At 71.5% G+C, this 113,686-nt stretch carries 103 protein-coding genes and 2 pseudogenes (1 of these 105 running past the window's edge); 56 read left to right on the top strand and 49 right to left on the bottom strand.

The features are described from left to right. On the bottom strand, positions 1-204 hold the beginning of the coding sequence (locus tag ACFZCY_RS10225) for a peroxiredoxin (protein ID WP_055548216.1). 351 nt of this gene lie to the left of the window's left edge; 204 of the gene's 555 nt are visible here — the first part of the coding sequence; its start codon is at positions 202-204; its stop codon lies off the left edge, out of view. A gap of 136 nt (positions 205-340) precedes the next feature. Between ACFZCY_RS10225 and ACFZCY_RS10220 the strand changes: the two genes are divergently transcribed. Then, positions 341-1,297, top strand: a complete 957-nt coding sequence (locus tag ACFZCY_RS10220) for a LysR substrate-binding domain-containing protein (protein WP_391170903.1) — start codon at positions 341-343, stop codon at positions 1,295-1,297. A 64-nt stretch (positions 1,298-1,361) separates the two neighbouring features. On the opposite strand, the gene ACFZCY_RS10215 is transcribed toward ACFZCY_RS10220, so the two are convergent. From ACFZCY_RS10215 to ACFZCY_RS10195, 5 genes are all read right to left on the bottom strand, one after another. After that, a complete protein-coding gene (locus ACFZCY_RS10215) occupies positions 1,362-3,863 on the bottom strand; it encodes an FtsX-like permease family protein (RefSeq protein WP_391170901.1) in 2,502 nt (833 codons plus the stop codon). After that, positions 3,860-4,546 carry an ABC transporter ATP-binding protein gene (locus ACFZCY_RS10210; protein WP_361477828.1) on the bottom strand — a complete coding sequence of 229 codons (687 nt, stop codon included), beginning with the start codon at positions 4,544-4,546 and terminating at the stop codon, positions 3,860-3,862. The genes ACFZCY_RS10215 and ACFZCY_RS10210 overlap by 4 nt, the downstream gene beginning before the upstream one ends. Then, the gene (locus tag ACFZCY_RS10205) at positions 4,543-5,067 is read right to left on the bottom strand and encodes a PadR family transcriptional regulator (RefSeq protein WP_361477825.1); all 525 of its coding nucleotides are present in this window, start codon (positions 5,065-5,067) and stop codon (positions 4,543-4,545) included. The genes ACFZCY_RS10210 and ACFZCY_RS10205 overlap by 4 nt, the downstream gene beginning before the upstream one ends. Before the next feature lie 85 nt (positions 5,068-5,152). Further along, positions 5,153-5,440 (bottom strand): hypothetical protein, encoded by a 288-nt coding sequence (locus tag ACFZCY_RS10200; RefSeq protein WP_391170899.1) that lies wholly within the window; start codon positions 5,438-5,440, stop codon positions 5,153-5,155. Then, complete coding sequence (locus ACFZCY_RS10195; protein WP_391170897.1) at positions 5,437-6,378, bottom strand: SPFH domain-containing protein; 942 nt, start codon at positions 6,376-6,378, stop codon at positions 5,437-5,439. Before ACFZCY_RS10195 ends, ACFZCY_RS10200 begins: the two co-directional genes overlap by 4 nt. 213 nt (positions 6,379-6,591) lie before the next feature. On the opposite strand from ACFZCY_RS10195, the gene ACFZCY_RS10190 reads away from it, so the two are divergent. Beyond that, positions 6,592-8,832 (top strand): transglycosylase domain-containing protein, encoded by a 2,241-nt coding sequence (locus ACFZCY_RS10190; protein WP_391170895.1) that lies wholly within the window; start codon positions 6,592-6,594, stop codon positions 8,830-8,832. Positions 8,833-8,899: 67 nt separating this feature from the next. Here the strand turns inward: ACFZCY_RS10190 and ACFZCY_RS10185 are convergent, their stop codons facing one another. The 6 genes from ACFZCY_RS10185 to ACFZCY_RS10160 all read right to left on the bottom strand — a co-directional run bounded on the left by ACFZCY_RS10185 (position 8,900) and on the right by ACFZCY_RS10160 (position 17,614). Further along, the gene (locus ACFZCY_RS10185; protein WP_391170893.1) at positions 8,900-11,263 is read right to left on the bottom strand and encodes a SpoIIE family protein phosphatase; all 2,364 of its coding nucleotides are present in this window, start codon (positions 11,261-11,263) and stop codon (positions 8,900-8,902) included. A 60-nt stretch (positions 11,264-11,323) separates the two neighbouring features. Next, on the bottom strand, positions 11,324-12,043 hold the full coding sequence (locus tag ACFZCY_RS10180; protein WP_391170891.1) for a methyltransferase domain-containing protein: 720 nt from the start codon (positions 12,041-12,043) through the stop codon (positions 11,324-11,326). 134 nt (positions 12,044-12,177) lie between these two features. Next, entirely contained in the window at positions 12,178-12,879 is a 702-nt protein-coding gene (locus ACFZCY_RS10175; protein WP_391170889.1) for a DUF402 domain-containing protein, read from the bottom strand. Positions 12,880-12,947: 68 nt separating this feature from the next. Then, positions 12,948-14,339, bottom strand: a complete 1,392-nt coding sequence (locus ACFZCY_RS10170) for an aspartate ammonia-lyase (RefSeq protein ID WP_391170886.1) — start codon at positions 14,337-14,339, stop codon at positions 12,948-12,950. A 210-nt stretch (positions 14,340-14,549) separates the two neighbouring features. Further along, entirely contained in the window at positions 14,550-16,772 is a 2,223-nt protein-coding gene (locus ACFZCY_RS10165; protein WP_391170884.1) for a glycosyltransferase, read from the bottom strand. Continuing rightward, on the bottom strand, positions 16,769-17,614 hold the full coding sequence (locus tag ACFZCY_RS10160) for a hypothetical protein (protein ID WP_391170882.1): 846 nt from the start codon (positions 17,612-17,614) through the stop codon (positions 16,769-16,771). The genes ACFZCY_RS10165 and ACFZCY_RS10160 overlap by 4 nt, the downstream gene beginning before the upstream one ends. Before the next feature lie 177 nt (positions 17,615-17,791). On the opposite strand from ACFZCY_RS10160, the gene ACFZCY_RS10155 reads away from it, so the two are divergent. Next, positions 17,792-18,913, top strand: a complete 1,122-nt coding sequence (locus ACFZCY_RS10155; RefSeq protein ID WP_391170880.1) for a chitinase — start codon at positions 17,792-17,794, stop codon at positions 18,911-18,913. A gap of 68 nt (positions 18,914-18,981) precedes the next feature. On the opposite strand, the gene ACFZCY_RS10150 is transcribed toward ACFZCY_RS10155, so the two are convergent. Continuing rightward, a complete protein-coding gene (locus tag ACFZCY_RS10150) occupies positions 18,982-20,667 on the bottom strand; it encodes a FumA C-terminus/TtdB family hydratase beta subunit (RefSeq protein WP_391170878.1) in 1,686 nt (561 codons plus the stop codon). A gap of 190 nt (positions 20,668-20,857) precedes the next feature. On the opposite strand from ACFZCY_RS10150, the gene ACFZCY_RS10145 reads away from it, so the two are divergent. Both ACFZCY_RS10145 and ACFZCY_RS10140 read left to right on the top strand, forming a co-directional pair. Continuing rightward, complete coding sequence (locus ACFZCY_RS10145) at positions 20,858-21,517, top strand: DUF1707 domain-containing protein (RefSeq protein ID WP_391170876.1); 660 nt, start codon at positions 20,858-20,860, stop codon at positions 21,515-21,517. A gap of 179 nt (positions 21,518-21,696) precedes the next feature. Continuing rightward, positions 21,697-22,053, top strand: coding sequence for a WhiB family transcriptional regulator (locus ACFZCY_RS10140; RefSeq protein ID WP_361477790.1), 357 nt, complete (start codon positions 21,697-21,699; stop codon positions 22,051-22,053). A gap of 78 nt (positions 22,054-22,131) precedes the next feature. Here the strand turns inward: ACFZCY_RS10140 and glpX are convergent, their stop codons facing one another. Then, a complete protein-coding gene (gene glpX / locus ACFZCY_RS10135; protein ID WP_361477787.1) occupies positions 22,132-23,163 on the bottom strand; it encodes a class II fructose-bisphosphatase in 1,032 nt (343 codons plus the stop codon). 156 nt (positions 23,164-23,319) lie between these two features. Here glpX and ACFZCY_RS10130 point away from each other — a divergent pair, with 156 nt between their 5' ends. Next, positions 23,320-23,889, top strand: a complete 570-nt coding sequence (locus ACFZCY_RS10130; RefSeq protein ID WP_391172100.1) for a DUF4245 family protein — start codon at positions 23,320-23,322, stop codon at positions 23,887-23,889. Between the two features lie 65 nt (positions 23,890-23,954). On the opposite strand, the gene ACFZCY_RS10125 is transcribed toward ACFZCY_RS10130, so the two are convergent. The 3 genes from ACFZCY_RS10125 to xseA form a co-directional block, all read right to left on the bottom strand. Further along, positions 23,955-24,545 carry a malonic semialdehyde reductase gene (locus ACFZCY_RS10125; RefSeq protein ID WP_391170874.1) on the bottom strand — a complete coding sequence of 197 codons (591 nt, stop codon included), beginning with the start codon at positions 24,543-24,545 and terminating at the stop codon, positions 23,955-23,957. Positions 24,546-25,272: 727 nt separating this feature from the next. Beyond that, positions 25,273-25,593 (bottom strand): exodeoxyribonuclease VII small subunit, encoded by a 321-nt coding sequence (locus ACFZCY_RS10120; RefSeq protein ID WP_391170872.1) that lies wholly within the window; start codon positions 25,591-25,593, stop codon positions 25,273-25,275. Between the two features lie 10 nt (positions 25,594-25,603). Further along, positions 25,604-26,824, bottom strand: coding sequence for an exodeoxyribonuclease VII large subunit (gene xseA / locus ACFZCY_RS10115; protein WP_107097024.1), 1,221 nt, complete (start codon positions 26,822-26,824; stop codon positions 25,604-25,606). A gap of 61 nt (positions 26,825-26,885) precedes the next feature. On the opposite strand from xseA, the gene ACFZCY_RS10110 reads away from it, so the two are divergent. Both ACFZCY_RS10110 and ppgK read left to right on the top strand, forming a co-directional pair. Further along, positions 26,886-27,899, top strand: coding sequence for a 4-hydroxy-3-methylbut-2-enyl diphosphate reductase (locus ACFZCY_RS10110; RefSeq protein ID WP_391170869.1), 1,014 nt, complete (start codon positions 26,886-26,888; stop codon positions 27,897-27,899). Then, positions 27,896-28,693 carry a polyphosphate--glucose phosphotransferase gene (gene ppgK, locus ACFZCY_RS10105; protein WP_391170867.1) on the top strand — a complete coding sequence of 266 codons (798 nt, stop codon included), beginning with the start codon at positions 27,896-27,898 and terminating at the stop codon, positions 28,691-28,693. Before ACFZCY_RS10110 ends, ppgK begins: the two co-directional genes overlap by 4 nt. On the opposite strand, the gene ACFZCY_RS10100 is transcribed toward ppgK, so the two are convergent. Then, positions 28,587-29,282 carry a DUF6542 domain-containing protein gene (locus tag ACFZCY_RS10100; protein ID WP_391170865.1) on the bottom strand — a complete coding sequence of 232 codons (696 nt, stop codon included), beginning with the start codon at positions 29,280-29,282 and terminating at the stop codon, positions 28,587-28,589. The two genes, ppgK and ACFZCY_RS10100, sit on opposite strands and share 107 nt — an antisense overlap. Before the next feature lie 220 nt (positions 29,283-29,502). On the opposite strand from ACFZCY_RS10100, the gene ychF reads away from it, so the two are divergent. Beyond that, positions 29,503-30,591 (top strand): redox-regulated ATPase YchF, encoded by a 1,089-nt coding sequence (gene ychF / locus ACFZCY_RS10095; RefSeq protein ID WP_361477767.1) that lies wholly within the window; start codon positions 29,503-29,505, stop codon positions 30,589-30,591. 92 nt (positions 30,592-30,683) lie between these two features. Here the strand turns inward: ychF and ACFZCY_RS10090 are convergent. Both ACFZCY_RS10090 and ACFZCY_RS10085 read right to left on the bottom strand, forming a co-directional pair. After that, a pseudogene (locus tag ACFZCY_RS10090) lies at positions 30,684-31,144 on the bottom strand (Uma2 family endonuclease); the annotation flags it as partial. 19 nt (positions 31,145-31,163) lie between these two features. Then, entirely contained in the window at positions 31,164-32,549 is a 1,386-nt protein-coding gene (locus tag ACFZCY_RS10085) for a M1 family aminopeptidase (RefSeq protein ID WP_391170863.1), read from the bottom strand. A 193-nt stretch (positions 32,550-32,742) separates the two neighbouring features. Here ACFZCY_RS10085 and ACFZCY_RS10080 point away from each other — a divergent pair, with 193 nt between their 5' ends. The 5 genes from ACFZCY_RS10080 (at position 32,743) to ACFZCY_RS10060 (ending at position 39,630) form a co-directional block, all read left to right on the top strand. Beyond that, positions 32,743-33,495 (top strand): GntR family transcriptional regulator, encoded by a 753-nt coding sequence (locus ACFZCY_RS10080; RefSeq protein WP_391170861.1) that lies wholly within the window; start codon positions 32,743-32,745, stop codon positions 33,493-33,495. Between the two features lie 504 nt (positions 33,496-33,999). Then, positions 34,000-35,652: an amino acid permease gene (locus ACFZCY_RS10075; RefSeq protein WP_391170859.1), complete on the top strand. Its 1,653-nt coding sequence runs from the start codon at positions 34,000-34,002 to the stop codon at positions 35,650-35,652. A gap of 148 nt (positions 35,653-35,800) precedes the next feature. Then, entirely contained in the window at positions 35,801-35,986 is a 186-nt protein-coding gene (locus tag ACFZCY_RS10070) for an SPOR domain-containing protein (RefSeq protein ID WP_391170857.1), read from the top strand. A gap of 158 nt (positions 35,987-36,144) precedes the next feature. Beyond that, on the top strand, positions 36,145-36,564 hold the full coding sequence (locus tag ACFZCY_RS10065) for a (deoxy)nucleoside triphosphate pyrophosphohydrolase (protein WP_055548152.1): 420 nt from the start codon (positions 36,145-36,147) through the stop codon (positions 36,562-36,564). A gap of 375 nt (positions 36,565-36,939) precedes the next feature. Continuing rightward, complete coding sequence (locus ACFZCY_RS10060) at positions 36,940-39,630, top strand: SpoIIE family protein phosphatase (protein ID WP_391170854.1); 2,691 nt, start codon at positions 36,940-36,942, stop codon at positions 39,628-39,630. Between the two features lie 45 nt (positions 39,631-39,675). Here the strand turns inward: ACFZCY_RS10060 and ACFZCY_RS10055 are convergent, their stop codons facing one another. The 4 genes from ACFZCY_RS10055 to ACFZCY_RS10040 form a co-directional block, all read right to left on the bottom strand. Then, positions 39,676-40,446 (bottom strand): succinate dehydrogenase/fumarate reductase iron-sulfur subunit, encoded by a 771-nt coding sequence (locus ACFZCY_RS10055; RefSeq protein WP_391170852.1) that lies wholly within the window; start codon positions 40,444-40,446, stop codon positions 39,676-39,678. Next, the gene (locus ACFZCY_RS10050) at positions 40,443-42,422 is read right to left on the bottom strand and encodes a fumarate reductase/succinate dehydrogenase flavoprotein subunit (RefSeq protein ID WP_391170850.1); all 1,980 of its coding nucleotides are present in this window, start codon (positions 42,420-42,422) and stop codon (positions 40,443-40,445) included. Before ACFZCY_RS10050 ends, ACFZCY_RS10055 begins: the two co-directional genes overlap by 4 nt. Before the next feature lie 17 nt (positions 42,423-42,439). Further along, positions 42,440-43,285 (bottom strand): hypothetical protein, encoded by an 846-nt coding sequence (locus ACFZCY_RS10045; RefSeq protein WP_391170848.1) that lies wholly within the window; start codon positions 43,283-43,285, stop codon positions 42,440-42,442. A gap of 79 nt (positions 43,286-43,364) precedes the next feature. Continuing rightward, the gene (locus tag ACFZCY_RS10040; protein ID WP_361477738.1) at positions 43,365-43,652 is read right to left on the bottom strand and encodes a hypothetical protein; all 288 of its coding nucleotides are present in this window, start codon (positions 43,650-43,652) and stop codon (positions 43,365-43,367) included. A gap of 297 nt (positions 43,653-43,949) precedes the next feature. On the opposite strand from ACFZCY_RS10040, the gene ACFZCY_RS10035 reads away from it, so the two are divergent. From ACFZCY_RS10035 to ACFZCY_RS10005, 7 genes are all read left to right on the top strand, one after another. Then, entirely contained in the window at positions 43,950-45,944 is a 1,995-nt protein-coding gene (locus ACFZCY_RS10035) for an ABC transporter substrate-binding protein (protein ID WP_391170846.1), read from the top strand. Positions 45,945-46,117: 173 nt separating this feature from the next. Beyond that, the gene (gene typA / locus ACFZCY_RS10030; protein ID WP_391170844.1) at positions 46,118-47,983 is read left to right on the top strand and encodes a translational GTPase TypA; all 1,866 of its coding nucleotides are present in this window, start codon (positions 46,118-46,120) and stop codon (positions 47,981-47,983) included. Between the two features lie 424 nt (positions 47,984-48,407). Next, positions 48,408-50,033: an ABC transporter substrate-binding protein gene (locus ACFZCY_RS10025; protein WP_391170842.1), complete on the top strand. Its 1,626-nt coding sequence runs from the start codon at positions 48,408-48,410 to the stop codon at positions 50,031-50,033. A gap of 87 nt (positions 50,034-50,120) precedes the next feature. Then, on the top strand, positions 50,121-51,047 hold the full coding sequence (locus tag ACFZCY_RS10020) for an ABC transporter permease subunit (RefSeq protein ID WP_391170839.1): 927 nt from the start codon (positions 50,121-50,123) through the stop codon (positions 51,045-51,047). Beyond that, positions 51,040-51,984, top strand: a complete 945-nt coding sequence (locus tag ACFZCY_RS10015; protein WP_391170837.1) for an ABC transporter permease subunit — start codon at positions 51,040-51,042, stop codon at positions 51,982-51,984. Before ACFZCY_RS10020 ends, ACFZCY_RS10015 begins: the two co-directional genes overlap by 8 nt. 11 nt (positions 51,985-51,995) lie before the next feature. Continuing rightward, on the top strand, positions 51,996-53,051 hold the full coding sequence (locus ACFZCY_RS10010) for an oligopeptide/dipeptide ABC transporter ATP-binding protein (protein WP_391170835.1): 1,056 nt from the start codon (positions 51,996-51,998) through the stop codon (positions 53,049-53,051). Beyond that, positions 53,044-54,213, top strand: coding sequence for a dipeptide ABC transporter ATP-binding protein (locus tag ACFZCY_RS10005; RefSeq protein WP_391170833.1), 1,170 nt, complete (start codon positions 53,044-53,046; stop codon positions 54,211-54,213). Before ACFZCY_RS10010 ends, ACFZCY_RS10005 begins: the two co-directional genes overlap by 8 nt. 49 nt (positions 54,214-54,262) lie before the next feature. On the opposite strand, the gene ACFZCY_RS10000 is transcribed toward ACFZCY_RS10005, so the two are convergent. Then, complete coding sequence (locus ACFZCY_RS10000; protein ID WP_391170831.1) at positions 54,263-55,003, bottom strand: helix-turn-helix domain-containing protein; 741 nt, start codon at positions 55,001-55,003, stop codon at positions 54,263-54,265. 223 nt (positions 55,004-55,226) lie between these two features. On the opposite strand from ACFZCY_RS10000, the gene ACFZCY_RS09995 reads away from it, so the two are divergent. The 9 genes from ACFZCY_RS09995 (at position 55,227) to ACFZCY_RS09955 (ending at position 64,592) form a co-directional block, all read left to right on the top strand. Further along, a complete protein-coding gene (locus ACFZCY_RS09995) occupies positions 55,227-55,889 on the top strand; it encodes a DUF4097 family beta strand repeat-containing protein (protein WP_391170829.1) in 663 nt (220 codons plus the stop codon). 15 nt (positions 55,890-55,904) lie between these two features. Beyond that, on the top strand, positions 55,905-56,867 hold the full coding sequence (locus tag ACFZCY_RS09990) for an ATP-binding cassette domain-containing protein (RefSeq protein ID WP_391170827.1): 963 nt from the start codon (positions 55,905-55,907) through the stop codon (positions 56,865-56,867). Beyond that, positions 56,864-57,706 carry an ABC transporter permease gene (locus tag ACFZCY_RS09985; RefSeq protein ID WP_391170824.1) on the top strand — a complete coding sequence of 281 codons (843 nt, stop codon included), beginning with the start codon at positions 56,864-56,866 and terminating at the stop codon, positions 57,704-57,706. The genes ACFZCY_RS09990 and ACFZCY_RS09985 overlap by 4 nt, the downstream gene beginning before the upstream one ends. Positions 57,707-58,094: 388 nt before the next feature. After that, positions 58,095-59,717, top strand: a complete 1,623-nt coding sequence (locus tag ACFZCY_RS09980; RefSeq protein WP_391172097.1) for an ABC transporter substrate-binding protein — start codon at positions 58,095-58,097, stop codon at positions 59,715-59,717. A gap of 3 nt (positions 59,718-59,720) precedes the next feature. Continuing rightward, complete coding sequence (locus tag ACFZCY_RS09975; RefSeq protein ID WP_391170822.1) at positions 59,721-60,644, top strand: ABC transporter permease subunit; 924 nt, start codon at positions 59,721-59,723, stop codon at positions 60,642-60,644. Further along, on the top strand, positions 60,637-61,698 hold the full coding sequence (locus ACFZCY_RS09970; protein WP_391170820.1) for an ABC transporter permease subunit: 1,062 nt from the start codon (positions 60,637-60,639) through the stop codon (positions 61,696-61,698). The genes ACFZCY_RS09975 and ACFZCY_RS09970 overlap by 8 nt, the downstream gene beginning before the upstream one ends. Before the next feature lie 2 nt (positions 61,699-61,700). Next, the gene (locus tag ACFZCY_RS09965) at positions 61,701-62,762 is read left to right on the top strand and encodes an oligopeptide/dipeptide ABC transporter ATP-binding protein (protein WP_391170818.1); all 1,062 of its coding nucleotides are present in this window, start codon (positions 61,701-61,703) and stop codon (positions 62,760-62,762) included. Continuing rightward, positions 62,701-63,777 carry a dipeptide ABC transporter ATP-binding protein gene (locus ACFZCY_RS09960; RefSeq protein ID WP_391170816.1) on the top strand — a complete coding sequence of 359 codons (1,077 nt, stop codon included), beginning with the start codon at positions 62,701-62,703 and terminating at the stop codon, positions 63,775-63,777. The genes ACFZCY_RS09965 and ACFZCY_RS09960 overlap by 62 nt, the downstream gene beginning before the upstream one ends. 29 nt (positions 63,778-63,806) lie before the next feature. Then, the gene (locus tag ACFZCY_RS09955) at positions 63,807-64,592 is read left to right on the top strand and encodes a GNAT family N-acetyltransferase (protein ID WP_391170814.1); all 786 of its coding nucleotides are present in this window, start codon (positions 63,807-63,809) and stop codon (positions 64,590-64,592) included. A 16-nt stretch (positions 64,593-64,608) separates the two neighbouring features. Here the strand turns inward: ACFZCY_RS09955 and gap are convergent, their stop codons facing one another. From gap to ACFZCY_RS09915, 8 genes are all read right to left on the bottom strand, one after another. Then, positions 64,609-65,607: a type I glyceraldehyde-3-phosphate dehydrogenase gene (gene gap / locus ACFZCY_RS09950; protein WP_391170811.1), complete on the bottom strand. Its 999-nt coding sequence runs from the start codon at positions 65,605-65,607 to the stop codon at positions 64,609-64,611. A 121-nt stretch (positions 65,608-65,728) separates the two neighbouring features. Continuing rightward, positions 65,729-66,685: a DJ-1/PfpI family protein gene (locus tag ACFZCY_RS09945; RefSeq protein ID WP_391170809.1), complete on the bottom strand. Its 957-nt coding sequence runs from the start codon at positions 66,683-66,685 to the stop codon at positions 65,729-65,731. 26 nt (positions 66,686-66,711) lie between these two features. Continuing rightward, positions 66,712-67,770 (bottom strand): hypothetical protein, encoded by a 1,059-nt coding sequence (locus ACFZCY_RS09940; RefSeq protein ID WP_391170807.1) that lies wholly within the window; start codon positions 67,768-67,770, stop codon positions 66,712-66,714. A gap of 137 nt (positions 67,771-67,907) precedes the next feature. Next, entirely contained in the window at positions 67,908-68,987 is a 1,080-nt protein-coding gene (locus tag ACFZCY_RS09935) for an oligopeptide/dipeptide ABC transporter ATP-binding protein (protein WP_391170805.1), read from the bottom strand. A 14-nt stretch (positions 68,988-69,001) separates the two neighbouring features. Beyond that, complete coding sequence (locus ACFZCY_RS09930) at positions 69,002-70,039, bottom strand: oligopeptide/dipeptide ABC transporter ATP-binding protein (RefSeq protein WP_391170803.1); 1,038 nt, start codon at positions 70,037-70,039, stop codon at positions 69,002-69,004. A gap of 12 nt (positions 70,040-70,051) precedes the next feature. Continuing rightward, positions 70,052-71,029, bottom strand: a complete 978-nt coding sequence (locus ACFZCY_RS09925; protein WP_391170800.1) for an ABC transporter permease subunit — start codon at positions 71,027-71,029, stop codon at positions 70,052-70,054. Between the two features lie 111 nt (positions 71,030-71,140). Next, positions 71,141-72,928, bottom strand: coding sequence for an ABC transporter substrate-binding protein (locus ACFZCY_RS09920; protein WP_391170798.1), 1,788 nt, complete (start codon positions 72,926-72,928; stop codon positions 71,141-71,143). Between the two features lie 78 nt (positions 72,929-73,006). Then, a complete protein-coding gene (locus tag ACFZCY_RS09915; RefSeq protein ID WP_391170796.1) occupies positions 73,007-74,020 on the bottom strand; it encodes an ABC transporter permease subunit in 1,014 nt (337 codons plus the stop codon). A 383-nt stretch (positions 74,021-74,403) separates the two neighbouring features. Between ACFZCY_RS09915 and ACFZCY_RS09910 the strand changes: the two genes are divergently transcribed. Beyond that, positions 74,404-75,435 (top strand): hypothetical protein, encoded by a 1,032-nt coding sequence (locus ACFZCY_RS09910; RefSeq protein WP_391170794.1) that lies wholly within the window; start codon positions 74,404-74,406, stop codon positions 75,433-75,435. 1 nt (position 75,436) lies between these two features. Here ACFZCY_RS09910 and ACFZCY_RS09905 read toward each other — a convergent pair whose 3' ends face one another. After that, the gene (locus tag ACFZCY_RS09905) at positions 75,437-77,602 is read right to left on the bottom strand and encodes an alpha/beta fold hydrolase (RefSeq protein WP_391170792.1); all 2,166 of its coding nucleotides are present in this window, start codon (positions 77,600-77,602) and stop codon (positions 75,437-75,439) included. A gap of 320 nt (positions 77,603-77,922) precedes the next feature. On the opposite strand from ACFZCY_RS09905, the gene ACFZCY_RS09900 reads away from it, so the two are divergent. From ACFZCY_RS09900 to ACFZCY_RS09865, 8 genes are all read left to right on the top strand, one after another. Continuing rightward, positions 77,923-78,117, top strand: coding sequence for a hypothetical protein (locus tag ACFZCY_RS09900; RefSeq protein ID WP_055548098.1), 195 nt, complete (start codon positions 77,923-77,925; stop codon positions 78,115-78,117). 60 nt (positions 78,118-78,177) lie between these two features. Beyond that, positions 78,178-79,062, top strand: a complete 885-nt coding sequence (gene mshB, locus ACFZCY_RS09895; RefSeq protein WP_391170790.1) for an N-acetyl-1-D-myo-inositol-2-amino-2-deoxy-alpha-D-glucopyranoside deacetylase — start codon at positions 78,178-78,180, stop codon at positions 79,060-79,062. Then, positions 79,059-79,427, top strand: a complete 369-nt coding sequence (locus tag ACFZCY_RS09890; protein ID WP_391170788.1) for a DUF6113 family protein — start codon at positions 79,059-79,061, stop codon at positions 79,425-79,427. Before mshB ends, ACFZCY_RS09890 begins: the two co-directional genes overlap by 4 nt. Positions 79,428-79,635: 208 nt before the next feature. After that, positions 79,636-81,711, top strand: a complete 2,076-nt coding sequence (locus tag ACFZCY_RS09885; RefSeq protein ID WP_391170786.1) for a hypothetical protein — start codon at positions 79,636-79,638, stop codon at positions 81,709-81,711. 165 nt (positions 81,712-81,876) lie between these two features. Beyond that, complete coding sequence (locus ACFZCY_RS09880) at positions 81,877-82,836, top strand: ATP-binding cassette domain-containing protein (RefSeq protein WP_391170784.1); 960 nt, start codon at positions 81,877-81,879, stop codon at positions 82,834-82,836. Between the two features lie 2 nt (positions 82,837-82,838). Next, positions 82,839-83,582 carry an ABC transporter permease gene (locus ACFZCY_RS09875; protein WP_391172095.1) on the top strand — a complete coding sequence of 248 codons (744 nt, stop codon included), beginning with the start codon at positions 82,839-82,841 and terminating at the stop codon, positions 83,580-83,582. Next, the gene (locus ACFZCY_RS09870) at positions 83,579-84,793 is read left to right on the top strand and encodes a histidine kinase (protein WP_391170782.1); all 1,215 of its coding nucleotides are present in this window, start codon (positions 83,579-83,581) and stop codon (positions 84,791-84,793) included. Before ACFZCY_RS09875 ends, ACFZCY_RS09870 begins: the two co-directional genes overlap by 4 nt. Positions 84,794-84,839: 46 nt before the next feature. Then, positions 84,840-85,445, top strand: a complete 606-nt coding sequence (locus ACFZCY_RS09865; RefSeq protein WP_391170780.1) for a response regulator — start codon at positions 84,840-84,842, stop codon at positions 85,443-85,445. A gap of 13 nt (positions 85,446-85,458) precedes the next feature. Here ACFZCY_RS09865 and ACFZCY_RS09860 read toward each other — a convergent pair whose 3' ends face one another. Further along, complete coding sequence (locus ACFZCY_RS09860) at positions 85,459-86,286, bottom strand: tetratricopeptide repeat protein (RefSeq protein WP_391170778.1); 828 nt, start codon at positions 86,284-86,286, stop codon at positions 85,459-85,461. After that, positions 86,283-87,308, bottom strand: a complete 1,026-nt coding sequence (locus tag ACFZCY_RS09855; protein WP_391170776.1) for a GNAT family N-acetyltransferase — start codon at positions 87,306-87,308, stop codon at positions 86,283-86,285. The genes ACFZCY_RS09860 and ACFZCY_RS09855 overlap by 4 nt, the downstream gene beginning before the upstream one ends. 112 nt (positions 87,309-87,420) lie before the next feature. Between ACFZCY_RS09855 and fdxA the strand changes: the two genes are divergently transcribed. Together fdxA and dapC are read left to right on the top strand one after the other, a co-directional pair. Next, the gene (gene fdxA, locus ACFZCY_RS09850) at positions 87,421-87,747 is read left to right on the top strand and encodes a ferredoxin (RefSeq protein ID WP_014054705.1); all 327 of its coding nucleotides are present in this window, start codon (positions 87,421-87,423) and stop codon (positions 87,745-87,747) included. Between the two features lie 179 nt (positions 87,748-87,926). Beyond that, positions 87,927-89,024: a succinyldiaminopimelate transaminase gene (gene dapC, locus ACFZCY_RS09845; RefSeq protein ID WP_391170774.1), complete on the top strand. Its 1,098-nt coding sequence runs from the start codon at positions 87,927-87,929 to the stop codon at positions 89,022-89,024. Positions 89,025-89,084: 60 nt separating this feature from the next. Here the strand turns inward: dapC and ACFZCY_RS09840 are convergent, their stop codons facing one another. Together ACFZCY_RS09840 and ACFZCY_RS09835 are read right to left on the bottom strand one after the other, a co-directional pair. Next, positions 89,085-89,720 carry an ATP-binding protein gene (locus tag ACFZCY_RS09840; protein WP_391170772.1) on the bottom strand — a complete coding sequence of 212 codons (636 nt, stop codon included), beginning with the start codon at positions 89,718-89,720 and terminating at the stop codon, positions 89,085-89,087. 203 nt (positions 89,721-89,923) lie between these two features. Further along, a complete protein-coding gene (locus ACFZCY_RS09835; protein WP_391170770.1) occupies positions 89,924-90,841 on the bottom strand; it encodes a hypothetical protein in 918 nt (305 codons plus the stop codon). A 109-nt stretch (positions 90,842-90,950) separates the two neighbouring features. Here ACFZCY_RS09835 and dapE point away from each other — a divergent pair, with 109 nt between their 5' ends. Next, positions 90,951-92,021 carry a succinyl-diaminopimelate desuccinylase gene (dapE, locus tag ACFZCY_RS09830; protein ID WP_391170768.1) on the top strand — a complete coding sequence of 357 codons (1,071 nt, stop codon included), beginning with the start codon at positions 90,951-90,953 and terminating at the stop codon, positions 92,019-92,021. 172 nt (positions 92,022-92,193) lie between these two features. Then, positions 92,194-92,940 (top strand): TIGR00730 family Rossman fold protein, encoded by a 747-nt coding sequence (locus ACFZCY_RS09825; protein ID WP_391170766.1) that lies wholly within the window; start codon positions 92,194-92,196, stop codon positions 92,938-92,940. Between the two features lie 25 nt (positions 92,941-92,965). Here the strand turns inward: ACFZCY_RS09825 and folP are convergent, their stop codons facing one another. Further along, a complete protein-coding gene (folP, locus tag ACFZCY_RS09820) occupies positions 92,966-93,826 on the bottom strand; it encodes a dihydropteroate synthase (RefSeq protein WP_391170764.1) in 861 nt (286 codons plus the stop codon). A 136-nt stretch (positions 93,827-93,962) separates the two neighbouring features. On the opposite strand from folP, the gene ACFZCY_RS09815 reads away from it, so the two are divergent. Next, positions 93,963-94,322, top strand: coding sequence for a DivIVA domain-containing protein (locus ACFZCY_RS09815; RefSeq protein WP_391170762.1), 360 nt, complete (start codon positions 93,963-93,965; stop codon positions 94,320-94,322). Continuing rightward, positions 94,319-94,915 (top strand): DNA-3-methyladenine glycosylase I, encoded by a 597-nt coding sequence (locus ACFZCY_RS09810; RefSeq protein ID WP_391170760.1) that lies wholly within the window; start codon positions 94,319-94,321, stop codon positions 94,913-94,915. The genes ACFZCY_RS09815 and ACFZCY_RS09810 overlap by 4 nt, the downstream gene beginning before the upstream one ends. 28 nt (positions 94,916-94,943) lie before the next feature. Here the strand turns inward: ACFZCY_RS09810 and ACFZCY_RS09805 are convergent, their stop codons facing one another. After that, on the bottom strand, positions 94,944-95,762 hold the full coding sequence (locus tag ACFZCY_RS09805; protein WP_391170757.1) for an enoyl-CoA hydratase-related protein: 819 nt from the start codon (positions 95,760-95,762) through the stop codon (positions 94,944-94,946). 225 nt (positions 95,763-95,987) lie between these two features. On the opposite strand from ACFZCY_RS09805, the gene ACFZCY_RS09800 reads away from it, so the two are divergent. After that, complete coding sequence (locus ACFZCY_RS09800) at positions 95,988-96,155, top strand: DUF3117 domain-containing protein (protein WP_003966491.1); 168 nt, start codon at positions 95,988-95,990, stop codon at positions 96,153-96,155. A gap of 114 nt (positions 96,156-96,269) precedes the next feature. Here ACFZCY_RS09800 and ACFZCY_RS09795 read toward each other — a convergent pair whose 3' ends face one another. Next, entirely contained in the window at positions 96,270-96,938 is a 669-nt protein-coding gene (locus ACFZCY_RS09795; protein ID WP_391170755.1) for a class I SAM-dependent methyltransferase, read from the bottom strand. Between the two features lie 131 nt (positions 96,939-97,069). Here ACFZCY_RS09795 and sigE point away from each other — a divergent pair, with 131 nt between their 5' ends. The 5 genes from sigE to ACFZCY_RS09770 all read left to right on the top strand — a co-directional run bounded on the left by sigE (position 97,070) and on the right by ACFZCY_RS09770 (position 102,054). Then, entirely contained in the window at positions 97,070-97,873 is an 804-nt protein-coding gene (sigE, locus tag ACFZCY_RS09790) for an RNA polymerase sigma factor SigE (protein WP_391170753.1), read from the top strand. After that, positions 97,870-98,781 (top strand): zf-HC2 domain-containing protein, encoded by a 912-nt coding sequence (locus ACFZCY_RS09785; protein WP_391170751.1) that lies wholly within the window; start codon positions 97,870-97,872, stop codon positions 98,779-98,781. The genes sigE and ACFZCY_RS09785 overlap by 4 nt, the downstream gene beginning before the upstream one ends. 229 nt (positions 98,782-99,010) lie before the next feature. Beyond that, positions 99,011-100,672, top strand: a complete 1,662-nt coding sequence (locus ACFZCY_RS09780) for a trypsin-like peptidase domain-containing protein (RefSeq protein ID WP_391170748.1) — start codon at positions 99,011-99,013, stop codon at positions 100,670-100,672. 133 nt (positions 100,673-100,805) lie between these two features. Continuing rightward, entirely contained in the window at positions 100,806-101,276 is a 471-nt protein-coding gene (locus ACFZCY_RS09775; protein ID WP_391170746.1) for a sec-independent translocase, read from the top strand. 118 nt (positions 101,277-101,394) lie between these two features. Next, positions 101,395-102,054 carry a hypothetical protein gene (locus ACFZCY_RS09770; protein WP_391170744.1) on the top strand — a complete coding sequence of 220 codons (660 nt, stop codon included), beginning with the start codon at positions 101,395-101,397 and terminating at the stop codon, positions 102,052-102,054. Between the two features lie 45 nt (positions 102,055-102,099). On the opposite strand, the gene ACFZCY_RS09765 is transcribed toward ACFZCY_RS09770, so the two are convergent. From ACFZCY_RS09765 to ACFZCY_RS09755, 3 genes are read right to left on the bottom strand one after another with little or no spacing between them, the layout of a single operon-like run. Further along, positions 102,100-103,254: a P-loop NTPase gene (locus ACFZCY_RS09765; RefSeq protein ID WP_391170742.1), complete on the bottom strand. Its 1,155-nt coding sequence runs from the start codon at positions 103,252-103,254 to the stop codon at positions 102,100-102,102. 42 nt (positions 103,255-103,296) lie between these two features. Then, complete coding sequence (locus ACFZCY_RS09760; RefSeq protein WP_391170740.1) at positions 103,297-103,800, bottom strand: DUF1003 domain-containing protein; 504 nt, start codon at positions 103,798-103,800, stop codon at positions 103,297-103,299. After that, positions 103,790-105,073, bottom strand: a complete 1,284-nt coding sequence (locus tag ACFZCY_RS09755; protein WP_391170738.1) for a magnesium transporter MgtE N-terminal domain-containing protein — start codon at positions 105,071-105,073, stop codon at positions 103,790-103,792. The genes ACFZCY_RS09760 and ACFZCY_RS09755 overlap by 11 nt, the downstream gene beginning before the upstream one ends. 205 nt (positions 105,074-105,278) lie before the next feature. Here ACFZCY_RS09755 and ACFZCY_RS09750 point away from each other — a divergent pair, with 205 nt between their 5' ends. Continuing rightward, positions 105,279-105,992 (top strand): hypothetical protein, encoded by a 714-nt coding sequence (locus ACFZCY_RS09750; RefSeq protein ID WP_391172093.1) that lies wholly within the window; start codon positions 105,279-105,281, stop codon positions 105,990-105,992. A gap of 404 nt (positions 105,993-106,396) precedes the next feature. Here ACFZCY_RS09750 and ACFZCY_RS09745 read toward each other — a convergent pair whose 3' ends face one another. Beyond that, entirely contained in the window at positions 106,397-106,960 is a 564-nt protein-coding gene (locus ACFZCY_RS09745) for a hypothetical protein (protein WP_391170736.1), read from the bottom strand. Positions 106,961-107,023: 63 nt separating this feature from the next. After that, positions 107,024-108,124 (bottom strand): magnesium and cobalt transport protein CorA, encoded by a 1,101-nt coding sequence (locus ACFZCY_RS09740; protein WP_361477599.1) that lies wholly within the window; start codon positions 108,122-108,124, stop codon positions 107,024-107,026. 455 nt (positions 108,125-108,579) lie between these two features. Between ACFZCY_RS09740 and ACFZCY_RS09735 the strand changes: the two genes are divergently transcribed. The 3 genes from ACFZCY_RS09735 to ACFZCY_RS09725 all read left to right on the top strand — a co-directional run bounded on the left by ACFZCY_RS09735 (position 108,580) and on the right by ACFZCY_RS09725 (position 110,920). Further along, positions 108,580-109,182, top strand: a complete 603-nt coding sequence (locus ACFZCY_RS09735) for a suppressor of fused domain protein (RefSeq protein WP_391170734.1) — start codon at positions 108,580-108,582, stop codon at positions 109,180-109,182. A gap of 89 nt (positions 109,183-109,271) precedes the next feature. Continuing rightward, positions 109,272-109,910: a DUF6758 family protein gene (locus ACFZCY_RS09730; protein ID WP_055548047.1), complete on the top strand. Its 639-nt coding sequence runs from the start codon at positions 109,272-109,274 to the stop codon at positions 109,908-109,910. A gap of 134 nt (positions 109,911-110,044) precedes the next feature. Continuing rightward, the gene (locus tag ACFZCY_RS09725; RefSeq protein ID WP_391170732.1) at positions 110,045-110,920 is read left to right on the top strand and encodes a PHP domain-containing protein; all 876 of its coding nucleotides are present in this window, start codon (positions 110,045-110,047) and stop codon (positions 110,918-110,920) included. A 75-nt stretch (positions 110,921-110,995) separates the two neighbouring features. Here the strand turns inward: ACFZCY_RS09725 and ACFZCY_RS09720 are convergent, their stop codons facing one another. Next, entirely contained in the window at positions 110,996-111,151 is a 156-nt protein-coding gene (locus ACFZCY_RS09720; RefSeq protein WP_009715242.1) for a hypothetical protein, read from the bottom strand. A gap of 220 nt (positions 111,152-111,371) precedes the next feature. Here ACFZCY_RS09720 and ACFZCY_RS09715 point away from each other — a divergent pair, with 220 nt between their 5' ends. Continuing rightward, positions 111,372-112,301 carry an NYN domain-containing protein gene (locus tag ACFZCY_RS09715; RefSeq protein WP_391170730.1) on the top strand — a complete coding sequence of 310 codons (930 nt, stop codon included), beginning with the start codon at positions 111,372-111,374 and terminating at the stop codon, positions 112,299-112,301. On the opposite strand, the gene ACFZCY_RS09710 is transcribed toward ACFZCY_RS09715, so the two are convergent. Together ACFZCY_RS09710 and ACFZCY_RS09705 are read right to left on the bottom strand one after the other, a co-directional pair. Then, positions 112,298-113,161 (bottom strand): alpha/beta fold hydrolase, encoded by an 864-nt coding sequence (locus tag ACFZCY_RS09710; RefSeq protein WP_391170728.1) that lies wholly within the window; start codon positions 113,159-113,161, stop codon positions 112,298-112,300. The two genes, ACFZCY_RS09715 and ACFZCY_RS09710, sit on opposite strands and share 4 nt — an antisense overlap. Before the next feature lie 121 nt (positions 113,162-113,282). Next, a pseudogene (locus ACFZCY_RS09705) lies at positions 113,283-113,686 on the bottom strand (DEAD/DEAH box helicase); the annotation flags it as partial.

The following is a 113,686-nucleotide window of genomic DNA, read 5'->3' as shown; positions in this document are numbered from 1 at the left end:
ACGGTCCGCGAACTCCTCGTTCAGCTTGCCGAAGGCCGCGATCTCGGTCGGGCACACGAAGGTGAAGTCCTTGGGCCATGCGAAAACGATCTTCCACTTGCCCTCGTAGGTCTTGTGGTTGATCTGCTCGAACTCCTGCCCGCTCTCCAGCGAGACGCAGGCGGTCAGGTCGAACTCGGGGAACTTGTCACCGACAGTGAGCACGTTTCTCCTTGCAGCTTTCGCGTGGGAGGGACCCTTTGTGGGGGTTTCCCGGGGTTGGACGATCTCTACCCTGGCACACTCCACATTGATCAGTGAAATAGCTAGACTCGCTGAAGTTGATTGGAGGTGGCTATCAGTGGCCGCGACAGCGACACCGGCCGGAAAGCCGCGGCAGCCGAGCTTGTCCCAGCTCAAGGCGTTCGCCGCGGTCGCCGAGCATCTGCACTTCCGGGATGCGGCGGCCGCCATCGGGATGAGCCAGCCCGCCCTTTCGGGCGCCGTCGCCGCCCTGGAGGACACGCTCGGAGTTCAGCTCCTCGAGCGTACGACCCGCAAGGTGCTGCTCAGCCCGGCGGGTGAACGGCTGGCCGCGCGCGCACGCTCCGTACTCGCCGAGGTCGGTGCGCTGCTGGAGGAGGCCGAGGCGGCGCGGGCGCCGTTCACCGGTGTGCTGCGGCTCGGGGTGATCCCGACCGTGGCCCCGTATCTGCTGCCGACCGTGCTGCGGCTGGTGCGCGAGCACTATCCGCGCCTCGACCTCCAGGTGCACGAGGAGCAGACCGCCTCGCTGCTGGACGGGCTCGCCCAGGGGCGGCTGGACCTGCTGCTGCTCGCGGTCCCCCTCGGCGCCCCGGGGGTGGTGGAACTGCCTCTGTTCGACGAGGACTTCGTCCTGGTCACGCCGCGGGACCACTGGCTGGGCGGGCGTACGGACATACCGCGCGAGGCGCTCAACGAGCTGGATCTGCTGCTGCTGGACGAGGGCCACTGCCTGCGCGACCAGGCCTTGGACATCTGCCGCGAGGCCGGCCGCACCGAGGGCGCCCCGGTGACCACGACCGCCGCCGGGCTCTCCACGCTGGTGCAACTCGTCGGGGGCGGGCTCGGGGTGACGCTGCTGCCGCGTACCGCGCTACGGGTCGAGACCGGCCGCAACGACGAGCTGGCCACCGGCGACTTCGCCGACCCGGCCCCCGCCCGCCGCATCGCCCTGGCCATGCGGGCCGGGGCCGCGCGGGCGGAGGAGTTCGAGGCCCTGGCCGCCACGCTCCGCGAGGCGGTGCGGCCGCTGCCGGTGCGCGTCGCGTGCTGACGCGCCGCCGCGGCGGGGGTTCCTGCTCCCCGCCGCGACGGCGCGTTCTCCCTGACGTACGGAACTACTCGGTCCGCAGGCCCTCCGGGCGCATCATGCGCCACAGCGGCGGCAGGCTGACCAGGGTCACCAGCAGGATGACGCCCGCGCCGATGCCGGTCATCGCGGCGAGCCCGGACCAGTCCACGACGGTCCCCTGACCGACCATCTTCAGCAGCAGCACGCCCAGCGCCAGGCCGCCCGCGATCGACAGCGCCAGACCCAGCACCACCGGGACCGCGGTCTGCCACAGGATCGACCAGCTCAGCGTGGTGCGCCGGGTGCCGAAGGCGACCAGGACCGACAGCAGCCGCTTGCGGTCCCGCAGTTGCTCCAGGGTGGTCACGATCATGCTGGCGCCGATGAGCAGCAGCGTCGCGGTGGCGCCGATGAACAGGGCGTTGCGGATCGTCTGGAACTCGGACGTCTGCGAGGTGCTGCTGAGCTGTATCACGTCCAGCGCCGGGCTGATCCCCGCGCTGGCGTTGCGCACGTGCTCGACGGCGTCCGGCACCTTCGGGTCCAGCCGGATCATCGCCTGCGCCGCCGCGTCAGGCAGGTCAGCGATGTCGAAGGCGCCGGGGGTGGCGAGGATGCCGCGGGCCGTGGCGCCGCTCGGGTCCTCCCTGGGCTTCACCTTCGTGGCCGAACCGGGGATCGTCCACAGCTTCTTCTGGTCGGGCGAGGGCAGGTGGTCGTCGCGGAAGGTCAGACCGACCTGTGCGCCCGGCTTCACGAAGCGGTCTTCGGGCGCCAGATAGCTGTCGTCGCCGTCGATGACGAACACGTCGCCGTCCCGGCAGCTGGTGATGCGGGCCACCTCGCGCAGCGCGGGGCATCCGGCGACGCTGAGGGAGTCGGTCGGGATGTCCGCCGGGTCCTTCTTCTTGCTGCGCGCGTCGGAGACGATGTCCAGGGTGATGCCGAGCACGCTGCGCACGCCCTTGGTCGCGCGGAGCCGTGCGAAGGCATCGTTGGCCTGGGCGCCGTTGTCCACCTTGGCGTTCACGATCAGTTCGGCGCGGTTCGGGTCCTGGCCGGTCTCCTTGGTGTTCTGGGCCTCCACGCTGGCGAAGAGCATCTGGAGCGCGATGGCCCCGGCGACCGCGACGGTGATGCCGCTGACCGCGCGGGCCGCGGTGCCGCTGCTGAGCTGGAGCCGGCGGGTGGCGAGCTGCCAGGGCACCGGGCCCTTGCCGAAGCGTTCCACCACGGCCTCGACCAGCCAGGGCAGCAGCGCGGTGAGGCCGATGAGCAGCAGCACGGCACCGGCCGCGGCCTGGTACGTCTGGAGGTCGCCGCCCGAGCTGCCCGCCCCGAAGCCGCCCGCGAGCGGCAGCAGCAGCCCGATGCCGAGGACCGGCAGGGCCAGCCGCCACCACAGCCGCCGCCGCTTGGGGGTGGCGTTGCGTACGACGCCCAGCGGCTCGATGGCGATGGCGCGCAGGGCGATGAGCGTGACGGCGACGGCCGACGCGGGCACGATCACCGCGATCGCCAGCGCGAGCGGGAGGGCGGGCGTGATGTCGGAGGTGTAGAAGCTGAGGCCCAGCATCGAGCCACCGCCGATGGACTCCCGCAGCAGCAGGAAGAGCGCGGCGCCCACCGCGAGCCCGAGGACCGAGCCGAAGAGCGACTCACCGGCGGCGATCCGCCGCGTCATCTGGGTGTCGGCGCCGACCAGCCGCAGCGCGGCCAGCCGTCGGTCGCGCCGCTCGCCGCCGAAGCGGGCCGCGGTGGCGATGAAGATGAGCACCGGCAGCAGCAGCACCACACAGCCCACGACGACCAGCAGCACCAGCGCGGGGTCCAGATCGTCCCCGCTGGTGTCCGTCGCCCCCCAGCGGTCGACGCGGTAGTCGGAGGTGACGCGGTCGAACTGCTTCTGGGTGATGCCCGCGTAGTAGCGGAGTTCGGCGGGCCCGGACAGCCCGCTGTCGCCGATCACACCCGCGGTGCGGTAGGGGAAGCGGTCCCGGAGCAGCTTGCCCTCGTCGGAGTCGAGCAGCTTCTTCAGCGCGGGCGAGACCCACATCTCCCCGGCGGCCGGAACGCCGCTGATGCCCGGGGGGTGGGGCGGACGGTCGCCGTCGGGCGCCATCACCATGCCCTGGATGTCCTCGTCGCGGAAGTCGGTGTTCGCCTGGGCGAGGCGGATCGTGCCGGGTCCGGCCTTCGGCTCCTCCCCGAAGCCGAAGGCGGCCATGGCGTTGGTCCGCTCGTTGCGCGCGGAGTCCATGCTGGGCACGGAGGCGGCGAACAGCAGCAGCGTGACGCCGAGGCCGACACCGACCGCCGTCATGATCGTCCGGGCCCAGCTCTCCCGTCCGCCGTTCACCGCGAACCGCGCGCCCATGGCGAGGTCCGCGGCCCAGCGGGCGATGCCGACGCGGCGCGGCGGCACGGGAGCGGGAGTGGGGGCGGGCGACTGGGGCGGTACGGCCGTCAGGGTCGCCCGGCCGGTGTGGCCGTCGCCGCCGGTGTGGCCGTCGTCGGCGCCGGTGTGGTCCTTGCCCTGGCCGCTCATCGGATGCCCGCCATGTCCCGCGCCTTGCCGTCGCGCACGACGACCTCGCGGTCGGAGTACGCGGCGACCCGCGCCTCATGGGTGACCAGGACGACCGCCGTACGGGTCTCCCGGGCCGCCTCGGTCAGCAGCTCCATCACCCGCTCCCCGTTGAGGGAGTCCAGCGCGCCGGTCGGCTCGTCGGCGAACAGCACCCGCGGCCCGGTGACCAGCGAACGGGCGACCGCGACGCGCTGCCCCTGACCGCCGGAGACCTCGCCGGGCCGCTTGGCCGCCACATCGGCGACCTCCAGCCGCTCCATCCAGGACAGCGCCCGGGCCTCGGCCTCCTTGCGCTTGACCCCGTTCAGCCGCAGCGGCAGCGCGACGTTCTCCACACTGGTCAGCTCGGGGACGAGCTGGCCGAACTGGAAGACGAAGCCGAACTCGCCGCGGCGCAGGCTGCTGCGCTCGCCGTCCGACATGGCGGACAGCTCGCGCCCGCTGTAGTGGACCGAACCGGAGTCCGGCCGGACGATCCCGGCCAGGCAGTGCAGCAGCGTCGACTTGCCGGAACCGGAGGGGCCCATCACGGCGACGACCTCGCCGGGGTGGATGGAGAAGTCCGCGCCGTCCAGCGCGGGGGTGGGGCCGTACGACTTGTGCAGGCCGTCGGCTATCAGCAGGGATCCCGCCGGAGTCATGAACGCACCGCCTTGGCGAGTGGGGCGAGGCGGGCCGCGGTGAGCTCAAGCCAGCGCAGATCGGCCTCGAGGTGGAAGAGGGCGTGGTCGCAGATGAGTTGGTCGCTCAGGTCGCCGCCGCGCTTGCGCTGCGTCAGCTCGCGCATCAGCCGCAGATGCTCCGCGCGCTGGACGTCGAGCAGATCGGCGGCGTCGCGCCCGGTGAGCAGCGCGAGGACGACCTTGGTGTAGAGGACCGACTGGAGGTACGGCTCGGGCTTCTCGGGCTGCGCGAGCCAGTGCTCCACATCGGTGATGCCCGCGTCGGTGATCGCGTAGCGCTTGCGCTCGGGACCGCCCGCGTGCTCGATGCCGTCGACCTCGACGAGGCCGTTCTTCAGGAGCCGGGACATGGTCGAGTAGACCTGTCCGTAGTGCAGCGGGCGGTCGTGCCCGAACTTCTCGTCGAAGGCGCGCTTGAGGTCGTAGCCGTGTCGTGGACCGGACTCCAGAAGCCCGAGCAGGGTGTGACCGATTGACATGCGCAGCACTCTACACGATGCGTATACATCGTGTGTATAGCTGCCATGAGTAGTGTGTCTTCGCAGGTCACAGGCTTGCTACGGCCTACGGTGCGGTCCGGCCCCCGGATTCGCCGTCATCGGCCCCGTCCCCGCCCGCCGCGCGCGGCGGGCGGCCGCGGCGGGGGATCGGGCGGGCCGTGCCGGGCAGCCGGCCCGCGTCCGAGAGCGCCTTGCGCAGCAGGAACTCGATCTGCGCGTTGGTGCTGCGCAGCTCCTCGCCCGCCCAGCGGGCGAGGGCGTCGTACACCGCCGGATCGAGCCGCAGCAGCGTCTGCTTGCGCTGCCGCCGCGGCTGCCGGCCGGCCGCGCCCTCCTCTTCCCGCTCCGTCACTGGTAGAGCGTGCCGGTGTTGAGGACGGGCTGCGGGGCGCGGTCCCCGCACAGCACCACCATCAGGTTGCTGACCATCGCCGCCTTGCGCTCCTCGTCCAGCTCCACGATCTCCTCTTCGGTGATCCGGGCCAGCGCCGCCTCGACCATGCCGACCGCGCCGTCCACGATCTGCCGCCGGGCGGCGACCACCGCCCCCGCCTGCTGCCGCTGGAGCATCGCGGAGGCGATCTCCGGCGCGTATGCGAGATGGGTGAAGCGCGACTCGATGATGCGCACCCCGGCCGCCTCGACCCGGGCGTGCAGCTCGACCGCGAGCTTCTCGGTGATCTCCTCGGCGTTGCCGCGCAGCGACAGGCCGTCCTCGTCATGGGCGTCGTACGGGTACTCGATGGCGATGTGGCGCACGGCCGCCTCGGTCTGGGTGGCGACGAACTCCAGGAAGTCGTCCACCTCGAACATCGCCTGCGCGGTGTCCTCGACCTTCCAGACCACGACGGCGGCCAGCTCGATCGGGTTGCCGTACGCGTCGTTGACCTTGAGCACCGCGGTCTCGTGGTTGCGCACCCGGGTGGAGATCTTCTCCCGGCTGGTCAGCGGGTTCACCCAGCGCAGTCCGTCGGTGCGGATGGTGCCGCGGTAGCGGCCGAAGAGCTGGACGACCCGGGCCTCGCCCGGCGCGACCATGTTCAGCCCGCACATCGTGATGATCGCGGTGAGGATCACCACGACCCCGGCAACGATCAGCGTCGTGGACCCGGCGCCCTTGTGCTCGGCGGCGACGGCGGCCCCGGCGAGGATCAGCCCGACCCCGGCGACCAGCCCGGCCAGGCCCAGCAGCAGGGCGAGGCCGCCGCTGATGTTCTTGGCGGGCCGCTCCCGTACCTGTGGCTCCGGGATGGCCGGTATGTCGGCGGTGGGGGTGGTGGTGTCGGTCATGGGGTCCCCGTTTCCGTATCGAAGATGTCTAGCAAAGTGATAACACATTTCCCTTCCTGTGCAACCCCTGACTGCACTGGGTCGTCAGTTCCCGTGAGAGACGTGCTCTTTGTCACGTACGGAAAAAGCTTGATCGATGAGTATTTGCCGGTTGATGCGGTGCTAGCTTCATGAGCTGGGCTGGGGGCGGTATGGACTGGAGCGGCGGGAGAGATGGGTAGAGCGGACGAGCGGCGGGCGCGGCAGAAGGGCGCACGCAGGGCCAAGAAGGCCGCCAAGCAGGGGGGCATACGCCGGTTCTTCACCTGGAAGATGGTGTTGGGCTACTTCGTCGGGCTGGGGGCCCTGGGGGTCGGGGCGTTCGCCATCCTGTACTTCAGCGTGAAGGTTCCCCCTGCCAACGCCGAGGCGCAGGCGGAAGCCAACATCTACAAGTACAGCGACGGCTCGATCATGGCGAAGGAGGGCGCGGTCAACCGCGAGTCGGTGCCGCTGTCCAAGATCCCCAAGAAGGTGCAGCACACCTTCGTCGCCGCCGAGAACAAGGACTTCTACACCGACTCCGGTGTGTCCTTCTCCGGCACCGCGCGCGGTCTGATCAACACCGCCCTCGGCCGGGGCAAGCAGGGTGGCTCGACCATCACCCAGCAGTTCGTCAAGAACTACTACCTCAGCCAGGAGCAGACGGTCAGCCGCAAGCTCAAGGAGCTGGTGATCTCCCTCAAGGTGGACCAGGACAAGTCCAAGGACTACATCCTCCAGGGCTACATCAACACCAGCTACTACGGCCGCGGCGCCTACGGCATCCAGGCCGCCGCCCGCGCGTACTACAACAAGGACGTCGACAAGCTGACGGTCGCGCAGGGCGCCTATCTGGCGGCACTGCTCCAGGCCCCCAGCCAGTACGACTATTCAACGGCGGGCCCCAACGGCAAGAAGCTGGTCGTGGCCCGCTGGAACTACATCCTCAACAACATGGTCGAGAAGGACTGGCTGTCCAAGAGCGAGCGTGACGGACTGAAGTTCGACAAGCCCATCGCGCCCCGCCCCATCCCGGGCCTCGATGGCCAGGCCGGCTACGTGATCCTGGCCGCCAAGCAGGAGTTGTACAAGGCGGGGGTGAGCGAGAGCGAGGTCGAGGCCGGCGGCTGGACGGTCACCCTCAACATCGACAAGAAGAAGCAGAAGGCGCTGGAGAAGGCGGTCCGCACCGAGCTGACGGACAAGCTGGACCCGAAGAAGCGCAAGGTCGATGGGAACGCCCAGGTCGGCGCCGTCTCAGTGGACCCCAAGACCGGCGGCATCGTGGCGATGTACGGCGGCGCGGGAGCCACCGAGCACTACTTCAACAACGCGACCCGCTCCGACTACCAGCCCGCCTCCACCTTCAAGCCCCTCATCCTGGCCTCGGCCTACGAGAACGGCTCGACGACCCAGAACGGCACGCCGATCACGTCCAAGACCCTCTACGACGGCACCAGCAGGCGGCCGGTCAAGGGCAGCGACACCGCCTTCGCCCCGCCGAACGAGGACAACAAGTCCTACGGCCCGATCAACGTCCAGAAGGCGATGAACAAGTCCGTCAACTCCGTCTTCGCGCAGATGGCGGTGGACGTGGGACTGAGCAAGGTCAAGAACACCGCCATGGACCTCGGCATGGTCGGCGACGTGAAGAACGGCTTCGACGTGCGCCCCGCGATGTCGCTGGGCGTGATGGGCGCCAGCCCCAAGGAGATGGCCGGGGTCTACGCGACCCTCGACAACCACGGCAAGAAGGTCACCCCGGCGTTCGTGAAGTCGGCCCAGAAGGGCGAGGACCAGCAGGCCGACCTGCCGGACCCGACCAACGGCCAGGCGATCAGCCGTGGCGCGGCCGACTCCGTCACCCAGGTGCTGACGGGCGTGGTCGACGATGGCACCGGCCAGGCCGTGCGCACCAAGGGCCAGGAGATGGCGGGCAAGACCGGCACCTCGGACGACAACAAGTCGGCCTGGTTCACCGGCTACACCCCCGACCTGGTCACCTCGGTCGGCATGTTCGGCGAGTTGAAGGGCAAGGGCACGCAGGTCTCGCTCAAGGGCACGGCCGGTGGCGGCCGGGTCAACGGTGGTGACTTCCCGGCCAGGATCTGGTCCGCGTACATGGGCAGCACCCTGAACGGCTCCTCGACCACGAAGTTCGACCTGGACACCGAGCTGAACAACGTCGCGCCGACCACACCGGCCGCGACGGAGTCCGAGGAGGACCCGACCACGTCCCCGCCGCCCACGGAGGACGAGAGCCCGACCCCGAGCAAGAGCCCGACCCCGGACGACACCCCCACCGCCCCGACCACGCCCCCGACTCCGTCGACCCCGCCGTCCACGCCGCCGAGCGCGCCGACCATCACCACGCCGGTCACCCCGCCGGGCAATGAGGACGGCGGTGGCGATCAGGGGCAGAGTCTGGGCTGACCGCCCCACCCGATGGAGACGTCCCCGAGCCGCCCGGCACCTTCCCGCACGGAAGGTGCCGGGCGGCTCAGTTCGGCATGGCCAGTTCGAACCAGACGACCTTGCCCGTGGACAGCCGGGTCGCGCCCCACCGGCGGGCCATCCGGTTGACCAGGTACAGCCCGCGGCCGCCCTCGTCGGAGGGCCGGGCCTGGCGCAGCCGGGGCAGCTGCGGTACGTCGTCGCCGACCTCGCAGCGCAGCACGTCGGTGCGCAGCAGGCGCAGGGTGATGGGCCGCTCCGCGTACCGTACGGCGTTGGTGACGACCTCGCTGACCAGCAGCTCCACCGCGTCCGTCAGGTCCTCCAGGTCCCAGCGGGCCAGCGCCCGGCGGGCCAGGCGGCGGGCCTGTCCGGCGGTCTGGGCCTTGGGGTCCAGGAACCAGTACGCGACGTCGCTGGGCGCGATGCCCTCGAAGCGGGCCGCGAGCAGCGCCACGTCGTCGTCGCGGTCGCCGGGCCCGAGCATGTCCAGCACCTCGTCGCACAGCGGCTCCAGCGGCGGCGGGTTGGGGCCGGTGAGCCGGGCGGTGGCGGTCAGCCGCTCGCGCAGCTGCTCGATCCCGGTCCACACGTCGCGCATCCGCGACTCGACCAGGCCGTCGGTGTAGAGCATGAGGGTGGCCCCGGCGGGCGCGTCCAGCTCGACCGCCTCGAAGTCGACGCCGCCGACCCCGATCGGCGCCCCCGGCGGCACCCGCAGCACCTCGGCGCGGCCGCCGCGGTGCAGCAGCAGGGGCGGCGGATGGCCCGCGTTGGCGACCACGATGCGGTGCGCGACGGGGTCGTAGACCGCGTACAGGCAGGTGGCCATGCGGTCGGTGCCGAGCCGCTGGGCCTGCTCGTCGAGGTGGTGCAGCACCTCCTGCGGCGGCAGGTCGAGCCCGGCCAGGGTCTGCGCGGTCGTGCGCAGCTGGCCCATGATCGCGGCCGAGGTCATGGAGTGGCCCATGACGTCGCCGACCACCAGCGCCACCCGGTTGCCGGGCAGCGGGATCGCGTCGTACCAGTCGCCGCCGACCCGCGCGGTCTCGGCCGCGGGCAGATAGCGGCTGGCCAGCCGGACGCCGGTGGGCTGCGGCAGCGAGTCGGGCAGCATGGTGCGCTGCAGCTCGTCCGCGATGTAGACCTCGCGCCCGTACAGCACCGCCTTGTCGACGCCGAGCGCGGTGTGGGTGGCCAGCTGGGCGGCGACCAGCAGATCGTCCGGTTCGAACGGCGGCCGGTCCGGGCGGCGTACGAAGACGGCCGCGCCGATCACCCGGCGGCGGCCGCGCAGCGGGGCCAGCACGGTGCGCTGGCCGGTCGCCACCGACGGCCCGTCGCCGAGGAGTTCGGGCAGCGCGGCGCGGGCGGCCTGCGAGTCGCCGAACACCGGCCGCACCCCGCGCAGCACCTCGGCCAGCGGACCGCCCGCCTCCACCTCGCACAGCTCGGCCGCGGGTCCGCCGCCCACGGCGGGCGCCAGATCGGGCTGCGAGGACATCAGCGGCAGCCGTCCGCTCTCGGTGTCCGGGTCCAGCGGGATCCGGTCGGTACGGCGCAGCCGCAGCACCACCGGGCCGACCGGGCGCTCGTCGCCGACCGGCAGCGGATCGCGCAGATAGACCAGGATCGCGTCGGCGAAGGTGGGCACGGTGGCCCGGCACAGGCCGAGCACGATCTCGTCGAGGTCGATGCCGCGCGCGATGCGCCGCGTCGCCGCCCCGACGAACCGCAGCCGGTCCCCGCTCCGGTCCCGCACGGCGGCGGTGCCGTCGGCGCCGGGCGCGTTCGAGGGCGGCACGGCGGGCATCCCGCCCTCGGGGGTGGTGTACGCGACCTCACCGGCGGCCGCGGCCGCCGACGTGCCCCCGTCCGGCTGCGCCGGGGCCGGGTGTTCGCCCGCCGTGGTGCTGGGGGCGTCGTCCCGGGCCCCGGGTCGGCTCGCCGCGCCTCTGGCGGCATTGCGGTCCGCGTCCCACACAGGCTCGCCCTCCGGTGTGCCGTGCTCCGGCTGCTCGCTCTGCGCCGAGTTCCGGCGCTGCGTACCGTCACCGGCGCGCTTGGTCCCTCCGCCGCGCGGCGTGCCCCCTCCGCCGCGCGGCGTGCCCCCGCCGGCGCGCGGCGCGGCCTTGCCGCGGGCGCGGCGCCCGGGCCGTGGCCGGGCGTCTCCCCCGGCGCCGTCCGGCTCCGGGTCCGGGGCGTCGCCGGGGCCCGGGGCGGCCGCCGGGCCGTCCGCGGGGAAGGCGGGACGCGGCCGGCCGCCGCCCGGCTCCTGGCCGGGGGCGGCCGTCTGCCGCACGGCGGTCCGCGGGTCCGGGACCGCGCCGTGCGCGTCCTCGGGCATGCCCGAGGCGGCGGCAGGGGTGCCGGCCTGTCGCCTGTTGTGGGAGGTGGGGTGCTCCGTCACGCGTGGGTTTCCATCCGTCCGGGGCCGTGCGCCCCCGTCTCGTCGGGGGCGCACCGAGTGTCAGGCACGTCGTCGGCAGTTCAGATAGAGCTGGATCTCGGGTGGTACGTCCGTGCTGGCCGGGGCGTACGCGTGCGAGTCCTCCCCGGCGATCTCGAAGCCCGCATCGGTCACGACCTGTCGAAGTTCTTCCCGCAGATAACCCGATACCCGGACCGAGTTGCCGAGGAACGGGATGGCGAAGTCGTCGACGTCCGCCTCGACCATGCCGAGTCCCAGCAGTCCTCCGGGTCTCAGTACGGCGTGCAGGGCGCGCAGGGCGTACGGGATCTCCGGGCGGGGCAGCAGCAGCAGCGAGAAGTAGGCGGTGATGCCGTCGAAGGGGCCGAGTTCCCGGGAGCCCCCGGGACCGTACCGGCCGCCGACTCTCAGGTCGACGATGTCCACTTGGTGGAATTCGGCGTCCGGGACGTTGTCCCGGGCCAGCTTCAGCATCCCCGGTGAGATGTCGATGCCCGTCACCCGGTGTCCGGCCTCCGTCAGCTGACGGGCCGTGGGGAGTCCCGTACCGCAGCCGACGTCGAGCACGCGGGACCCGGGCGGCAGCGCGTCGGCCAGCCATTGACCGGCCGCGACCTGGCCTTCCTTATGGGGGAAGGCGTCGTCGTACCGGTCGCCTATGGCGTCGAACGCCTCTGCCTGACCGCTGCGGTCGAGCGCCAGGCGGTCGAAGTCCTCATAGCCCGCATAGCCGTCGCCGTAGTCGTCCTCACCGCTCACGACTCCCGCCCCTCCTGTGACATCGCGTCAGATCATGCGCCTCGTCCGTGAGTTGCGCCTATGTCTTGTTTCCCGCATGTGCAGTGTTCCGGACGACGATCCTACGTTTGAAACACGGGGACACAGCAAGAGGTTCAGGACCTCGAGTGCGCCGACGTACGCCCCCTGTCGATACGGTCCCAGTCCGCCGGGAGGACGGGGACCGTCCACGACGGGTCCGGGCGCCACTCCTCCCACCCCTCCCGGAACGGAGCGTCCCAGGAGTCGATGAGCCGCACGGCTGCCCGGCCCGCCGCGCGTACCCGCTCGGCCTGCTCACCGGGCATCAGACCGGCCCGCTGCGCCTGCGCGAACTCGTCCTCGTCCTTCCATTCCCAGCTCCGGTCCGGGTAGACCGCGATGTCCAGGAAGTGGTCCTCGGAGTCCACCCCGCCGCTCCAGCGGGCCAGCGGCTCCTCCAGGTTCACGTACCAGTTCTTGAAGCGCCAGTCGCGCTCCCAGAACAGCCATACCGACCAGGGGTCGCCGGGCCGGGCGAGCTTGAGCACGCCGGTGCCGAACCACTGGGACAGCGCGGTGACGCGCGGCTTGGTGTAGCGCGTGGACAGCGGCTCGCGGTGCACCTGCGTACCGTCCGCGAGCTGTGGTTTCACACACGCCGTGCCGGGCGCCAGCCAGACGGCCAGCAGCTCCGGGGAGTCCCGGACGACGGTCACCGGACGGCAGATGTGGATGGCGTCGGAGGCGTTGGCGCGATAACGCCAGAGGATGTGATCCCCTGGCGCCCATCGGGCGCCGCCCGCCATGCCCCTCGTCTCCGCGATGTCCGCTGTCATGAGCAGATCTTAGGTGCGACGGGGCCGCCGTGCCGTGACCTATGCCGCACGCACAGTACAACAGGGGCTTACGGATGCGTCATGCGCAGCACGTCCAGCGCCTCGTCCAACTGCTCCCGGGTCAGCAGCCCGCGCTCCACATAGCCCGACTCCAGCACCACCTCGCGGATGGTCTTCCGCTCGGCCAGGGACTTCTTGGCGACCTTCGCCGCCTCCTCGTAGCCGATGTAGCGGTTGAGCGGCGTGACGACGGACGGCGAGGACTCGGCGTACTCCCGGGCCCGCTCCGCGTTGGCCGTGATCCCGTCGATCGTGCGGTCCGCCAGCAGCCGGGAGGCGCTGGTCAGCAGCCGGATCGACTCCAGCAGATTCTTGGCGATCACCGGGAGCATCACGTTCAGCTCGAAGTTCCCGGCGGCCCCGGCCGTGGCGACGGTCGCGTCGTTGCCGGTGACCTGGGCCGCGACCATCAGGACGGCCTCGGGGATCACCGGGTTGACCTTCCCCGGCATGATCGACGAACCGGGCTGCAGATCGGGCAGCGCGATCTCGGCGAGACCGGTGCGCGGACCGGACGCCATCCAGCGCAGATCGTTGGCGATCTTGGTGAGGCCGACCGCGATGGTCCGCAGCTGACCGGACGTCTCCACCAGCCCGTCCCGCGCTCCCTGCGCCTCGAAGTGGTTCCGGGCCTCCGTCAGCGGCAGCCCGGTGGCCCGGGCCAGTTCGGCGATGACCGCGGCCGGGAAGCCGGGCGGGGTGTTGATGCCGGTGCCCACGGCGGTGCCGCCCAGCGGCAGTTCCGCCAGCCGGGGAAGCGCGGCGCGCAGCCGCTCCACCCCGTACCGCACCTGCGCCGCGTAGCCGCCGAACTCCTGGCCCAGCGTCACCGGCGTCGCGTCCATCAGATGGGTACGCCCGGCCTTCACCACCTCGGCGAACTCGGTCTCCTTGCGTTCCAGCGCCTCGGCCAGGTGCTCCAGCGCCGGGATGAGGTCGGCGGTGACGGCCGCGGTGGCGGCGACGTGGATGGAGGACGGGAAGACGTCGTTGGACGACTGGCTCGCGTTCACATGGTCGTTGGGGTGCACCGGGCGGCCCAGCCGCTCGCTCGCGAGCGTGGCCAGCACCTCGTTGGTGTTCATGTTGGACGAGGTGCCGGAGCCGGTCTGGAACACGTCCACCGGGAAGTGCTCGTCCCAGCGGCCCTCGGCGACCTCCGCGGCCGCCTCCGCGATCGCCGCCGCCATGTCCTTCTCCACCACGCCCAGCTCGGCGTTGACAGCGGCCGCCGCGGCCTTGATCCGGGCCAGCGCCTCGATGTGCGCCCGCTCCAGGCGCTGCCCGCTGACGGGGAAGTTCTCCACCGCGCGCTGCGTCTGCGCCCGCCACTTGGCGTGCGCGGGCACCCGCACCTCACCCATGGAGTCGTGCTCGGTCCGGTAGCTCTCTTCGGTCATCAGGACACCTCCGTCGCTTCTTTGGGGCTCGTTCGCCTCCGGGGCGCCTCAGCCGGTGTCGACGGTCGACCGTGCTCGGCCACTCGTTCCTCGCGGCCTGCGCGCGCTCTCCCTTTCGACACCGGCGCGCCCCTTCGGCTCACTCACCAGGACAGCGTCGTCCTGCTACCCCGTCTTCCCGCCCCGCCGGGGACGGACCGGTGAGGTGGGTCACCGTACGGCTTCCGCGGCGCGCGGGGCCTCCACCTCGCCGGTGCGCTTGAGCTTCTGCCAGGGCAGCAGGGCGCCGGTGGCCGCCGTCACGCACGAATGCAGCAGCACCAGGTACATCAGCTGGCGGTAGACGATCTGCTGGAGCGGCAGTACGGCCAGCACCCGGTACCGTTCGCCGTCCAGCCGGAAGGCGTACGCCGCGCCCAGCAGCTGCACCAGCAGCAGCGCGCCCCACGCCGCGAGCGACCGCACCGGGTCCACGAAGATCACCCCGTACAGCGTGAACAGGTCGATCAGCGGCGCGAACAGCGGGGTGAGGATCTGGAAGAGCACCACCAGCGGCAGCCCCACCCGGCCGAACCGCCCCGAGGGCCCCCGGTCGACCAGCGCGCGACGGTGCTTCCACAGCGCCTGCAGGGTGCCGTAGCTCCACCGGTAGCGCTGCTTCCACAGCTGGCCCAGGGTGCCCGGCGCCTCGGTCCAGGCGCGGGCGTGCTCCTGGTACACCACCCGCCAGCCGGCCCGGTGCAGCGCGATGGTGATGTCGGTGTCCTCGGCCAGGGTGTCGGCGCTCATGCCCCCGGCGTCCAGCAGCGCGCGGCGGCGGAAGGCGCCGATCGCGCCGGGGATGGTCGGCATGCAGCGCAGCAGGTCGTACATCCGCCGGTCGAGGTTGAAGCCCATCACGTACTCGATGTGCTGCCAGGCGCCGATCAGCCGATTGCGGTTGCCCACCTTGGCGTTGCCCGCGACCGCGCCGACCCGGGAGTCGGCGAAGGGACGGACCAGCTCCCGGACGGTGGTGGGCTCGAAGACGGTGTCGCCGTCCATCATCACGATCAGCTCGTGGCGGGCGTTCGCGATGCCGTTGTTCAGCGCGGCGGGCTTGCCCGCGTTCGGCTGCCGCAGCACCCGTACGTTGGGCAGCCCCATCGCCTCCACGATGTCCCCCGTGCCGTCGGTCGAGCCGTCGTCCACCACCAGGATCTCGACCGGATGGGTGGAGGCGGTCAGCGAGTGCAGGGTGTGGGCGATGCACTCCTTCTCGTTGTACGCGGGCACGATGACGCTCACCGGGTCGCCCACCTCCTGCACCAGGGTGTAGCGGCGCCGGTCCCGGGTGCGGCGGTGCCACCAGGCCAGGCCCAGCATCAGCAGCAGCCGCCCGAACACCGAGAAGCCGACGACCCCCAGCAGCCCGATGAGCACCGGCAGCGCGTACTGGGTGGCCAGCGCGGCCCAGATCAGCGTCCGGCCCTCCCACACCCGGAGGGCGGGGGCCGGGTGGTTGGCGCTCTTGGCGCCGAGCGCGCCGGTGATGGTGGTGAAGGAGTAGCCGCGCGCCGCCATCCGGTGGATGTAGCGCTCCAGGGCCTGCACGGTCCGCGAGCGGTTGCCGCCCGCGTCGTGGAAGAGCACGGACGCGCCCTTCGTGCCGCGCGGGGTGGCGTTCTGGACGATCTCCTTGACCGGGGGCCGCCGCCAGTCCTCGCTGTCGGTGTCCACGAACGCGCTGACATAGCCCTTGGCGCCCACATGCCGCTGGACCGGCCAGGTGCGGTCGTCGAGCGCGGAGACCTCCGAGGCGTACGGCGCGCGGAACAGCGAACTGGTGACACCCGCCGCGCCCGCCAGCGCCAGCTGGGACTGGGCCAGTTCGCGGTTCATCCGCTGCTTGTCCTGGTAGGACAGGTCGACATGGGAGAAGGTGTGCACGCCGATCTCATGGCCGGCGGCCACCATCCGGCGCACCAGCCCCGGATGGCGCACCACCATCTGGCCCAGCACGAAGAACGTCCCCGGCACGTGGTGCTTGCGCAGCACGGCCAGGATCTCCGGGGTCCAGCGCGGGTCCGGTCCGTCGTCGAAGGTCAGCGCGATGGTCTTGGCGGGAATGGAGTGCTCGGTCGCCTTCCCCTGCCGGTCGAAGGTGATGACCGGGCCGCCGCTGCGCAGCCGTTCGGGGACGCTGCGGTACGAATGCGCGGCGTGCACCCGGGCGTCGTTGCCGATCTCGGCGTACAGGTAGCCGTCCAGCAGCAGGGCGCAGACCAGCGCGAGGAGCGTGGCCGGCGCGACGGCCATCCGGGTGCGGAACGCCCGGGACTTGCGGGACGTGGATGGTCTGTCGCCGGGCGCCCTTCCGAACGTCTTCTTGCCGGTTGTCGGGAGTCTGCGGCCGCGCGGCCGTGGCAGCTTCGGCGGTCTGCCACCGCTCATGACACCCCGCCGCGGAACGACGTGAGCGACTGCCAGTCGATCCCGGCGGGCATGCCCGGCCCCCACGCCGGGGTCCCGGGCTCGTTCACCGGGGGCTTGGCCTGGCCGTTGCCGGGGTTCTGGGGGCGGTCGGGGCCCGGCCCGGCGGGCTTCACTGGCTTGGCGGCCGGGGGCCTCTTCACCGGGTCGGGCGCCGGGCCCACCGGCTTCCGGGGCGGCTTGTGGGGCGCCGGGCGCGCGGGCGACGAGGCGGGCTTGTGGTGCCGCGCGTGATGCGGCGCATGGCCCGGCCGGTGGGCCGCGGACCGCCGATGCCGCGGGGCGTGGTGCGCGCCCGGTCCGTGGCCGGAACGCGGGAGGTGCGCCGCGCGCGGGGGCCGCGCGTCGCGCACCGAGGACGCGCGGTGCGGCTGGGGCGGCGCCGGGCGGGCGAGCGCGGTGGGCTTCCGGGCGCTCGCGGGCCGTACGTCCGCGGGGGAGTGCGGCCGGGGGCGGTCCGGGCCGCTCGCCGGGGCGTAACGGTCTCCCGACGGGTGCTCATGCGCGCCGGAACGCCCGCCGAAGTGCCCCTCCGGGGCGCTCCTCGGAGCCCGGCCGAACGCCTCGGTGGTGACGGGGTGACCCGGGATCAGCGTCTCGGGAGCGATGGCCGTACCGCCCGCGAAGCCCACCCCGAGGACCGCCGAATAGCCGAAGCAGACGGCTCCCGCGAGCGCGCCCGCGTGCCGTACCAGCCGGCCGCGGCGCCCGGAGAGGTCCACGAACACCGGCCCCTTCCCGGCCACGTCGGAGCGGACGGGACGCGAGGGCGCACGCTCGGCCACATCTGACTGAGGATCCATGCGTCAGAGGCTAGTCCAGAAAATACGACATACAACCTATGTGTCAAACATGCGGTGTGTCATAGTTAGTCACTTTCTATCGGATGTGCGAGGTTGGCGGAGAGGCCGGACCGGGAGCCCTCTGGCCCCGGCCCTCACCTCCCCACCCCCGTCACACCGGAGCGGAAGGAAGAGCGCGTGCGATTGAAGGCCAGCCCCCGCATGAGCGGAATCGCCATGGCCGGAGCCGTGCTCTGCGCCACCGTCGCCGTCTGGGCGGGCAGCGAGAAGCCGTCCGAGCCGCAGCGGGCGGCCTCGCCCGCCGCCCCCCGCCCGGCGGCGCCGCCCGCCGCCGACTTCGTGCCGTACGTCAGCGCCTGGGCCGGCTCGCACTACGACATGCCCGCCGCGGCGGCGCGCGGCATCAAGGAATTCACCCTGGGCTTCGTCGTATCGGGTGACGGCTGCGCCCCGGCGTGGGACAGCGGCATCCCGTTCGACGACCCGGCGCTGACGGCCCGTATCGAGGCCACCCGGCGGGCCGGCGGCGACGTACGGATCTCCTTCGGCGGCGCCGACGGCACGGAGCTGGCGACGGCCTGCGAGGACGCCTCGCAACTCGCCGCCGCGTACACCGAGGTGATCGAGCGTTACGGGATCATCCGGGCCGACTTCGACATCGAGGGCGACGCCCTCGCCGACGCGGCCGCCACCGCCCGCCGGGCCCAGGCCATCGCCCTCGTCCAGCGCACCCACGAGGGGCTGAACGTCTCCTTCACGCTGCCCGCCATGCCGGACGGGCTGACGTCCGGGGCCCTCGCCCAGCTGACCGCGGCGCGGCAGGAGGGCGTCACCGTCTCGTCGGTCAACGTCATGGCCATGAACTACAGCGGCGACCACACGGGCGACATGGGCCAGTACGCCATCCAGGCGGCCACCGCCGCCCACGAGAAGGTCCGCGGGGTGCTCGGGCTGTCCGACGCCGCCGCGTGGAAGACCCTCGCCGTGACGCCGATGATCGGGGTCAACGACGTGACCGGCGAGGTCTTCACGCTGGAGGACGCGGCCGGACTCGCCCGCTTCGCGGCCCGCAAGGGCATCGGGCGGCTGTCGATGTGGTCGGCGGAACGAGACCGCCCGTGCGCCCCCGAGGGCGCCGGTGCCGACGACACCGGCGACGGTACGGATGCCGGTACGGACGCCGATACGGGCGACACCGGCGACGCGGCCCCCGAACAGCCCGCCGCCACCGCCCCCAGCACCTCCTGCAGCGGCGTCCCCCAGCGCCTGGGCGCCTTCGAGGCGGCCCTGTCCGGCTGACGGCCGACAGGCCGACAGGCCGACGGCCCCGGCCGGAAGCCGGGGCCGTCAGAGGTGGTGGGTGCCGGTCAGGCGCCGGGGCGGACCGGGATGCTGCTCACGAACGGCTGCGAGGGACCCGGATCCGTGAAGAAGTCGTTCCCCTTGTCGTCCACCACGATGAACGCCGGGAAGTCCTCCACCTCGATCTTCCAGACCGCCTCCATGCCCAGCTCCTCGTACTCCAGGACCTCGACCTTCTTGATGCAGTCCTGCGCCAGCCGCGCCGCCGGGCCGCCGATCGAGCCCAGGTAGAAGCCGCCGTACGCGTCGCACGCCTGGGTGACCTGCTTGGAGCGGTTGCCCTTGGCCAGCATCACGAACGAGCCGCCCGCCGCCTGGAACTGCTCCACGTACGCGTCCATCCGGCCCGCCGTGGTCGGGCCGAACGAGCCCGAGGCGTAGCCCTCGGGCGTCTTGGCCGGGCCCGCGTAGTAGACGGCGTGGTCGCGCAGGTACTGCGGCATCTCCTCGCCCGCGTCCAGCCGCTCCTTGATCTTCGCGTGCGCGATGTCACGGGCGACGACCAGCGGGCCGGTGAGCGAGAGCCGCGTCTTGACCGGGTGCTTGGTCAGCTCGGCCCGGATCTCGTCCATCGGCCGGTTCAGGTCGATCCGTACGACGTCGCTCTCGTCCAGGTTCTCGTCCGTCGTCTCGGGCAGGAAGCGCGCCGGGTCGGTCTCCAGCTGCTCCAGGAAGACGCCCTCGGGCGTGATCTTCGCGAGCGCCTGGCGGTCGGCCGAGCAGGAGACGGCGATCGCGACCGGGCAGGACGCGCCGTGCCGCGGCAGCCGGACGACCCGTACGTCGTGGCAGAAGTACTTGCCGCCGAACTGCGCGCCGATCCCGATCTTCTGCGTCAGCTCGAAGACCTTCTCCTCCAGCTCCTTGTCCCGGAAGCCGTGACCGGTCGGGGAGCCTTCGGCGGGCAGCTCGTCCAGGTAGTGCGCGGAGGCGTACTTCGCGGTCTTCAGCGCGTACTCGGCGCTGGTGCCGCCGACCACGATCGCCAGGTGGTACGGCGGGCACGCGGACGTGCCCAGCGAACGGATCTTCTCCTCCAGGAACTTCATCATCGATGCCTCGTTCAGCACCGCCTTCGTCTCCTGGTAGAGGAAGGACTTGTTCGCCGAGCCGCCGCCCTTGGCCATGAAGAGGAACTTGTAGGCGCCGCCGTCGGTCGCGTACAGCTCGATCTGCGCGGGCAGGTTGGAGCCGGTGTTCTTCTCGTCCCACATGGTCAGCGGGGCCATCTGGGAGTAGCGCAGGTTGAGCTTGGTGTACGCGTCGTACACGCCGCGCGACAGGGCCTCCTCGTCACCGCCTTCGGTGAGCACGTTCTGGCCGCGCTTGCCCATGACGATGGCGGTGCCGGTGTCCTGGCACATCGGCAGCACCCCGGCCGCCGCGATGTTGGCGTTCTTCAGCAGGTCCAGCGCCACGAAGCGGTCGTTCGGGCTGGCCTCGGGGTCGTCGAGGATGCGGCGCAGCTGGGCGAGGTGATCGGGGCGCAGATAGTGCGAAATGTCGTGCATCGCCTCGGCCGCGAGCTTGCGCAGCGCCTCCGGCTCGACCTTGAGGAAGGTGCGCCCGTCGGCCTCGAAGGTGCTCACGCCCTCGGAGGTCACCAGACGGTAGGTCGTCCGGTCTTCTCCCAGGGGCAGCAGGTCCGAATAGGCAAACGCCGGGTGGGCTGGGTGGGAAGCGGCGGGCATCGCGGCCATTCCTTACTCGACGGGGGCTATGGCTGACTTCGTCGACAGCGCGTGGACAAGCGTAGAACGGGGTGGGGGAACGGCGGCTTGTGAGGTAAGGCTCACTAGAGAGTGTCCGCACGGTCCCGCCGCGCGCGCCCCGCCGCAGACCCCTAGTCGCGATCTATCGCGACTGGGTACGCTGAGCGGCGTGGATGAGCAGCAGTCGCAGCAGCCGGTCCCCCTGACCAAATCCGCCCCCGCCCCGGCGCCCGTCGCGGAGGCGGAGATCCGCGCGTCCGACGCGGATCGTGACCGGATCGCGGACATCCTGCGGGAGGCCCTGGCCGAGGGGCGGCTCGATCCCGAGGAGCACGCCGAGCGGATCGACGCGGTCTACCGCGCCAAGACCCTCGGCGAGCTGGAGCCCCTGGTCCGGGACGTGCCCGCGGGTACGTCCCGCGCCGCGGCGGGCCCGCCCTCCGGCGCGGCGTCCGGCCCCGCCGCCGGCCCCGAGAACCTGATCGCGGTCTTCGGCGGCGCCGTGCGCAAGGGCCGCTGGCGGCCCCGCCGCCGTACGCACGCCTTCGCGGTCTTCGGCGGTGTCGAGATCGACCTCACCGAGGCGGTCTTCCAGCAGCGGGAGATCGCCATCCAGGCGTGGGCCGTGTTCGGCGCGGTGGAGATCAGGGTCCCGGAGAACGTCTCGCTGCACGGTTCCGGCTCCGGCGTATTCGGCGGCGTGGACATCGCGGAACACGAGGCTCCGGACCCCGACGCGCCGGTGATCCGGGTCAGCGGATTCGCGCTCTTCGGCGGGATCGAGGCCAAGCCGAAGCGCGGGAAACGTGTGAAGAACCTGAGGTCATAAGGGCTGAACAGCCGCTGTGCATACGGAATTTCCGGGCGGGACAACCGTGTGCATAAGCGTGCGCACAGCGGGTAAGGCTTGGTGCATCGTCTTCTCGCGCGGCTGATGGGGGTGCACTGGGGGCCGTGGGGCGGGAGACGGGCAAGGGTGAACACCGGAGCCGTCGTCAGGAGTAGACCGTGCTGCAACCGCATCAGCCCCTGCTGGACGCCGCCGTGCCCCCGCAGCGCACCCCCGCTCGGGAACAGGCCGGCCCCTGGCACTCGGAGGCGGTGTGCCGCCGGGATGAGGCCGGGCTGTTCTTCGCTCCGTCCAAGGAGCCCACGGCTGCCCGGTTGTCGCGGGAAGAGGCCGCCAAGCGCGTCTGCGCGCGCTGCCCGGTCATGGTCGAGTGCCGGGAGCACGCGCTGCTCCAGCCCGAGCCGTACGGGGTGTGGGGCGGGCTGACCGCGGCCGAGCGCCGGGTGGTGCTGGCCCGCCGCCGGCGCCGCGAGGCGGAGCTGCAGCGCGCCGTGCGCGTCGCCGCCGCCGGGTGAACTCTCCGGGTCACCGGCCGGGCCCCGCCGTGCGGCGGAGTCCGGCCCGGTTGGCGTACGTACGGCCCTGGTGGACGCTCAGCGCGGGCGCTCGAAGTCGACCGAGGCGTAGGCGCGCAGCTTGGACAGCCGGTGGGTGGAGTCGATCTGCCGGATCGTCCCGGACTTGGACCGCATCACCAGTGACTGGGTGGTGGCGGTCTCCGCGCGGTACCGCACCCCGCGCAGCAGATCACCGTCGGTGATGCCGGTGGCGACGAAGAACACATTGTCGCCGCTGACCAGATCGTCGGTCTGGAGGACCTGGTCGAGGTCGTGGCCCGCGTCGACGGCCCGCTGCCGCTCCTCGTCGTCCTTCGGCCACAGCTTGGCCTGGATCGTGCCGCCGAGGCACTTGATCGCGCAGGCCGCGATGATGCCCTCCGGCGTGCCGCCGACGCCCAGCAGCAGATCCGCGCCGGTGCCCTCGCGCACCGCCATGATCGCACCGGCCACGTCGCCGTCGGAGATGAACTTGATCCGGGCGCCCGCCTCCCGGATCTCCTTGACCAGGCCCTCGTGGCGGGGACGGTCCAGGACCACCACGGTGACGTCCTCGGGGCTGGACTTCTTCGCCTTCGCGATCCGCCGGATGTTCACCCCGGGCGGCGCGGTGATGTCCACGAACTCGGCGGCCTCGGGGCCGGTGACCAGCTTGTCCATGTAGAAGACGGCCGACGGGTCGAACATGGTGCCCCGCTCGGCGACGGCGAGCACGGAGACGGCGTTGGCCATGCCCTTGGCGGTCAGCGTGGTGCCGTCCACCGGGTCCACGGCCACATCGCACTCCGGGCCGGTCCCGTCGCCGACGCGCTCCCCGTTGAAGAGCATCGGCGCCTCGTCCTTCTCGCCCTCGCCGATGACCACGACACCGTTCATCGACACAGTGTGGACGAGGGAGCGCATGGCCTTCACGGCGGCGCCGTCCGCGCCGTTCTTGTCGCCGCGGCCCACCCAGCGGCCGGATGCCATGGCGCCCGCCTCGGTGACCCTGACCAGCTCAAGGGCGAGGTTGCGGTCGGGAGCCGCGGGACTGACCTCGAGCTGGGACGGCAGATGATGCTCGGTCATCGGAGCGCACCTTTCTGTACGGCGACGAACCGGAAAGTGAGGGTGCTCATGACCTTATCCGTTCATTGCGAAAGTGAGCAGAGGACCCCACGCATGAGCACGGCCCTGTTGCCGGGTGCCGAGGGGCGATGAGGGACGATAGGGGGCGTGGCAGGTATGCGTGGCAAAGAGACGGTGCGGGACATGGTCCTGTCGCTGACGGTGATTGGTGTCGTCGCGGCGGCCATCTACGTCTTCGGCATTCCGCACGACGACGGTGACAAGGGCAAGGGCGTCAAGACGGTCGACTACCGGGTGGAGGTGGACACCGCCCGGCGCGCGGCGCCGTACCCGGTCGCCGCCCCGGAGAAGGGCAGCCTGCCCAAGGGGTGGCGCGCGACCTCGGTGACGTACCAGCCCGGTACCACCGAGGACAAGGGCGCGGCCTGGCACCTGGGCTTCCTGGACCAGGACCAGGAGTACATCGCGATCGAGCAGAGCGACGGCAGGCCGGTCCCCTTCATCGAGGACGTCACCCAGCAGGCGCGGGAGACCAAGGCCAAGCAGGAGATCGGCGGCCACGAGTGGGTCCGCTACGAGGGCGACAAGTACGACGCCCTGGTGCGCCGCGAACCGGGCGTGACCACGGTCGTCACCGGCACCGCGTCGTACGGGCAACTCGCGAAGATGGCCGCCGCGCTCAAGGCGGAGAAGGCCGAGAAGGCCGAGAAGACCGAAAAGGGCTGACCGGACAGCACCGCGCCCCTTCGGCCGGGTTCGCCGAAGGGGCGCGGTGCGGGTCTCGCATCACCTCAGACGGTGGTGACGACCTGCCCGTAGTCCAGGCGCGGGAGGCGCGGCTTCCAGGCGTCCTCGCCCGGCTTGCCGATGTTGACGACCATCAGCGGGGTGTGGTCGTCGTCCAGGAACTCCTTCTGCACCCCGGCCGGGTCGAAACCGGTCATCGGACCGGCCGCCAGACCGGCGGCGCGGACGCCCACGATGAAGTAACCGGCCTGCAGCGAGGCGTTGAGGGCCGCGGCCTGCTCACGGTTGTCACGCTCGCCGAAGAAGATGTCCTTGATCTGCGGGGCGTGCGGGAAGAGCGCGGGCAGCTCCTCGTGGAACTCGTTGTCCGCGGCGAGGATCGCGACCAGCGGCGCGGACGCCGTCTTGGGCTGGTTGCCCTCGGCCATGTGAGGAACCAGACGCTCACGCGCCTCGGCGGAGCGGACCAGGACGATGCGCAGCGGCGACTGGTTGAAGGCCGTGGGGGCGTACTTCACCAGGTCGTAGATGGCCTGCACCTGCTCCTCGGAGACCGGCTCGTCGGTGAAGGTGTTGGCGGTGTGGGCCTCACGGAAAAGCAGGTCCTGGGCGGCCGGGTCGAGTGCGAGCGTCATGGTAAACCTCCTGGTCACGGTGGTGATATCGATGTGCGCTGCCTCCACTGTACGAGATTTAGGTTAATGTTCAACTAAAGCCCGGGCAGGGTGCTCCGAATCACAGCCGACGGCCCCCGCCGACCGGCCCGGATCTCCGCCCCGACCCCGGGGCACGCCCCACCGGCACCTGGGAGCGCTTGGGGAGCGGGTCACGGAGGTGGAGACGCCCCACCCCAGCCCGCCCGGCTCAGCCCCGGCCCCCGGCTGAGGACCGTCCGAGCTTCGCGGCGCAGGCTCTGCCCCACTCCCAGCCCCTCCGGTGCCCGGGGCCCGGTTTCAGGGGCGGAAGTGCCTCCCCCCCCCTGGCCCCTTCCGGCGTCCGGGACGCGGGTCCGGGGGCCGGAGATGCCCCACTCCCAGTCTTCCCGGCGTTCGGGGCCCGGTTCCGGGGGCGGAAATGCCTCACCCTCAGTCCTCCCGGCGTTCGGGGCCCGGTTTCAGGGGCGGAAGTGCCCCCCTGGCCCCTTCCGGCGTCCGGAATGCGGGTCCGGAGGCGGAGACGCCCGCCCTCAGCCCTCCCGGCGTCCGGGAGGCGGGTCCGGAGGCGGAGATGCCTCACCCTCAGCCCCTCCGGCGTTTGAGGAGCGGGGTCCGGGGGCGGAGCCCCGGCGGGGGTGTGGGGGCGGAGCCCCCACCCGGGGCCGGGGCGGAGCCCCGGGTCGGGAAGGGGCGGGGTGGGGAAAGATCAGTCCTCCCCGCCACCGTCGCCATCCCCCGAGTGCGCCAGCGCCGCGTCCAGCCGCGCCCGCGCACCCTCCAGCCAGCGGCGGCACACCGTGGCCAGCTCCTCGCCCCGCTCCCACAGGGCCAGCGACTCCTCCAGGCTGGTGCCGCCCGCCTCGAGCCGCCGCACGACCTCGACCAGCTCGTCCCGCGCCTGCTCGTAGCCGAGCGTCGTCTCCGCCGCCCCGGTCTTCTCGCCGACCCCGGCGGTCTCGCCGGCCCCGGTCTTCTCCTCGACCCCGGCCGTCTCGCCGGCCCCGGCCGTCCCGTCCGTCTTCGCCATGCCCCTCACCCTATTCAGCCGGTCCGACAGCGGCCCGCACCGTGAACTCGCCCTCCGCGACCCGCGCCCGCAGCTCCTCGTCCGCCGACACCTCGGCCGCCGCCCGCACCACCGACCCGTCGGCGTGCTGCAGCACCGCATAGCCGCGCCGCAGTGTCGCGGCGGGGGAGAGGGCCACCACCCGGGCCTGGGTGTGCGCCAGCTCCGAGTCCGCCCGGTCGAGCAGATGCCCCAGGCAGCGGCGGGCCCGGTCGAGCACCGACGCGATCTGTTCCTCGCGCTCCTCCACCATCCGCCGCGGCTGCCGCAGGCACGGCCGGGCGAGCGCGGCCTCCAGCCCCCGCTCCTCGCGATCCAGCAGCCCGTTCACACTGCGCAGCGCGCGCTCGCGCAGATGCTGGATGCGCACCAGCTCCTCGCCCACGTCCGGCACGGTCTTCTTCGCCGCGTCGGTGGGCGTGGAGGCGCGCAGATCGGCGACCAGGTCGAGCAGCGGGGAGTCCGGCTCGTGGCCGATGGCGGACACCACCGGCGTGACGCACGCCGCGACCGTCCGTACCAGCTGCTCGTCCGAGAACGGCAGCAGGTCCTCCACGCTGCCGCCGCCGCGCGCGACCACGATCACGTCCACCTCGGGCAGCGCGTCCAGCTCCTTGACCGCCTCGATCACCTGCGGCACCGCATGCGTGCCCTGCACTGCGACGTTGCGCACCTCGAAGCGGACGGCGGGCCAGCGCAGCCGGGCGTTCTCCAGGACGTCGCGCTCGGCGGCCGAGGCGCGGCCGCAGACCAGCCCTATCAGCTGCGGCAGGAACGGCAGCGGCTTCTTGCGCTCGGCGGCGAACAGCCCCTCGGCCGCCAGCGCCTTCTTCAACTGCTCCAGCCGCGCCAGCAGTTCCCCGACGCCCACCGGCCGGATCTCGGCGGCCCGCAGGGACAGCTGCCCACGTGGCGCGTACCACTCCGGCTTGGCGTGCACGACGACCCGGGCGCCCTCCGAGACCGTGTCCGCGATCTTGTCGAAGACGGCGCGGAAGCAGGTGACGGTCAGCGAGATGTCGTAGCTGGGGTCGCGCAGTGTCAGGAAGACCACCCCGGCGCCCGGCCGCCGGGACAGCTGGGTGATCTGCCCCTCGACCCACACCGCCCCGAGCCGGTCGATCCACCCCCCGATCAGCCGGGACACCTCGCCGACCGGGATCGGCGCTTCCGCGGACGTGTTGACAGCCATGCCCGCGAGCGTATCGGCCACCACCGACAGAGCCCGCCGTCATCGCCCCTACGATGGGGACATGACTGCAACCTCCGCCCGCCGGGTCCTGCTCGCTGCCCCGCGTGGCTACTGCGCGGGCGTCGACCGTGCCGTGATCGCCGTCGAAAAGGCCCTGGAGCAGTACGGCGCGCCGATTTACGTGCGCAAGGAGATCGTCCACAACAAGTACGTCGTCCAGACCCTGGAGAAGAAGGGCGCGATCTTCGTCGACGAGACGGAGGAGGTGCCCGAGGGCTCCATCGTGATCTTCTCGGCGCACGGCGTCGCCCCGGTCGTCCACGAGGAGGCCGCGCAGCGCCAGCTGGCCACCATCGACGCGACCTGCCCGCTGGTCACCAAGGTCCACAAGGAGGCCGTCCGGTTCGCCAAGGAGGACTACGACATCCTCCTGATCGGTCACGAGGGCCATGAGGAGGTCATCGGCACCAGCGGCGAGGCGCCGGACCACATCACCCTGGTCGACGGCCCGGACGATGTGAAGAACGTCGAGGTCCGCGACGAGTCCAAGGTCGTCTGGCTGTCCCAGACCACCCTCTCGGTCGACGAGACGATGGAGACCGTGGACGCGCTCAAGGATCGCTTCCCGCAGCTCATCAGCCCGCCCAGCGACGACATCTGCTACGCCACCCAGAACCGTCAGACCGCGATCAAGCAGGTCGCCGCCGAATCCGACCTCGTCATCGTCGTCGGCTCCAAGAACTCCTCCAACTCGGTGCGGCTGGTCGAGGTCGCGATCGGCGCCGGTGCCAAGGACGGCCATCTGGTCGACTACGCCAGCGAGATCGACGAGGCCTGGCTGGAGGGCGTGACGACGGTCGGCGTGACCTCGGGCGCCTCCGTACCGGACGTGCTGGTCGAGGGCGTCCTGGACTGGCTGGCCGAGCGCGGCTACGGGGACGTGGAGGTCGTACAGCCCATGCAGGAGAGCCTGACCTTCTCGCTGCCCAAGGAGCTGCGCCGGGACCTGCGGTCCGAGGTCGCCGCGACCACCGCCGGCACGACCGCCGCCGGGACGGACGGCGCGGAGCGGTGACCGACGGAAACGGCAGCGGCCCGGCCGCGCGCGTGTTCGGCGTGGACATCGGCGGGTCCGGGATCAAGGGCGCGCCGGTGGACCTGGACCGCGGCGACCTGGCCGAGGAGCGCCACAAGGTGCTCACCCCCCATCCGGCCACGCCCGGGGCGGTCGTGGCCGGGGTGGTGGAGGTCGCCGGGCACTTCGGCTGGGCCGGGCGCCCGGTCGGGGTGACCTTCCCGGGCGTGGTGACGGACGGGGTGACCCGGACCGCCGCGAACGTCGACAAGAGCTGGATCGGCACCGATCTGGCCGGTGTGCTCGGCGAGCGGCTGGGCGCACCGGTCACCGTGCTCAACGACGCGGACGCGGCCGGGGTCGCCGAGATGACCTTCGGCGCGGGCCGCGGCCGTCAGGGCACCGTGATCGTGCTCACCCTCGGCACCGGCATCGGCAGCGCGGTCTTCACCGGCGGGCGGCTGGTGCCCAACACCGAGCTGGGCCATCTGGAGCTGGACGGCCACGAGGCGGAGAAGCGCGCCTCCACCAAGGTCCGCGAGGATCACGACCTGAGCTGGCCGCACTGGGCGCACCGGGTGCAGAAGTACCTGGCGCACCTGGAGATGCTGTTCTCGCCGGAGCTGTTCGTGATCGGCGGCGGGGTGAGCCGCAAGGCGCACAAGTTCCTGCCGCTGATCGAGGACATCAGGGCCGAGATCGTCCCGGCGCAGCTGCAGAACAACGCGGGGATCGTGGGTGCCGCGATGGCCGCGGCTGCCGCTGCTGACGGCGCCGCCGCTGCCGCCCCATGAGGGCGATCCGGCGGACGAGGACGATCACGGCGGTCAGCAGCGTCCCGGCGTAGAGCCAGCCCGCGTTCAGCGACAGCGCGGTGAAGACGCCCAGCGCCTGACCCGCGAACCCCTCGCTGCCGTCGTTGATCGGCAGCAGCCCGGCCGTGAAGGCGATCGGCACGCCGATCGCCCCCGGGAACAGGTCGGCGGGCCGCACCCACATCCCGCAGCCCGCGCACGCCAGTAAGAAGAACACCCCGTAGGCGGTGTACGACCCGGACAGCAGCAGTGCGTCCAGACAGCCGAAGGCGAGCATCGCGAGCGCGGTCAGCAGTCCCGCGCCCAGGGCGGTGAGCCGGGCGCTGGGCAGGGTGACCGGCCGGTCGCGCAGCGCGGCGGCCGCGCCCAGCAGCCCGCCCCGTCCGGCGCCCCGTCGTCCGGCGCCCCGTGCGCCGCCACGTGCCGCCGGGCGGGCGCCGCGCCCCGCGCCGCCCGCGCCCTGGCCGCCGCTCCTGCCCCCGCCCCGGCCCGGGTACGTGTCGTCCGCCGCCGGGCGGGGCGAGGGGGCGGCCGCCCGGCGAGGCGTACGTGTCCTGTAGTACTCCACCAGACCAACGTAGGTGGGCGGAGGGCTGGAATCCGGACTGGGACACGCCCTTCGCGGGACCTTGGCAGTCTGTTCGACTGATTGTCAGTCCGGGAGGGTGACGGTCCGCCCGGACGGGTGACCGGAGGCGGCCCCGTAGACTGGTGGACCGGCCCCCATGGGGGCCGTGTCCTGTCCTCGCATTCGATCCCGCTCCGGGAAGCTACGGGAAGTCGCCAACGTGTCGCTCACGATCGGAATCGTCGGTCTGCCGAATGTCGGCAAGTCGACCCTGTTCAACGCCCTGACCAAGAACGACGTGCTGGCGGCCAACTACCCGTTCGCCACCATCGAGCCCAACGTCGGCGTCGTGGGCGTCCCCGACCCCCGCCTCGACAAGCTCGCCGAGCTGTTCGGCTCGGCCCGCAAGCTCCCCGCCACCGTCGACTTCGTCGACATCGCCGGGATCGTCAAGGGCGCCTCGGAGGGCGAGGGGCTGGGCAACAAGTTCCTGGCGAACATCCGCGAGTCCGACGCCATCTGCCAGGTCATCCGCGCCTTCAAGGACGAGAACGTCGTCCACGTCGACGGCAAGATCTCGCCCAAGAGCGACATCGAGACGATCAACACCGAGCTGATCCTCGCCGACCTCCAGACCATCGAGAAGGTGCTGCCCCGCCTGGTCAAGGAGTCCCGGATCCAGAAGGACAAGCAGGCCCAGGTCAAGGCCGTCGAAGAGGCCAAGGCCATCCTCGACGAGGGCCGCACCCTCTTCTCCGCCGGCATCGTCCAGGGCAGCGAGCGCGCCGCCCTCCTCCACGACCTGCACCTGCTCACCACCAAGCCGTTCCTCTACGTCTTCAACGTCGACGAGGACGAGCTGACCGACGAGTCCTTCAAGGCCGAGCAGCGCTCCCTCGTCGCCCCCGCCGAGGCGATCTTCCTCAACGCCAAGCTCGAAGCCGACCTCGCCGAACTCGACGACGAGGAAGCCCTCGAACTCCTCCAGTCCGTGGGCCAGACCGAACCCGGCCTCGCCACCCTCGCCCACGTCGGCTTCAACACCCTCGGCCTCCAGACCTACCTCACGGCAGGCCCCAAGGAGTCCCGCGCCTGGACCATCAAGAAGGGCGCCACGGCCCCCGAGGCGGCCGGTGTCATCCACACCGACTTCCAGAAGGGCTTCATCAAGGCCGAGGTCATCTCCTTCGACGACCTGGTCGAGACGGGCTCCGTCGCCGAGGCCCGCGCGGCGGGCAAGGCGCGCATGGAGGGCAAGGACTACGTGATGCGCGACGGCGACGTGGTGGAGTTCCGCTTCAACGTGTAGCGGCGAGACGCGGGTCAGAAGGGTTCGGGCTCAGGTGAGCCCGGACCCTTCTGTGTTCCCGTGTGCTGACGTGGTGCTGACCCCTGGTTCCTCCGCGGCGGGGTGAGCTGGTCGAGATCCAGGCTGATCTCGAAAGGCGCAGGGCGCTTCAGGGTGTTCCGGAAGATGCCGGCGGGCGCGTAGGGCCGGTCGCTTCGTCCAGTTCGTAGACGTGGACGACGAGAGCACCGTCCTCGTCCTCGATGCGCCAGTAGTGCGGGATTCCGGCCTCCGCGTACTTGCGGAGCTTGACCGTGCGGTCGCGTTGTGCGGATTCGGGGGAGACGACCTCGACGACCAATCGCACTTCGCCCGGGGTGAGCCAGGTGCGGTCGCCGTCGTAGTCGGCGGTCGTCACCAAGAGATCCGGCTCGGGCCGGTTGCGTTGATCGAGCTTGATCGTCATCTCTCGGCCGACCCGGACATCGGCGGGTGTCCGCTCCATGAGGGCGACTGTGAGCATGGTGACGAGGTGGCCGTGCCACCACCTCTGCGGCGACGCCAAGAAGACAAGCGGGATCGGCTGAGGGGCGTTACGGCCTCGGGGGCTTGCCCTTGGCGTAGAGCCAGGTGGTGAAGAGCTCGCTCAGGTCCTTGCCGGAGAGGCGCTCGGACAGGGCGATGAACGCCTTCGTGTCGGCGTTGCCGTGGCGGTGGTCGCGCAGCCAGGTGCGCAAGGTGCGGAAGAAGGTGCGGTCGCCGACGGAGCGGCGGAGTTGGTGGAGGGCCATGGCGCCGCGGCCGTAGACGGGTGGGTCGGAGACGCGGCCGGGGGAGGGCGGGGCGGCGGGCGGGAAGGACCAGATGCCGTCGCTCTCGTCGTCCGTGCCGTCGTAGAAGTCGTCGAAGGTCTGCTGGGCGGTGCGGCCGTGGTGCTGTTCGGTCCAGAGCCATTCGGCGTAGGTGGCGAAGCCCTCGTTGAGCCACATGTCCTTCCACGCGCGCGGGGTGACCGAGTTGCCGAACCACTGGTGGGCGAGTTCGTGGACGATCAGGCGCTGGTCGGGGGCGGCGGCGAAGAAGGGCTTGGTCTGGGTTTCCAGGGCGTAGCCGAGGTCGGGGAGGTGGCCGACGATGGCGCCGGTGGAGGTGAAGGGGTAGGGGCCGAAGGTGCGGCGCTCCCAGGCAGTGATCTTGGTGATCCGGCCGGGGACGTCGCGGGAGGCGTCGGCCTCGGCGGGATCCACGGCGACGTACTGGGGGAGGCCGCCGGCGGTGGTGGTGTGGATCTCGAAGCGGCCGATGGCGACGGTGGCCAGGTAGGTGGCCATGGGTTCGCGGGTGCGCCAGCGGTGGGTGGTGCGGCCGTCGCGGGTGTCGTGGCGGGTGAGTTCGCCGTTGGAGACGGCCGTGTAGCCGCGCGGGACGGTGACGGAGATGTCGTACGCGGCCTTGTCGGAGGGGTGGTTGTTGCCGGGGAACCAGGCCATGGAGCCCGTCGGTTCGCCGAGCCCGACGGCGCCGTCGGTGGTCCGGAGCCAGCCCTCCCGGGAGCCGTCCGGGTCGGTGATGGTCTTCGGCTCGCCGTCGTAGACGACGGTGGTCGTGAAGGTGCGGTTCTCGGGGAGGGCGGTGGCGGGGGTGAGGATCAGCTCGGTGCCGTCGCGGGTGGCGCGGGCGGGGCGGCCGTTGACGGTGGTGTCGCGGACGCGCAGTCCGGCGAGGTCGAGGTGGAAGGAGCTGAGGGCCCGGGTGGCGCGGGCGGTGATCCGGGCGGTGCCGCGCAGCCGGTGGGTGCCGGGGGTGTAGTCGAGGGCGAGGCGGTAGTGGGTCACGTCGTAGCCGCCGTTGCCGAGCTTCGGGAAGAGGGGGTCGGCCGCGCCCGCCGCGCCCGGGGACGCTGCCTTCTGGGGGCCGCTGCAGGCCGTGGACAGGATGAGCAGGGCGCCCAGGAAGAGGTGGGCGGGTCGTCGGGGCACGGGTCTCCTCGGTGGGCGGCCCGCGGGCCGGGCGCGGGCTGATGATCGTCATGAAAGTGGGTGAACCGGATCCCTGTCGAGATAAACGTCTCCGAACTGCAGTTCACCACTTCTAGTGAAGCTCTGGCCGTCAGTTGCTATCGACAACCGTCGGTTGTCAAGCTGTTGCTGACTGTCAACCCTGGGAGTGCACGTGGCCTTTGGTGACCAGCCCGCATACCTCCGTGTCGCCGACGACCTCCGGAAGAAGATCGTCGCGGGCGATCTGCCACCGCATGCCCGCCTCCCCTCCCAGGCGCGGATACGCGAGGAGTACGGGGTCTCCGACACCGTCGCCCTCGAAGCCCGCAAGGTGCTGATGGCCGAGGGCCTGGTCGAGGGTCGCTCCGGGTCGGGCACGTATGTCCGCGCGCAGCCCGTTCCGCGCCGTCTGATGCGCACCGGCTATCGCGCCCGGGGCGAGTCCAGCCCGTTCCGGCAGGAGCAGGGGGACGACCGGGTCAGCGGCAGCTGGGAGTCCGGCAGCGAGCAGGAGGAGGCGAGCCCGGAGATCGCCGAGCGGCTGCGGATCGAGCCGGGCGAGCGCGTCATGCGCACCCGGTATCTCTTCCGGGCGGCGAATGAGCCGGTGATGCTCTCCACGTCCTGGGAGCCGCTGGCCGTCACCGGGCGCACCCCCGTGATGCTGCCCGAGGAGGGGCCGCTCGCCGGGCGCGGGGTGGTCGAGCGGATGGCGGCCGTCGACGTCGTGGTGGACAACGTGGCGGAGGAGGTCGGGGCCCGTCCGGGCCTCGCCGAGGAGGTGCTGGCGCTCGGCGGGGTGCCGGGTCATGTGGTGCTCGTGATCTCCCGTACGTACTTCGCGGGCGGTCGGCCGGTGGAGACGGCGGACGTGGTGACGCTGGCCGAGCGCTATCGGGTCGCGTACCACCTGCCGGTGAAGTGACGGCACCGGACCGTTAGAGAGCCGAGCCGAGTAAAGGGCCGGTAATTTATTCGGCTGGTCTTTCTTTGGGGTGCGGCCAACTTGAGCTGGATTTGAGCTTGTTGGTCTGTGGGCGGTGCCTTGTTCCCCGAACTCCGCTATTCAAAACCCATGCATCGGAATCACTACTCGCGGCTATGCCGAAACGGGCGCATTCGGCGATATCACAGCGGAATGGCGGCCCCGGTGAGGTCCGTCGCCGCCGACCGGTCCGTGCCGCCTGGCCAGCGAGGCTTCGCCCGGCGCCGAATGCCGTGGCGGGTCCGTAGAGGTTTTGCGAAGGCCCTCCCGGTGGCGGGCCGCATGCGCTCCGCGAGACGCTCGACGGATAGCTGTGTTGCGTAGATCACATGCTTCCGCCGGTAGCTCAGATCGACCTCAAACCCGTAAAGCGCACCCTTATTTCGCTTGTACGATGGCGCGCGTTTACATCAGGTCAGGGGGGCGAAAGGAGCGTGAGGGGCGTTGAGCACAGAGCAGGGTTCCCATTCGCATTACAAACGGTCACTCGGCACGGTGGCTCTCACCGCGGTGGGCCTCGGTTCGATCATCGGATCCGGCTGGCTCTTCGGGGCCGCGCGGGCCGCGGCGCTGGCGGGTCCGGCCGCCATCTTCGCCTGGGTGATCGGTGCGGCGGTCGCCCTGACCATCGCCCTGACGTACTCCGAACTCGGTTCGATGTTCCCCAAGGCCGGCGGCATGGTGCGGTACGGCCAGTACTCGCACGGCTCGCTGGCCGGATACCTGGCGGCCTGGGCCAACTGGATCGCGATCGTCTCCGTCATCCCCGGTGAGGCGACCGCGTCCGTCCAGTACATGAGCTCCTGGGACTTCGGCTGGGCCAAGGCGCTGTACGACGGGAAGGAGCTGACCGGAAGCGGTGTCGCGCTCGCGTCCGTGCTGCTGGTCTTCTACTTCTTCCTCAACTGGTTCGCGATCACCCTCTTCGCGAAGACCAACACCGCGATCACGGTCTTCAAGGTCGTCGTGCCCACGCTGACCGCGGGTGCCCTGCTGATGTCGCACTTCGACACCGGCAATGTCACCGGCAACGGCGGCTTCACGCCGAACGGCTGGAACTCGGTGTTCACCGCCGTCGCCGTCTCCGGCATCGTCTGGGCGTACAACGGCTTCCAGTCGCCGCTCAACATGGCGGGCGAGGCCCGCAACCCGGGCAAGTCGCTGCCCAAGGCCGTCATCAGCTCCATCCTCATCGCGCTGGTGATCTACGTAGCCCTGCAGATCGCGTTCCTGACCGCCGTCCCGGCGGCCGACCTCGCGCACGGCGGCTGGGCCAAGCTCTCGTACAACTCCCCGCTCGCCGACCTCTCCCTCGCCTGGGGGCTGAACTGGCTGGCGCTGCTGCTGTACGCGGACGCCTTCGTCTCCCCGTCCGGCACCGGCATGATCTACGCGGCCACCACCTCCCGCATGGTCCAGGGCGTCCAGGAGAACGGTCACCTGCCCGGCGTCTTCGGCAAGGTCGACCCGAAGACCGGCATTCCGCGCCCGGCGCTGGTGCTCAACCTGGTGATCGCCTTCGCCTTCCTCGCGGTCTTCCGCGGCTGGGGCTCGCTGGCCGAGATCGTCTCCGTGGCGACCGTCATCTCGTACATCACCGGGCCCGTCGCCGTGATGTCGCTGCGCAAGCTCTCCCCGGACCTGCCGCGCCCGGTGCAGCTGCGCGCGATGCCGGTCATCGCGCCGATCGCGATGGTCTTCGGCTCGCTCGTCCTCTACTGGGCCCGCTGGCCGCTCACCGGCAAGGTCATCTTCATCATGGCGATCGGCCTGCCGATCTGGGCCTGGTACGAGCTGCGCAAGCCGTGGGCCGAGCTGAAGCCGCATCTGGCGGCCGGTGCCTGGATGGTGGCGTACCTGCTGGTCATGGCCGCGGTGTCGTGGGCCGGTGGCACCGAGTTCGGCGGCCGCGGCTATCTGCCCGAGGGCTGGGACATCCTGGTCGTCATCCTGCTCGCACTCGGTTTCTACGTCTGGGGCGTGCGCAGCGCATGGCGCAATCCCACGCTGGTGCAGGCCGAGCGCGAGCTGGCCGACACCACAATCGAGGAGCTGACCGGCGAGGCGGACCCGGAGAAGGTTTCCGCGCGCGGTTGAGGACGTGGCCGGATGCGTGCCTCGTTGTAAGAACACGTATCCGCTGCGTGAAGGTAGGGCGTAGGCTCGGGCATATGCGGAACGGGATTTCCTTAACGGTGTCGCCCAGACGCGTGCCCGGGTGCGCCACAACGGAGGGGGCGGAGAGATGAGTGACGGCAACACTGTGCTGCCATGGCTCGTCATCCGCCAGGACGGCAACGGCAACCGCTATCGCGTCGGCCGCTACGCCACGCGTACGGAGGCCCAGGAGGTCGCCGACCGGCTCGAGACCCAAGGGCAGGAACAGCTCTACGTCGTCGAGCGGACCGCCGCGACCGGGCACGCGGGCTGACGCCGCCCGTATACAGGTAAGCCGCCCGTACACCACGCACATGGCCTTGCCGCCGGTGGGCCGGAGTCTCCCGTTCGTCCGGGCGGGAGAATCCGGCCCGCCGGGCTCTGCGCGCCAGGCCACGCCGGGCTCTGCGCGGCACCCCCTAGAGTGCGGGCATGACGGTGCGCGTGGTGGTGGGCGGAGCGGTGTTCGACCGGGGGCGGCTGCTGGCCGCGCGGCGCAGCGCCCCGCCCGAGCTGGCCGGGCGCTGGGAGCTGCCCGGCGGCAAGGCCGAGCCCGGTGAGACCCCGCCGCAGGCCCTGGTGCGGGAGCTGCGCGAGGAACTGGGCGTCGAGGTCGAGCCGCTGGAGCCGCTGCCCGGCGAATGGCCGCTGAAGCCCGGCTATGTGCTGCGGGTGTGGACCGCCGCGCTGCGCTCCGGCGAGCCGCGTCCGCTGGAGGACCACGACGAGCTGCGCTGGCTCACCCCCGACCGGGTGGACGAGGTCGACTGGCTGGATGAGGACCGGCCCGCGGTCGCGGAGGCGGTCCGGCGGCTGCGCGCCGCGGAACACCTCCATCCGCGCGCCCACTGAACCCCTTTGAGCTCTTTCGGTCCCACGGGGACGGCCCGGGGCGGTACTCGGGGCAGGAATCCGGGTATGGGTGGCCCGATCGGGCTGCGTGTGTACGCCCGTCGCGAAACCGGCGCGCCGCGTTCCGTGCTGAGGGGCCGAGATGTCGGACCCGGCGGGGCCCGGCCGGAAAAACCGTGTGGTTCGAGCTGCCTCTCCCCGGTTAGGAGTGTGGGGGAGCGCTGATCTTGAGCGCTTCATCAAAAGCCGGGACGGAAACGGATTGCGGGCTGAGATAGTGCTGTGATCGTGAAGACCGTACTCCGGATGGCCGTGGTGCTGGATACTCGGCTATCTGTAGCCGGTCGGAGCACCTGAGCCGGAGGGGACGGGCGCATGAGCGAGAAGCCAGCGGGGGCGGATATCCCCGAGGGGACGGTTGGTTCGCAGGTGCCGCCAGTGTCGCAAATGTCGTCGATGTCGGGGTCGGTGTCTGGGGCGTTGTCGGGACCGATGTCCGATGTATGGCAGAGCAGTCCGCCCGGATCGATTTATGACTACATCCGCGTCGCCTCCTTCTCGCTGGGATCCGACGCCCGCATCACGCAGTGGAGCGAACGCGCGGCCGAGCTGCTGGGGCTGACGGCGGCCCAGGCCGTCGGCAAGGATCCGGTGGAGGCCTTCGTGCCGGCTGAGCTGCGGGAGACCGGCCGCCGCAAGGTCGCCGACATCCTGGACGGCCGGGAGTGGACCGGCCTTGTCCCCTTCCGCAGCCCGCAGGCGCCCGGCGGAGTCGGCATCGCCGAGGTGTATGTGATGCCGAGCCAGGACGAGGACGGGGAGCGCACCGCGCTCTGTCTCGCCGTCGATGTGGGCGCCCTGCGCGGACTGGAAACCGATCTTGCCGCCTCACAGGCCGTTTTCGGTCAATCTCCGCTTGGTTTCTTTCTCTTCGGTACAGACTTGCGCATGCTCCGGGTCAACGACCGCTTTGCGAAGGTTTTCGGCCGCCCGGTCGAGGAGTACCGCGGCGCGACCGCGCACGATCTGCTGCCCCGGGGCGAGGCCGACCGGCTCGCCGCCGCCCTGCGCCAGGTCCTGGACAGCGGAAGCTCGCTGACCGACATGCCGATCATGGGCGCCGTCCCCGGCAGCCACGACCGCCGCCGCTGGTCGGTGTCGCTGTACCGGCTGCACAGCGGATCGGGCCGCCCCATCGGCGTCGCCGGGCTCGCCACCGACGTCACCGGCCGCCGCCGCGCCGAGCAGGAGGCCGCGGGCGTACGCCGCAACCTGGCGCTGCTGAACGAGGCCGGGGCCCGAATAGGCACCTCGCTCGACCTGGAGACCACCGCCCGCGAACTCCTCGACGTGGCCGTCCCGCAGTTCTGCGATCTGGCCTCCGTCGACCTCTACCAGGGGCTGCTGTCCGGTGACGAGACCCCGCCCGGGCTCGCCGACGGCAGCGCCGAACTGCGCCGCGTCGCCTTCGCCAGCGCCGTCTCCGACGGCCCCGTCGCCTTCGGCGACGTCTACCGCACCGACGACAGCGGCCAGGGCGAACTGCCCAAGCCCATCGAGGTCGGCGAGGTGCACCGCTACCCCTTCCACTCGCTGTGCGCCCACGCCCTGCGCACCGCCCAGGTCCGGGTCGTCACCGGCCGCGACAGCGGCGAGAGCCAGGAACTCGGCGCCATACTGCAGTCCACCCTCCTGGTGCCGATGGTCGCCCGCGACACCGTCGTCGGCCTCGCCCAATTCTCCCGTACGAAGGGCAGCGAACCCTTCGGCGAGCGGGACCGGGCACTCGCCGTCGAACTGGCCGCCCGCGCCGCCGTCTCCATCGACAACGCCCGGCTCTACCGCAGAGAACACGAGCGCGCGCTGATCCTGCAGCGCAGCCTGCTCCCGCCCGGCGACCCGGAGGCCGCCGGGCTCGACATCGCCTGCCGCTACCTGCCGGGCAACGCGGCCACCGAAGTGGGCGGCGACTGGTTCGACGTCATCGAACTGCCCGGGCACCGCACCGCGCTGGTGGTCGGCGACGTGATGGGGCGCGGCCTGCGGGCCGCCGTCGCGATGGGCGAGCTGCGCACCGCCGTCCGCACCCTCGCCCTGCTGGACCTGGAGCCCGCCGAGGTGCTGTCCGCGCTGGACGAGATCGCCCGGGGGCTGGGCGCGCCCGGCGGCTCGAACGCCGGGGCGCGGGCCGCGGGGCGGTCCTTCGACGGCTCCTCCGATCTGTCCGAGGTCTACCTCGCCACCTGCGTGTACGCCGTCTACGACCCGGTCACCCGGCGCTGCACCTTCGCCAACGCGGGCCATCTGCCGCCCGCCCTGGTCGAACCGGGGGAGGGCGCCCTGCTGATGGAGGTGCCGCCGGGGATGCCGCTCGGCGTCGGCGGCGAGCCCTTCGAGGAGATCGAGGTCGAGCTGCCGGACGGGGCGCTGCTCGCCCTCTACACCGACGGCCTCGTCGAATCCCGCGACCACGCCCTGGACGAGGGGCTGCAGGATCTCCGTACCGCCCTGTCCACGCACGAGGGCGCGGGCAGCCCGGACAGCTCGCTGGAGGACATCTGCGACCACGTCCTGAGCAGCCTCGACACCCACCACGGCGAGGACGACATCGCCCTGCTCATGGCCCGGGTGCAGGGCCTGCCGGCCGACTCGGTCGGCGACTGGAAGCTGCCCAGCGACCCGCAGTCGGTCGGGCGGGCCCGCGAACTCGCCCGTGAGCAGCTGGAATCCTGGGGCCTGGACGGCCTGGCCGACACGACCGAGCTGCTGGTCAGCGAGCTGGTGACCAACGCGCTGCGGTACGGCGAGGGCGAGATACGGCTACGGCTGCTGCTGGACCGGACGCTGGTGTGCGAGGTCTGGGACGGCAACCTGGTCCAGCCGCGGCGGCGGCGCGCCCGCGACACCGACGAGGGCGGCCGCGGGCTGCAGCTGGTCGGCCTCCTCAGCGCGGGCTGGGGCAGCCGCCGCACCCCGCACGGCAAGACGGTCTGGTTCGAGCTGGCCCTCCCGGACGGCGAGTCCTCGGGCCCGGACTCGGTGGAAGCGCTGCTCAGCCTCTGGTGAGGAGCGGCTGCGGGCCCGCGTCACCACGGGCCCGCAGCGGGAGGGCTAACCCTCCCGGCGGCGGATCTTGTTGCCCAGCCAGACCAGCGGGTCGTACTTGCGGTCCGCGGCCCGCTCCTTGAGCGGGATCAGCGCATTGTCGGTGATCTTGATCTGCTCGGGGCAGACCTCCGTGCAGCACTTGGTGATGTTGCAGTACCCGAGCCCGTGCTCGTCCTGGGCCGTCCGCTTGCGGTCGATCCCGGCCTCGCCCGCCGCGTCCAGCGGATGCATGTCCAGCTCCGCGACCCGCATCAGGAAGCGCGGGCCCGCGAAGGCCTCCTTGTTCTGCTCGAAGTCGCGCAGCACATGGCAGGTGTCCTGGCACAGGAAGCACTCGATGCACTTGCGGAACTCCTGGGAGCGCCCCACGTCCTCCTGCCGCATCCGGTACTCGCCCGGGCCCAGGCCCTCGGGCGGGACGAAGGACGGCACCTCCCGGGCCTTGGCGTAGTTGTAGGAGACGTCCGTGACCAGGTCACGGACGACCGGGAAGGCCCGCAGCGGGGTCAGGGTGATGGTCTCGTCGCGGCCGAAAACCGACATGCGGGTCATGCACAGCAGCCGCGGCCGTCCGTTGATCTCGGCGCTGCACGAGCCGCATTTGCCCGCTTTGCAGTTCCAGCGGACCGCCAGGTCCGGTGCCTGGGTCGCCTGGAGGCGGTGGACGATGTCCAAAACGACTTCGCCCTCATTGACCTCGACGCGGAAGTCCCGCAGACCGCCGCCGTCCACATCGCCCCGCCACACCCGGAAGTGGGCCTCGTACGCGCTCACTGGGTCAGCTCCTCGTCCGTCAGGTACTTCACCAGCTCGTCCTTTTCGAACAGGTTCAGCAGGTCGGGCCGGATGGGCGGCGTCTCGCGCCGCTCCAGCCGGATCTGCCCGCGCCCGGGATCGGGCGGCGCGGCGAGACCGGCGGCGGGGTCGGCGAGGCGGCAGATCAGGTTGATCCGGCGCCATTCGCGGTCCATCGCGGGACAGTCGTCGCGGGTGTGCCCGCCGCGGCTCTCGGTGCGCTCCAGGGCGGCGCGCGCCACGCACTCGCTGACCAGCAGCATGTTGCGCAGGTCGATGGCCAGGTGCCAGCCGGGGTTGAACTGCCGGTGGCCCTCGACCCCGGCGCGCCGCGCCCGTACCCGCAGGGCCGCCAGCCGGTGCAGCGCGTCCTCCATCTCCCCGGCCCGCCTGATGATGCCCACCAGGTCGTTCATGGTCTGCTGCAGCTCCTGGTGCAGCGTGTACGGGTTCTCGGCGGGACCGGCCGGGCCGCCGGACGGCTCCTCGCCGGGGGACGGTACGTCGCCGTCCTCGGCGCTGAACGGCCGCAGCGCCTCGGCCGCCGCCAGGTCCAGCTGGGCGTCGTCGGGCACCGGGCGGCCGCCCGCCTCGGCGGTCTCCCGCGCGTACCGGGCCGCGTGGAGCCCGGCGCGGCGGCCGAAGACCAGCAGGTCGGAGAGGGAGTTGCCGCCGAGCCGGTTGGAGCCGTGCATACCGCCGGCGACCTCGCCCGCGGCGAAGAGGCCGGGGACGCCGTTCGCGGCGGCGGTGTCCGGGTCGACGTCCACCCCGCCCATCACGTAGTGGCAGGTCGGGCCGACCTCCATGGGCTCGGCCGTGATGTCGACGTCGGCCAGCTCCTTGAACTGGTGGTGCATGGACGGCAGCCGCCGCTTGATCACCTCGGCGGACATCCGGGTGGAGACGTCGAGGAAGACACCGCCGTGCGGGGAGCCGCGACCCGCCTTGACCTCGGAGTTGATCGCGCGGGCCACCTCGTCGCGGGGGAGCAGCTCGGGCGGGCGCCGGTTGTGGTCCGGGTCCTCGTACCAGCGGTCGCCCTCGTCCTCGGACTGGGCGTACTTCTCCTTGAAGACGTCCGGAATGTAGTCGAACATGAACCGCTTGCCCTCGCTGTTGCGCAGCACCCCGCCGTCCCCGCGCACCGACTCGGTGACGAGGATCCCCTTGACCGAGGGCGGCCAGACCATGCCGGTCGGGTGGAACTGCACGAACTCCATGTTGACCAGCGGGGCCCCGGCGAGCAGGGCCAGCGCGTGGCCGTCGCCGGTGTACTCCCAGGAGTTGGACGTCACCTTGAAGGACTTGCCGATGCCGCCGGTGGCCAGCACCACGGCGGGGGCCTCGATCGCGAAGAAGCGGCCGGATTCGCGCTCGTAGCCGAAGACCCCGGCGACCCGCTCGCCCGCCGCGTCCTTGACGATGCGGGTGACCGTGCACTCCTGGAAGACCTTCAGCCGCGCCTCGTAGTCGCCGGTGGCGGCCTTGTCCTCCTGCTGGAGGGAGACGATCTTCTGCTGGAGGGTGCGGATCAGCTCCAGCCCTGTGCGGTCCCCGACATGGGCGAGCCGCGGGTACTCATGGCCGCCGAAGTTCCGCTGGGAGATCTTGCCGTCCGGGGTGCGGTCGAAGAGCGCGCCCCAGGTCTCCAGCTCCCAGACCCGGTCCGGGGCCTCCTGGGCGTGCAGCTCGGCCATCCGCCAGTGGTTGAGGAACTTGCCGCCGCGCATGGTGTCGCGGAAGTGCACCTGCCAGTTGTCGCCCGCGTTGACATTGCCCATGCTGGCGGCGATGCCGCCCTCGGCCATCACCGTATGGGCCTTGCCGAACAGCGACTTGCAGATGACGGCGCAGCGCATGCCCTGTTCGCGTGCCTCGATCGCGGCCCGCAGCCCGGCGCCGCCCGCGCCGATCACGACCACGTCCCAGGCCTGCCGTTCGACTTGCGTCATCGTTGAAGGCACCTCTCCTAGAAGAACCGGGGGTCGTCGAACGCGCCGCTCGCCAGCAGATACACATAGAAGTCGGCGACGGCGACACTGATCAGCGACGCCCAGGCCAGCTGCATATGGCGCATATTGAGCGAGCTGACCCAGCCCCAGAGCCGGTAGCGCACCGGATGCCGGGAGAAGTGCTTGAGCCGGCCGCCGACGATGTGCCGGCAGGAGTGGCAGGAGAGGGTGTACGCCCAGATCAGCGCGATGTTGGCGAGCAGCACCAGGGTGCCCAGGCCCATGTGGCCCCACCGTCCGTGCTCGTCCCGGAAGGCGAGCACGGTGTCATAGGTGAGGATTCCCGCGACGATCACCGCGAAGTAGAAGAAGTAGCGGTGGATGTTCTGCAGGATGAGCGGGAAGCGGGTCTCGCCGGTGTAGTTGGCGCGCGGCTCGGCGACCGCGCAGGCCGGTGGTGAGGCCCAGAAGCCCCGGTAGTACGCCTTGCGGTAGTAGTAGCAGGTCAGCCGGAAGCCGAGCGGGAAGATCAGGATCAGCAGGGCGGGGGACAGGCCCCACCACGCACCGAAGATCTCCCAGTTCGCGCCGCCCTTCATCGGGACGCAGTTCTGCGCGACGCACGGCGAGTAGAACGGGGAGACATACGGCTCGGCGTAGTAGTTGTCGCCTGCGAAGGCCCGCCACGTCGAATAGACGACGAACGCGAACAGCCCGGCGGCGGTGACCGCGGGCGCCAGCCACCAGCGGTCGGTCCGCAGATGGCGGGCGGGGATGGCGGCGCGCGACGGGCTGTGCACGCCGCTCGTGGCCGCTTCCCGTTCGGACGGCGTGGCGGCTTGGGGGTCGGTGCCAGTGGCCAAAGGAAACTCCGCGGTGGAGTGGTGTGGGGGACGGTCGGGCGCGGACCCGTCGGGCCGGGTGGGCGCCAAGCGACCCCTGCTAAGGAGCGTGGCGGTCGCGCGCGCCGAGACCCTCGTCGTCGACGTCCGACCACAGCGCGCTGTTGTAGGGCGCGTCGGGGACCGGAACCATTTCGGGGCGCGGCCGCTCCGTGCCGGGGGCCGTATCGCGCAGCAGGGCGAGACTCTCGCGCAGATGGTCCGCGTCGGTGCGGACCCGTCGTATCTCCAGTCCGCCGGCGCCGACCCGGTCTTCCAGCCGGGTGACGGAGCGGACCAGATCGTCGAGACAGCGTTGGACGGCCGTCAAGTCGTCGTTCAAGGACATGACTTGCCCTCACTTCCGCGGTTGCGGTTGGCGGCGCTCATGCGACAGCGAGTGTTACGCGTCACAGTCCTGGTTGGGAAGGGATCTGCCGCGATTCGCGGAGTCACCGGCGTGATCACGCCGCCGTGCGCCGGGGTGCGCGCCGGTCGGATGGAGCCGGTCGGGTGATCCTGTCCCCTCCATGGCCGTCCCGAGGGTGCTGTCTCATGATCCGTCGCTTTGAGTAAGGAGTATATGCGACAAGCGTCAAAATGTGCGAAATGCACTCAATATCGGCACACCCGGAGGTCACGAGCCATGTCCATCGACAAGCGACGCTGCGCCGTGCTGCTCGCCGCGGGAGTGCTGCTGCCACTGCCCGTCCTCACCGGGTGCAGCTCCGGCGACGACGACGCCCCGCCGTCACCCGCGGCCCGGGACATCGCCCCGGCCTCCCGCGCGCAGACCGCCCCCGGCGGCACGCTGCGCTGGGCGCTCGACGCCCGGCCCGCGACCTTCAACGCCTTCCAGACCTCCTCCGACGCCGGCACCGAGCGGATCGCCGGAGCGGTGCTGCCCGCGCTCCACACCCTCGACGCCCGCGGCCGTCCGCAGCTCAACGGCGACTACCTGGAGTCCGCCGAGGTGGTCTCGCGCGAGCCCAAGCAGGTCGTGGTCTACAAGCTCAACCCCAAGGCGGTGTGGAGCGACGGCCGCCCGCTCGGCGCGGAGGACTTCTCCGCCCAGTGGAAGGCCCTGCGCGGCACGGAGAACGTCTACTGGACCGCGCGCAACGCCGGGTACGACCGCATCGCCAGGATCCAGCCGGGCGAGAAGGAGCACGAGGTCAAGGTCACCTTCGCCAAGCCCTACACCGACTGGCGGTCGCTGTTCACGCCGCTGTACCCGAAGAGCGTGATGAGCGACCCGGCCGTCTTCAACGCCGGGGCACGCAAGGGGCTCGCCGTCAGCTCCGGCCCCTTCACGGTCCGTGAGGTAAAGGACACCTCCGTCACCCTCGTACGGAACCCCCGGTGGTGGGGCGACCGGGCCCGGCTGAACCGGCTGGTCTTCGAGGCCGTCCCGGCGGGCAAGCGGGCCGCCGCCCTGATCGACGGGACCGTCGACATGGCCGAGGTCGACCGGTCCACGGCGCGCCGCGTCCAGGCCGCGGCGCCCGCCGGGAAGGGGGCCGCCGGGGCCAAGAAGCTCCACCCCTCGGGCAAGGCGGGCGCGCCCAGGCTGGAGACCGACGCACAGGAGGCCGCGGACGCCACGCGCGACCGGGCGGAGGCCGAGAAGGCGCCGCCGGGATCGCGGCGCTCGCAGACCGTGGCCCTGCGCCGGTACACCCTGCGCACGGCGCTGGGCCCCGCGTACACCCAGCTCGCCATCAACGGCGCCAAGGGCCCGCTCGCGGATGAGCGGGTGCGCCGCGCGGTGGCCCGCGCGATCGACCGGCAGGCGCTCGCCAAGGCGGTGCTGAAGCCGTTCGGGCTGCCCACCGAGCCGCTCGGCAACCATCTGCTGATGGCCGACCAGAAGGGGTACAAGGACCACAGCGGTGCCCTCGGCGGCCCCGACACCCAGGCCGCGCAGTCCCTGCTGGCCGACGCGGGCTGGCGCCCCGGCGGCTCGTCCGCCCGGCAGAAGTCGGTCGACGGCAAGACGGACGACCGGGGACGGCAGTCGAGCCCCACCGCGGACAAGACCGGCAAGGCGGGCGATCCCGCCCCTGCCGCGGGCGACGCGGGCCGGTCCGGGCGCTCCCACCCGGCCGTCGTACAGAAGAAGGGGCGGCCGCTCGTGCTGCGCTTCGTCGTCCCGTCCGACTCCGGCGGCGCCTCGCTGCGCGCCGTCGGGACGCGCATCGGCCGGATGCTGGAGGAGATCGGCGTCCGCACCGAGATCACCCGGGTGAAGAGCGACTCCTTCTTCAAGGACCACATCGCCACCGGCAAGTACGACCTGGCCCTCTACTCCTGGCCCGCCTCCGCCTACCCGGCGACCGACGGCCGCCCGATCTACGCCAAGCCCCAGCCCGCCGCGGACGGCTCGCTGGTGGTGGAGCAGAACTACACCCGGGTCGGTACGGACCAGATCGACCAGCTCTTCGACGAGGCGCTCTCCGAGCTGGACGGCGGCGCCTCGCGCGCCCTGGTCGGGCGGGCGGACGCCCGGATCTGGGCGGCCGCCGGATCGATTCCGCTCTACCAGCCCCCGCAGCTGGTCGCGGTCCGCAAGACGGTGGGCAACGCCGGAGCGTTCGGCTTCGCCACCCCCCGTTACCAGGACATCGGCTTCCGTAAGTAGGCGCGGGGAGCGGGCGCGAGAGCGTGCGGGACGGCGCGGGGACGGGTGGCGGCACCCGTCCCCGCGCCGTCCCCTTACCATGGGGTGGAGCCGTGGCGTAAGCAGCCCGGCGGAAAGGCGCGCCGGACAAAGGAGCGCGCTGCCACCCACGAAACCGGGAGAAGCGCGCTCGTATGCCCACGCGCCACGATATTCGTAACGTCGCCATCGTCGCCCACGTCGACCACGGTAAGACGACCCTCGTCGACGCCATGCTCAAGCAGGCCGGTGCGTTTGCCGCGCATCAGCATGTGGACGACCGGGTGATGGACTCCAACGACCTGGAGCGCGAGAAGGGCATCACCATTCTCGCGAAGAACACCGCCGTGAAGTACCACCCGGCGGACGGCAGTGACCCCGTCACCATCAACATCATCGACACCCCCGGCCACGCCGACTTCGGCGGCGAGGTCGAGCGCGGTCTGTCCATGGTCGACGCCGTGGTGCTGCTGGTGGACGCCTCCGAGGGCCCGCTGCCGCAGACCCGCTTCGTGCTGCGCAAGGCGCTGCAGGCCAAGCTGCCGGTCATCCTGTGCATCAACAAGACGGACCGCCCGGACTCCCGGATCGACGACGTCGTCAACGAGACGTACGACCTGTTCCTGGACCTGGACGCGACCGAGGAGCAGATCGAGTTCCCGATCGTCTACGCCTGCGCCCGGGACGGCATCGCCTCGCTGACCAAGCCGGAGGACGGCACCGTCCCGGCCGACAGCGACAGCCTCTGGCCGTTCTTCGTCACCCTGCTGGAGACCGTCCCGGCGCCGGAGTACGACGCGGCCGCCCCGCTCCAGGCCCACGTCACCAACCTGGACGCGGACAACTTCCTCGGCCGGATCGCGCTGCTCCGCGTCGAGCAGGGCGAGCTGAAGAAGGGCCAGACCGTCGCGTGGATCAAGCGCGACGGCACCATCTCCAACGTCCGCATCACCGAGCTGATGATGACCGAGGCGCTCACCCGCAAGCCCGCCGAGGTGGCCGGGCCCGGGGACATCTGCGCGGTCGCCGGTATCCCCGACATCATGATCGGTGAGACCCTGGCCGACCCCGAGAACCCGATCGCGCTCCCGCTGATCACCGTCGACGAGCCGGCCATCTCGATGACCATCGGCACCAACACCTCGCCGCTGGTCGGCAAGGGCGGCAAGGGCCACAAGGTCACCGCCCGGCTGGTGAAGGACCGGCTGGAGAAGGAGCTGATCGGTAACGTCTCGCTGCGCGTGCTGCCGACCGAGCGCCCCGACGCCTGGGAGGTGCAGGGCCGCGGTGAGCTGGCGCTGGCGATCCTGGTCGAGACGATGCGCCGGGAGGGCTTCGAGCTGACCGTCGGCAAGCCCGAGGTCGTCACCAAGGAGGTCGACGGCAAGGTCCACGAGCCGATCGAGCGCCTGACCATCGACGCGCCGGAGGAGCACCTGGGCGCCATCACCCAGCTGATGGCGACCCGCAAGGGCCGGATGGAGACCATGACCAACCACGGTTCCGGCTGGATCCGCATGGAGTGGATCGTGCCGTCCCGCGGCCTCATCGGCTTCCGCACCGAGTTCCTGACCCAGACCCGCGGCACCGGCATCGCGCACTCCATCTTCGAGGGCCACGAGCCGTGGTTCGGCGAGCTGCGCACCCGTAACAGCGGCTCCCTGGTGGCCGACCGCTCGGGCTCGGTGACCGCGTTCGCGATGACCAATCTCCAGGAGCGCGGTGTGCTGTTCACCTCGCCCGGCACCGAGGTGTACGAGGGCATGATCGTCGGCGAGAACTCGCGCGCCGACGACATGGACGTGAACATCACCAAGGAGAAGAAGCTCACCAACATGCGGTCCTCGACCGCGGACGTGACCGAGTCCCTGGTGCCGCCGCGGCTGCTCTCGCTCGAGCAGTCCCTGGAGTTCTGCCGCGACGACGAGTGCGTCGAGGTGACCCCGGAGACGGTCCGCATCCGCAAGGTCGTACTGGACCAGAAGGAGCGCGGCCGCGCCGCGTCGCGCGCCAAGCGCTGAGGTCCGCCTCCGTACGCCCCCGGCAGCCCGGGCTTCCGCTTCTCGCGGGGCCCGGGCTGCCGTCGTATCAGGAACGGGCCAGTCAAACGGTTATCCGGCGAGGGGCGTCCGGATATCGGGGATCAGGCTCCGCATGATGTGTTAACAGTCCGTTTCGCGTGTGTCTGTCTGCGGCAGTTTTGTCCGGATTTCGAGGCTCCGCGCGTAGATGATGTGACCAAAGCGAGACCCATAAAGTGTGGTTTACGTGGCTGGCGTGCTCAATCATGGGGTCCATTGAGCTCGGGTCAACGGGTCGAACGCTGTGGGGAGCGGGGACCTGCGAGCACATCTGGGGGGTCCGGTCCCTTTCGCTGTCAGGGGTGTCAGCGCATCTCCGGACACCCCTCTCGAAGCAGCAGAGGACTCCGGAGGAGGCAAACCCATGCGTGGTGCCCAGAGCGCCAAGTGGGTCGCGATGGCCGCGGTCGTGGCAATGGCCGCGACCGCTTGTGGTGGCGGCGACAACAAGGACGACAGCAAGGCTGCCGTCGACCCGAACGGTGTGTACACCTATCAGGACGTCGAGCCACAGAACCCGCTGATCCCGACCAACACCAACGAGGTCGGCGGCGGGTACATCCTGAAGAACCTCTTCCGCGGCCTGGTCGACTACGACGTCAAGGGCAAGCTGCGCAATCAGGTCGCCCAGAGCGTCGACTCGCCGGACAACCAGCACTTCACGGTGAAGCTGAAGAAGGGCTGGAAGTTCCACAACGGCGAGCCGGTGACGGCCAGCTCCTTCGTGGACGCCTGGAACTACGGCGCGAACGCCAAGAACGCCCAGCTGAACGCCTCGTGGTTCGCCGACATCAAGGGCTTCGACGAGGTTCACCCGGAAAAGGGTGACCCGAAGGCCGACAAGATGTCCGGGCTGAAGGTGGTGAACGACAACGAGTTCACCATCGAGCTGTCGCACCCGGTCTCCACCTTCAAGGACCGGCTCTTCTACGACGCCTTCTTCCCGCTTCCCAAGGCCTTCTACAAGGACCCGAAGAAGTTCGGCGAGGCCCCCATCGGCAACGGCCCCTACGAGGTCGACGGCAAGTGGGAGCACAAGGTCCAGTTCAAGGTGAAGAAGTACGCCGGGTACCAGGGGGTGGACAAGCCCAAGAACGGCGGCATCGTCTTCAAGTTCTACAACAAGGACGAAAGCGCCTACAACGACCTGGTCTCCGACAAGCTGGACATCATGTACCAGGTCCCGCCGTCGTCGATCAACGTCTACAAGACCGACCTGGGCGACCGCTCGGCCGACCAGATGTTCGGCGGCAACACCACCATCGCCTTCCCGATGTACGACAAGGCGTGGAGCAAGCCGGAGAAGGCCAAGGTCCGCCAGGGCCTGTCCATGGCGATCGACCGCGAGACCATCACCAAGACCGCGCTGAAGGGCTCGAAGGACCCGGCCGACGGCTGGACCCCGAAGGTCGTCGAGGGCTACCAGCCCAACGCCTGCGGTGAGTACTGCAAGTTCGACCCGAAGAAGGCGAAGCAGCTCATCAAGGAGGGCGGCGGCGTCCCCGGCGGCAAGATGACCATCGCCTACAACGCCGACGGCGGCAACAAGGAATGGGCCGAGGCGGTCTGCAACGACATCAAGCAGAACGCCGGTGTCCCCTGTGAGGCCGACCCGCGCGCGACCTTCCAGCAGCTGCGCACCGAGATCACCGACAAGAAGATGACCAGCGCGTTCCGGATGGCCTGGGTCCAGGACTTCCCGAACATCTCCAACTTCATCTCCGAGCAGTACCGCACCGGCGCCGGCGCCAATGACTCCGGCTTCAGCGACAAGAAGCTCGACAAGCTGATGGAGCAGGCCGACTCGGCCAAGACCATCGAGGAGTCCAACAAGCTCTACGCCCAGGCCGAGGCGAAGCTCAAGGACACGATGCCCTCCATCCCGCTCTTCTTCGACCACACCAACGGCGGTCACTCCAAGAACGTCCAGAACGTCAAGTTCGACACGTTCCGCCAGGCGATCTGGACCGACGTCGAGGTCAAGAAGTAGTCGAGAGGCTTGCAGTGACGTAGCCCCGGTGACCGTCCGTCCCCCCGACGGGCGGTCGCCGGGCGCGTCGGCGACAGGAGGACACCCATGGGGCGATACGTCGCGAGGCGACTGCTCCAGATGATCCCGGTCTTCATCGGGACCACACTGCTCATCTTTCTGATGGTGTATTCGCTGCCCGGCGATCCCGTCAAAGCGCTCTTCGGCCCGCGGGCATCCGACCCCGCCACGGTCGAGAGACTGCGCCATCAATTCGGTCTGGACAAGCCCCTGCTGACCCAGTACTGGGACTACATCACCGGGCTGTTCCGGGGTGACTTCGGGCAGAGCTTCACCGGCCGCCCGGTCGCCGACCTGATGGCCGACGCCTTCCCGGTCACCATCCGGCTCGCGCTTCTCGCCTTCGGCATCGAGATCGTCATCGGCGTCACCCTCGGTGTGGTGACCGGCCTGATGCGCGGCAAGTTCCTGGACCGGTTCGTGCTGGTGTTCACCCTGATCGTGACCTCGATCCCGGTGTTCGTGATCGGCTTCGTCACCGTGTTCCTGTTCGGGCTCAAATGGAAGGTCATCACCCCGACCGTCCAGGACTCCATGGACATCGGGCAGCTCTTCGCACCGGCCCTGGTGCTGGGCGCCCTCTCGCTGGCCTACGTGTCCCGGCTCACCCGGACCACCGTGGTGGAGAACCTGCGCGCCGACTACATGCGCACCGCCCTCGCCAAGGGGCTGCCGCGGCGCCGGATCATCGGCGTCCATCTGATGCGCAACTCGCTCATCCCTGTCGTCACGTTCCTCGGCACCGACCTCGGCACCCTCATGGGCGGCGCGATCGTCACCGAGGGCATCTTCAACATCCAGGGCGTGGGCAACACCCTCTTCCGGGCCATCCAGACCAGTGAGGGTCCCACCGTCGTCGGCATCGTGACCGTGCTCGTGCTCGTCTACCTGCTGAGCAGTCTGGTCGTCGATCTCTTGTACGCAGTCCTGGACCCGAGGATTCGCTATGCTTAACCCAACTCAGGCCCCCGAGGCCGGCCCCGTATCGGCGGCAGCCGAAGCGCCCCTGCCGGGCGGCAGCGAGATCACCAAGGCACGCAGCCTGGGCCAGGACGCCTGGCGAGAACTGCGCAGCAATCCCATCTTCTGGGTCTCCGCCGTGCTGCTGGTGCTCTTCCTGGTGATGGCGGCCCTGCCCAGCCTGTTCACCAGCACCGACCCGGGCTACGCCGATCTGCGCAACCACTACCTCGGCAAGCCGGCGTGGGGGCACTTCTTCCAGCCGGACTGGTTCGGCTACAACGGCCAGGGCCAGAGCGTCTACGCCCGGACCATCTACGGCGCCCGCGCCTCGGTCATCATCGGCGTCTGCGTGACCCTCGGGGTCACCCTCGTCGGCGGTCTGATCGGCATGTTCGCGGGATACTTCGGCGGCTGGATCGACACCCTGCTCTCCCGGCTCACCGACATCTTCTTCGGCATCCCGCTGCTGCTCGGCGGCATGGTGCTGCTGCAGGCGTTCACCCACCGCACGATCTGGACCGTGGTGCTCGCCCTCGCCACCTTCGGCTGGATGCCGCTCGCCCGCGTGATGCGCGGCGCGGTCATCACCCAGAAGCAGGCCGACTTCGTGACGGCGGCCCGGGCGCTGGGCGCCGGGACCGGCCGCATCCTGCTCCGGCACATCCTGCCCAACGCCCTCGCCCCGGTGATCGTCGTGGCCACCATCGCGCTCGGCGGCTTCGTCTCCGCCGAGGCCACCCTGTCCTACCTGGGCATCGGCCTGCAGTCCACGGTCTCGTGGGGCGTGGACATCTCGGACGCGCAGAACGTGCTGCGGGACGCCCCGCACGTCCTGCTCGTCCCGGCCACCTTCCTGAGCCTGACCGTGCTGTCGTTCATCCTGCTCGGCGACGCGGTGCGCGACGCCTTCGACCCCAAGCTGCGCTGAGGGAGGCGTACGTGACCACCATCGAGAAGACCGGCGCGGAACCCTCCGCGCGCGTCGAGGACAACGGCGGCCCGCTGCTGGAAGTCCGCGACCTGCACGTGGAGTTCCACACCCGGGACGGCGTCGCCAAGGCCGTCAACGGCGTCAACTACTCCGTCAGCGCGGGCGAGACCCTCGCCGTGCTCGGCGAGTCCGGCTCCGGCAAGTCCGTGACGGCGCAGGCCATCATGGGCATCCTGGACATGCCGCCCGGCAAGATCCCGCAGGGCCAGATCCTCTTCCGTGGCGAGGACATGCTCACCATGGCCCCCGAGGACCGCCGGAAGATCCGCGGCCGCCGGATCGCCATGATCTTCCAGGACGCGCTCTCCGCGCTGAACCCGGTGCTCTCCGTCGGCTATCAGCTCGGCGAGATGTTCCGGGTCCACCAGGGGCTGTCCAAGAAGGAAGCCAAGGCCAAGGCCATCGAGCTGATGGACCGGGTCCGCATCCCGGCCGCCAAGGAGCGGGTGAACGACTACCCGCACCAGTTCTCCGGCGGTATGCGCCAGCGCATCATGATCGCCATGGCGCTGGCCCTGGAGCCGGACCTGATCATCGCCGACGAGCCGACCACCGCGCTCGACGTGACCGTTCAGGCCCAGGTGATGGACCTGCTCGCGGAGTTGCAGCGCGAGTACAACATGGGCCTGATCCTGATCACCCATGACCTGGGCGTGGTCGCGGACGTCGCCGACAAGATCGCGGTGATGTACGCGGGCCGGATCGTCGAGACCGCGCCCGTGCACGAGCTGTACAAGCGCCCCGCCCACCCGTACACCAAGGGACTGCTCGACTCGATCCCGCGGCTGGACCACAAGGGCCAGGAGCTGTACGCGATCAAGGGCCTGCCGCCCAACCTGCTCAAGATCCCCACGGGCTGCGCCTTCAACCCGCGCTGCCCCAAGGCCCAGGACATCTGCCGCACCGAGGTCCCGCCGCTGGCGTCGGTCACCGAGCAGGACGGCACCGAGCTGCCGGGCCGTGGCAGCGCGTGCCACTTCTGGAAGGAGACCATCCATGGCTGAGACGGAGAAGAACGACAAGGCCGTGGAACCGGCTGACGCGGCCCCCGCCGACGCCACCCCCAACGTCACCGAGGTGACGACGGTCGACGCCGCCACCGAGGACGAGGCCGTGGCCGCCCTCGACGCACATGTCGACCGCGGAGAGCCGATCCTCCAGGTGCGCAACCTGGTCAAGCACTTCCCGCTGACCCAGGGCATCCTCTTCAAGAAGCAGGTCGGCGCGGTCAAGGCGGTCGACGGCGTCTCCTTCGACCTCTACCAGGGCGAGACGCTCGGCATCGTCGGCGAGTCCGGCTGCGGCAAGTCCACCGTCGCCAAGCTGCTGATGACCCTGGAGACCGCCACCGCGGGCGAGGTGTTCTACAAGGGCCAGGACATCACCAAGCTGTCCGGGCGCGCCCTGCGGGCCGTCCGCCGCAACATCCAGATGGTCTTCCAGGACCCGTACACCTCGCTCAACCCCCGCATGACGGTGGGCGACATCATCGGCGAGCCGTACGAGATCCACCCCGAGGCCGCGCCCAAGGGCGACCGCCGGCGCAAGGTCCAGGACCTGCTGGACGTCGTCGGCCTCAACCCCGAGTACATCAACCGCTATCCGCACCAGTTCTCCGGCGGTCAGCGCCAGCGCATCGGCATCGCCCGCGGCCTCGCGCTCAACCCGGAGATCATCATCTGCGACGAGCCGGTCTCGGCGCTGGACGTGTCCGTGCAGGCGCAGGTCATCAACCTGATGGAGAAGCTGCAGGACGAGTTCAACCTGTCCTACATCTTCATCGCCCACGACCTGTCCATCGTCCGCCACATCTCCGACCGGGTCGGCGTGATGTACCTGGGGAAGATGGCCGAGATCGGCACCGACGCCGAGATCTACGACCACCCGACCCACCCGTACACCCAGGCCCTGCTGTCCGCCGTCCCGGTCCCCGACCCGGAGTCGCGGGAGGGCCGGGAGCGCATCATCCTCACCGGCGACGTGCCCTCCCCGGCCAACCCGCCCTCCGGCTGCCGCTTCCGCACCCGCTGCTGGAAGGCCGAGGACAAGTGCGCCAAGGAGGTGCCGCTGCTCGCCATCCCCGAGCGCTTCGCCGGCACGGACTCCCTCGCGGCGCACGAGTCGGCGTGCCACTTCGCCGAGGAGAAGGACGTGGTGCACGCCTAACGCCCCCGCGGGGCGCAGTACACGACAAGGGCCCGCCCGGACCGTAGCTCTACGGTCCGGGCGGGCCCTCGTCGTCGCCGGCCGCTTTCGTGGAGAGGATGTCGCGGGCCTGCTCCGCGGCGCGGGCGAGGCTCTCGCCGACGAAGTCGAGGAAGCGGGCGACGTTCTCCAGGCGGACGGCGGCCGGGGTGCCGGGGCCGAGGACGCCGACGCCCTGCCGTGCGATCTCGACCTGCTGGGTGAGGGACCGGACGCTGGCGACCATCGACTGGTACCAGATGTCGTCGTCGACGACGTAGCGCTCGCGGCGCCGTTCGTCGCGTTCCCTGCGGACGAGGGTCTGGCTCTCCAGGAAGGTGATCGATTTGGAGATGGTCGCCGGGCTGACCTGAAGGCGCTGGGCGAGTTCGGATGCCGTCAGGCTGCCGGAATCGGTGGTGAGGAGACAGACCATCACCCGCGCCATCATCTTGGGCAGGCCCGATTGAATCATGACGGTCGTGAACAGCTCCTCGTACTCACGGACGGCCTCGGCGTCGCGCCCGTGGGGCTGGGGAGCCGGGTCCGGCCCTCGGGACGAGGCGGGCCTGCGCCGGTGGGCGCGCCGTTCGGTGGCGCGGTGGGCCAGGTCCGCGCGGTATCCGGTGGGGCCGCCGTTGCGCATCACCTCACGCGTGATCGTCGAGGTCGGACGCTCGAGACCTCTGGCGATCTCCGCGTACGCGAGGCCGTCGGCCAGCCCCAGCGCGATCTGCTGGCGGTCCTGCTGGGTGAGCCTGCCTCCCGGCATCGCTACCTCCTTGGTGTTCCGTGAGGTGGCCAGCATAGCGTTCACGTCCAATTCATTGCAACGCGCGGTGGGCTGTTGTTGCATTGCGCTTCAGGGTTACTGCAACGATTTTATGGTCTTGAGCTGCGTAGATGCCACTTCGCTGCAACGAGTGCATTGCCGAGATTGTGAATGCAACGTAGCGTTTCTCATGTCAGAAACGATGAGACGCAGGGAGAGAACGATGCAGAAGTTCGACACCCCCACCCCGATCTCCGCAGTCCTGGACATTCCCGCGGGGCGCGTCCAGATCATCGCCGCCGACCGGGCCGACACCGCGGTCGAGGTCCGGCCCGCGAAGGCCTCGAAGGGCCGCGATGTGAAGGCGGCGGAGCAGACCGAGATCGCCTATGCCGACGGAATCCTGCGGATCGGGGTCCCGGCGAAGAGCCAGCGCCTGGGCCCCTCCGGATCCATCGAGGTGACGGTCCAGCTGCCCGCCGGTTCCCGCGTCGAGGCGAAGGCGGCCGCCACCGAATTCCGGGCCGTCGGACGCCTCGGCGACGTCGCCTTCGACGGCGCGTACCGCCAGATCAAGATCGACGAGGCCGCGAGCGTCCGCCTCACCGCGACCGACGGCGACGTCGAGGTCGGCAGGCTGGGCGGCTCCGCGGAGATCAGCACCCAGAGAGGTGACATCCGGATCGGCGAGGCCGGGCGCGGCTCGGTCGTGCTCCGCACCCAGTCCGGCGACATCTCGGTGGTCGCCGCCCCCGGCGTCTCGGCCTCCCTGGACGCCCGCACCTACTACGGCCGCGTCATCAACCAGCTCAAGAACGACGGCACCGACGAGCTCGACATCCACGCCACCGTCTCCAAGGGCGACATCACCGCCCGCAGCCTCTAGAAGGAGCCCCCTCCCATGACCAGCTTGGCCATCGCGGCGAACGGGCTGCGCAAGTCCTACGGCGACAAGCTCGTGCTCGACGGCATCGACCTCGCGGTGCCGGCCGGAACGGTCTTCTCCCTGCTCGGCCCGAACGGCGCCGGCAAGACCACCGCCGTCAAGATCCTCTCCACCCTCATCGGCGCCGACGCCGGGTCCGTGCACGTCGGCGGCCACGACCTGGCCGCCGACCCGCAGGCGGTGCGCGCCGCGATCGGCGTCACCGGGCAGTTCTCCGCCGTCGACGGGCTGATCACCGGCGAGGAGAACATGCTCCTCATGGCGGACCTGCACCACCTGTCCAGGCGCGAGGGGCGGTGGGTCACCGCCGAACTGCTGGAGCGGTTCGACCTGGTGGAGGCGGCGAAGGAGCCCGCCGCCGGCTACTCCGGCGGCATGAAGCGCCGCCTGGACATCGCCATGACGCTGGTCGGCAGCCCGCGGATCATCTTCCTCGACGAGCCGACCACCGGCCTGGACCCGCGCTCCCGCCGCAGCATGTGGGAGATCATCCGCGAGCTGGTCTCCGGCGGCGTCACCGTCTTCCTCACCACCCAGTACCTGGAGGAGGCCGACGAACTGGCCGACCGCATCGCGGTCCTGAGCAACGGCCGGATCGCCGCCGAGGGGAGCGCCGATGAGCTGAAGCGGCTCATTCCCGGCGGATACGTACGGCTGCGCTTCACCGACCCGGCCGCCTACCAGTCCGCCGCCGTCGCCCTGCGCGACGCCACTCCCGACGACCAGGCGCTGGCCCTGCAGCTCCCCAGCGACGGCAGCCAGCACGAGCTGCGCTCCATCCTCGACCGGCTGGAGACCGCCGGCATCGAGGCCGACGAGCTGACCGTGCACACCCCCGACCTCGACGACGTGTTCTTCGCCCTCACCGGCTCCAGCGTGCCCGCCCAGAAGAACCAGCCCAAGGAGACTGTCCGATGAGCACCTCCCTTGCTCCCACCCGCCCGGGCCCCCTGGCCCCCACCCGCCCGTCCCGGATCTCCCTCGCCGTACGCGACGCGGCCACGATGCTCCGCCGCAACCTCCTGCACGCCCGGCGCTACCCGTCGCTGACCCTGAACCTGCTGCTCACACCCGTCATGCTGCTCCTGCTCTTCGTCTACATCTTCGGCGACACGATGAGCGCCGGCATCGCCGGCGGCGGCGCCGGCCGCTCCGGCTACATCGCCTACGTCGTCCCCGGCATCCTGCTGATGACCATCGGCAGCACCGTCATCGGGGCCGCGGTGTCCGTCTCCATCGACATGTCCGAGGGCATCATCGCCCGCTTCCGCACCATGGCCATCCACCGCGGGTCCGTCCTCATCGGGCACGTCGTCGGCAGCGTCCTGCAGTCGATCGCCAGCGTGGTCCTCGTCGGCATCGTCGCCGTGGCCATCGGCTTCCGTTCCACGGACGCCTCGCCCCTGGAGTGGCTGGCGGCGTTCGGGCTGCTCGCGCTCTTCGCCCTGGCGCTCACCTGGATCGCGGTCGGGATGGGCATGGTCAGTCCGAACGCCGAGGCGGCCAGCAACAGCGCGATGCCGCTGATCATCCTGCCGCTCATCTCCAGCGCCTTCACCCCGATCGACGCGATGCCCGGCTGGTTCCAGCCCATCGCCGAGTACCAGCCCTTCACACCCGCCATCGAAACCCTGCGCGGCCTGCTCCTCGGCACCGAAATCGGACACAACGGGTCGCTCGCGGTCGCCTGGTCCATCGGCCTGGCAGTGCTCGGCTACCGCTGGTCGACCGCCTCGTTCAAGCGCGAACCGAAATAACCCGGCATGAACACGCGGGCGGCCTCCCGCACCTCGTCCCACCCGGGGCGGCGTCCACCGACACCACGTCGGAGGACGCCGCCCTTCGGCGTTCCATCGGCGTTCCGGACAGCAAGCGGTGGACTTGAATCGATTAAAATTTTCGAACAGGAGCTTGAATCGCCGGGAATCATGGGCCACAGTGGCATAGAAAGCGCTTGCCGAGCGCGGGACGTACCGCTCGGCTCGCGCTTTACCAATGGCGTTTCCTGGTGCCACCGGGCCGCTGCCACGGACAGCGGTCACCGGCGTGCGCGCCGCCCTGCCCCGGTGTGTGATGAGGGCCTAAGGCGGATCTTGGACCGGGTCCTCGGGAGGCGCCATGCGCGGAGCCCAGCGCGTCATGCGTATCAGGCGCGCCATGCGTGTGCGGTGCGTCCTGTGCGCCCTCTGCGTGACCGCCGTCCCGGCCGTGGCGGGCTGCGGTGGCGACTCCGGTTCGGCCGAGGGAATCGTCCGCTCCTCCTGGGGCGATCCGCCGAACCCGCTGGAGCCCGCCAACACCAACGACGTCCAGGGCGGCAAGGTCCTCGACATGATCTTCCGGGGGCTCAAGCGGTACGACCCGGCCACCGGTGAGGCCAAGGACGCGCTCGCGGACCGTATCACCACCGACGACCAGCGCACGTACGCCGTCACCATCAAGAAGGGGCGGCGCTTCGGCAACGGGGAGAAGGTCACCGCGAAGTCCTTCGTGGACGCCTGGAATTACGGGGCCCTGCTCGACAACAAGCAGCGCAACGCCTACTTCTTCGAGTACATCGAGGGGTACGACAAGGTCCACCCCGCCACCGGCCGCCCCACCGCCCGGACGCTCTCCGGGCTGCGGGTGACGGGGGAGCGGACCTTCACCGTCCGGCTCACCCAGAAGTTCTCCTCCTGGCCCAAGACGCTCGGCTACAACGCCTACGCGCCGCTGCCCCGCGCCTTCTTCACCGACCACGGGGCCTGGCTGAGGAAGCCCGTCGGCAACGGCCCCTACCAGGTGCGGTCGTACGACAAGGGCTCGGTCATGAAGCTGCGGGCCTGGGGCGGTTATCAGGGCCCCGACAAGGCCCGTAACAAAGGCGTCGACCTCCGCGTCTACACCGACAGCAACACCGCCTACACCGACCTCCAGGCGGGCAATCTCGATCTGGTGGACGACGTCCCGGCCCAGCAGCTGAAGTTCGTCCGCTCAGACCTCGGCAACCGCTACATCAACCAGCCCGCCGGGATCATCCAGACCCTCACCTTCCCCATGTACGACCGGGCGTGGAGCGGGCCCGCGCGGGCGAAGCTGCGCCGCGGCATCTCCATGGCGATCAACCGCGCGCAGATCACCGACCGGATCTTCCGCGGCACCCGCACCCCCGCCACCGACTGGACCTCCCCGGTGCTGCGACGGCAGGGCGGCTACCAGCCCGGGCTGTGCGGGGACGCCTGCACCTACGACCCGGACCGGGCGCGCAAGCTCATCCGGGAGGGCGGCGGGCTGCCCGGCGGCCGGATGACGATCACGTACAACGCCGACACCGGCTCCCACAAGGACTGGGTCGACGCCGTCTGCAACAGCGTCAACACCGTGCTGCGCAGCGACCGGGCGTGCGTCGGCAAACCGGTCGGCACCTTCGCCGACTACCGCAACAAGATGGCCGGGAAGCGGATGACCGGCCCCTTCCGGGCGGGCTGGCAGATGGACTATCCGCTGATCCAGAACTTCCTCCAGCCGCTGTACTACACGGACGCCTCCTCCAACGACGGCCACTGGAGCAGCGCCGGCTTCGACCGGCTGGTGAACCGGGCCAACGCCGCCCCCGCCGACACGACGGCCATCACCGCCTTCCAGGACGCCGAGAAGATCCTCGCCCGGCAGATGCCCGCGATCCCGCTGTGGTACCAGAACGGCAGCGCGGGCTACGCCTCCCGGCTCCACGATGTGACGCTGAACCAGTTCAGCGTGCCCGTCTACCACCAGATCAGGGTCGGCTGAGCCATGAGCCGCTATGTGCTGCGGCGGCTGCTGCAGATGATCCCGGTCTTCCTCGGCGCCACCTTCCTGATCTTCTTCATGGTCTACGCGCTCGGCGACCCGGTCGCCGCCCTGTTCGGCGACAAGGCCCCCGACCCCGCCACAGCGGCCCGCATCCGCAAGGACCTCTACCTCGACGAACCGCTGTGGAGCCAGTACGTCCACTACATGGGGCAGGTCTTCGGCGGCCACTTCGGCACGGCCTTCAACGGACAGCCCGTCACCGAGCTGATGGCCGGGGCCTTCCCCGTCACCCTGCGGCTCACCGTCGTCGCCGTCGTCTTCGAGATGGCGCTCGGCATCACCCTCGGCGTGCTCGGCGGACTGCGCCGCGGCCGGGGCCTGGACACCTCGGTGCTGCTGCTCACCCTGGTCGTGGTGTCCATCCCGACGTTCGTCAGCGGCACCGTGCTGCAGTACGTGTTCGGCGTGCGGTGGGGCTGGGCCCGGCCGTCCGTCGCGCCCGAGGCGCCGTTCACCGAACTGCTGCTGCCCGGCGTGGTGCTGGGGCTGGTGTCCCTCGCGTACACCACCCGCCTCACCCGTACCTCGCTCGTGGAGAACGCCCGCGCCGACTACGTCCGCACCGCCGTCGCCAAGGGGCTGCCGCGCCGCCGGATCGTCGTCCGGCATCTGCTGCGCACCTCGCTGATCCCGGTGGTGACCTTCATCGGCACCGATGTCGGCGCGCTCATGGGCGGGGCCATCGTCACCGAGCGGATCTTCAACATCCATGGCGTGGGCTACCAGCTCTACCAGGGCATCCTGCGCCAGAACTCGCCGACCGTGGTCGGCTTCGTCACCATCCTGGTGATCGTCTTCTTGCTCGCCAATCTGCTCGTCGACCTCCTCTACGCCATGCTCGACCCGAGGATCCGGTATGCCTGAGCCCTTTGAACCCCTTGAGTCTTTTGAAACGTGCTCCGATACGCCCTCGGACCAGCCGGTCGACCTCGCCGCCACCGGCACCGCGACCCTGGAGGGCGGCCCACGGAGCCGACCGTGGCGCCGCCGCACCCTCCCGCGCCTGCGCATGCGCCTCCGCCCGCGCCTCAGCCGCGCCGCGCGCCGCCCGGCCGCCGCGGGCCCGGGGCAGGGCTCCCGCGGGCTGTGGTCCGACGCCTGGCACGATCTGCGCCGCAACCCCGTCTTCGTCCTCTCCGCGCTGGTCATCCTCTTCCTCGTCACCATCGCGGTCTGGCCGCAGCTGATCGCGGACGGCAATCCGTACCAGGGCAACCTGGCCAAGGCGCAGGACGGCCCGGCCTCCGGCCACCCCTTCGGCTTCGACCTCCAGGGCCGGGACGTCTACACCCGCACCGTCTACGGCGCCCGCGCCTCCATCACCGTCGGCATCTGCGCCACCGCGGGCGCCGCGCTGCTCGGCAGCGTGCTCGGTGGCCTCGCCGGATTCTTCGGCGGCTGGTGGGACGCGCTGCTCTCGCGGATCGCCGACGTCTTCTTCGGCATCCCGATCCTGCTCGGCGGGCTGGTCTTCCTGTCGGTGGTCACCAGTGGTTCGGTGTGGCCGGTGGTGGGCTTCATCGTGCTGCTGGGCTGGCCGCAGATCTCCCGTATCGCCCGCGGCTCGGTCGTCACCGTCAAACACCAGGACTACGTGCTCGCGGCGCGCACCCTCGGGGCGAGCAACGGCCGGATGCTGCTGCGGCACATCGCGCCCAACGCCGTCGCCCCCGTGATCGTCGTCGCGACCATCGCGCTCGGCACGTACATCGCGCTGGAGGCCACCTTGTCCTTCCTCGGCGTGGGGCTGAAACCGCCCACCGTCTCCTGGGGCATCGACATCTCGTCCGCGTCCACCCAGATCCGCAACGCCCCGCACATGCTGCTGTGGCCCGCGGCGGCGCTCAGCATCACCGTGCTCGCCTTCATCATGCTCGGCGACGCGGTGCGCGACGCCCTCGACCCGAAGCTGCGCTAGCCGTGGCCCGCCTGCTGGACGTACGGGACCTGCGCGTCGCCTTCCGCACCCGCGACGGCGTCGCCGAGGCCGTCGGCGGGGTGAGCTACGCCGTCGACGCCGGGCGGACGCTGGCCGTGCTGGGCGAGTCGGGGTCGGGGAAGTCCGTCACCGCCCAGGCCATCATGGGCATCCTCGACTCCCCGCCCGCCTTCGTCACCGGCGGCAAGGTGTTCTTCCAGGGGCGCGATCTGCTGACCCTCAGCCGCGAGGAGCGCCGCCGGATCCGCGGCGCCAAGATGGCGATGATCTTCCAGGACGCGCTGTCCGCCCTCAACCCGGTGCTCCCGGTGGGCGCCCAGCTCGCCGAGATGTACCAGGTGCACCGCGGCATGTCGCGCAAGGACGCCCGGGCGCGGGCCGTCGAGCTGATGGACCGGGTCCGCATCCCGGCAGCGGCGGCGCGGGCCGGGGACTATCCGCATCAGTTCTCCGGCGGGATGCGCCAGCGCATCATGATCGCCATGGCGATCGCGCTGGAGCCGGAGCTGATCATCGCCGACGAGCCGACCACCGCGCTCGACGTCACCGTCCAGGCCCAGGTCATGGACCTGCTGGCGGAGCTGCGCCGTGAGTACGCCATGGGGCTCATCCTCATCACCCACGAGCTGGGCGTGGTCGCCGACGTCGCCGACACCATCGCCGTGATGTACGCGGGCCGGATCGTGGAGACCGCGCCGGTGCGCGACCTGTACCGGCGCCCCGCCCACCCGTACACCCGCGGACTCCTCGACTCCATCCCGCGCGTGGACCAGCGGGGCGGCGAGCTGTACGCGATCAAGGGGCTGCCGCCCAGCCCGCTCGCGGTCCCCCCGGGGTGCCCGTTCAACCCCCGCTGCCCGCGCGCCCGCGACCTCTGCCGCACCGACCGGCCGCCGCTGTACGAGGTGACGGACACCGGGGCGACGGATGCGAAGGCCAACGGGCGGGCCAGCGCCTGCCACTTCTGGAAGGAGGAGCTGCATGGCCTCGACCCCCTCGACCCCCTCGGCACCGCCGGTACCGTCGGTCCCCTCGGGGGCTGACCCCGCCCCGGCCGTCCTCGAAGTACGCGGGCTCGCCAAGCTCTATCCGCTCACCCGCGGCGTCCTGGTCAAGCGGCGGACCGGCGCGGTCCGGGCGGTCGACACGGTCTCCTTCGACCTGCGGCGCGGCGAGACCCTCGGCATCGTCGGCGAGTCCGGGTGCGGCAAGTCCACCCTCGCCCGGCTGCTGGTCGGCCTGGAGCGGCCGACCGCCGGTTCGATCCGCTACCGGGGCGAGGACATCGCGCGGCTGTCCGGGCGCGCACTGCGGGCCGTTCACCGCAACATCCAGATGGTCTTCCAGGACCCGTACACCTCGCTCAACCCCCGCATGACGGTGGGGGACATCGTCGGCGAACCGTACGAGATCCACCCCGAGGCCGCCCCCAGGGGCGACCGCCGCCGCGCGATCCAGGACCTGCTGGACGTCGTCGGCCTCGACCCCGGGCACATCAACCGCTATCCGCACCAGTTCTCCGGCGGTCAGCGCCAGCGCATCGGCATCGCCCGCGGCCTCGCCCTGCGCCCCGAGATCATCGTCGCGGACGAGCCGGTGTCGGCGCTGGACGTCTCGGTACAGGCACAGGTGGTCAACCTGCTCGAACGCCTCCAGGACGAATTCGGCCTCGCCTACGTCTTCATCGCCCACGACCTGTCCGTGGTCCGGCACATCTCCGACCGGGTCGCCGTGATGTACCTGGGCCGCTTCGCGGAGACCGGCACCGGCACCGAGATCTACGACCACCCGACCCATCCGTACACCCAGGCCCTGCTGTCCGCCGTCCCCGTCCCCGACCCCGAGGCCCGCGCCCGCCACCAGCGCATCCTGCTCACCGGCGACGTCCCCTCCCCGGCCGACCCGCCCACCGGCTGCCGCTTCCGCACCCGCTGCTGGAAGGCGCGTCCCCGCTGCGCGGCGGAGGCGCCGGGGCTGGCGGTGCCGCCGGACCTGACGGGTGCCGCCGCCCACCCGTCGGCCTGCCACTTCGCGGAGGAGCGCGCCCCGGTCGGCTAGACCGTGGCCGGACGCCTACGATCCGGACCATGCCGCAGAACGACCTTCAGCGCGCCGTCGACTTCCGGCTGCTCTTCGCCCGCCGCCAGTCCGCCGAGGTCAGGCCGGTGCCGGGCGGGTTCCTGGTCCGGCACGACCGGTACGCGCGCTCGCACGAGCACAACCAGATCCACATCGACGGGCCCGTCGAGCCGACGGAGCTTCCCGCCGTCGCCGACGCGGCCATGGCGGGGATGCCGCATCGCCGGATCACCGTTCACGACGACCGGCTCGGGCTCGCCGCCGCGCCCACGATGACCCTGGCGGGGTACGAGCACGCGGTCGAGGTGGTCATGACCCACACCGGGCCCGTGCCGGAGCCGGAGCGGCAAGACGTCATGGAGCTTGACCTGGGGCCCGCTCCGTACGGCCCGCTGTGGCGGGCCCTGGCGGCGCAGCAGCGCCGGTGGATGCCGGACGCGGACGAGGAGACGGTGCGCCAGCTCGTGGGGCGGCGCGAGGCCCGGCGGGACGGGGCCGAGGTGGTGTCCTTCCTGGCCGCCCACGAGGAGAACGGCGACGTCGTCGCCTGGGCCGACCTCTACATGGAACCCGCCGACGGCATCGCCCAGATCGAGGAGGTGGCCGCCGCCGAACCCTTCCGCCGCCGCGGCCACGCGAACGCCGTGCTGTCCGGCGCCCTCCAGCGCGCGTCGGCCGCCGGATGCGCCCTGCGCTTCCTCGTGGCCGACGGCGAGGACTGGCCGCGGCTCTGGTACGCCCGCCGCGGCTTCGTCCCCGTCGGCCGCGCCCACGTCTTCTCGCGCTTCCGCTGACGGCCGGCGCCGCCCGTCAGCGGCCGGCGAGGAGTTCGAGCGTGTCGATCACGCGGTTCGAGAAGCCCCACTCGTTGTCGTACCAGGCGACCACCTTGATGTGGCGGCCGTCGACGCGGGTGAGGGCCGAGTCGAAGATGGCCGAGGCCGGGTTGCCGGTGATGTCGGACGACACGAGCGGGTCGTCCGAGTACTCGAGGACGCCGGCCAGCGGCCCCTCCGCCGCTGCACGGTACGCCGCCAGCACGTCGTCGCGCGTCACATCGCGGGCGACGGTCGTGTTGAGCTCGACGATCGAGCCCACCGGAACCGGTACGCGGATCGAGTCACCCGACAGCTTGCCGTCGAGGTTCGGCAGCACGAGGCCGATCGCCTTGGCGGCGCCCGTCGTGGTCGGCACGATGTTGACACCGGCGGCGCGGGCGCGGCGGGCGTCGCGGTGCGGGCCGTCCTGGAGGTTCTGCTCCTGCGTATAGGCGTGCACCGTCGTCATGAAGCCGTGCTCGATACCGGCCAGCTCGTCGAGCACGGCGGCCAGCGGCGCGAGCGCGTTGGTGGTGCAGGAGGCGTTCGAGACGATCGTGTGCAGCTCCGAATCGTACGCGTCGGTGTTCACCCCGTAGGCGAGCGTGACGTCGGCGCCGTCCGACGGGGCGCTGACCAGGACCTTCTTCGCACCCGCGTCGAGGTGGGCGCGGGCGGCCTTGGCCGAGGTGAAGCGGCCGGTGGACTCCAGCGCGACATCGACGCCGAGTTCGGACCACGGCAGCCGCGCCGGATCGCGTTCGGCGAGCACCTTGATGCGCCGGCCGTCGACGACGAGGGTGTCGCCGTCGACGGTCACCGGGCGGCCGAGCCGGCCGGCCGTGGAGTCGTAGGCGAGGAGCCGGGCGAGGGTGGCGGGCTCGGTGAGGTCGTTGACGGCGACGATCTCGAGGTCGGTGTCGCGTTCGAGCAGGGCGCGCAGCACGTTGCGCCCGATGCGGCCGAATCCGTTGATGGCGACGCGAGTCATGAATGCCCCTTGCTGTCTCTGCGGCTCGTCTGGGTTCGTCACCAGCCTCGCGGGCGGAATCCGGTGGTGGCAGTGGCGTGAGCGCCACGGTTCACAAGGATCGCGCCACGCGGGTGGGCCGCTACTCGCCTTGGGTGAACGTGCGCCGGTACTCGGTCGGCGTGGTGCCGAGGATGCGCTGGAAGTGGAGCCGCAGATTGGCGCCGGTGCCGAGACCGACGTCGGTGGCGATCTGCTCGACGCTTCGCTCCGAACGTTCCAGCAGCTCACGGGCGACGTCGACGCGGGCGCGCATGACCCACTGCATCGGGGTGTACCCGGTGTCCTCGGCGAAGCGCCGCGAGAACGTGCGCGCGGACACCGCCGCGTGCCGGGCGAGCACGTCGAGCGTGAGGGGCTCGCCGAGCCGGCTCAGCGCCCACTCACGGGTCGCCGCGAACCGCTCGCCCAGCGGCTCGGGCACGCCGCGCGGCACGTACTGCGCCTGACCGCCGCTGCGGTACGGGGCCGCGACCAGGCGCCGGGCCGCGTGATTCGACGCGGCCACCCCGAGGTCGCCGCGCAGAATGTGCAGACACAGGTCGATCCCCGAGGCCGCACCGGCCGACGTCAGCACGCTGCCCTCGTCGACGAACAGAACGTTCTCGTCGACCTGGACGAGGGGATGCTTCGCCGCGAGCGCCCGGGTGTAGTGCCAGTGCGTCGTGGCGCGCTTGCCGTCGAGCAGGCCCGTGGCGGCGAGCGCGAAGGCCCCCGTCGAGATGGCGGCGAGCCGCGCGCCCCGGTCGTGGGCGTCGATCAGCGCGTCGCGGACGGCCTCCGGCGGATCGTCGCGGTCCGGAAACCGGTAGCCGGGGATGAACACGATGTCGGCCCACGCGAGCGCGTCGAGACCCTGGGCGACGTGGTACGACAAGCCGTCGCCCCCCGTCACGAGCCCGGGCGCCGCGCCGCACACCCGCACCTCGTACGGCATGCTCGCCCGGGTCGTGAACACCTGCGCGGGAATGCCGACGTCGAGCGGTTTGGCGCCGTCGAGCACGAGGACGGCGACGCGACGCAGACGGGAGGCCGGCACGGGAACAGGCTACGTGGACGGGGGGATCAGCGCTGCGTGCGGCTCGCCCACACCGGGGCGCCCGCGTCGTTGTACAGGCAGAAGTTGCCGTCGTTCTGGATTTTTGCGCTTGTGGCGTGCAGGTCCATCCCCGTCGCCCAGACCGCGTTGTGGTCGCGGTCGTAGAGCACGAAGTTTCCGTCGGTCTGCAAGGTGGCGCAGTTGCCGCGGCCCAGGGCGTCCGGAGCGGCCCAGACGGGCTGCCCGTCCCGGTACAGGACCAGGTTGCCGTCCTGTTGCATCCGCAGCTCGGTACGCCCGTCGCGCGAGGGCCAGCTCGCACCCATGCAGAGTTCGCTGTTCGGTCCCCAGGCAGCGTCTCCCGCGCTCCCCGCGACGCTCTTCTTGTCCTCGGGCTTCGCGGACGTCCGCTTGGGGGACGGTTTGTGTGCGGCGTTGGTCGGCGTGGCGGACTTCGGGCCCTTGGACGGGAGCGGGGAGCGGGCCGCGGGGGGCGGCGCCTTGGGCCCCTTGGACTTCGGCTTCTTCTGAGGGCTCCGGCTGGGTTCCGGGGAGGCCGCCTCGTACACCCCGGCACGCGCGCCTTCGCGTTCGAGGACCTTCGTCGCCGCCTTCGAGTCGTCCCGGCCGTCCTTCTCCGAGGAGCCGAGCTTCCCCGCCACCACGAGCAGCGGCACGGCCAGCAAGAGCGCTCCGACTATCGCGGCCCCCGCGAGCACCGGCCGCCGCGGACCGCCCGGCGGCTGCGCCGGCCCCGGTGCCCCGGCGGACGGACCCGGGCCGCCCGCGGTGGCGGTTTCCGCGATGCTGCCGCCCTCGTGCTCCTCGGTGCGTGAGACGCGGGAAGCCGCCGCGGCCGAGGCCGATGCGGAAGCCGGAGCCGGAGTGGATGTCGATGCCGGAGCCGGGGCGGGATCGGCACCCTTGTCAGCCGCGGACTCGGCCTCGGCCTCCCGCGGCGCGGGGGTGGCCGGACCGGAGGAGTCGGGGGCGGCCGGGGCCTCCCGCTCGGCGGGTTCCGCCGCCGCGGCCGCGTCTCCCGCGCCGAACGCCGCGCCCGACGCGTCTTGCTTGCGGACAGTCAACTTCCCACCGCATTCCTGAGAGCCGCCCCGCATGCGTCTCGCAGCGGGCTGCTCATTAGAAGCGCCGCCCCGCGTTCAGGTCAAGCAACTCATGTGCAACCTGGGGCAGTTGTAGGGAAATCCGGCTTCGGGCTCCCCTAGGACAGCGCCGGGTCCAGGACGATGTCCCGGTCGCGGGCCTCGGTGGTGGGAGCCTCGGGGAAGTGGCAGGCGGACAGGTGGCCCTCGCGGTTGCCCTCGATGCGCAGCAGCGGCGGCTCCTGCCGCGCGCAGAGGTCCTGGGCCTTCCAGCAGCGGGTGCGGAAGCGGCAGCCGGAGGGCGGGGCGATGGGGGAGGGGACGTCGCCGGCGAGGCGGATGCGTTCGCGGCCCGTGCCGGCGGACGCGTCGTCGTCGGCCATCACCACGGCCGCGTCCGGGACGGCGGACAGCAGGGCGTGGGTGTACGGGTGGCGGGGGCGGCGGTAGATGGAGTCGCGGTCGCCGACCTCGACGATCTTCCCGAGGTACATGACCGCGACGCGCTGCGAGAAGTGCCGTACGACGGCGAGGTCGTGGGCGATGAAGAGGAAGGCGATGCCCAGCTCGCGCTGGAGTTGCTGGAGCAGGTTGACGACCTGGGCCTGGATCGAGACGTCGAGCGCCGAGACCGGCTCGTCGGCGACGATCAGCCGGGGTTCGAGGGCGAGCGCGCGGGCGACCCCGATGCGCTGGCGCTGGCCGCCGGAGAACTCGTGCGGGAAGCGGTTGTAGTGCTCGGGGTTGAGGCCGACGGTCTCCAGCAGTTCCCGCACCCGGGCCTCGTGGCCGCCGGGCGGGCGGATGCCGTTGATCTCCATCGGGCCGGAGATGATGGTGCCGACGGTCTGCCGGGGGTTCAGCGAGGAGTACGGATCCTGGAAGATCATCTGGATCTCGGAGCGGACCGGTGCGAGCTGTTTGCGGTCCGCGTGGGTGATGTCCCGCCCCCGGTAGGTGATCCGCCCGGCGGTGGGCTCCAGCAGCCGGGTCAGCAGCCGTCCGGTGGTGGACTTGCCGCAGCCGGACTCGCCGACCAGCCCGAAGCTCTCGCCCGCGTGCACGGTCAGGTCGATGCCGTCGACGGCCTGGACGGCGCCCACCTTCCGCCGGAAGGGGAAGCCGCCCATGATCGGGAAGTGCTTGGTCAGCTTCTCCGCGACCAGGAGGGGTTCGGGGGTGCCCGACTCGATGCTCATCTGTACGGCGCTCCTTAGCCCAGCCGGGGCTTGATCTGCTCGATGAAGAGGGTCCTCTTCCGCTCAGCGGCGAGGTGACAGGCGGCGCCCCGGCCGTCCGGGAGCGCGGGCCGCACCCCGTGGCACCGCTCGCCGTCCACCTCCGCCGTGTAGCCGCACCGCGGGTGGAAGGGGCAGCCGGGCGGTGGGGCGAGGAGGCTCGGCGGGGTGCCGGGGATGGGGCTGAGCGGTTCGTCGACGGCGGAGGACAGCCGGGGCATGGAGCTCAGCAGCCCCCAGGTGTACGGGTGCCGGGGCGCCCGCAGCACCTCGCGGACCGTACCGCGCTCGACGGCCCGGCCCGCGTACATCACCAGCAGGTCGTCGGCGGTGTTGGCGACCACGCCCAGGTCGTGGGTGATGAGGATGATCGCGGAGCCGAACTCCTGCTGGAGCTCCTTGAGAAGGTCCAGGATCTGGGCCTGGACGGTGACGTCGAGGGCGGTGGTCGGCTCGTCGGCGATCAGCAGGTCGGGGTCGCAGACCAGCGCCATGGCGATCATGGCGCGCTGCCGCATCCCGCCGGAGAACTGGTGCGGATAGTCGTCCACCCGCAGCCGCGGGTTGGGGATGCCGACCTTGGCCAGCATCTCGATGGCGCGCAGCCGGGCGTCCCGCTTGGATGCGCCGGTGTGCTTGCGGTACGGCTCGGCGATCTGGCGGCCGACCGTGTAGTACGGCGAGAGGGCGGTCAGCGGATCCTGGAAGATCATCGCCATCGTGTTGCCGCGCAGCTTCTCCAGGGTGCGCTCGGGCGCGCCGGTCAGCTCCTGCCCGTCGAGGTGGATCGTGCCGGTGACCGTGGTGGTGCGCGGGTCGTGGAGGCCGAGCACGGTGAGGTTGGTGACGGACTTGCCGGAGCCTGACTCGCCGACGATGCCGAGCGTCCGGCCGCGTTCGAGGCCGAAGGAGAGGCCGTCCACGGCCTTGACGACGCCGTCCTCGGTGGCGAAGCGGACGTGCAGATCGGTCACGGAAAGAAAGGCGCTGTCGGTCGGGGTGGCTGGGGTCACGTCGGCGTCCTTCTAGGCGAGGCGTACACGCGGGTCGATGACGGCGTAGGCGGCGTCGACCAGGATGTTGAACACCACGATGGCCGCGGCGCTGACCAGCATCACGCCCATCAGCATCGGCAGATCGGTCAGCTGGACGGATTCCACGGCGAGCCGCCCGATGCCGTGCAGGGTGAAGGTGTACTCGGTGACCATCGCCCCGCCGAAGAGCGAGCCGAGGTCGATGCCGAAGATGGTGATGATCGGGGCGATGGCGCCGCGCCAGGCGTAGCGGAAGAAGACCGTACGGCTGGACAGCCCCTTGGCCCTGGCCGTACGGACGTGGTCCTCCTGGAGCTGCTCGACCATCTGGGAGCGGGTCATCCGGCTGTAGTTGGCCATGAAGATCAGCGAGAGCACCAGCCAGGGCAGCAGCATCCCGCTGAACCACTTCGCCGGATTGTCGGTGAAGGGGTGGTAGGCGGGCTGCTCCATGATTCCCAGTCCGCTGACGAACCAGGCCAGGCACAGTACGCCGACGAAGTAGATCTGCAGGGACGCGCCCAGCAGCGACAGCGAGCTGAAGAACTTGTCGATCCAGGTGCCGCGCCGCCAGGCCGCGACCATCCCGATGCCGATGCCGCAGACCAGGAACACCGCGGCGCCGCCGATGGCGAGCGAGAGAGTGGTGGGGAAGCGGTCGACGATGGTGCCCCACACCGGCTCCTGGCTGACGAAGGAGTAGCCGAAGCAGGGCGCGGAGCAGTGCCCGACCGCGAAGTCGCGCCCGGCGACGATCCCGACCATGAACTTCGCGTACTGCACCGGGACCGGCTGGTCCAGGCCGAGGTTCTTGTTGATGATCGCGAGCGAGGCGGGGTCGCAGCTCTTGCCGCAGGCCAGCCGGGCGGGCTCGGCGGGCAGGGCGAAGAAGAGGAAGAAGGTGATCGCGCTGATCAGCAGGAGGATCACGATCGCGCCGAGGGACCGGCGGGCGAGGAATCTCAACATGGCGTCATGGATCTTCCGGTCGGGGCGGTCCCCGGCCGCGCCGCTGCGCCGGACGTTACGGCGGTGGCGGCGCGGCCGGACGGTACCGGCTCGGTTCGGCGGGGGCGGCCGCTACTTGATGAAGACGGCGGTCGGGTCCACGGCCCCGTAGATCGGGTTCCACTTCGTCCCGCCGATGCCGGAGCCCCAGAGGGTGAACAGCCGGTTGTAGAAGGTCGGGACCGCGGGCACCTGGTCGGTGAGGACCTTCTCGCTGAGCTTGATCCACTCCGTGGTGGCCTTGTTCAGGTCACTGACCTTCGCGATCCGGTCGATCTCCTTGTTGACCGCCGGGACGTTCAGATGGCTGTAGTTCGCCGAGCCGTTGTAGACGTTCTCTCCGCCGTAGCTCGGAGGGACGACGGTCGAGGCGGAGGGCCAATCGGCGGACCAGGAGGACCGGTAGAGGTCGTACTTGTTGTCCACCTTCCCGACCTGGGTGTAGTAGGTGGTCTGGTCGATCTCCTTCTTCTGGACCCTGAATCCGGCCCGTTCCAGGGCCTGCTGGACGACGACCGAGGCGTCCTGGTGGGTGTCGCCGTTGCCGTAGGCGTAGACCAGCTCGTAGCCCTCCTTGCCGGCCTCCTTCAGCAGCTCCTTGGCCTTCTTGGCGTTGCCGCCGGGGTACTTCTTCTTCTGGAACGGGTCGAAGCCGGGGTCGTAGCCCTTGAGCGTCGGGCCGACCAGACCGCCCGCGATCTCACCGGCTTTGGGACCGCCGAACTGCTGGAGGTACTGACCGCTGGGGAAGGCCCAGGCGATCGCCTCGCGCACCTTCTTGTTCTTGACCCGGTCCGTATTGATCGAGACGACGTCCACGAACGGCTGGGTCTCGGTCATCGACCGGGCCATCGCGTCCTTGTTCTTGAGGACCGCCGAGATCTGCGAGGGATCGACCGCGTTGGTCCAGGTCATGCCGTTCTTGTCGGCGCCCTTGTCGGCCACGAGACGGCGGGTGGAGTCCACCCACTGATGGCCGAAGGAGACATCGAAGGTGTTCACGTACTGATGGCGTATCGGATCGGTCTTGGGGTCCCACTGGTCGTTCTTGACGAACTGGATGCCCTTGCCCGGCTTGAAGTTCTTGATTTTGTACGGGCCGCTGGCCACCGGCGCCTTGTCGTACTTCTCCTTGGTGTCCTTGCCCGGCGGCACCGCGCCGATGTTGGGCATGGCCACGGCGAACGGCACCTCGGCCCGCGGCTGGTCGAAGTGGAAGACGATCGTCTTCGCGTCCGGGGTGTCCAGCACCGACTTCGGCAGGTGCTTGCCCTTGTACGGGCCGTCCGGCAGCGCCTTGCGGTACTTCTGGCCCTCGCCCGAGAGCCATTGCTGCAGATACGTCGGGCCGTTGGTCTGATACGGCGCGTAGAGCCGCTCGACGGCGTGTCGGACGTCCTTGGAGGTGATCGGCGAGCCGTCCTCGAACTTCAGCCCGTCCTTGAGCGTGTACGTCCACGTCCGGCCGCCGTCGGAGGACTTGCCGGTGTCGGTCGCCAGGTCGCCGACCACCTCGACCTTCCCGGTCTTGTCGTCGATCCGGTAGTTCGTCAGGGTCCGGTTGTAGAGGGTCTGCATGATCAGCTCATCGCTGACATAGATCTGGCCGGGATCCAGATGCTCGAACGCATCGCGCTGGAGCACCGACACCGTGCCGCCCTTCTTCGCGCCCGGCAGCTCCTTGGCCGGCCCGGTGGAGTCGGCGGCGCTGCCCAGGGCGATCCCCTGGGCGTTCATCTTCGGTTCCCTGGAGTCATCGGTCCCCGAGCCGCCCCCGCTGCTGCACGCCGAGAGCGCCAGCGCGCCCGCGGCCAGGGCGACGGCATAGGTACGTGCTCTGCGCCTGCTGTTCAACGTCATGGTGGTGAATGCACCTGCCTCGCTGGACCTCGTCGGACGGAACACTTGCCGTTCTCTGCGTCTGCCGTGTGGCGCCGGTCAGCGCCTGGTCTTCGGGTCCATGGCGTCCCGGACCGAGTCCCCGAGCAGGTTGAAGGCGACGACGAAGATCACCATGGCGATGCCGGGGAAGAACATGTAGGTGATGTCGCCCTCGTAGAAGTTGGCGCCCTTGGCGAACATCCGGCCCCAGTCGGGGGTCGGTTCGACCACCCCGACGCCGAGGAACGACAGGGCCGCCTCCGTCGTCACGAAGTTCGGCAGCATCAGCGTGGACTGCACCAGGATCGGCGTGCCCAGATTGGGCAGCAGCTCCTTGCGGACGATCCGCCACGGCGAGGCCCCCGTCACCTTCGCGGCCTCGACGAACTCGCGCTCCCGCAGCGACAGCACCTGACCGCGCAGCAGCCGGGCCAGCTGCATCCAGCCCAGCAGCCACAACACCGTGACCAGGGCCGTCACCCGGAAATAGGTCGGGGTCTCCTTCTGCGGGCTGACGAACAGCGCGGTGACCACCGGCATGAAGGCGACGAAGAACAGCTGCTGTGGGAAGGACAGCAGCAGATCGATCAGCCGCCCCAGGAAGTAGTCCGTGCGCCCGCCCAGATAGCCCGCGACGACGCCGACGACGATGCCGGTGAGCGTGGACAGCAGCGTCGCGGCCAGCCCGATCAGCAGCGAGGTACGGATGCCGTACACCAGCTGCGTCAGCACGTCCCGGCCGAGCTTGGGCTCGATGCCGAACCAGAACTCGCCGTCGATGCCGCCGTTGGGCTTCATCGGATAGCCGGTGAGCGGATCCAGCAGCTCGGGCCGGTCGAGGCCGTACGTCGTGTACGGATCCTTGCCGTACAGCGAGGAGATCACCGGGGCCAGCACGGCGACGGCGAAGAAGAACAGCACGACGCAGGCGGAGACCACGCCTGTACGGTCGCGCTTGAAGCGCCGCCACATCAGCTGACGGGGGCTTAAGCCGGCCGGCTGGCCGCCCGGTCCGCCCACGTCGGCCTGCGCGGCCTTCCCGGCCACGGTGAGCTGGGATGGACTGGTCATCGCGTAGCGCCCCCCATGGTGATCCGCCCCGGCACACACGCCGCCAACTCCGTTTATCTACCCGCGTTGTGGCGGGTTGAGCGGACTTTCGCAACGGATTCACAGCCGGGTCAAGGGGCGGGCGGGCGAGGATGTGCCCGGCCTCGGAGTCTTGAGCGAACATTTGGCAGATCGAGGTCAGGACGTGCTTGACAGTGATCGCCGCCGCCCGGCCGGTACCCGGTTGGTCACGATCCGCGTACTTCTTCAGGCTTCTTTGTGTTTCTTCGCCTCGCGACGGTTGCCCGGGGTGCGCGGTGGGGGAACCTACGGCTATGGGGCAGGGACGGATACTCACACGCGGAGCGCGTGTTTTCGGCGTACTCGTCTGCGCGGTGCTCGGGATGATCTCACTGGCGTGGATCGTCCGGGACCTGGACGAGGCGGACAAGGCAAGTCATCTGTGGTGGACCTGGTCCGGACTGCCGTTCCGGGCCTCGGGGAGCCTCTTCGGCTCGTCCCTCTTCGATCTGGTCCTGCTCGTCCTGTGCGTCGTGGTCGGGATCTCCGCGCTGCGCTCACCGGCCGCCGCGGGGGCGCTCGGCGCGGTCGCGGCCGTGACCCTCGTCCTGCGGCTGCCGAGCCTGTGGAACCTGAACGCGGACTGGATGCAGGGCATCCCCGACGACCTCAAGACGCGGGCCAATCTGAGCGCCTGGGCCGGGGTGGTGCTCGGGGGACTGCTGCTGGCCACCGTCGCCGCGGCCCGGCGCCCAGCCGACGGGTACGCCGCGCCGGGCGCCCTGCCCGCCGGCCGGCCGCCCGGGCGACCGGGCCCGGGGGCCGCGGTGACGGGGGCGCTACTGCTCGGTGCGGCGGGCGCGGTCCTCGGGGCCTGGCAGATCTACTGGGCGCAGAAGGCGGACTGGGACATCTACAAGTACCAGCTGACCGGCAAGCACACCCTGGTCACGCTGCTCTCGCCGCCCGCCGCCTGGGAGAGCTGGGCCCTCGTCGCGTTCTGCCTGGCGGCCGCCGCGGCCGCGCTGGCCCGGGCGCCGCTGTCCCGGCCGCTGGGGATGGTGGCCGCGGTGCTGGTGCTGGCGTCCGGGGTGAGCGAGATCTCGCTCTACGCCAAGCTGAAGTACCTCGAGCACTTCGGCGACCTGCCGACGGTCGGGGTGCTGTCGGTGCTCACCGCGTTCTTCGAACTGCTCGCGGGGCTGGTCGCGCTGATCGCGCTGGCCCGGCGGGGCGGGACGGACACCCCGGCCCCGGCGTACGGGACGGGGGCGTACGGGACGGGGGCGTACGGCGGCTACGGCGGCGCCGGATTCGCCCCGCCGCCCGCCGCCCCGCCGGGCTACGCCCCGCCCCCGCCCGCCGCGCCGCCCACGGCCCCGCCGCCTCCGCCGTCCCCGCCGCCGGGCTGGTGAGTCAGCTCAGCCCGAGCGACCGCTTGAGGAAGTCGACCTGGAGCAGGAGCAGGTTCTCGGCCACCTGCTCCTGCGGGGTCATATGCGTCACCCCGGACAGCGGCAGCACCTCATGCGGGCGGCCCGCGGCCAGCAGGGCCGAGGAGAGCCGCAGCGAGTGGGCGACGACCACGTTGTCGTCCGCCAGCCCATGGATGATCATCATCGGGCATGCCGGGCCCTCCGCCGTGCCGGACAGCCCCTCGTCCGTCACCAGCGAGTTCGCCGCGTACACCTCCGGCTGCTCGTCGGGGTGGCCCAGATAGCGCTCCGTGTAGTGGGTGTCGTACAGCCGCCAGTCGGTGACCGGCGCGCCCACCACCGCCGCGTGGAAGACGTCGGGCCGGCGCAGCGCGGCGAGCCCGGCGAGGTAGCCGCCGTAGGACCAGCCGCGGATGGCGACCCGGCCGAGGTCCAGCGGATAGCGCCCGGCGAGCGCGGTGAGCGCCTCGACCTGGTCCTCCAGGGTGACGGCCGCGAGGTCGTCGCGGACGGCCTTCTCCCAGCCGGGGGAGCGCCCGGGGGTGCCGCGCCCGTCGGCGACGATCACGGCGAAGCCCTGGTCGGCGAACCACTGCGAGGTGACGTACGCGTTGTGGGCGGCGACCACGCGCTGGCCGTGCGGTCCGCCGTACGGGTCCATCAGGACCGGCAGCGGCCCGTCGCCCTCGGCGTACCCGGTCGGCAGCAGCACCGCGCAGGGGATGTCGTGCTTGCCCGCGAAGGTGAGCCGCGGCCGCGCGGTGATGACCGGGGTCTCGGCGTACGAGGCGATCTCGGCGACCGCCTCCGCGGCCCCGTGGTCCGCGGCCCGCAGCAGCTCCGTCCGGGCGCCGGGCCGGTCCGGCCCGGCATGGGTGAGCGCGATGAGCCGGTCGCCGCGGGTGGCGGAGTGCACGGCGGGGAAGGGCCGCTTGCCGACCGGCTCCCAGCCGCCCTGGTCGCCGCTGCCGCGGAACCAGACGCGGTACACGTCGATCTCGCCGGGCCCCTCGGGCAGCGCGGCCTCGGCGCCGGGTGAGGCGGAGAACAGCACGTCGTCCTCGCCGACGGAGAGGACCGCGCGCACCTGGAGGGCGCCCGAGGTGAGCTTGCGGTCGCCGACCATCAGGGCCCGGGCGCCGCCCTCGTCCGCGATCCGCACGAGCCGCCCGTCGGGCGTCCAGGCGGGCACGCCGGGGAAAAGATCCAGCCATACCGCGTCCTCGTCGGCGTGCACGGTGCTGGTCCGTCCGGTCGCGGTGTCCACGGCCAGATACCGCTGGCCGCGCTGGTCCCGGGCCTGGACGAGGAGCAGCGGCGGACCGTAGGCCGACCAGTGCACCCGGGCGAGGTAGGGGTACTGCTGCCGGTCCCACTCGACCTCCGTACGGGAGCCGTCCAGGCCCAGCAGGACCAGCCGCACCTCGGCGTCGGCGGTCCCGGCGGCCGGGTAGGCGACCTCGGTGGGCGCCTGGCCGGGGTGGGCGGGGTCGGCGATCCACCAGCGGCGCACGGGCGCGTCGTCGGCCCGGGCGGCCAGCACGGCGTCGCCGTCCGGGGACCACCAGAAGCCGCGCGTGCGGTCCATCTCCTCGGCCGCGATGAACTCCGCGAGACCGTAGGTGACGGTGTCGGCCTCCGGTTCGGCGAGCGCCCGGTCGCCCTCGCCGCCGGTGCCGGTGACGCGCAGCGCGCCGCCCGCCACATAGGCGACATGGCGGCCGTCGGGGGAGGGGCGCGGGTCCACGACCGGGCCCGGGACGCGCAGCTCACGGGACTCGCCGCCGGTCAGATCGGAGACGAACAGCCGCCCGGAGAGGGCGAAGGCCGCCGTTTCGACGGCGTCGTCCACCGCGTACCCGACCACCCCGGCCGACCCCTCGCGGCTGCGCTCGCGGCGCGCCCGCTCCTCGGGGGACAGCTGCTCGTCCGCGCCGCCGAGCAGGGCCACCGGGTCGGCGGCCGGGTACTCCCGCTGCCCGGCGACGTCGTACACCCACAGCAGGCCCGCCCGGTCGGTGCCGCCGCGGGACCGCAGGAAGACCACGCGGGAGTCGTCGGGGGCCACGCGGAAGGCCCGGGGCGCTCCGAGCGTGAAGCGCTGGGTGCGCGCGTGCTGCCGAGGGAAGGAGAGCTGTCCGGTCATGGGGCGAGCGTACGGGTCCTGAAGATCACCAGGGGCGTACTGGCCGGTACCACGCGCCGGTGCCGTTGCCAGGGGCACTGTCCGGCCGTCCGGCGGCCGGAACAAGCCAGCTTCTCAGTGGGTGAGATGGCGGATAACCAGCGAGAAGTCACCCTGATCAAGCGCCAGTTCGTGCGATCAGGCATGCGCCCCTGTCATGCTCCCGTGCACCGACTCGTGCGCACGCGCCGATAGTTATGATCGATTGCGCATAGTGGGTAGGCCCCGTGTGGCATCAATATGTTGTCTGTCCGAGCGCGTGTTCCTGGAGGTGAGTCGCTGTGGCGCTCTCGATCTCGTTGTCTGTGCTGCTGCTGATCATCGTATTCATGCTCGTCAACAAAGCCGGGCTGAAAACCGCGCACGCGCTCATCTGTGTGCTGCTCGGCTTCTACCTCGCCAGTTCGTCGGTCGCCCCGACCATCGACGACCTCACCACCAACGTGGCGAACATGATCGGCGATGTGAAGCTCTGACCCACGGGGAGCCCGGCCCGCGGTCCGCGGGTACCGCCGGGCGAATCGTAGGCTGTGGTCATGACCGTTCTTCCCGCCCGTCGTCTGCTCCTGGTGCACGCGCATCCGGATGACGAGTCGATCAACAACGGCGTGACCATGGCCAAGTACGCGGCCGAGGGTGTCCACGTCACCCTGGTGACCTGCACCCTCGGTGAAGAAGGCGAGGTCATCCCGGCTGACCTGGCACACCTCGCCGCCGATCGCGACGACAGCCTCGGCACCCACCGGATCGGTGAACTCGCCGCGGCCATGGAGGCGTTGGGCGTCCAGGACCACCGCTTCCTGGGCGGTCCGGGCAGATACCGCGATTCGGGCATGATGGGCGCCCCGCAGAACGGCCGGTCCGACTGCTTCTGGCAGGCCGACCTCGACGAGGCCGCCTCCCACCTGGTGGCCGTGATCCGCGAGATCCGGCCACAGGTCGTGGTGGCGTACGACACCGACGGGGGCTACGGGCACCCCGACCACATCCAGGCGCATCGCGTCGCCATGCACGCGGTGGAGCTGGCCGCGGAGCCGGTCTACCGCCGTGACCTGGGCGAGCCGCACGATGTCGCCAAGGTCTACTGGAACTGTGTGCCGCGCTCGGCCCTCGAGGAGGGCTTCGCGCGGCTGCGGGCGGCGGGCCGGGGGGCCCCCTTCCCCGGCGTCGCCACCGCCGACGACGTCCCCGGAGTGGTGGACGACGCGGAGGTCTCGGCGGTGATCGACGGCTCCGCGTACGCCGACGCCAAGATCGCCGCGATGCGCGCGCACGCCACCCAGATCGCGGTCGACGGGCCCTTCTTCGCGCTCTCCAACGACCTGGGCCAGCCGCTGTTCGTCCGCGAGCACTACCGGCTCGTCAAGGGCGAGCCGGGGGCGGAGCGCGAGGACGACCTGTTCGCGGGGGTGACGGCATGACCGCCGCACGTCTCGGGGGGTACGCGCTGCTCGCCGTCCTCGGCGCCCTGGTCGCCGTCGCGGGCGCGCTCGTGCAAGGGCTCTGGTTCCCCGGCGGGTTGCTGCTCGCGCTGCTCGGCGTCGGGGCCGTGTGCTACGGCGGCGTGAAGGCGACCGACCGGCGGCTGGGCGGTGGTCTGCCCGCCGGTGCGTGGACGCTGGTGGTCCTGCTGCTCACCAGCACCCGCCCGGAAGGGGACTTCCTCTTCAGCGCGGGCCTGGGGTCGTATGTCTTCCTGCTGGGAGGCATGTTCATCGGTGTGATGTGTGCCACCCTGCCGGTGGTGTCGCAACCGGGCGCGCCGGCCGCCCGACTTGGTAAGTGACGTGACCTTTACGGTGTGACGTCCCCGGGACCCCGCGCGATGTTCCCGGGACACCAAACGCTCCTCCACCGGCGCACAACGGATCCACACGGTGCGGCCACAGGGCGGCCGTCAAGTACGCGACCGCGGCGCCCAGTATGGTGGTGCGCGCCGCCGAGCCGCCCGCGCGAGGTCTGACGGGCGGCGGAGCTAACTGGGAGAACCTGCTTTGAGCCGTGAATCTGACAGTTCGTCCTCCGGGGCCCAGGGGGGTGGCGGCGGTGCCGCCTATCCGTCGGGCACCCCGCCGTACGGATCCCGCCTGTCCCCGTCGCCGGAGACCCTTCAGGGTGGCGTCGGTGACGGTGAGGCGCATGCCGCGGCCAAGCCGGAGGATCCGAAGACCGAAACCACCCTGACGACCCGCATCCGGATCAACATCCCGGGTTCGCGGCCCATTCCGCCGGTCGTCATGCGCAAGCCCGTCGCCGAGGACGGCGTGCCCGCGCCCCGCTCCGGCGAGGACGACGGGGACGGCGCCGAGCACACCGGCGCCACGCCCCGGCCCGAGGGCATCCGCGCCCCGGAGCTGGGCGCGGCGGCCGCCGAGGGGCGCGCGGACGGCGCCAAGGACCGCGAGGGTCGCGAGAAGAGCGGCAAGGGCGGCAAGGGCGACGGCGAGAAGACCAGCGACTGGTTCGCGCCGCCGCGCCGCCCCAAGGGCTCCTCGACCACCCAGAGCACCCCGCTGCCCCCGGCGCCGGAGACCACCCAGCAGTTCCCCGCGCCGGCCCTGGGCGGCGGAACGCAGGCCGACCTGCCGTACTTCACGGACACCGGCGGCCACCCCGGAGCGCCGGAGCCCAGCGGCCCGACGACCGGCCCGGTCACCGGCGAGATGCGGATGCCCGGCGCCCCGGCGCGGGACGAGGACCTGCTGGCGCCGCCCGGTCCGGGGACGCCGACCGGCCCGGGCCTGCCCGACAGCTCGGGCGTCGGCCCGCTGAACGGCGCGGCCGGGCAGCCCCCGACCCCGCCCGGCGGCTCGCCGCTGTCCGGCAGCCTCGGCGCCACCACGGGCGCGAGCCCGGCCGTGCAGCCCGGTCCGGGTGGCTTCGGCGCGGACGCCGGCCCCTCGCCGTCGCTCTTCCGCGACCCCGAGTTCACCGCGCCCAGCGGGCCGGACCAGGTCTCCAGCGACACCCTGGTCAGCGGAGTGCCCGTGGTCCCGCCGGCCGACGCGAAGTCCGGTCCGCCGACCGGGCAGGGCCCGGCCGGGCCGCCGCTGTCCACCGGGGACAGCGCCCCGCCGAGCAGCCCGGCGCCCAAGGCGCCCGCGGCGGGCAAGCCCAAGAAGAAGGGCCGCTCCAAGCTCGTCATGCTGGGCGCTCTGCTGGTGGCCGCGGCCGGGGTCGCGTACACCGCGGGCCTGGTGATGAACCACGCGGACGTGCCCAACGGCACCACCGTCCTCGGCGTCGACATCGGCGGCTCCTCCAAGCAGGTGGCCATCGACAAGCTGGACACCGAGCTGGGCGGCCGTACCGGCGCCCCGCTGAAGGTGACCGTCGACGGCGAGCAGAAGGAGATCAAGCCGTCCGTCGCGGGCCTGACGCTGGACACCGAGGCCACCGTGCGAAACGTCGCGGGTCGCGACTACAACCCGATGACGGTCATCGGCTCGCTCTTCGGCGGCACCCACGAGGCCGAGCCCGCCGTCACCGTCGACGAGGAGAAGCTCCGGGACGCGCTCGGGCGGCTCGCGGGCCACTCGGGCACGGCGCGCGAGGGCACGATCACCTTCAAGCCGGGCAAGGCCGTCCCCGTCTACGGCAGGGAGGGCCAGGGCCTGGACATCGACAAGGCGGTCACCGCCGTGTCCGAGGCCTACCGCGAGCGGGCCGAGACCGGCAAGGACAAGCCGGTCGACCTGCCGATCGTCGCCAAGCGGCCGACGATCAGCAAGGCCGAGGTGGACGCGAAGATGCAGTCCTTCGCCAAGCCCGCGATGTCCGGTCTGATCACGATCAAGACCGATGCCGCGCATGCCATCCAGTTCGGCCCGGACCGCTCGCTGCCGCAGATCCTCTCCATGCGGCCGATCGACGGCAAGCTCCAGCCGCACTTCGACCTCGCCGCGATCAAGAGGCTCTACGGCCAGACCTTCGACGGGGTGCTGATCGAGCGCGCCGACGGCTCCAAGAAGCCGGTCACCCCGCAGGAAGTGGCCATCGCCATGCGGACCGCGCTGCTGGGCAAGTCGACCGCCGACCGGACCGCGGTCATCGACACCTCGCCGAACTAGAGGCGTACGTCCCGAACGGCCCCCGCCCGGCACCGCGCCGGGCGGGGGCCGTTCGCATGGCACCCCCGGGCGGGGCCGTTCGCATGGCACCCATGACATCTGTCATCCCAGGGTCACGACCACAGACACTGCCGCCGACCGGCCCGCTCCGCGAAGCTGGGGTCCATGACAGCGACCACCGCACCCTCCGCCACCGGTGAGCGGGCCCGCACCCCGGCCTCCCCGCCGGTGGTCAGCTTCACCGGCGTCAGCAAGAGCTACGGCAGCGTGCGCGCCGTGGCCGGTCTCGACCTCCACCTCCATCCGGGCGAGACCATCGCCCTGCTGGGACCCAACGGCGCGGGCAAGTCCTCCACCCTCGACCTGCTGCTCGGCCTGCGCACCCCCGACAGCGGCCGCGTAGAGGTCTTCGGCACCTCCCCGCGGCAGGCCATCGCCCGCGGCCGGGTCGGCGCGATGCTGCAGAGCGGCTGCCTCATGGCGGAGGTCACCGTCCGCGAGCTGGTGCGGCTCGCCTGCGATCTGCACCCCCGGGGCTACCCGGTCGACGAGGTCCTGGAGCGGGCGGGCATCACCGACATCGCCGGCCGCAAGGTCAACAAGCTCTCCGGCGGCCAGGAACAGCGGGTGCGCTTCGCGTTCGCCACCGCGGGCGCCTCCGACCTGATCGTGCTGGACGAGCCGACGACCGGGATGGACGTGGCGTCCCGGCAGACCTTCTGGGGCACGATGCGCGACCAGGCCCGGCAGGGCCGCACCATCCTGTTCGCCACCCACTACCTCGAAGAGGCCGACGCGATCGCCGACCGGGTGATCGTGCTGCACCGCGGCCGGGTGCTGGCGGACGGCTCGTCCGCCGAGATCAAGGAGATGGCCGGGGCCCGCCGGATCTCCTTCACTCTCGACGGCCCGCCCGACGAGGCGGCGCTGCGTGCCCTGCCCGCCCTGACCGGCACCGAGATATCGGGGCGTACCGTACGGATGCGGTCCACCGACGCGGACGCGACCGTGCACGCGATCTATGGGCTCGGGCTCTACCCGCACGGTCTGGAGGTCGCCGGACTCGGTCTGGAGCAGGCGTTCCTCGCCATCACCGACGCCGCCACGACGCCCGAGGGGGCGTGACGATGACGACCCTGGTCAAGCTGGAGATCGTCCGCGCTCTGCGCAACAAGAAGTTCATGTTCTTCACGGTCATCTACCCGTCGGCGCTCTTCCTGATGATCGCGGGCAGCTCGAAGAAGACCGACATCGTCCCCGGCACCCCTCTGTCGATGCCGCTCTACTACATGGTCGCGATGGCCTCCTTCGGCGCGCTGACCGCCGTTCTGATGGGCTACAGCGAGCAGATCGCCAAGGAGCGCGAGGGCGGCTGGGTGCGGCAGCTGCGGCTCACCTCGCTGCCCGGACGCGGCTATGTGACGGCCAAGATCGCCTCGGCCGCGGTCACCACCCTCCCGTCGATCGTGGTCGTCTTCATCGTGGCCGCCACCGCCAAGGGCGTGCGGCTGGACGCCGCCTGGGAGTGGCTCGCGCTGACCGGCGCGATCTGGGCGGGCTCGCTCGTCTTCGCCGCCCTGGGCGTGGCCATCGGCTATCTCGCCACCGGCGACGCGGTGCGGCCCCTGACGATGATCATCTACTTCGGTCTGTCGATCCTCGGCGGCCTGTGGATGCCGACCGCCGCCTATCCCCAGTGGCTCCGGAACATCGGCGACTGGCTGCCCACCCACGCCTACGCCGCGCTCGGCCAGGCCATCGAGGTGGGCAACGCCCCGCACCTCAAGGACGTGGCCCTGCTCGCCGGCTATCTGGTCCTGTTCGCGGGCGCGGCGGCCTGGCTGTACCGCAAGGACACCCGCACGACATGACCCGGCGGACCTGGTGGCGCCAAACGGCGGCCCACGACGAGGAGACGGACGCCCCGGCCGTCGGCCAGAGCCCCGAGAACCGCCGGCAGGCCCTGATCAAGCTGTTGTGGATCGGGATCTGGATGGCCTACCTGGGCGCGCCGCTGAGCGACCTCGCGGAGGGCCACCACACCGTGCCCGCCACCGTGTTCGGCGCGCTCGGCCTGCTGGTCTTCGTCGCCATCTATCTGCTGCTGGTCTTCCGGTACACCGGCCGGGTCATGTCCCGCGCCTCCGTCCACCGGGGGCTGGTCACGATCTGTGTGCTCGCCGCCGTCCTCACGGTCACCCTGGGCGACGCCTGGCTGGTGCTGGCCGTCTATGTCTCCGTCGCCTTCGGCGCGGTGCTGCCGCCGCGGATCGCCCGGTGGGCGATCCCGCTGAACACCGTCGCCATGGTGGGCGCCGGGCTGCTGGTCCGTGGCTCGGACGACCTGATGTCGGCCCTGGTCGTCCCCTCCCTGCTCGGCGGCTTCGCGATGAGCGCGGTGGGGCAGATGGTCCGTACGACCCGGGCGCTGCGCGAGGCCCGCGCCACCGTCGCCCAGCTCGCCGCCAACGAGGAGCGGCTGCGGCTCGCCCGCGATCTGCACGACCTGCTGGGCCACTCGCTCTCGCTGATCACGCTCAAGAGCGAACTGGCCGGGCGGATGCTGCCCGGCAAGCCCGAACAGGCGGCGCAGCAGGTCGCCGACATCGAACGGGTCAGCCGACAGGCCCTGGTCGACGTGCGGGAGGCGGTGAGCGGCTTCCGCCGCCCCACCCTGGAGGCCGAGCTGGCCGGGGCCCGCACCGCGCTCGCCGCCGCGGGCATCACCGCCGATCTGCACCGGGCCGGTGTCCACCACCCGGACCTGCCGCCCGACCAGGAGGGCGCGCTGGCCTGGGCGCTGCGCGAGGCGGTCACCAACGTGGTCCGGCACAGCGGGGCGCGCCGCTGCGCCGTGACTCTCAGCGAGGTGGGCGACGACCTGTGCCTGACCGTCACCGACGACGGCCGCGGCGCGGCCGGGCCGCACGGCAACGGGCTGACCGGCCTGGCCGAGCGGCTCCAGCTGGCCGACGGCCGCCTGGAGACCGGCCCGGGCGCCCACGGCGGCTTCACCCTGCGCGCCCTCGCCCCGCTCTCCCGGAGCGCGGATCTCCCCGCCGAGCCGGCCCCCGGCCCGTAACCGCCGCCCTGGCCCATGACCGGCCGTCGCCCGTTACGCTGCCCGGATGATCCGGGTACTGCTGGCCGAGGACCAGTCCATGGTGCGGGAGGCGCTGGCCGCGCTGCTCGGTCTTGAGGACGAGATCGAGGTCGTCGCCCAGGTGGCCCGCGGCGACGAGGTCGTGGACGCGGCCCGGGACCACCGGCCCGATGTCGCGCTGCTGGACATCGAGATGCCGGGGCTGAGCGGCATCGAGGCCGCCGCCGCGCTGCACCAGGCGCTGCCCGGCGTACGGATCGTGATCCTCACGACCTTCGGCCGCCCCGGCTATCTGCGCCGCGCCATGGAGTCCGGCGCCGACGCCTTCCTGGTCAAGGACGCCCCCGCCGCCCAGCTCGCGGACGCCATACGGCGGGTGCTGCGCGGCGAGCGGGTCATCGACCCGACCCTGGCCGCGGCGGCCCTGGTGGACGGGGCCAGCCCGCTGACCGCGCGGGAGCGCGAGGTGCTGGGCGCCTCGGCGGACGGGTCGACCAACGCCGAGCTGGCCCGGGCGCTGGGCCTGTCGCAGGGCACGGTCCGCAACTACCTCTCCACGGCCATCCAGAAGACCGCCGCCCGCAACCGGGCCGACGCGGTCCGCATCGCCCGCGACAAGGGCTGGCTTTGACGGAAACGCGCGGTCAGTTGAGCCGTGCCCGGGCCGCGCGCGCCTGGCGCCGTACCGCCTCCGCCGCCTCCGGCTCCATCACGGCCACCACCTCCGCGTACTCCTCCAGCTCCCGCGCCCCGGTGAGGAAGTCGCCGCGCTCGACCAGCAGCCGCGCCCGCTCGTAGCGCAGCCGGGCGGGGTGGCTGGGCAGCAGCAGCGCCAGCTCGACCGCCCACAGCTGGACATCGGTGCGCTCGGGCCGGGCGGCGGCCCAGGCGCGGATGTTGTTGAGGATGCGCAGCATGATGTCCAGCGGATCGGCCGGGCCCAGCACCGACGGCTCCGGCGGCGCGCCGGTGACCCCCGACACCAGCAGCGCCGCGTCCTGGCCGGACAGCCGCCGGCCGCCGTCGAACGGGTCGGCCAGCACATGGTCCCCGTACGGATCTCCGAAGCCGACCACGAAGTGGCCCGGCAGCGCGACCCCGTACACCGGCGCGCCCGCCCGCCGCGCGACCTCCATCCACACCAGCGACAGCAGGATCGGCAGCCCCCGGCGGCGCCGCAGCACCTGGTGCAGCAGCGAGGACTCCAGCCGCCGGTAGTCGGCGGCGGCGCCCCGGAAGCCGTACCGCTCGCCGAGCACCCGGGCGAGCGCGTCGGCCCAGGCGGCGGGCCCGCCGGGGGAGAACGGAACCTCCCCGGCCAGCCGGTCCAGTTCGATCTGCGCCTCGTCGATCCCGGCCTCGTCGAACCCGTCGTCGGCCTCCATGCCCATCAGCAGGCACAGCAGCGCTAGGTCGGGGCGCTCCTCGCGGGCCTCGTCGGCGAACCTCCGGCGTGGTGACGTCTCGTTCATGCGCTATCGGCGCTGGGCGCGCGCCAGTGGTGGTAGCTGTGGTGGAGGGTGAACCCCAGGCCGTCGTAGAGGGCGTGGGCGCCGCTGTTGTCCGTCTCGACCTGGAGGTACGCGGCCGAGGCACCCTCGTCCAGCGCCTGGCGGGCCAGCGCGGTCATCACGGCCCGGGCCAGCCCCTGCCGGCGCCGCTCCGGGGCGGTCTCCACCGCCGCGAACCCGGCCCAGCGGCCGTCCACGACACAGCGCCCGATCGCGGCCGGGGCCTCTTCGGCAGCCTCCCCTGGCTCTCCGCGTATCGTCGCGAACCACACCGACGGGCCGCCGGAGAGCACCGCCGACGCCTCGGGAGTGGGCCGGGAAGAGCGCTGGTAGCGGGCCAGCCAGGCGTCGTCGATCCGCCGGGAGAGCGTCACCGCCGAGACGTCGGCGTCCTGGTCGGCGATCGGGGCCAGGGCCGCGATGCGCAGCTGCGCGGAGACCTCCCGGGTCCAGCCGCGCTTCTCCAGCTCCGCGGCCAGCGGCTCCTGGGTGCCCTCGGCGCCCGTGCTGACCTGGATGTACGCGGGCAGCCCGCGCTCGGCGTACCAGCCGGTCACCCGGCGCAGCGCCTCGTCGAGACCGTGGCCGGGGTCGCCGAGCGGCAGGACGGAGTTGGCGCGGCGGGTGAACCCGCCGGACGCGCGCAGTTCCCACTCGCCCAGCCGCTCGCTGGTCGTCGGCGGCCAGCCGCGGGCGGCGACCCGGTCCAGCTCGCGCGCGCTCGCCGCCGGACCCCGGCGGCGGGCCGGCGCGGCGGGCACCACCTTGCCCGCGACCAGCGAGGACTCCTCTATCCGGACGGACTCTCCGGTGCGGCGGGTGATGTGCAGCACACCTTCGGTCCACGATGTGAGAACGCCGACCACGTCCGTGAACCTCTCCGGGCCGCTCCGGTCGCCGGTGAGTAGTCTGACCGACACTCGTTTCCGCACGTCATCGGGGGTGATCCGGACCTCTAGCCGTCCGCCGGTGGTGAAATCCACTGCTCTGCCAACCCCTCATGTGCGTCCGGTGCCCCGGAACGGAGATACTAGGTGCGGGCATCGACGACGCCGCGCTCCCGCGCGATACAGCCCTAAGAGGAGGAACGACAGCGTGACCTACGTCATCGCGCAGCCTTGTGTCGACCTGAAGGACAAGGCGTGCATCGAGGAGTGCCCCGTCGACTGTATCTACGAGGGCCAGCGGTCCTTGTACATCCACCCGGACGAATGCGTCGACTGCGGGGCTTGTGAGCCGGTCTGCCCGGTCGAGGCGATCTTCTACGAGGACGACACTCCGGAAGAGTGGAAGGACTACTACAAGGCGAACGTCGAGTTCTTCGACGAGCTCGGTTCGCCCGGCGGTGCGAGCAAGCTCGGCCTGATCGAGCGCGACCACCCCTTCATCGCCGCGCTTCCGCCGCAGGAGCACGACGAGTGACCCTGCCCGGGAACTGAGACCCGGCGCGGCCTTCGGTCCCGCATGGCTGTGGCCTGCGGGACCGGGCTGTTCCCGGGAATCCACCCGGGATTCCCGGGGCCCGGCGGGTGCCGGACACCTCTCCAGGATGCCGGACACGCCGTGCGCCCCGGGCTGTTTCGAAGAAAGCGAGCCACCCCGTGCCACCCGTCTCCGCCCGCCTGCCGGTCTTCCCCTGGGACCGGCTCGAACCGTACAAGGCGACCGCCGCCGCCCATCCGGACGGCATCGTCGACCTCTCGGTGGGCACCCCCGTCGACCCGGTCCCCGAGCTGATCCGCACCGCGCTGGCCGGCGCTGCGGACAGCCCCGGCTATCCGACCGTCTGGGGCACCCCCGCGCTGCGGGACGCGCTGACCGGGTGGGTCGAGCGGCGGCTGGGCGCGCGAGGGGTCACCCACACCCAGGTGCTGCCCGTGATCGGCTCGAAGGAGCTGGTGGCCTCGCTGCCCGCGCAGCTCGGCCTCGGCCCCGGCGACAAGGTCGCCTTCCCCCGGCTGGCCTACCCGACGTACGAGGTGGGCGCGCGGCTCGCGGGCGCCGAGCCGGTGCCGTACGACGAGCCTACGGATCTGGACCCGGCGGGGCTGAAGCTGCTGTGGCTGAACTCCCCGTCCAACCCCACCGGCCGGGTGCTGTCCCGGGACGAGCTGCGGGCCGCGGTGGAGTGGGCGCGGGCGCACGGGGCGCTGCTGGTCAGCGACGAGTGCTACCTGGAGCTGGGCTGGGAGGCGGACCCGATGTCCGTCCTGCACCCGGACATCTCCGGCGGGAGCTTCGACGGGCTGGTCGCGGTCCACTCGCTGTCCAAGCGGTCCAACCTGGCGGGCTACCGCGCGGCGTTCCTCGCCGGTGACGAGAGCGTGCTCGGTGAGCTGCTGAAGATCCGCAAGCACGGCGGGATGATCGTGCCCGCCCCGGTGCAGGCCGCCACGGTCGCCGCGCTCGGCGACGACAAGCACGTCGCGGAGCAGCGCGAGCGCTACGAGGCGCGGCGGGCCGCGCTGCGCGGCGCGCTGCAGGGGCACGGCTTCCGCATCGAGCACAGCGAGGCGTCGCTGTACCTGTGGGCGACGCGCGACGAGCCGTGCTGGGACACCGTCGGCGCGCTGGCGGAGCTGGGCATCCTGGTGGCGCCCGGCGAGTTCTACGGCCCGGCGGGCGGGGCATACGTCCGCGTCGCGTTCACCGCGACGGACGAGCGCGTGGCGGCGGCGGTGCGCCGCCTGACCGCCTGACGCGACGAACGGAGGGGGCCCCGGCCGCTGTGGCGGCCGGGGCCCCTGACGTCAGGGGGCTCAGCCGAGCAGCGGGAGTCCCTTCACCGACGGCAGGCCCTTGACCGGGAGCTCGTCGGCCTGCTGCGGGGCGCCGGGCGCGACCTGCTGCGGAGCCGGGGCGGCGGCCGGTGCGGGCGCCGGGGCGGGGACCGGGGCCGGGGCCGGGGCGGGGTGCACCGGGGCGCCCTTGGCGTGGACGCCCTTGCCCTTGGCCAGACCCTTGCTCAGGCCCGCCTTGCCCTTGCCCTTGGCGTGCAGGCCACCCTTGCCCTTGGCGTGGGCGCCGCCCTTCCCCTTGCCCAGGCCCTGCTTGGCGGCGTGGGCCGCGCCCTTGCCCTTGGCCTGGGAGCCCTTGGCCGTGGCGGGCTTGGCGGGCGCGGCCTCGGCGGGCGCGCCCTTGTCCGGGGTGCTCTGCGCCGGGGTGGCCTTGGCGGGGAGGATCTCCTTGACGGTCCGCCCGGCCTGCTGCGAGGCGACGTCGGCCAGCTCACCGACGGAGGAGGGGTCCAGCGCGCTCAGCCCGCCCAGCTTGGGAGTGTGCGGCAGGGCCGGATCCGCCGCACTCGCGGCGCCGGCGGCACCGACCACGGGAGTCGCGCTCGCCGCTACCAGCAGCGCGGCCCGGGCGATCCGACGCGTGAGAGGGAGGGACATGGTTCTCCTTTGACGGGGGGACAAATGCGGTGAAGCGTCCAGCGATCGGACGCAGTGAATATCGCGTGAGCGGCGCGAAGGTTGCGGTGCCCCAAGGTAAAGAATTGATAATGCGTCGCATTATCCGTTTACGCGCAAAACATGCGTCCACAACGGCGGCCCAACGCCCCGTCAACGGCGCTGAGCTGCGGCGACCTATCCCGTTATCGCATGAGGGTGAGGCGTATATCCGACCCGGAACTCTTGTCGGACGTGCGCCAGCCGTCCCCTGAATTCCGTGCGCTCCATACGTGCTTGCCGTAAGAGACCCGTTCGATGCGCAACTCGTCCGAGTGAGCCACCGCCCAATAGGCCAGCTCCCAGCCGCGCTGCTCCGGGCCGCCCCGGGCCGAGGTGTCCGCCACCGGGACCAGCACCTCCCGGGGGACCGCGGCGTGCTTGCCGCCGCCCTGGCCCGCCACGTTCAGCCGCGACCGGGCGTCCGCCCCGAACTCCCGCTTCAGCGCCGCCCGCACGCGCGCCGGATCGCCCGCCTTGCCGTCGTCCGGCGGCCCCGGGCAGCTGAAGGCGGCCGCCGAACGCCCGGTGAGGGTGGCGGTCAGCACCACGGCCTCCGTCTCGTGCTTCGCGTACGCCTGCGGGAAGCCGCTGTACTGCACGCGCTGTGCGGCCACCGTGAGCGGCAGCCGCGAGTAGCCGGGCACCTTCACCAGGTGGTCGTAGAACTTCCCGGCCGCGTACACCGGATCCTGGATCTGCCGCGCCGTACCCCAGCCCTGCGAGGGGCGTTGCTGGAACAGCCCGAGCGAATCCCGGTCGCCGCGGGTGATGTTGCGCAGCCCCGACTCCTGCAGGGCGGTGGCGAGCGCGATCGTGACGGCCCGCTCCGGCAGGCCGCGGGAGGCGGCCACGGCCTCGATCGTGGCGGCGTTCACGGCCTGTTCGGGGTCGAGCGGCACATCGCCGCCCTCCGCCCGCGCGACGCACCGCGGCGGCCCGCCGCCGCCCGTCAGCAGGTGCGCCGATACGTACGCGACGAGCCCCAGCAGGACGGCACACGCGACCGCGGCACGGAGCAGGCGGGGACGGCTGGAGAAGACGGACCGGGGCACGCGGCACACGTTACTGGGTGGCCCGGGGCCCGGTGCCGCACAGGGGCCGGGGGGTGGGAAAGGCCACGCCCCGAGTCCGGCGGCGGGCCGTCATCGGACAAGAGCTAGGGTCGCCGGTATGGCACACCCAGCACTCGATCTGTCCCTGGACGCGGCCCGGCTCACCGCCCGGCTCGTCGACTTCCCCTCGGTCAGCGGCGACGAGAAGGCGCTCGCCGACGCCGTCGAGCAGGCCCTGCGCGCCCTGCCGCACCTGACCGTCGACCGGGACGGGGACGCCGTCGTCGCCCGTACGAACCTGGGGCGTGCCGAACGGGTCGTGCTGGCCGGTCACCTCGACACCGTGCCGATCGCCGACAACGTGCCCTCCCGGCTGGACGAGGACGGCACGCTGTGGGGCTGCGGCACCTCCGACATGAAGTCCGGCGTCGCCGTGCAGCTGCGCATCGCCGCGACCGTGCCCGAGCCCAACCGCGACCTCACCTTCGTCTTCTACGACCACGAGGAGGTCGCCGCCGAGCTGAACGGCCTGAAGCGGCTGGCCGAGCACCACCCCGAGTGGCTGGCCGCCGACTTCGCCGTGCTGCTGGAGGGCACCGAGGGCAAGGTCGAGGGCGGCTGCCAGGGCACGCTCCGGGTGCGGGTGACCACGGGCGGGCACCGCTCGCACTCCGCGCGCAGCTGGCTCGGCGAGAACGCCATCCACAAGGCCGCCCCGATCCTGGACCGGCTGGCCGCGTACCAGCCGCGGCACGTGGACATCGACGGGCTCGTCTACCGCGAGGGGCTGAACGCGGTGGGCATCGAGGGCGGGATCGCGGGCAACGTCATCCCCGACGCCTGCGCCGTGACCGTGAACTACCGCTTCGCGCCGGACCGTTCGGAGGCCGAGGCGCTCGCCCACGTCCGCGAGGTCTTCGACGGCTTCGAGGTGACCGTCACCGACTCAGCGCCCGGCGCCCTCCCCGGTCTTTCCCACCCGTCGGCCGCCGCCTTCGTGGCGGCGATCGGCGGCGAGGCGGCCCCCAAGTTCGGCTGGACCGACGTCGCCCGCTTCTCGGCGCTCGGCGTGCCCGCCGTCAATTACGGCCCCGGCGACCCCAAGCTGGCCCATACGCGCGAGGAGCACGTGGACACCGCGCTGGTGCTGGAGGCCGAGGAGCGGCTGCGGGTCTGGCTGACCGGCTGAGCCGCCGCGTTCAGCCGTCCCGAGCGGCCGAGTCGCCCGGTCGAACGCAGTCGTCCGCTTATTCGCAGATCAGAGAACAGATGAGCGTGGCGCGGATTTCGGACTTTCGCCGCCCGGTGGGCCTACGCTGAACGACAGATCTTTGGCAGATCTTGGCGAAGGGAGCACATCGATGGGCAACGCCGAGGAAGAGCGAGCGCTGCACGAGCAGCGTCTGGGCCCGGTCGTGCGCCGTCGCCACCAGATGCGGCCCGGTACGACGGACCAGCGCCTGCTGGACAGCCAGCCGAGCACCAACTGGGTGCACGAGGACCCGTTCCGCGTGATGCGCATCCAGTCGGAGTTCGTCGAGGGCTTCGGCACGCTGGCCGAGCTGGGACGGGCGGTCAGCGTGTTCGGCTCCGCCCGTACGCCCGAGGGGTCACCGGAGTACGAGGCGGGAGTGAAGATCGGACGGGCCCTGGCCGAGGCCGGGTTCGGGGTGATCACCGGTGGCGGCCCCGGCGCGATGGAGGCCGCCAACCGCGGTGCGGTCGAGGCGGGCGGCGTCTCCGTCGGCCTCGGCATCGAGCTGCCGTACGAGCAGGGCCTGAACCCGTACGTCGACATCGGCGTGAACTTCCGCTACTTCTTCGTAAGAAAAACAATGTTTGTGAAGTACGCTCAAGGGTTCGTGGTGCTGCCCGGCGGGCTGGGCACCCTCGACGAGTGCTTCGAGGCCCTGACCCTCGTGCAGACGAAGAAGGTGACCCAGTTCCCGATCGTTCTCTTCGGCAGCTCCTACTGGGGCGGTCTGGTCGACTGGCTGGAGAACACGCTGATCGCCCAGGGCAAGGCGTCCCAGCAGGACCTGGAGCTGTTCCACCTCACCGACGACATCGACGAGGTGGTCGACCTGGTGACCAAGGAGTCCGGCTGACCCGACGCGGGAGCCGCACCGGGCCTCAGGCCAGTCCCCGGCGGGCGACCGCCGGGGGCCGGTGGCCCGCGATGGACGACACCATGTCCAGCACCTGACGGGTCTCGGCCACCTCGTGCACCCGGTAGACCTGGGCGCCCAGCCAGGCGGAGACCGCGGTCGTCGCGAGCGTCCCGATCACCCGCTCCTTGACCGGGCGGTCCAGCGTCTCGCCCACGAAGTCCTTGTTGGACAGCGAGACCAGCACCGGCCAGCCGGTCTCCCTCAGCTCCCCGAGCCGCCGGGTGGCCTCCAGCGAGTGGCGGGTGTTCTTCCCGAAGTCATGACCCGGGTCGATCATGATCCCGTCGCGCCGGACGCCCAGCTCCACCGCGCGCTCCGCGAGCCCCAGGGTGACCCGCAGGATGTCCGCCACCACGTCGTCGTAGCCGATCCGGTGCGGCCGGGTGCGCGGTTCGGCCCCGCCCGCGTGCGTACAGACCAGCCCGGCGCCGTACCGGGCGGCGACCTCGGCGAGCTTGGGGTCGACCCCGCCCCAGGCGTCGTTGAGCACGTCCGCGCCCGCCGCGCAGACCGCCTCGCCGACCTCGTGCCGCCAGGTGTCCACGCTGATCACCACGTCCGGATGGCGGCGCCGCACCTCGGCCACGAAGCCGACCGTGCGCCGCGCCTCCTCGTCGGCACCGACCTCCTCCCCGGGGCCGGCCTTCACCCCGCCGATGTCGATGATCGCCGCGCCGTCCGCGACGGCCTGCTCGACGCGGGTGAGCGCGGGCTCGTCGCGGAAGGTCGCACCCTGGTCGTAGAAGGAGTCCGGAGTCCGGTTGACGATCGCCATGATCACTCGCTCGTTCTCGTCGAACTCGCGTCGGCCCAGCCGCAGCATGCGTACTTCCTCTCAGGTGTCCGGCAGCGACGATAACTGTCAGTGGGGCATGGCACGATCGGGTCAGACAGTTGACGGGGCCGACGTCACGCGTGACGTCACGGCCGAGCCGCCCTAGCCGAGGAGAACGATCACCGTGTTCCTGTTCTTGCTGATCACGCTGGTCGTCGTGGTCGGCGCCGTCACCCTCGCCGTGGTCGGCGGTGGCGACGGCGGCCAGCTCTCCGAGGCGCCGCCCGACCGGCTGGACGACCCGCTGCCCGCCGGCCGGCCGCTGGACCGGGAGGACGTCGAGGCGCTGCGGCTGCCGATGACGCTGCGCGGCTACCGGATGGCGGACGTGGACGATGTGCTGGGGCGGCTGGGCGCCGAGCTGGCCGAGCGGGACGCCCGGATCGCCGAGCTGGAGGAGGCCCTGGCGGGCGCGCGGACCCCGGGGTATGACGACGGCACGGCCGCCGAGGGCCCGGCCGGTTTCGAGGGGAGCGGATCGTGAGCGGTCAGGGGACGGTCGTCGGAGCGGACGGCCTGGCGCGCTGCCCGTGGGGGCTGGAGACCGAGTCCATGGCGGACTACCGGGTCTACCACGACACCGAGTGGGGCCGTGCGGTCCGCGGCGACGACGCGCTGTACGAGCGGATCTGCCTGGAGGCGTTCCAGTCCGGGCTGTCCTGGCTGACGATCCTGCGCCGCCGGGAGGGGTTCCGGGCCGCCTTCGCCGACTTCCGGATCAAGGCCGTCGCGGAGTTCACCGAGGCCGACGAGCAGCGGCTGCTCGCCGACCCCGGCATCATCCGCAACCGGGCCAAGATCACGGCCACCATCGGTAACGCGCGGGCCGCGGCGGAGCTGGCCGAGGGCGAGCTGGAGGAGCTGATCTGGTCCTACGCCCCCGACCCCGCCACCCGCCCGGTCCCGCGCACCTTCGCCGACGTCCCGGCGATCACCCCGGAGTCCACGGCGCTCAGCCGAGAGCTGAAGAAGCGCGGCTTCCGCTTCGTCGGGCCCACCACGGCCTACGCCCTGATGCAGGCCTGTGGCCTGGTCAACGACCACCTGGCCGACTGCCACGTCCGTGACCTCGTGTGACACTCCGACTCCGACCCGTCGCCGCAGGTCAGCGGCCCGTGAACCTCGGCTGCCGCTTCTCGACGAAGGCGTCCACCGCGGTGCGGTGGTCCTCCGAGGAGCCCGCGCGGCGCTGCAGCTCGTCCTCCTTGGTCAGGGAGTCGGTGAGGCTGTGCCCGGCCGCGTAGGCGAGCGATTCCTTGATCGCCGCGTAGGCGGCGGTCGGGCCCTCGGCCAGCCGCCGGGCGATCGCCGCCGCCTCGGTGGGCAGGTCGGCGGCGGGGACGACCCGGTTGGCGATGCCCAGCTCCAGCGCCTCCGCCGCGCTGACGCCGCGCGGGAAGAGCAGCAGGTCGGCGGCCCGGCCGTGGCCGATCAGGCGCTGCAGGGTCCACGAGACGCCGGAGTCGGCGGTCAGCGCGACGCCCGCGAACGAGGTGTTGAACGAGGCGGTGTCGGCCACGATCCGGTAGTCGGCGGCGAAGGCGAAGCCCGCCCCGGCCCCGGCCGCGACCCCGTTCACCGCCGCGATCACCGGCTTCGGCATCCCGGCGATCGCGGTCACGATCGGGTTGTAGTGCAGCGAGACGGTGCTCATCGTCGAGCCCTCGGCCCGGTCCCCCCGGGCCTGTGCCTCGCGGTCGGCGGCCAGCAGCCCGATGTGCTCCTTGAGGTCCTGCCCGACGCAGAACGCACGCCCGGTGCCGGTGAGCAGGACGGCCCGCACCGCCGGATCCTCGGCGGCCTGCAGCAGCGCGTCGCGCAGCGCCACCTTGGTGTCGATGTTGAGCGCGTTCATGGCGTCGGGACGATTCAGGGTGATCGTCGCGAGCCCGTCGGCCTGCTCGTAGAGCACGGTGTCGGTCATGGGCGGCCCTCCCGTGGGCAGATGTTCGGTGGCGGCGGGCGTACGTTATCGCGATCGCCTCCCCGAATTGAGTGGTTTTGGGGGACCGCTTCGCACGGGGGTTGCCGACCGATGTTGGTCATCGGGTCATGGCATGCGGGATAATGACAGAGAAGCAACGTGTTCGATGCCGGTGACGCCTGGGTTGTCGGCTGCGATGAGCTGGTTTCAGGAAGGGGAACGAGCATGGCGGCCATGAAGCCGCGGACGGGCGACGGCCCGCTCGAGGTGACCAAGGAGGGGCGGGGCATCGTCATGCGCGTTCCGCTCGAAGGCGGCGGTCGGCTCGTCGTGGAGCTGACACCCGACGAGGCCGACGCGCTCGGCGATGCACTGAAGAAGGTCGTCGGCTGAGCCACCGGCCCCACCATCACCCGAGCTCCGCCCCGGCGTCCGGTACGAGGTACCGGACGCCGGGGCGGTGCTGTGTGCGGGGACTTCCGGTGCGGCGGGGAGCGCCGGTTTCTCTCAGCCGCCGCGATTGACGGCGCAGAGCAGGCCGTCCCCGACCGGCAGCAGCGAGGACTGCAGCACGGTGGACTCGCGTACGGTGCGCAGCAGCTCCCGCAGCCGCAGCACCTCGGCGGGCTGGGCGGCGGAGTCCACGGTCCGCCCGTTGGCGAAGACTCCCTCGAAGCAGACCAGGCCGCCCGGCCGCAGCAGCCGCAGCGCCTCTTCCAGGTACTCCAGGCACTCCAGCCGGTCGCCGTCGCAGAACACCAGGTCGTAGCCGCCGTCGGCGAGCCGGGGGAGGACGTCCAGGGCGCGGCCGGGGATGAAGCGCGCCCGGTTCCCGGCGAAACCGGCGGCCCGGAAGGCCTGCCGGGCGAACTGCTGCATCTCGGGTTCGGTGTCCACGGTGGTCAGCACGCCGTCGGGGCGCATGCCGTGCAGCAGATGGATGCCGGAGACACCGGTCCCGGTGCCGATCTCGGCGACGGCCTTGGCATCCGCGGCGGCGGCGAGCAGGCGCAGCGCGGCGCCGGTGCCCGCGGACACCGAGCGCAGCCCTGCCTCCCGGGCCCGGTCACGGGCCCAGTGAAGGGCTTCGTCCTCGGCGACGAACGCGTCGGCGAACGCCCAGCTCGTCTGCCGGTTGCCGGTAATGACCCTCTCCTGTCCCCGTAGTTGGCGCAACGGTGACTGTATCCGCTGCGCACGGGAACCCGCAGATGGGACCAGGCGTTGTGGAGAGAAGGGGGGACTGTATGGATCACGACCAAATGCAGGTCAAAAATGCTTATCCGGAGCTAACGGGCGAGGTGGATATGGTAGGGGCTCTACTGGACACCACCAGAGCCGACAGGGGAGGTGCGGCTGCGACCGGTGACCGGCGAGTGCTGAGGCGCTTTCGCAGGTCAGCGGGCGAGCCGAAATCCGTGACCGACACCGCTGACCGTTCCCGTTCCGCCGACTCCACCACCGCGACCTTTGCCACCACCGCGTCGTTCGGTGCGGAGGGGGACGCTCCGGCGTGGACGCCTCCCACCTGGGAGGAGATCGTCAGCACGCACAGCGCACGGGTCTACCGCCTTGCCTATCGGCTCACCGGTAACCAGCACGACGCCGAGGACCTCACCCAGGAGGTGTTCGTCCGCGTCTTCCGCTCGCTGTCGACGTACACCCCCGGCACGTTCGAGGGCTGGCTGCACCGCATCACCACCAATCTCTTCCTCGACATGGTCCGCCGTCGTCAGCGCATCCGCTTCGACGCCCTCGCCGAGGACGCGGCCGAGCGGCTCCCCAGCCGTGAGCCCTCCCCCCAGCAGCACTTCAACGACACCCACTTCGACGCCGATGTGCAGCAGGCGCTGGACACCCTCGCCCCGGAGTTCCGCGCGGCCGTCGTGCTCTGCGACATCGAGGGCCTGTCGTACGAGGAGATCGCCGCGACACTCGGCGTCAAGCTGGGCACCGTGCGCAGCCGGATCCACCGTGGCCGCTCGCATCTGCGCAAGGCGCTGCAGCACCGCGCCCCGGCGGGTGCGCGCGCCGAGCAGCAGCGCGAGGTCGCCGCGGTGGTGCCGCGGGTCTCCGGACCGCGGCTGAGCGGGGAGGTCGGAATCGCGTGACCCGATCAGGCGGTCCGTCCCCCGCCGAGCAGCATCTCGGCGACCGCCTTGCGGCTCTGGTCGACGGCGAACTCGGGCATGACGCGCGTGAGCGCGTGCTCGCACACCTGGCGACGTGCTGTAAGTGCAAGGCGGAGGCCGACGCGCAGCGGCGGCTGAAGAGCGTGTTCGCCGAGACGGCGCCCCCGGCGCCGTCCGAAGGCTTCCTGGCCCGTCTGCAGGGCCTCCCGGCCATCGGCGGTGACGACGACGGCCCGGGAAGCGGTTCCCCTTTCGCGGACCCGGGCGTCCTCGGCCTGCGCGGCGGCGCGCGGAGCGTACGGGAGGACGCCCCGGACGTGCGGGCGTCGGAGCGCAGACGGGAGCAGACGTTCGCGTATCTGCCCGCGGTGGCGCCGGTGGACCCGGTCGCCGCCGTCTCGGCGCACCGGGAGCGCGGCTTCCGGATCCATGAGGTGGAGCGCCCCGGGCCGCGCCGCCGCTTCGCCTTCGCGGCCGCGGGCGCGGTGTCCCTGGCCGCCTTCGCGCTCGGCGCCGCCCTGCCGCTGGAGGCGGCGGTCGACCCCGGCCCCCGGCCGGACGGCTCGGACACCGCGGTCACCCCGGTCGACGCCGACACCGTCGGCACGGGCACCCGTGAGCGGACCGGCGGCGACGTGGGGCTGCTGGCCACCACCGCGACCCGGCCCGCCGGGCTCCCCTCCCCGAGCGCGACCCCGAGCCACCCGCTGCTGAGCCGGCCCTCCGGCGCCGCGGTGAACCCGCTGATACAGCCGGCCCTGTCGGTCAAGGACCTGCTGCGGGCCCCGACCTCCACCCCGGCGGCGCCCGCGCCGACCCAGCTGGAGGGCCCGACCCAGCCGGCGTCGAGCACCCCCTACCTCGGGTTCGGCACGCCCCCGCCCTAGGGCGGCCCCCGCCCTGGCGACCCGGGGATTCTGCGCAATATCGCTCATACGTCCGGTCGTTCCGCTCGTTCCGCGCACGCGGGCCCGGGTGGACTGATTGAATCGCTTCCGGGCAGCCCTGCCCTGTCGGGGGCACCCCCGACGGTGGCCGTGGGCGAGCCGAAGAGTCGCGGTGACGTACGACCCGGGCGGCGCGGTTGGCGTCCGCTTGCGGGAACTTGGGGAGATCATGGACGAGCGGAAGGCCCCCGGGCCCAAGCCGAAGTGGTGGAGCCGTCCGGTCGCACGACCCGGCGACCGGCAGCCGGACGCGGCGGCGGAGACCGGCACGGAGCCGTCGGCCGGGACCGAGGCGGAAGCCGCGGCGGAGACGGCGGCCGAGCGGCCACCCGCCGCCGGGGGCGCCCGCGAGGCGGCGGACGCGGCCCGCGCGGGCGCCGGGCGGCCGCTGCACGAGCCCGATCCGTACAGCACCCCGCCCTACGGCGGCCCCGGGCCCTGGGCCCCGGCCCCACCCGTACAGCACCCGGGCACGACCCCGGCGCACGGTACGAACCTGCCGCCCGGCGCCGTCCCGCACTCCGCCCCGCAGCCGGGGATCCCGCAGCCCGGGATGGTGACCCCGGCGCACGGCACCCAGCTGCCGCCCGGGGGCCACGGCGCGCCGCCGCTCGTTCCGCACCCCGAGATGGTGCCCCCGGCCGAGGGCACCCCGGTCCCGGCCCAGTGGCAGAGCTACGACCCCTGGACCGTGGCCCGGCCGCCCGCCGAGCGCAAGGTGGTCTCCCGCCGCCGCGCGTTCGTCGCCGTCCTGCTGATCGCGCTGATCGCGGGGTGCCTGGGCGGCGGGATCGGCGCGTACGCCGAGCGGGACCGGGCCTCCGGGGGCGTCGACGTGAAGCTTCCGCAGGCCCCGCTGGAGAAGGGCACCCGGGACCCGGACAGCATCGCGGGCATCGCCTCCAGCGCGCTGCCGGGCGTGGTGACCATCCATGTCAGCGGCAGTTCCGAGGAGGGCACCGGCACCGGCTTCGTCCTCGACAAGCAGGGCCACATCCTCACCAACAACCACGTCGTGGCGCCCGCCGGTTCCGACGGCGACATATCGGTGACCTTCAACGGCGGCCAGACCGCCCGCGCCGAGCTGGTCGGCCGGGACGCCGGGTACGACCTGGCGGTCATCCGGGTCGAGGGCGTCTCCGGGCTGAGCCCGCTGGCGCTGGGCAACTCCGACTCCGTCCGGGTCGGCGACCCGGTGGTGGCGATCGGCGCCCCGTTCGACCTGGCGGGCACGGTCACCTCCGGCATCATCAGCGCCAAGGAGCGTCCGATCACCGCGGGCGGCGAGAAGGAGGACGGCAGCGACATCTCCTATGTCGACGCGCTGCAGACCGACGCCCCGATCAACCCGGGCAACTCCGGCGGCCCGCTGGTCGACGGCAAGGCGCGGGTCATCGGGATCAACAGCGCCATCCGGGCCGCCGACGACGGCGCCGAGCTGGGCGGTCAGGGCGGCTCCATCGGCCTGGGCTTCGCGATCCCGATCAACCAGGGCAAGCGGGTCGCCGAGGAGCTGATCAACACCGGCAAGGCAACCCACCCGGTGATCGGCGTCACGCTCAACATGGAGTACACGGGCGACGGGGCCCGGGTGAACAGCATGGGCGCCGACGGCCCGCCGGTCACCCCGGACGGCCCGGGCGACAAGGCGGGGATCAAGGCCGGTGATGTGATCACCGAGGTGGACGGCGTCCGGGTGCACAGCGGCCAGGAGCTGATCGTCAAGATCCGCAGCCACCGCCCCGGCGACCGGCTCCGGCTGACCGTCAAGCGGGACGGCGACGAGCGCTCCGTGGAGCTGACGCTGGGCTCGGCGAGCAGCGAGGGCTAGCCCGCCCTGACGGGAGGGCCGGCCGCGCCCTGACGCCCGATGTTGGCCCGGGCGTCTCCCGCGCCGGCCCTGCCGACAGGTACGGTGTTGAGTGGCCCACTCAGGGTTTCGGACGTCTTCTAGGAGCTGCAAGGTGTTGGACATAGGACCTCTCGAGCTTGTCGCGCTCGTTGTCCTTGCGGTGCTCATCTTCGGCCCGGAAAAGCTTCCGAAGGTCATCCGGGACGTATCGCAGTTCATCCGCAAGGTCCGGGAGTTCTCCGACAGCGCCAAGGAGGACATCCGCTCCGAGCTGGGGCCCGAGTTCAAGGACTTCGAGTTCGAGGACCTGAACCCCAAGACGTTTGTGCGCAAGCACGTGCTCGACAACGACGAGCTGGGCCTCAAGGAGATCCAGAACGGGTTCGACCTCCGCAAGGAGATGGCCGAGGTCGCCGACTCCGTGAACGGCCGGGAGAGTGACGTCCCACACGGCTCTTCAGGGGGCTCCGGCGCCACCCCGCCGTCCCTGTCCAAGGGCGACTCCGGCACCCCTGACCTGCTGCGCAAGCGCGATGACCAGCCTGGTGAGGACCGTCCGCCTTTCGACTCCGACGCCACTTGATCCCCCCGTATGCCCGGGCTGGTTGACCCGTATGGCTATCCTCCCTTTGTCCGGGGTGAGGTCGCCCGAAGGGGGGCGGGCCGCCCACGACGAAGGGCAACGAGGAGGCTCCGCGCACATGGGCACGACGAGTCGGCTAGGGGTGCATGGGGTGGACGGTTCGGCGCAGGGGATGCCCGCTGAGGCTCGGCGGAGCGTCGACGGCTATCTGATGGCCGCCTTCCCCTGGTACGGCCTTGACGAGGCGTTCACCGGGCCGCGCTGGCTCATGCAGGTGGGTGCGGCCGCCGATGGCCGGGTGGAGTACGGCTCGACCGGGCACGGCGAGGAGCCGTCGCTGCGCGTCGAGACCGATATGGACCAGCAGCGCTTCACGGTGGTGGTGACGGTAGGCGGCCGCCCCGTACGGGACAGCGCGGACGGCACGGGCAAGCTGGAGGCCACCTCGGTCTCCTCGGCCGCCTGGCTGGCCGGCTCGGGCCTGCTGTCATGCACCTGGCCGACCCGCATGGAGCGGGGGCTGCGCCAGGACTGGCTGGACCAGCAGACCGCGATCGCCTGGGAGCTGGCGGACGCCCTGGACGGCGAGGAGTGGTCCCAGCTGTCGCTGCCGGTGGACGGCGTGCCGACCGACTTCCACTACCGCGAGTCCGAGTACGGCTGGGTGCTGGCCGGGTCGGCGGGCGAGAGCGTGCACATCGGGGCGTACGGGCGCGGGATGAGCGCCTACGGCCTGGGCTTCTCGGTGATCAAGGACATCACCGGCTACGACGCGTAGAGGGGGCCGGGGGCGGCCCCGCGGGCCGCCCCTGCCACATGCGTCTCAGAACTTGTTGCGCGGTGTGACGCCCAGCGACATGCCCGCCAGGCCCCGCTGCCGTCCGCCGATCTTGCCCGCGATCGAGCGCAGCGCACTGCCCGCGGGGGAGTCGGGGTCGGACAGCACGACCGGCTTGCCCTCGTCGCCACCCTCGCGCAGCCGTACGTCGATGGGGATGGAACCCAGCACCGGCACCGTCGTCCCGGTGGTCCGGGACAGCCCCTCGGCGACCTTCTGCCCGCCGCCGGTGCCGAAGACGTCGACCATCTCGTCGCAGTGCGGGCAGGGCAGCCCGGACATGTTCTCCACCACGCCGACGATCTTCTGATGGGTCTGGACGGCGATCGAGCCCGCCCGCTCGGCCACCTCGGCGGCGGCCTGCTGCGGCGTCGTCACCACCAGGATCTCGGCGCCCGGCACCAGCTGGGCGACGGAGATCGCGATGTCGCCGGTGCCCGGCGGCAGGTCCAGCAGCAGGACGTCGAGGTCGCCCCAGTAGACGTCGGCCAGGAACTGCTGGAGGGCGCGGTGCAGCATCGGCCCGCGCCACACCACCGGGGTGTTGCCCGGGGTGAACATTCCGATCGAGATCACCTTCACGCCGTTCGCCGACGGCGGCATGATCATGTCTTCGACCTGGGTCGGCAACCCGTCGGCGCCCAGCATGCGCGGCACCGAATGGCCGTAGATGTCGGCGTCCACGACGCCGACCTTGAGCCCGTCGTCGGCCATCGCCGCGGCCAGGTTGACCGTCACCGACGACTTGCCGACGCCGCCCTTGCCGGAGGCCACCGCGTACACCCGGGTCAGCGAGCCGGGCTGGGCGAAGGGCACCTCGCGCTCGGCCTGGCCGCCGCGCAGCGAGGCGGCCAGCTCGCGCCGCTGCTCGTCGCTCATGACGTCCAGCTCGACGGTGACCCCGGTCACACCGGCGACCTGGTCGACCGCCTCCCGTACCCGGCTCGTGATCGTCTCCCGCATCGGACAGCCGGAGATCGTGAGGTACACCACCACCGCGACCGTGCCGTCCGACGCGATCTCGACGGATTTGACCATGCCGAGGTCGGTGATCGGCTTGTGGATCTCCGGGTCGTTGACCGTGGCGAGCGCGGCGCGCACCGCGTCTTCGCTCGGTGCCGGGACAGTGTCGGTAGCCATACGGAGATGGTACGGCGCCGGGGGTGTGCGCCGGAAAGCCCGTCAGCGGTCGCGTTCCTCACGCGAGGGCGCGGGCCGCCGCTCGTCCAGTTCCCGGACCAGGTCCTCGAACTCCGAGCGGATCCAGTCCCGCGTCGCGACCTCGCCGAGCCCGGTGCGCAGCGTCGCGATCTCCCGGGTCAGGAACTCGGTGTCGGCGATGGCCCGCTCGTCCCGCGCCCGGTCCTGCTCGAGCGTGACGCGGTCCCGGTCGGCCTGCCGGTACTGCGAGAGCAGGATCAGCGGCGCCGAGTACGACGCCTGGAGCGACAGCATCAGCGTCAGGAAGATGAACGGGAACGGGTCGAACCGCAGAGGGCGCGGGGCGAGGGTGTTCCAGGCCAGCCAGGCGACGACGAAGACCGTCATCCAGGCGATGAAGCGGCCGGTGCCCAGGAAGCGGGCGATCAGCTCCGACGCCCTGCCGAACGCCTCCGGGTCCCAGCGCGGCAGCGGGCTGCGGCGGCGCTCCCTGGGCCGGTCCAGACGGCCCCCGTCACCGTCCATCGCCCACCTCCGGGATCGGCACCCCGCCGTGCAGCTCGCGCTCCCGCCAGTCGGGGGGCAGCAGATGGTCGAGCACGTCGTCCACCGTCACCGCGCCCAGCAGCGACCCGCCCTCGTCCACGACCGGCGCCGCCAGCAGGTTGTACGTCGCCAGATGGCCCGCGACCACGGGCAGCGGGGTCTCCGGGCGCAGCGGCCGCAGATCGGTGTCCACGGCCGAGCCGACGAGGGTGAACGGCGGGTCACGCAGCAGCCGTTGGAAGTGGATGGTGCCCAGATACCGCCCGGTGGGCGTCTCGTCGGGCGGCCGGCACACATACACCTGGGCGGCGAGCGCCGGGGTGAGGTCCTGGTTGCGCACCCGTGCGAGGGCGTCCGCGACCGTGGCGTCCGGCCGCAGCACGATCGGCTCGGTCGTCATCAGCCCGCCCGCCGAGCCCTCCTCGTACGACATCAGCCGCCGCATGTCGGCGGCCTCCCTGGGCCGCATCAGGGCCAGCAGCCGCTCCTTGTCCCGTTCGGGCAGCTCGGAGAGCAGATCGGCCGCGTCGTCGGGGTCCATCGCCTCCAGGACGTCGGCCGCGCGCTCCTCCTTGAGCTTGCCGAGGATCTCCACCTGGTCGTCGTCGGGCAGCTCCTCCAGGACGTCCGCGAGCCGTTCGTCGTCCAGCGCCGCCGCGACCTCGCCGCGCCGCTTGGCGGAGAGGTGGTGCAGGACGTTGGCGAGGTCGGCGGGGCGCAGCTGCTCGAAGGTGGCCAGCAGGTTCTCCGCGCCCTGCCCGTGCTCCTCCAGCGAGAAGCCGGTGACGGCCGACCAGTCCACGGTCAGCGTCTCGCCCCGGCGGCGCAGCGCGCCGCTTCTGCCGCGGCGTACGTAGACCTTGTCGATCTCCCATTCGCGGCGCGCGGGCAGCTGGGCCATCGCCACGTCCAGGACCGTGACGTCCTCGCCGGTCTCCACCAGCCGCACCGTGCGGTCCAGCAGTTCGCCGAGGACCAGCGTCTCGGTGGGGCGCTGCTCGAAGCGCCGCATGTTCACCACGCCGGTGGTGATGACCTGGCCCGACTCCACGCCGGTCACCCGCGTCATCGGCAGGAAGATGCGACGGCGGGTGACCACTTCGACGACCAGCCCGAGCACCCGCGGCGGCCGCCCGGCCAGCCGCAGCATCGCCACCAGATCGCGGACCCGCCCCACGTGGTCGCCGTTCGGGTCGAAGACGGCGATGCCGGCCAGATGCGAGACATAGATCCGCGAGGCGCCTGCCGGCATGTCATGCGCCTCCTTCCCGCCATGCACTGGTGCGTATTCACCTGGTTCAGGCTAGCCTGCCCCGTTCTGCCCCGCCGCCGGACGAGCGGCCCCCGGCGCCCTGCGCACACTTCCGCACGGCACCGGTACGCTGCCGTACTGCACCGGACCGGCATCAGGAGGCAGAGCGGACGTGCGCATCCGGAACACGGCTCTCGTCGCGGTGATGTGCGCGGGATTGGCCGCGACGCTCACCGCGTGCGGCGGCGAAGGGGAGAAGGACCCCGACGCGGGAACCAACGGCGTGGGCAAGCTCCCCGCCACCAAGATCCAGAGCAAGGCCCGGACGGCGGCCGGGAGCGCGGACGCGGTCCATCTGTCCGGCAGCCTCGTCTCCAAGGGCCGCACGTACAAGGTGGACATGAAGCTGAAGGGCGACGGCGGCACCGGCGTCGTCTCCACCAAGGGCACCCGCTTCGAACTGCTGCGGGTGGGCGAGGAGCTGTACCTCAAGGCGGACGCGGGCTTCTGGGGACACCAGGGCACGGACGGCGGCGGACACAGCGGCGACGCGGCCGCCGCGGACAAGCTCGACGACAAGTACGTGAAGGTGCCGTCCGGAGACCCCTCCTACAAAAGGCTCAGCGGCTTTACGGAGAAGAGCGTCATGCTGGACGGGCTGCTCGGCCTGCACGGCACCATCACCGCGGGCGACCGCGGCGAGGTCGGCGGCATCCGTACGATCCGCATCCGCGGCGGCCAGGGCGAGGGCGGCTCCCTCGACGTCTCCCTGGAGGGCCGCCCGTACCCGCTGCGGCTCCAGCGGGCCGGTGGCGCGGGGGTGATCCGGCTGGCGGACTGGAACAAGGACTTCCAGCTGACCGCGCCGGAGAAGGACGCCGTGGTCGACTACGGCCAGCAGATCCCCACGGGGACGTAGCCCCTCGGGGCCGGCCCAGCCTTCCGGGGGCGCTTGAAGAACGGGGGTCCGGGGGCGGAGATGCCCCACCACCCGGCCCCTCCGGGGTTTGAGGAGCGGAGTCCGGGGCGGTAATGCCCACCCCAGCAGCTCCTCCAGCGCAGGAGCGGGGGTCCGGGGGCGGTGATGCCCCACCACCCGGCCCCTCCGGGGTTTGAGGAGCGGAGTCCGGGGCGGTAATGCCCACCCCAGCAGCTCCTCCAGCGCAGGAGCGGGGTGCAGGGGCGGTGATGCCCCACCCCCAGCCCCTCCGGCGTTTGAGGAGCGGGGTCCAGGGGCGGAGCCCCGGCGGGGCGCGGGGCGGAGCCCCGCATGGGGGCCGGGGGCCTGCCCCCGGTATCGGGAAGGGGCGGGGCGGGGAGAACTCAGCCCGCCGCGCGCGCCCGCTTGCCCCGCGCGATCAGCTTCGGCAGCCCCGCCGGCATCGCCCGCCGCGTCACGGCAGCGGTCGGCAGAGGCGCCGCCGCGAGCGAACCCGTCTCCGCCGCCACGAGCGCCGCGTCGGTCACCGGCTCCAGCCGCAGCACCCGGCACTCCCGGGCCCACCGCTCCGCGATCGTGTCCGCGTCCGCCGCGTTCAGCCGCTTGCCCTTCAGCTCGCCGACGGCCGCCGTCCACGCCTCACCGTCCGGGGTGAGCTCGACCACCCGCGCGGGCCAGCCGACCAGCCGCCCGCCCTTGTCCTTGCTGCGCACGGTCACCGTCGCGGTGCCGCCGTCCACGAGCCCGAGCCCCTTCAGCGGCTGCTCGTCGGGGCCGTCCCCGACGAGGCAGACGGCGCCCTCGTGCCAGATGTGCCACAGCGCGCGGGCGGCGCCCTCGGAGCCCTGCACCCAGACCAGGGCGGACTTCTTCGCCGCCTCCTCGACCAGGGCGCGGTCGATCGGGTCCATGGCGTCCGTCGGTGGCGGCGTCGGCGTCTGCGTCATGCGAACAGCGTAGGACAGCGGGTCCGGTGCCCTCCGCGCATCCCATCCGGCGAAACGCTCCGCCTACAGCCAGCCGTTCCGCTTGAAGCCGCGGTGGATCGTGACACAGATCGCCACGGTGACGGCCATCACCGTCGGGTAGCCGAACCTCCAGTGCAGCTCGGGCATGTACTCGAAGTTCATGCCGTAGATCCCGGCGATCATCGTCGGGACCGCGCAGATCGCCGCCCAGGAGGTGATCTTGCGCATGTCCTCGTTCTGGGCGACCGTCGCCTGCGCCAGGTTCGCCTGCAGAATCGAGTTCAGCAGGTCGTCGAAGCCCAGCACCTGCTCGTTGACCCGGGCCAGGTGGTCCGCGACATCCCGGAAGTACTTCTGGATGTCCGGGTCCACCAGCCGCATCGGGCGCTCGCTCAGCAGCTGCATCGGCCGCAGCAGCGGCGAGACGGCCCGCTTGAACTCCAGCACCTCGCGCTTGAGCTGGTAGATGCGGCCCGCGTCGCCGCCGCGCCGGGAGGTCGCCTGCGAGAAGACCTCGATCTCGACCTCGTCGATGTCGTCCTGCACGGCGTCGGCGACCGCGAGATACCCGTCCACGACCTGGTCGGCGATGGCGTGCAGCACCGCCGAGGGGCCCTTGGCCAGCAGCTCCGGGTCCTCCTGGAGGCGGTGGCGCAGGGCGCGCAGCGAGCCCTGGCCGCCGTGCCGCACGGTCACGATGAAGTTGTGGCCCGTGAAGCACATCACCTCACCGGTCTCCACGACCTCGCTGGTGGAGGTGAGTTGGGCGTGCTCCACGTAGTGGATGGTCTTGAAGACGGTGAAGAGGCTGTCGTCGTACCGCTCCAGCTTCGGCCGCTGGTGCGCCTGCACCGCGTCCTCGACGGCCAGCGGGTGCAGCCCGAACTCCTGTGCGATGCCCGCGAACTCGCGCTCGGTCGGCTCGTGCAGCCCGATCCAGGCGAACCCGCCCTCGGCGCGCACCCGCTCCATGGCCTGCGCCGGGCTGACGTGGTCGCTGACCCGCTTCCCGTCGCGGTAGACGGCGCAGTCGACGATCGCGCTGTTGACGGACGGGTCGCGGGTGGTGTCGTAGTTGCTGGTGTTGTGCGTCCGGCGCAGGGCGGGGCGGACGGCTGCGCGCAGGTCACGGATCATCGACATGACGGGCTCCTTCACGGGCCGGCCGTCAGCGGCGGGCGCGCGGCGCAGCGCTGCGCCCGGAAGGTGGACGTACGGCACGTCCCTGAGGCGTACCTACGTCCGCAAAGCGGGCGGCGCTCCGTGCGATGACGCTGACGGAAGTTCGCGGAGAACAGAACAGATGCGATACGAAGGCGCTCTGCCGTCACATGCCCTTGATGCGAGAAGACTTCACGTGTTTCACCGCGAGGCGGTGGGGTACGGAAGGTTTCAGATCATGAAGCCGCATACCAAGGGGAAACGACGGGAGAACTGTCGGTACTGCACGGTCGACTAGGATCCACCGCAGCCCCACCTCCTCCGGCCGGTCCCCCTTGGGGGACTACGTAATTCCCTGGGCAGGCAGCAAGGCTATCAGCCGGCAGAACCGCCCGGCCGCCGCTTTGCCCGTTCGATACGCGATCTATGCTCACCGCATGTCAGACGTTCTGCAGCTGGTCGAGGCCCGGTTGGTCACCGCGCTGGGCGAGCCGGACGCCCGCGCCGCCGTCACGTTCGTCGGTACGGACCGCATCGAGGTGCTGCGTTTCCGCGCGGAGGGGAACGTCGTCCGGTACGCCACCCTCGGCATGTCGGACCATCCGATGGCCGACCCCACCGCCCCCGTCGCCGACCCCCTCCGCGGGCCGCGCGCCGAGCTGGTCCTCACCGTGCGCAGCGGCGACCCCGGACCCGGCTCCGCCGTCCTGGACGAGGTGCTGCGCCCGCTCGCCGTGCTGGCCGCCTCGCCGCAGGTCGAGGGCGTGGTGGTGACCCCGGGCGCGTCGCTGGACCTGGGCGGCCCGCTGTGGCCCGGGGCGCCCTTCACCTCCGTACTCGTCGGCGAACCGGGCGGTCTGGTCGAGGACTTGGAGCTGATCGAGCCGATGGAACCGGTGCGCTTCCTGCCGCTGCTGCCGATGACCGGGAACGAGGCGGCGTGGAAGCGGGTCCACGGCGCCGGCGCGCTCCAAGACCGCTGGCTGCGGCACGGCACGGACCTGCGCGACCCGGCCAGATCCGGTGTGCCGCTCGTCTGAGGCTCGTCCCCGACTCGTGTCCGGTCCGTCCCCTCCACACGGGTGATCGTCCTTGACGTGGGGACGGGCGGGGAGGACCGTGGGGCCCTATGAGGGGCGAACCCAGTTGCCCGAAGTGCGGTGGCCGGGTGCGTGCGCCCGGTCTCTTCGCCGACTCCTGGCAGTGCGGTGTGCACGGCACGGTGCACCCCGTCCAGCCGGTCGTCCCACCGAGCGTGGAAGCACTCGTGGTGGTCACCAACCGCGCCCGGGTGCCCGTATGGATGCCGTGGCCGCTGCCCGTCGGCTGGCTGTTCACCGGCGTCGCGTGCGCCGGTGACGACCGCAGCGGCGGCCGCGCGACGGTCGTGGCCTGCTCGGGCCCGGGCCCGCTGGGCGGCCCGGGGGAGCTGCTGCTGGTGGCGGAGGAGCTGGGCGTGGGGCTCGGCGCGCGGTACGCGGGCATCCCCGGCCCCGACCCCGGGCCCGGGATGCGGGTGGACAAGCCGCCGCACGTCAAGGTGCTGGCCGCCGGGCGGCCCACCCCGCTGTGGCATGTCGAGGGCACCCCGGACGACCGTGCGGTGTTCGCGGGCGAGGCGTGCGGGCTGTGGCTGTGGGCGGTGGTCTGGCCCGAGCAGACCGGGCTGCTGATGTACGACGAGATGGTGCTCACCGATCTGCGGGACGCGGGCGCCGAGGTGGATCTGGTGCCGTGCGGCGCGCTGTCGCCGCGGCTGCTGTCCTGATGCGGGGCGCACGCTCCTGACGCCGGGTGGCCGTACGGATCGCACGGGTCACCCCTGACGCGGGCATGCCCTGGACTGCGGCTACCCTGAAGCAGGCCGCCCGTTCACCCTGTTACCGCTGGGAGCCCGCGTTCGTGCGCATCGACCTGCACACCCACTCCACCGCGTCGGACGGTACGGACACCCCCGCCGAACTGGTGCGCAATGCCGCCGCGGCCGGTCTGGACGTCGTCGCGCTCACCGATCACGACACGGTGAGCGGCTACGAGGAGGCGGCCGGGGCGCTGCCGGACGGGCTGACGCTGGTCACCGGCGCCGAGCTGTCCTGCCGTCTGGGCGGGGTGAGCCTGCACATGCTGGCGTATCTCTTCGATCCGGCCGAGCCCGAGCTGGCGCGCGAGCGCGAGCTGGTGCGCGACGACCGGGTGCCCCGGGCCAAGGCGATGGTGGGCAAGCTGCGTGAGCTGGGCGTGCCCGTCACCTGGGAGCGGGTGGCGGAGATCGCCGGGGACGGGGCCGTGGGGCGGCCGCACATCGCGACCGCGATGGTCGAGGCGGGCGTGGTCGAGAGCGTCACGGACGCGTTCGACTCGGAGTGGCTGTCGAACGGCGGCCGGGCGTACGTGGAGAAGCACGAGCTGGACCCGTTCGAGGCGGTCCGGCTGATCAAGGGCGCGGGCGGGGTCGCCGTCTTCGCGCATCCGCTGGCCGTCAAGCGGGGCGAGTGCGTACCGGAGAGCGCGATCGGGGAGCTGGCCGCGGCCGGTCTCGACGGCATCGAGGTCGACCATATGGACCACGACGAGCCCATCCGGGCCCGGCTGCGCGCGATCGCCGCCGAGCACGGGCTGCTGACCACGGGCTCCAGCGACTACCACGGCAGCCGTAAGACCTGTCGGCTCGGCGAGTACACCACCGACCCCGAGGTCTACGCGGAGATCGTGCGCCGGGCGGCGCTGGCGCCACGCGAAGCGCCCCCGTACGACGGCGTACGGGGGCGGCTGCGGTGACGCGTCACTCTTCTCGTCGGTGACTCGTCGGCGTCTGAATCTGCGTCTTTGTCTGCTGCTTCTGCGTCGGTGGTACTACCGGGCGGCGGTTTCGGCTGGGCGGATGTAGATGCGCTGGCCGATCGCGGCGGCCTGCTGCACGATCCGGTTGACGGAGGCGGCGTCCACGACGGTGCTGTCCACGGCGTTCCCGTCGACATCGTCAAGGCGCATGATCTCGAAGCGCTGCAAGGCTTCTCCCTTCGTCTGATCCTCCTGCTGGAGAACTGGTGTATACGGAACACGCGGCGTCGCTGCCGCGTGCTTCCACAACCTGTTCAACGAAGCATGCCCTGAAAAGATTCCCTACGCTAATGAAATTTTTCGCCAGGCTAAGTATTCCCTGGTCGGGCGCCGATGAGACGGAGTCCGGTTGTGCCCCTCCTGCGGGGGCCCGGAGAATGAACCGCGTATGAGTGACGTGATGCCTCCGGGCCAACCAGACCTCGCCTCGATCGTCGACGGCATCGAGCGCACCAATGAGCTGCTGCAGCGCGTGCTCGCCGAGGTCGCGACCACGCCCTCCACTCATGCGATCTTCGTGGACGCCGGATACGTCTACGCCGCCGCCGGGCGGCTCGTCGCCGGGACGGAGGACCGCCGGGCCTTCGAGCTCGACGCGGAGGGGATCATCGAGGCGTTCATCGACAAGGCCCGGACGATCTTCCCGGACAGCCGGCTGCTGCGGGTCTACTGGTTCGACGGGGCCCGGCGCCGCATTCACACCCCGGAGCAGCAGAGCATCGCCGAGCTGCCCGACGTCAAGGTCCGGCTGGGCAACCTCAACGCCAACAACCAGCAGAAGGGCGTCGACTCACTCATCCGCTCCGACCTCGAATCCCTCGCCCGGCACCGCGCCATCGGCGACGCCGTGCTGATCGGCGGCGACGAGGACCTGGTCTCCGCCGTCGAGGCCGCGCAGGGTTACGGAGCGCGCGTCCACCTGTGGGGCATCGAAGCCCTCGACGGGCGCAACCAGGCCGAGCCGCTGCTGTGGGAGGTCGACAGCCAGCGCACCTTCGACCTCGACTTCTGCAAGCCGTACGTCACCCGGCGGGCGACCGGCTACGAGCCGAACGGCGACACCCCGCTGTGCGGGCCCGCCCCCTCCCGCGACGAGGTGCGCTTCATCGGCGCCCAGATCGCCGCCCAGTGGCTCTCCGCACGCGGCCGCGAAAGCCTCGCCGAGCTGCTTCCCGGCCACCCCTATCTGCCCGGCTCGGTCGACCAGGAGCTGCTGATCGACGCGGAGGGGATGCTGCGGCTGTCCCTGCGCGCCCACGCCGATCTGCGGCGGGCGCTGCGGGACGGCTTCTGGGAGCACCTGCAGGCGCAGTACTAGGGGGTGTCTTGCCAGAAGGAGATCAGCGCGTCGGCCGTGGGATGCGGCCGCTCCGCGTTGGGGGAGTGCTCCGCGCCCTCGATCACGGTCCGGCGGGCGGACAGCCGCTCCGCCATCGCGTCCATCAGCGGCACCGGCCAGGCGTAGTCCACCTCACCCGACAGCACATGCTTCGGGAGCGCCGTCGCGGCCAGCTCCCCGACCCGGTCCGGCTCACCGTTCAGCTGCCGCCCGGTGGCCATCAGCTGCTCCGGAACGGTGCCCATCCAGCGCGCGTGCAGAAAGTCCCGTACGCCGGGCGGCGTCACCTCATCGGCCGCCTCGGGCGGATCGAGTTCGCGCATCGCCTGCCAGACGGACTCCATGTCCATCACGCTCAGCGCGTCGATCAGCAGCTTGGTGCGCTCCTGCTGCTGGGGCGCGATGGCGGCGGGCCCGGAACTCATGATCGTGAGCGAGGCGAAGGCGGCGGGGTCGCGCAGCACGGCGGCCCGTGCGATCAGCCCGCCCAGCGAATGCCCCAGCACATGGACCGGCCCCGCGCCGTCCGCCAGCGCCGTCGCCTGGGCGAGCAGATCCCGCGCCAGCTCGTCCTGCGCGTAGGCGGCCTCGTCGCGCGGCCCGGGACTCTCGTACTGCCCCCGCCCGTCGACCGCGACCGCCCGGAAACCGGCGGCGGCCAGCGGCTCCAGGAGCGCGATGAAGTCCTCCTTGCTCCCGGTGAACCCCGGCACCAGCAGCACGGTCCCGCGCGCGGAGCGCCCGGGCGGTGCGTCATGCACGGCGAACTCGCCGCGCGCGGTCGACAGCCGATGGGCGCGGGCGCCCGTGGGGAGGGTGAGAAACGGCGGCCTGCTCATGGAGACGAGGCTATACAGGACGCGGAGAACGGGGCGTGAACGGGGCGTTGTGCCCGGGGCCCTACGTGCCCGGGGCCTGATCCGCGGTGTGCGGATCAGGCCCCGTCGGGTGCTGTGGCCGTCAGGCCTCGGGTGTGGCTTCCGCCGCGGCGCGGGTGCGGGTGCGGCGGCGTACGGGCTTCGCCTCGGCCTCGTCGGGCTGAGCGGCCGGCTCCGTGGCCTTGGCCGCCGCACGGGTGCGACGGCGCGGCTTGGCGGGGGCCTCGGCCTCCGGCGTCTCGGCCGTCTCGGCCGTCTCGGCCGTCTCGGCCGTCTCGGCCGTCTCGGCCGTCTCGACCGTGGCGGCCTTGGCCCGGGTACGGCGACGCGGCGCGGCCGTGGCGGCCTCCGCCGCCTCGGCTCCGGCCTCGGCCGTCTCGGCCGCCTTGGCGCGGGTGCGTCGGCGGGGCTTGGCCGGGGCTTCGTCCTCGGCTGTCTCCGTCGTGCCTTCGGCCGTGGCGACGGCGGTTTCGGCGGTGTCGGCCT

This window comes from Streptomyces sp. NPDC007983 (genome assembly GCF_042958345.1).
GTDB lineage: Bacteria > Actinomycetota > Actinomycetes > Streptomycetales > Streptomycetaceae > Streptomyces.
The sequence above is the reverse complement of the archived record's forward strand: the minus strand, read 5'-3'. Positions and strand labels throughout refer to the sequence as shown.

Coding starts and splice junctions, on each gene's coding strand:
- ACFZCY_RS10175 (WP_391170889.1), bottom strand. CDS start 12,879: ATGACAGCGGACATCGCGGAGACGAGGGGCATGGCGGGCGGCGCCCGA.
- folP (WP_391170764.1), bottom strand. CDS start 93,826: ATGCTGCGGCTGGGCCGACGCGAGTTCGACGAGAACGAGCGAGTGATC.
- ACFZCY_RS09780 (WP_391170748.1), top strand. CDS start 99,011: ATGGACGAGCGGAAGGCCCCCGGGCCCAAGCCGAAGTGGTGGAGCCGT.
- ACFZCY_RS09915 (WP_391170796.1), bottom strand. CDS start 74,020: ATGACCAGTCCATCCCAGCTCACCGTGGCCGGGAAGGCCGCGCAGGCC.
- ACFZCY_RS09805 (WP_391170757.1), bottom strand. CDS start 95,762: ATGACCGACACCGTGCTCTACGAGCAGGCCGACGGGCTCGCGACGATC.
- ACFZCY_RS10050 (WP_391170850.1), bottom strand. CDS start 42,422: ATGACGCAAGTCGAACGGCAGGCCTGGGACGTGGTCGTGATCGGCGCG.
- ACFZCY_RS09745 (WP_391170736.1), bottom strand. CDS start 106,960: ATGACGCAGACGCCGACGCCGCCACCGACGGACGCCATGGACCCGATC.
- ACFZCY_RS10215 (WP_391170901.1), bottom strand. CDS start 3,863: ATGAGCGGCCAGGGCAAGGACCACACCGGCGCCGACGACGGCCACACC.
- ACFZCY_RS09985 (WP_391170824.1), top strand. CDS start 56,864: ATGAGCACCTCCCTTGCTCCCACCCGCCCGGGCCCCCTGGCCCCCACC.
- ACFZCY_RS10070 (WP_391170857.1), top strand. CDS start 35,801: ATGAGTGACGGCAACACTGTGCTGCCATGGCTCGTCATCCGCCAGGAC.
- ACFZCY_RS09710 (WP_391170728.1), bottom strand. CDS start 113,161: ATGAGCAGGCCGCCGTTTCTCACCCTCCCCACGGGCGCCCGCGCCCAT.
- ACFZCY_RS10060 (WP_391170854.1), top strand. CDS start 36,940: ATGAGCGAGAAGCCAGCGGGGGCGGATATCCCCGAGGGGACGGTTGGT.
- ACFZCY_RS10170 (WP_391170886.1), bottom strand. CDS start 14,339: ATGACCGAAGAGAGCTACCGGACCGAGCACGACTCCATGGGTGAGGTG.
- ACFZCY_RS09860 (WP_391170778.1), bottom strand. CDS start 86,286: ATGAACGAGACGTCACCACGCCGGAGGTTCGCCGACGAGGCCCGCGAG.
- ACFZCY_RS09760 (WP_391170740.1), bottom strand. CDS start 103,800: ATGGACGGTGACGGGGGCCGTCTGGACCGGCCCAGGGAGCGCCGCCGC.
- ACFZCY_RS10150 (WP_391170878.1), bottom strand. CDS start 20,667: ATGCCCGCCGCTTCCCACCCAGCCCACCCGGCGTTTGCCTATTCGGAC.
- ACFZCY_RS10125 (WP_391170874.1), bottom strand. CDS start 24,545: ATGACGCTCGCACTCGACCCGGCCGCCCAGGACCTGCTTTTCCGTGAG.
- ACFZCY_RS09865 (WP_391170780.1), top strand. CDS start 84,840: ATGATCCGGGTACTGCTGGCCGAGGACCAGTCCATGGTGCGGGAGGCG.
- ACFZCY_RS09920 (WP_391170798.1), bottom strand. CDS start 72,928: ATGACGTTGAACAGCAGGCGCAGAGCACGTACCTATGCCGTCGCCCTG.
- typA (WP_391170844.1), top strand. CDS start 46,118: ATGCCCACGCGCCACGATATTCGTAACGTCGCCATCGTCGCCCACGTC.
- ACFZCY_RS10195 (WP_391170897.1), bottom strand. CDS start 6,378: ATGACCGACACCACCACCCCCACCGCCGACATACCGGCCATCCCGGAG.
- ACFZCY_RS09910 (WP_391170794.1), top strand. CDS start 74,404: ATGATCTCACTGGCGTGGATCGTCCGGGACCTGGACGAGGCGGACAAG.
- ACFZCY_RS10035 (WP_391170846.1), top strand. CDS start 43,950: ATGTCCATCGACAAGCGACGCTGCGCCGTGCTGCTCGCCGCGGGAGTG.
- ACFZCY_RS09735 (WP_391170734.1), top strand. CDS start 108,580: ATGTCAGACGTTCTGCAGCTGGTCGAGGCCCGGTTGGTCACCGCGCTG.
- ACFZCY_RS10020 (WP_391170839.1), top strand. CDS start 50,121: ATGGGGCGATACGTCGCGAGGCGACTGCTCCAGATGATCCCGGTCTTC.
- ACFZCY_RS09825 (WP_391170766.1), top strand. CDS start 92,194: ATGGGCAACGCCGAGGAAGAGCGAGCGCTGCACGAGCAGCGTCTGGGC.
- ACFZCY_RS09955 (WP_391170814.1), top strand. CDS start 63,807: ATGCCGCAGAACGACCTTCAGCGCGCCGTCGACTTCCGGCTGCTCTTC.
- ACFZCY_RS09800 (WP_003966491.1), top strand. CDS start 95,988: ATGGCGGCCATGAAGCCGCGGACGGGCGACGGCCCGCTCGAGGTGACC.
- ACFZCY_RS09890 (WP_391170788.1), top strand. CDS start 79,059: ATGACCGCCGCACGTCTCGGGGGGTACGCGCTGCTCGCCGTCCTCGGC.
- ACFZCY_RS10015 (WP_391170837.1), top strand. CDS start 51,040: ATGCTTAACCCAACTCAGGCCCCCGAGGCCGGCCCCGTATCGGCGGCA.
- ACFZCY_RS09905 (WP_391170792.1), bottom strand. CDS start 77,602: ATGACCGGACAGCTCTCCTTCCCTCGGCAGCACGCGCGCACCCAGCGC.
- ACFZCY_RS09875 (WP_391172095.1), top strand. CDS start 82,839: ATGACGACCCTGGTCAAGCTGGAGATCGTCCGCGCTCTGCGCAACAAG.
- ACFZCY_RS10040 (WP_361477738.1), bottom strand. CDS start 43,652: ATGTCCTTGAACGACGACTTGACGGCCGTCCAACGCTGTCTCGACGAT.
- ACFZCY_RS09990 (WP_391170827.1), top strand. CDS start 55,905: ATGACCAGCTTGGCCATCGCGGCGAACGGGCTGCGCAAGTCCTACGGC.
- ACFZCY_RS09750 (WP_391172093.1), top strand. CDS start 105,279: ATGTGCGCGGGATTGGCCGCGACGCTCACCGCGTGCGGCGGCGAAGGG.
- ACFZCY_RS09740 (WP_361477599.1), bottom strand. CDS start 108,124: ATGTCGATGATCCGTGACCTGCGCGCAGCCGTCCGCCCCGCCCTGCGC.
- xseA (WP_107097024.1), bottom strand. CDS start 26,824: ATGGCTGTCAACACGTCCGCGGAAGCGCCGATCCCGGTCGGCGAGGTG.
- glpX (WP_361477787.1), bottom strand. CDS start 23,163: ATGACCGAGCATCATCTGCCGTCCCAGCTCGAGGTCAGTCCCGCGGCT.
- ACFZCY_RS09880 (WP_391170784.1), top strand. CDS start 81,877: ATGACAGCGACCACCGCACCCTCCGCCACCGGTGAGCGGGCCCGCACC.
- ACFZCY_RS09975 (WP_391170822.1), top strand. CDS start 59,721: ATGAGCCGCTATGTGCTGCGGCGGCTGCTGCAGATGATCCCGGTCTTC.
- ACFZCY_RS09995 (WP_391170829.1), top strand. CDS start 55,227: ATGCAGAAGTTCGACACCCCCACCCCGATCTCCGCAGTCCTGGACATT.
- mshB (WP_391170790.1), top strand. CDS start 78,178: ATGACCGTTCTTCCCGCCCGTCGTCTGCTCCTGGTGCACGCGCATCCG.
- ACFZCY_RS10120 (WP_391170872.1), bottom strand. CDS start 25,593: ATGGCGAAGACGGACGGGACGGCCGGGGCCGGCGAGACGGCCGGGGTC.
- ACFZCY_RS10190 (WP_391170895.1), top strand. CDS start 6,592: ATGGGTAGAGCGGACGAGCGGCGGGCGCGGCAGAAGGGCGCACGCAGG.
- ACFZCY_RS09755 (WP_391170738.1), bottom strand. CDS start 105,073: ATGCCGGCAGGCGCCTCGCGGATCTATGTCTCGCATCTGGCCGGCATC.
- ACFZCY_RS10165 (WP_391170884.1), bottom strand. CDS start 16,772: ATGAGCGGTGGCAGACCGCCGAAGCTGCCACGGCCGCGCGGCCGCAGA.
- ACFZCY_RS09960 (WP_391170816.1), top strand. CDS start 62,701: ATGGCCTCGACCCCCTCGACCCCCTCGGCACCGCCGGTACCGTCGGTC.
- ACFZCY_RS10025 (WP_391170842.1), top strand. CDS start 48,408: ATGCGTGGTGCCCAGAGCGCCAAGTGGGTCGCGATGGCCGCGGTCGTG.
- ACFZCY_RS09925 (WP_391170800.1), bottom strand. CDS start 71,029: ATGTTGAGATTCCTCGCCCGCCGGTCCCTCGGCGCGATCGTGATCCTC.
- ACFZCY_RS09935 (WP_391170805.1), bottom strand. CDS start 68,987: ATGAGCATCGAGTCGGGCACCCCCGAACCCCTCCTGGTCGCGGAGAAG.
- ACFZCY_RS10065 (WP_055548152.1), top strand. CDS start 36,145: ATGACGGTGCGCGTGGTGGTGGGCGGAGCGGTGTTCGACCGGGGGCGG.
- ACFZCY_RS09765 (WP_391170742.1), bottom strand. CDS start 103,254: ATGGCTACCGACACTGTCCCGGCACCGAGCGAAGACGCGGTGCGCGCC.
- ACFZCY_RS10005 (WP_391170833.1), top strand. CDS start 53,044: ATGGCTGAGACGGAGAAGAACGACAAGGCCGTGGAACCGGCTGACGCG.
- dapE (WP_391170768.1), top strand. CDS start 90,951: ATGGCACACCCAGCACTCGATCTGTCCCTGGACGCGGCCCGGCTCACC.
- sigE (WP_391170753.1), top strand. CDS start 97,070: ATGGTAGGGGCTCTACTGGACACCACCAGAGCCGACAGGGGAGGTGCG.
- ACFZCY_RS10110 (WP_391170869.1), top strand. CDS start 26,886: ATGACTGCAACCTCCGCCCGCCGGGTCCTGCTCGCTGCCCCGCGTGGC.
- ACFZCY_RS09840 (WP_391170772.1), bottom strand. CDS start 89,720: ATGTCCCTCCCTCTCACGCGTCGGATCGCCCGGGCCGCGCTGCTGGTA.
- ACFZCY_RS10210 (WP_361477828.1), bottom strand. CDS start 4,546: ATGACTCCGGCGGGATCCCTGCTGATAGCCGACGGCCTGCACAAGTCG.
- ACFZCY_RS10160 (WP_391170882.1), bottom strand. CDS start 17,614: ATGGATCCTCAGTCAGATGTGGCCGAGCGTGCGCCCTCGCGTCCCGTC.
- ACFZCY_RS10130 (WP_391172100.1), top strand. CDS start 23,320: ATGCGTGGCAAAGAGACGGTGCGGGACATGGTCCTGTCGCTGACGGTG.
- ACFZCY_RS09770 (WP_391170744.1), top strand. CDS start 101,395: ATGGGCACGACGAGTCGGCTAGGGGTGCATGGGGTGGACGGTTCGGCG.
- ACFZCY_RS09870 (WP_391170782.1), top strand. CDS start 83,579: ATGACCCGGCGGACCTGGTGGCGCCAAACGGCGGCCCACGACGAGGAG.
- ACFZCY_RS10205 (WP_361477825.1), bottom strand. CDS start 5,067: ATGTCAATCGGTCACACCCTGCTCGGGCTTCTGGAGTCCGGTCCACGA.
- ACFZCY_RS09730 (WP_055548047.1), top strand. CDS start 109,272: ATGAGGGGCGAACCCAGTTGCCCGAAGTGCGGTGGCCGGGTGCGTGCG.
- ACFZCY_RS09715 (WP_391170730.1), top strand. CDS start 111,372: ATGAGTGACGTGATGCCTCCGGGCCAACCAGACCTCGCCTCGATCGTC.
- gap (WP_391170811.1), bottom strand. CDS start 65,607: ATGACTCGCGTCGCCATCAACGGATTCGGCCGCATCGGGCGCAACGTG.
- ACFZCY_RS09970 (WP_391170820.1), top strand. CDS start 60,637: ATGCCTGAGCCCTTTGAACCCCTTGAGTCTTTTGAAACGTGCTCCGAT.
- ACFZCY_RS10000 (WP_391170831.1), bottom strand. CDS start 55,003: ATGCCGGGAGGCAGGCTCACCCAGCAGGACCGCCAGCAGATCGCGCTG.